The following is a 113,325-nucleotide window of genomic DNA, read 5'->3' on the forward strand; positions in this document are numbered from 1 at the left end:
AGGGAGGCTGTGATGTCCGAGGTACAGGAAATGCGTGGCGAAAAGATCTACCATTGTGATCTCAATATTACAGGAGTGGCTGATCACGGTGTCGCTCTGGACGCGGTCCTTGGCGGCCGGGAAAAGGTGCCCCTGCAAGGGACACGATTTGATGTGGCGTTCGAGGGAGACATCAAAGGCCGCATCACAGGCAAACTCCGTGGCGTCGAGTACCTTCTGATGCGGGCCGACGGTCGCGCCGATCTCGACGGCCGAGGCACAATTGAGGCCGAAGACGGCCATCGGATTGCCGTGCATATTGAGGGCGTTGGAACGCCGCGAGCGAACGAACCGATCATCGATCTCGTCATGAACGTGCGTCTCACCACCGCATCCTCCAAGTATGACTGGCTCAATTCGAGGCAAATCTGGAGTCTCGGGACGGCAGACCTGGCGATGGGCAAGATACGCGTCGACGCGTTCAGGCAGTGACGGACGAAAGTCGCCGCGCCAACACGCGGCGGCAACCTAACAACGACCGGCTTCGTGACGATGAGATCGGGCCGGTCGAACTGCGCCGGCCTCCATGGCTGCGCCCGGCCACATTGTCGCGTCGGCGTGAGCAGCATGCTGCCGCTTGTCGCGTTCGCGGATGGCAGGCGCGCCGTCCATTTCGCACGCGCGAGCCAATGGCATCGGCCAGCCGACGCGCGTCGTGCGCCGCCCAGGACGGGCCGGGAAATATTGCACCGAGATCAATATCCAGATTGCACCGAGATATGTATCGGCGCATAGCTCTCTTGTTGGCGAAATTGCACTGGGCGAGCCCGCGCAATCCAACAACGGAGGCGAACATGCACGTGAACTATCTCGAGACGTTCCTGGCCTTCCTGGGGCTGACCATCGGCGGGATTTCGGTGCTGCCCGGCCTGTTTTTTTCAAAGCCCGTCGGGACGAACCGCGGCACGGGGCCGGGATGCGCTCTACCGCATGGCACGCGGCGCGCCTGTGAACAGCGTCGACCGATATCGAGATGATCCGATGGAGCTGACGGTCACGACAATCCTGATCGCCTTTGTGGGCGTCTTCCTGATCTGTTTCATGAAGGGCGCATTTGGCGGCGGCTTCTCCATCGTAGGCATCCCGCTCCTGTCATTCGTCATGGATCCGGTGACCGCAGGCGGCCTGCTCGCGCCCCTGTTCATTGCGATGGACCTGTTCGCGCTGCGCTACTGGAAGCCCTCGACCTGGTCGAAGCCCGACCTCGTCCTGCTCCTGCCGGGGCTCGTGGCCGGCATCGGCTGCGGCTATCTGCTGTTTCGCGTGCTGGACCATCGCGCCGTTGCGATCGTGATGGCGCTGACCACCCTGATCTTCGTCGCGCTGTGGCTCGCTGCGGGTTCGGAGGTGGCCATCCGTCCGCGCTCGTCGCCGAAGGCGGTTGCCGCAGGTCTCGCCTCCGGGGTCACGACCATGGTCGCCCATTCCGGCGGACCGCCGCTCGCGATGTATTTGCTGCCGCTTGGTCTTCGCAAGGAGATTTATGCCGGAACAACGAGCCTGTTCTTCACGGTCGGCAACGCGACAAAGGCGCTGCCATGGCTGCTGCTGGCGAAGCCCGCGGGCAATGTCTGGATCGTGATGGCGGTTTGCCTTCTGGCCATTCCCGCCGGCGTCTGGCTCGGCTGGCGTCTTCACGGCAGGCTGGACCAGCGCCAGATCTATCGCGCCTGCTACGGATTGCTGGTCGTGACCTCGTTGAAGCTGCTGTGGGACGGCATTTCCGGCTACATCGCCTAGGCTTGCCGACCGCCGTCGCGATCGCGGTCCTGGCCGCCCTGCCTCCAGCCCGGGTCGCCGCTCTCATGCCGGGCAGTTGCTCGCCGCGGCGACCACCTTGTTGCGGCCGGCGCCCTTGGCGCCGTAGAGGGCGGCATCGGCGCGATCGAGCAGCGTCGTGACGTCTTCCGCAAGCGAACTCCCCGACGCCACGCCGATGCTGATGGTCGCGGCAACCGCATTGGTATCGACCAGCTGCGCGTCTTCTTCGAACGTCCTGCGCAAGCGTTCGCCGATGGCGAAGGCTTCCTGTTCGGTGACGTCCTCGAGCAGGCAGGCGAACTCCTCGCCGCCGATGCGGAAGACCTGGTCGGGGCGGCGGAGAACCTTTCTGGCGGCTTCGGCGGCCCGGACGATGACCTGATCGCCGAAGGCGTGGCCGAAGCGATCGTTGATCGACTTGAAGTGATCGATGTCGAAGACGATCAGCGCCAGCCCCTGCGGCTGCCTGCGATCGGCATATTCCAGAATCTTCACCTGGAACGCGCGGCGGTTGCCGATCCCCGTCATGACGTCCTGGAACGCCAGCCGATGATTTTCAGCCGCCACGCTCTCGCGCATCAGCGCGATGATGAACGCGCTCGCCAGCAGCGCCTGTGTCACGACCGACAGATTGAAGACCACCACCGCCCATATCGCTGGAGATGCGACGCCGAGCGGCGCCGGCAGCCATACGACGCCGAGCGCGCGCGCCAGATGAAAGACCGCGAACGCCGCGAAGACGCGGTACAGCAGCCTCGCCGACGGCAACGGCTCACGCCGCAACTCCCAGGCGGCGAGACCATTGAACGCCGCAATCAGGCCCGTGCGAACGACCGCGGAGGCCACCGCGAGCGCGCCATGGAGATCGTGCACGAACGCCGACGACAATCCCAGCCACACCACGCAGGGCAACACGAAGGCCAGGACCCGCGGCTTGCGGCCGTTCACCACCCGCACGACCTGCCAGGCCCCGCCATAGCCCAGCAGAGAGCAGACCACCGCGAGGCGCCCACTCCACAACCCCGGCAGCAGCGCCGGATACACCATCAACAGCGCGGTCGCAGCGCCGCATGCGAACGGCAGCGCGAACCAGACCCGATCGGCCCTGCCGCGCGAGGACAACAGAAAGAACACGAAGATCAGCGCGAACAGGCCGGCGCTATACGCGATCATGGTCGCCGCGTCGGGCGTCATCGCTGATTTACCTCCGGCAACAATGTCTCGTCCAAGTCGCCCCCCGGGATCGTTCAGGCCGCCGGACCACACGCGGTGAATCCCGGCAATGCCACGCCCTATGTGCGGTGTCGACGCGGAAACCCCAAGCTGTTTGCGATCTCGCCCCCAACAGGCGACTGACCCGATCGATAAAAAGCCATTCAATGAATGCGAAAACGAGTCCGCCCCGGTCGCGTGCGCCATGGAAACGGTATCGGATGGCGATAGGTTCGGGGTCCTGCGCGGCGGCGGATCTGGTCTGCGGGCGGCGCAGTGCGCGCGATCATCGGCGGCGCAAGGCGGCCGCGACGCACGGCGCTCGGGGCATCGAGATACCGTCGCCGAACGCGGTATCCTGTTCGGCATCGCCGCGCCGCGGCGCCATGCGACGCTCTCTGCCATGTCCGCAGGCGACGGGAGATCGGCCTGCGCCTCCTGCCCATCGCCGCCGTGTCCATGCGCGGCTCTTCTCCGGTCAAAAAGATGGTGGAGAAACGGATTCAGTCCGGGAAGCGGTCGCCGAACATCGGCAATCCGCTGACGGATTCGGCCCTGGTTGCTTCGTCCTGAAGCACATCCCAGTGCTCGGCGAGCTTGCCGTCTTCCATTCGGACGACGTCAGCCGCGATCCGGGCGGCGGGTCGGGCGTTGCCCGAGAACCGGCCGTGCGCGATCACGTAGTCGCCCTCGGCGACAATAAGCTGGTTCTCGTAACGCAGCGTCGCCGGCAGCGCGCGGATCAGGTCGAACAGCCCCTCGCGTCCGGGCGCGATATGGGCGCTATGCTGAATGTAGCGATCCGACCAGTAGCGTTCGGCAGCTGCATAGTCGCGCTTGTTGAAGAGCGTGTCGAAGGCTTCGAGCACAAGTCTCTTGTTGTCTTCCGGCGTGGTTCTGGACATGGTCAAGTCCTTCCGTGTTCGGTTTGAGCGACGGTTGAGAGGCTCGTAGGCTGCAGAGCCGGGTGGTCGGATAATCTTTGGAGCCAGACGCATGGACCGTGCGATCCCGGCGAAGCCTTCGGGGCCAATCGCGATTGCCCCGGTGGCGCAATTTCAGGCCCATGAAGCGGCGCGGCGATCGCGACAGAAAGGCGAAAAATCGCCTCAAGGCGTCGTCGACCACGCGTATCTCGACATCAGAACGGCGCACAGCGTGCACACGGCTGCCGCGGCGCCGATCCAGACCACCGAGGTCAGCGCGATCACGACCGACCCCAACGCCGCTCCCAAGGCGAAGCCGAGATACATGAACGAAGCGTTCAACGACAGCACCACCGACGTATGCTGGGCTCCCGCGAGCGCGACAAGCCGCGCTTGCTGCGGCGGATAGAAACTCCAGCCGCAGACACCCCAGGCCACGACGAGCGGCACGAACAGGAGAAGCGTGTGGGGAGCGAGCCACAACGCAGCCAGTGTGAGACCCGCGAACACCAGACCTGACGCCGGAAGCACCCAGGCGTGGACTCGTCTCGCGCCATAACGATCGTTGGCATGACCACCCAACGTCACGCCGGCGATCGCCGCGCAGCCGAGCAGACCAAGCATCCAGGCGGTGTGATTGGCGTCGAGTCCAGCTCCGGCCGCCATGAATGGCGCGATATAGGTATAGACCGTGTAGGCGGCCATCGCCCAAAACATGGTCGTCAGAAGCGTGGGACGTATCTTCGCACCACGCACGACGGCGATGCGTTCCTTCAGTCCGGGCGCGCTCGCTTGCGGCAACGACGCGACCTTCGGCAAGCATAAAGCCAGCACGGCGAGAGCCACGACCGACAGGCCGGCAACACCGACGAACGTCATGCGCCATCCGAGATGCGCGCCGACGAGGCCGCCGAGAGGGACGCCGACCGCGACCGCGACGGTGATCCCGCTGTTGACGATGGCCAGGGCACGCCCGCGGTAGTCCTGGGGCGCGAGTGTCCCCGCGAGAGCGTTGGCGTTCGGCACGTAGAGACCAGCGGTCAACGCCAACAGGATGCGTGCCCCGACAAGAAACCAGTATCCGGGCGCCAGCGCCGCCACCAGGTTGGCCACGACGAACCCCGTCAGTGAAATCAGCAGCAGGCTTCGTCGCGATATCGAACCCGTCAGCACTGTCAGCACGGGCGAGCTCAGCGCGTAGACGACGGAAAAGACCGTCACGAGAAGACCCGTCGCCTCGATGCTGACCGCGAGATCGCGGGCGATCGTCGGCAACACCGCAGCGATCATGAAACCCTCGGTCCCGACGGCGAAGGTCCCGAGGGCGAGCGCGTAGAACACCTCGCGATCGGGCCTCGCCGCAGAACGGACTTCGGCATCCATCGGGTCCATGGCATGGGTCATCTTCAAGTCTCCAGCGTTCTCGTCTCGGACCATCCGCGGGTGACAAGCCCGGACGGGATGGCTGGCGCAGCCCGCGCCGTCGCCACCACAGGTTCAGGCGGCGGTACTGGCGCGTTCATGGAGTGCGCGATACCAGCGCATCGTCGACGGCCCGTCAGGCGCGGCAAAGCTGAGAGCGCTGGATGCGAAATCGATCGTGACGAGGCCGGTGATGTCCGCGACCGTGTAGTGTTCGCCGGCCACGAACGGGGAAGCCGCCAGGCGCGCTTCGAGATCGTCATAGAAATCCCGGATCCGCTTCATTCCGCGATCGACGATCGCGGGAATCTGCTCGTAGTCGTGCGGGCCCGCGATGGCGCGCCCCTTGAGATGCGGCGCCCTGTTGCGCACCGTCTCCATGACGGCGGCGAAGCCTTCCAACTCCATACGCCGTTCCCACATCGAGGCGAGCGCCTTCTCCTTCGGGGTCGCGCCCATCAACGGGCGCTCCGGATAGGCCTCCTCGAAGTAGCGCCAGATCGCCGGCACCTCGCCAATTGTGGTGCCGTCGCCGAGAAGCAGCGCCGGCACCACGCGCCGCGGATTGATCGCCGCAAACGCGCTGGAGAACTGTTCCCTGGCGCCGAGATCCACCGGCACCTGCGCGACACAGATGCCCCGCTCCGCCAGATAGATCCGCACGCGGCGGGAGTTCGGCGATGCGTTGGATTGATAAAGCTTCAGGTTCTCGGTCTTCATGGCGACGTTCCCTTCAGCAGAGGTCTAGAGCTTCGATCCGCCGTCGACGGCGATCGTGGTGCCGGTGATCCAGCGGGCATCGTCGGAAGCCAGGAACGCGGCGACCGGAGCGACGTCCTCGGGCTGACCGATCCGCTTGAGCGCCTGCATGCCGAGGATGAACGCCCGCCCCTGTTCGGTCTTCGCGAAGCTCGACATATCGGTCTCGATGACGCCGGGCGCGACCGCGTTGACACGGATGCCTTTCGGACCGAGTGCGGCGGCGAAGTGCTTCACGAGCGTATCGACGGCGCCCTTGGATGCGGCATAGGCGGACAGTTCGCCGACCGCCGCCTGCACCGCGAGAGACGAAAGAAGCACGATGCTGCTGCCTTCGCCGAACAACGGCAGAAGCCCTTGCACGAGGAAGTACGGCGCGCGGACATTCACCGCGTACAGCCGATCGAAATCCGCCGGCTTCTGGTCCGCGATGGCGGCCGCGCCGCTGATGCCGGCGTTGGCCACGAGCACGTCAAGCCTGCCGCCGACGATCGCCTTCGTCTTCTGCACGAGGTCGGCGACCGCATCGAGCGAACCGAGGTCGGCCTGGACCGCATCGGCCCGGCCGCCGCCGGCGCGGATGTCCTTGAGCAGGCTCTCGGCCTCCGCCCGGGCGTTGCCGTAGTGCACGATCACATGTGCGCCGGCGTTGGCGAGCACGCGGGCCGTCGCGCGCCCCATTCCGCGCGATGCGCCGGTCACGAGGGCCGTCTTGTTGGCGAGACTGGTCATTGTCATATCCTTCGATTTGATCTGATGGTGCATTCGTTCGGTCGGTCTCAGCCGGCCGTCTTGCCGCCGTCGACGGTCAGGACATGTCCGGTGACGAACGAGGCGTCGTCCGAACCGACGAAGACGATGGCCCGCGCCAGCTCCTCGACGGTGCCGATACGCCCGAGCGGCACGCCCGCGGCCAGAGCCGCCTTGTTCTGTTCGTTGCCGGTGAAGCGATCGAGCATGCCGGTCTGCGTCGGGCCGGGCGCGACCGCGTTCACGCGGATGCCGGCGCCGGCGACCTCGAGAGCGACGGACTTCGTCAGGCCCTCGACGGCATGCTTGCTTGCGGCGTAGATCGAGGCATTGGCGGCGCCCTCGTGGCCGTAGGTCGACGAAACGTTCACGATGCTGCCGGCGCCCTGCGCCTTCATGACGCGCAGCTCGTGCTTCACGCTGAGGATCGTGCCGAGGACGTTGGTATCGAAGGTCGCCGCGTAACTCTCGGCCGTCTGGCTGGTGGCTGGACCCGGCCGGCCCTCGGTGCCGGCGGCGTTGACCGCGATGTCGAGGCGACCGAAGCGTGCGATGGTCCGATCGACCAGCGCGCTCACGTCATCCTCGTGACGAACATCGGCGCGGACGAACTCGGCCTCGGTTCCGACGGCGCGCAGTTCGTTCGCAAGCGCCGCGCCGGCGTCGTCGTGACGACCCGAGACGACGATCTTCGCGCCCCGCCGGGCGAACGCGAAGGCCGTTGCCCGGGCGATGCCGGTCAGTGCGCCGGTGATCAGGACGACGGGAGCGGTGGCTTGGATGGACATGGTCTTCTCCTTCGGCAGGACCCTCTCGGAGGCATACCTGCACAGTCTGGTTTCGCGGACCCGAGGCGCCTGGCCGCTGATGCCGCGCCATTGGCTTCGGTGCTTGCAGAGATAGGCCTTGCCATCGCGACGGAAAAAGACTTTGTTTCTCTCGGCCCATACCTCAAAGGCATGCCATGGACCTCCGCCATCTTCGCTATTTCGTCGCCGTCGCCGAGGAAGGCAGCATGACGGTCGCTGCCGAAAAGCGGCTCCATACCGCCCAGCCCTCGCTCAGTCGGCAGATGCGCGACCTGGAGACCGAACTGGGATGCGAATTGATGATCCGCGGCGCCAAGGGCGTCGAACTGACGACGGCCGGCCGGGTGTTGCTGGACCATGCCAGGGCGGTCTTGCTTCAGGTCGAGGCCGCGACGGAGGCGACGCGCCGCGCTTCGGCGTCCGCAAAGCGATCCTTCGTGATCGGCTTTCTGACCGGCTATGAATTCGACTGGCTGGCGGCCGTCATGCGGATTCTGCGCGACGAATTGCCGAACACCGAGGTCGTCATCCTCAGTTCCTCGTCCCCGGACCTCGCGGATGGACTGACGCGCGGAAAGATTGACCTGGCCTTTCTTCGCCACGAGCGAAACGCGCCCGGCGTCGTGTTCACAAGACTGATCGACGAACCTCTGATTGTTCTGATGCCCCGGGAGCATCGCCTCGCGAAGCGGGCCGCAATCACGGCGCACGATATCGCGACGGAGCAACTCGTGGGCGTCCCTCACGACAAGTCGCCCGCGCTCCGCAACGTCACCGACGCATATGGCAAGAAGATCGGCATCGATCTCACACCGGATCATCTGGTCGACAACCTGTCGATGGCGGTTTCATTGGTGGCGTCCACGGGTGGCATCGCCCTGATGCCGCTCTATGCGCGAAACCTGCTGCCGGCGACGATGGTCTATCGCCCGCTCGCCGGCCATGCGCCGACGATCGATCTGTCACTGGGCTACAACGAGGCCAACACGTCGCCTCTTCTGAAGACGATCGTATCGAGGATCGGCGATCTCAAATTTGCCAGCAGCTGACGGGCCTGCGTCACGGGCCGTGGCTCCGGCGACGCCGCACTAATCCGCAGACAGCGCGAAGATCGCAAACTCCGGGTTGTCGCTGATCCAGCGCCTTTCGACGGACCAGCCAGCCTGCGCAGCCATGCGCGCGAAGGCGACTGGAGAGTACTTGTAGGAATTCTCCGTGTGGATGGTTTCGCCGGCCGCGAAGTCGAGCCAGCGGTGCAGCAACGTCACTCTCTGGCGGACGAGGCTGACGAGATGCATTTCGATGCGGCTCTCTGCCGCGTTCCAGGACGCGACATGATCGAACGATCCGAGATCGAAGTTCGCTCCGAATTCGCGGTTCAGCCTTGTCAGCAGGTTCTTGTTGAACGCCGCCGTTACCCCTTCCGCATCGTTGTACGCCGGAACCAGCACGCGCGGCGTCTTGGCGAGATCCGCGCCGACGACAAGTTTCGAGCCTTGTCCAAACAACCGGCGGACACGCGCCAGGAAATCGACCGCGGCGGACGGCGAGAAATTGCCGATCGTGGACCCGGGAAAGAATCCGGCGATCGACCGGCCGTCGATCGTGGTCGGCAACGTGAGATGGCGGGTGAAATCGCCGAGGACCGGCATCACGTTCAGCCGGGGATAGTCGCCACGGATCGCCAGCGCGGCAGCCGATAGCGCGCTCTGGCTGATATCGATCGGCACGTATGCGGACAACAGCGGCAGCGCATCCAGGAGAAGACGTGTCTTGACGCTCGCGCCGCTTCCGAACTCAACCAGCACGGACCGGTCCCTGAGAGCGTGAGCCACCTCCGCGGCGATGGATGCCAGCAGCGAGATCTCCGTTCGCGCGACGTAGTATTCCGGTTGATCGCAGATCAACTCGAAGAGCCGTGATCCCTCCTCGTCGTAGAGGTACTTGCTGGGCAAGGTCTTCGGCACCGACAGAAGTCCCGCGAGCAGTTCCGCGTGCGCCGGATGCTGTTCCGGCGTTCGCACCAGCGCCATTGCACTGCCAGCCATCATCCCTTCCTTCCGATTCCCTGATCGACGCGCGCCGCAACTCCGCGGGCAAGACTACGACGGCACCGCATCCTGCACCGGCGTCTCGACAATCGCGTCCACGCGATCGGGATAGAACGCGAGATGGTCCCTGATGACGGCGACGGCCTCGAAAGGAGCCTCGTACGTCCAGGCGGCATTCCTGGAACGCTCGCCGCCCGCAGGAACGCTGAAGTAGTTGCAGTCCCCCTTGTAGGGACAGTAGGTGGTGTCCGCGCTGCGTTCGAACGCGGTCATATCGACATCGGCCCTCGGAATGTAGAGCACCGGCGGGTACGTCGCCTCGCGCAGAATGAGCGTCCGCGTCGAATTCGCGACGACCTTTCCTGACACCGACACGACGACCCTGTTGGGATTGCTGTCGATCGTGATCGGATGCCCGACGCCGGGCAACTTGACGCTCTTCATTATATTGGCCTCCGTGAGTATCGATTTTCCGGCTCGCGCGCGGCCGCGCGACTACAGAAGACGCTTCGCCGATTCAGGTCGCGGGCCTCTCGCGGGACGACGAGACTGCGCTTGATGGGCCAGTCGGACTTCGTCCCTCCGTCTGCCTCAGCCTGCGGATTTGCCGCCGTCGACATTCAGGATATGGCCGGTCACGAAGCTCGCATCGTCGGAAGCCAGATACAGAACGGCGCGGGCGATCTCGTCAGGCTGGCCGATCCGCTTCTGGGCGTTGAGCGTGGCCAGATAGGCCTTGACATCTTCGCCTCCGGTGAAGCGATCGAGCATCGCGGTCTGGATGGGTCCGGGCGCCACCGCGTTGACGCGAATGCCGGAGGCGCCGAACTCCAGCACAACCGACTTCGTCAGGCCTTCGACCGCATGTTTGCTCGCAGCATAGATCGATGCACCGGCCCCACCCTCGTGACCAAATGTCGAGGAGACATTGATGATGCTGCCGCGACCTTGCGCCTGCATGGCCCGCAACTCGTGTTTCATGCTGAGGACCGTGCCGAGCACATTCACGCGTCGAGGAACAGAGAAGCGTGAGCCAGGAAGAGTTCCGGATACTGGTAGAACGGAGCGTGGCTGGAATCTGGATAGATGATGAGCTGCGCGTTCGGCAGATGCTGTTGCAGGGTGAATCCGTTGATCGTGGGAATGATCAGGTCGTTGTGGCCATGCACAACCAGCGCCGGATGATGAATTCCGCTCAGATAATCGAGAACGCCATCGACCTTTTCGTTCGACTTGATGATCGCCTGATACTGGGCCGCGGCAGATGTCTCGCTGACCTCCGGGCTGCGGTCCCGGCGGCGGTGCTTGCGTTCGAGATACGCCAGACCAGCCGCCCGGCCGGCAGCAGACGGCGAGAAATGCGCGGCGATCCAGAGATGTTCGGGCGGATCATAGGTCGCGGAAAATATCTCCGCCGATTTGCTCGCCGCGGTGTCGGCGCCGCGCGGGCCGGTGCCCACCAGCACCAGCTTGCGCACCAGGTCCGGCGCCTGCACCGCGATCTCCTGGGCGATCTTGCCGCCGATCGAGTATCCGAGCACGTCGGCCTTGCCGATCCCGAGCGCCTTGATGAAGGCGATCGCATCCGCCGCCATATCGGGGAAAGTCGCGGGCACCTCGCCCGAGCTCGCGCCGACACCCGCGTTGTCGAACAGGATCACCTCGCGGCGCTCGGCCAACCCGTCGGTTATCAGCGGATCCCAATGGTCCATGGTGCCGCGGAAATGGATGTTCATCACGATCGGCACGCCGCCCGTCCTGCCAAAACGTCGATACGCGAAGCGGATGCCGTTCGCTTCGACGAATTGGGTTGGCGCGGTGTGGTGGTTATGAGTGGTCATCTTGAAGCTCCCGGTTCCGATGAGGCTTTAACTGGCCGTCCTGCCGCCATTGACGCTGACGATATGGCCCGTGATGAACGAGGCCTTGTCCGAGGCCAGGAACACAATCGCGTCCGCCAGCTCTTCGGGCCTGCCCGCCCGGCGAAGCGGAATTGAAGCGAGCAGTCCGGACTTGCGGTCAGGCGAGCCGGTGAAGCGGTCGAGCATGGCGGTCTCGACGGGACCCGGGGCGACGGCGTTGACGCGGACGCCAAAAGCAGCGGCCTCCAGCGCGCCGGCCTTGGTAAGGCCCTCGACCGCATGTTTGCTGGCGACATAAAGCGACGCGTTCGCAGCACCGCGGCTGCCCATGGTCGACGAGATGTTGACGATGCTGCCAAAGCCCTGCGACTGCATCACGCGCAATTCATGCTTCATGCACAGAAGCACGCCGAGGACGTTGGTGTCGAAGGTCGCGGCGTACGTTTCCGGCGTCTGCTCGGTCAGTGGCCCCGAGGCCCCCTCTGTGCCCGCGTTGTTGACCGCGACGTCGAGACGGCCGAAGCGCGCAACGATGCCGTCGATCAGCGCGCGGAGATCGTCTTCCTTGCGGACATCGGCACTGATGAAGTCGGCTTCCGGACTGAAAGCACGAAGCGCCTTGACGAGTTCTGCTCCGGCTTCTCTTCGCCGTCCGGCGACGACCACGATCGCCCCCGCGCTCGCAAACGCCATGGCCGCAGCGCGCCCGATTCCCGTCAGCCCGCCGGTGATCAGAACAACCCAACCAACCATCCCTCACTCCTCGGATCTGCGATCTGTGCTCGCTTCACTTGAAGGGCCTGTGCGGGCCTACATGGCCGCAATCACGTACGCGGATTGATAGGCAGCTGGGGACTGCCCGTCCTGAAACCGCGCTGAATCAGTCCGAAATTGTTCTGAAATCCGGGCGATGCCGGCCGACGCTATCGCCTTGCAAGCGCAATCCGCCGGGTGCAATCTTCAAGCGACGCCAGATGGTTCGTCCGATACCGGAGTAAAAGGTGAATATTCGTTCTCAAGACGTCGGATCGGGCGGCCTGAGCTCACCGGATCTCGTCCGGATCGGCGACCTGACCCTCGATCTGCGGCAGCAGGAGTTGCGCGACGGGGCCGGCGCCCATGTCGATCTGCGAAACCGGTCGTTCGGTGTCCTCCGTCATCTGGTGAAGAATGCAGGGCGGGTCGTTTCCAAAGATGAGCTGCTGGCCGCTAACTGGCCGGGCTTAAGCGTCACGGAAGATTCGCTTACCCAGTGCATCTCCGACATCCGCCGCCTGCTCGGCGAGTCCGGACGCGATATTGTGCGCACCATTGCGCGCCGCGGCTATATGATCGTCCTGCCTGAGCCACCTATCAGGACCAAACCAACCTCCTCGACAGGACCAACGGTCGCCGTCTGGCCCTTTGAGACGGATTCCGGCGCTCTCCAGCGGTTCGCTGATGGCCTGACCCGGCAGATCGTGTTGGCGCTCGGCCGCTTCGGTGAATTACGCGTTCTGGCGACAAGCGTCGTGCAATCCTACAAGGACCGCTTTGAAGGCACCGCCGACTTCGGCCGCGCCCTCGGCGTCGATTACTTCGTCGAGGGTGAGTTGCGGTTGGACGGCGACTTGACGCGCGTGGACGTGCACCTGACCGATGCCCGAACGGGTACCCAGCTCTGGACCAAGACCTTCAGGGTCGAGGTAACCCCCGAAAATCTGCCAACCGTCCAGGATCGGATATCCGGGCAGGCAAGCGCCATGATCGGCAGCTATTGGGGCGCCATCGGTGCCGCCGAGTACAAGCACATCCAGAACAAGCCGAGCGCGGAGCTGACGCCATATGAGTGCATCGTCCAGGGCGTGATCGGAATCCCGACGGACGCAACCGTTCTTGAACCTGTCGCCAAGGCGCGCGAGTGCCTGGAACGCCTGACACGCGAAGAGCCCCGCAATGCGGCCGCATGGGCGGCGCTTGTTCTCGTCTTCAACAATCAAAGGACCTGGGGTTTTCCCTCCCCGACGGGAGAGATCGGCAGCATCGAAGATCGTCTTTATCTCGCCGACCTGGCGGTGGATGCCGCAAATCGCGCCGTCGAGATTGCCCCGAACGACGCGTTCGTCCGCGGCCTGGTTGCGCGGGCGGCGTGGATGGCCTGCCAACCTGATCTGCTTCGGATCGAAACGATGCGTGCCATCGAGCTCAATCCCAATGATCCTCAGAATCTCGGGCCGCTCGGCAACCTCATGGCCTATGCGGGCTTCTGGGATGAAGGTGTCGCTCTTGCCGAAAAGGGCATCGCGCTGACCGCTCCCAGCACGCCCCGCTGGTGGTGGTGGGCCTCCGCCAAGCGCGCGTTTGCATATGGCAACTATGCCGAGGCCTTCACGGCCTTTCGCCAGTCCTACGTCGAGCAGCTCTGGATCAGCCATCTTCACATGGCCTATACGCTGCCGTTCCTCGACCGGACAAGCGAAGCGCAAGCCCACGTGGCAACCCTGCTTCGCATGAGGCCCGGCTTTACGGTCCGCGAAGCGGACGCCTACTACAAGATGTGGTGCTTCGCGCCGTCGTATCGCGGAAAGATGTGCGATGCATTGCGGCACGCAGGGCTCCCCGGCGACAGGCTCGCTCCCTGAGCCTCGCGAATGTCCGCACTGGCGGCCATCTGTGCCATCGGTACATGAAAGCCTCTCTCCGGCGACGTACGCGCCTCTCGCCTGCGTCGCCCTGCGGCTGGTCTGCCTCCGCTGCCGGGCGCAGCGGGGCATCAATCGTTCGCGAGCCTGCGAAAAACCACGGCTCCTCCCAGCACGGCGATACTGGCGAGCGCCATCGCGAACAGCGTCGCGCCGAGGGAGAGCCCGGCCCTGTCGATGATCATCCCGGTGACGACAGGCATCAGCCCGGCGGGGATATAACCGCCGATATTGAGGACCGCATTGGCCTCCGCGCGATGGTTGCCCGGCACATGAAGACCGATCAGGGTCAAGCCGCCAAGCTGCCCGAGACCCTGGCCGCTGCCGGCGAGCAGCGCCGCCACGATCAGCACGGCGGCACTGGATGACATCACCGCGAGCGCGATGCCCATCATGGACAGAAGCGTCGCCGCGGCCCCGCACAGGAAGATGATGCGCACGGAGAACCGGCGCGCAGCGAACTGAACGCCGGTCGCGGTCAGGAACATGGCGCAGGCCATGCCGCCGGCGATCAGCGGGCTGGTCACGCCGAGAAGGTGGGACAGCAGCGACGGGCCGAGCGCCAGCACGAAGGACGTCGCCGTGATGCCCGGACCGAACACCGCGATGCCGAACAGAAGATGCCGATGGTTGGCGCGCGGCACACGCGGCAGATGCAGCCGCCAGTCGTGATCGGCATGCGTGCCGCGATGCTTCAGCGGCAGGATCAGCACCACGGCGAGTGCGGTCAGCAGGACGACGAGCTCCACGGCGAAGATCGGAAGCACCGGGTCCGCGAGCGACAGGGCGATCCCTCCGGCCAGCAGCGGTCCGAGGCCGGCGCCGAGCACCATCGAGACGGACGCGATCAGGGAGGCCTGCCGCTTTCGTTCCGGGCCACCGAGATCGACCACGGCCGCCATGCCCGCCGACACCACGACCCCCACCGCGACGCCCGACAGGAAACGCGCCGTGATCAGCATCGCCACCGAATGAGCACCAGCGAAAAGCAGGCACGCAACGATCGCTGCCGCGACACCCGGCAGCAGCACAGGCCGCCGCCCGAACCGATCCGACAATTGCCCGGCGATCAGCAACGTGAGCAGCAGGCCAAGGATGTAGGCGGCGAAGATGACCGTCAGCGTCGCCGACGAGAAGCCGATCGCGGCCTGCCAGCGCACATAGAGCGGCGTGGCCGAGTTCGAGAGAATAAAGACGGCGGTGACAATCCAGGCCGCTGCCCACATCCGCCGTGGTGGATAAGCCACTTCCTTGAGCGGCGCGCGAACGGCGCGGGAGGAATCGAGGGTCGACATCGGCAGGCTCTCCATCGGAATGTCTGAATTTGTTCTGCAAGGGCTGGCTGGGCTGATGCGGCAGCAGCCATACGCCCTCGCCCCGGCGCAGCCGCGCGCACACCGAGAAGCCCGGTGGCGGCTTTACCGGCCTGCGCGATCCGGTGAGAAGATGGCGCCGCTGAAGCGCGGACACCTCAAGCGGTCAACAGCGCCGTTCACCCGTCATAGACAAGGCCATGGCCAGCGCCTTTCCGGGTGATGCGCGCGAAACCGGCTTCCGCGAGATGCATACCGGCGACCAGCAGCCGCTCGGTGGCCACGACATCCAGCAGCCGCGATCGTGTCGCGGCCGCAAGCTGCGCATCCTGATCGAACGCGATCGACACCTGCGGACGGGCAACCTGAAGCTGCGGAAAGTGGACGATGTCGCCCCAGACCAGCAGGCTGTCGGCGCCTGCATCGAGACGATAGCCGGTATGTCCGGCGGTGTGCCCCGGCAGCGGCATCGCCGTGATCGCGGGCAGCACCTCGCCGGCATCGACGACGCGGAGCCGGTCGCGATAGCCGTCGAACACCTGACGCGCGACCTGGAAATTGCCGCGCGCCCGCTCGCTGGCGCGGCTGAGATGGCCATCGTCCTGCCAGAATGCGATCTCGTCATGGTGGACGACCAGCTCGGCATTCGGGAAGGCGGCTTCTCCCGACGGCGCGATCAGCCCACCGACATGATCGGGATGCGCGTGGGTCAGAAGGATGGCGTCGACCCCGGAGGGGTCAACTCCCGCCTTGCGCAGATTGGCCCCGAGATGGCCGCCCCACTGCCTGATGCCGCCCGCGCCGGCGTCGATGAGCACAGTGCGCCCGCAGGTGCGCACGAGATAGCCGTTGATGTGAACGGCGGCAGGATCCGTGATCCCCGCCTCGTCCTGCATCCGGCGCACATCGGCCGGATCGATGTTCGAGAGCGCATCGAGGCCGACGGCAAGATAGCCATCGCTGATGGCGGTAATTGTGACATCACCGACCCGCCGGGTGGGGAACAGGGAGGCAGACATCATCACTCTCCGAATGGAAGGTCAGTTGCGCGCGTGCAGGCACGACGCCGCGTAGCCGAAACAGCGGATGCGTGCTGTGAGGCCGGTTGCATGCCGGATGGCGTCATCGAGCTCCTGCATGAACCGCTCCATGACCTGTGGCGTGCGCGACGCGGCGAGCCGATAGCGAATGTCCGCGAACACCGGATGGCCGCGACCATGGCGGACAGGAACGTAGACGACGTGCACGTTTTCCAGTGCAGCCTGGAGCACGCCGGTGCAAAGGTCGCTGCACCGCCCGGTCAGCTCCGACAGCGCCGCAGCCTCCGGCAGGCCATCGGCCGGAATGAAGATCGTGACATTGGGCATTGCGATTCTACCGTGCCGGTGTGCGGGCGCTGTCGCCGCCGTCAGTCAATTGCGCGGTGATCGGCTCGTAGATGTGAATGTCGTCCGGCAGAACCTCGTCCGCCGGCAGCCGGACACGATCCAGCGTGGCCAGCCAGCGCTGCGCCGGAGACTTATCGAGCGCGATGGCCTGCAGGGCGGACGGCGCAAGACCCAGCCCGACCAGCGATCGTGGGCCAGCGGCACTCAACGCCAGGATCTCATCGCGCCCCACGGCCGGCACCCTGGCGAGGCCGTCATAGAGATTGCGGTGCCAGTCGGTGATGTGCTGCTGCCAGCGCGCGAAATTGCCACCACCCTTCAAGCGGTACTCCTCGCCGGCCAGCACGTCGTGGCCGTCGATGGTGTGCAGGGCGAGATAGGCGGGACAGCCGCCGCGCAAGGCCTTGAAGCGCTGCGAGGTGTGAAAGCCGCGCACCGAAATGAGCGCCGGCAGCTTGCTGAGGCTGTAGAAGTCGTTCCATTCCGCTTCGCTGCCGGGATCGGCAAAGCTGCATTCCACCGCGTAGATCATCGGACCATTCCCGGCCGGAACCGCCGCACCGGCCTTGTCTTTTGTTGATGTTTGATCACGATAACCGTGTGATAATCGGCCATAAATCGATATTGGATCATCCTTCAGTGATCAAATGTCATGCCGGGAGAGGCCGCGGGCGGGCCGATCCCCACCATGGAGACGCCCATGCGCCGCAGGATTCCCAGCCATTCCGCGCTCCTGGCATTCGAGGCGGCGGCCCGTCATGGTAGCTTCGCGCGCGCGGCCGATGAACTGGCCCTGACCGAGGGGGCGATCAGCCGGCAGATCGGGCGGCTGGAGGCGTTTCTCGGCGTCACGCTGTTCGAGCGGATCGGCAATCGCGTGCGCCTGCGGCCGGGCGGGGAGCGTTATGCGGCGCAGGTTCGCGAGACGCTCGACCGGCTGGAGCGCGACAGCCAGTATCTGATGGGCCAGCCGAGCGATGGCGCCAGCCTCGACATCGCCATCCTGCCGACGTTCGCCACGCGCTGGCTCATCCCGCGCCTGACGCGATTCCGCGACAGGCATCCGAACATCACCGTGCATCTTGCGGAGCGGATGGAGCCGTTCGTTCTCGCCGGAAGCGGCTTCGACGCGGCCATTCATTTCGAGCACCCGGCCTGGACGGGAATGCGAAGCCATCGCCTGCTGCACGAGGTGCTGGTTCCGGTCTGCCATCCTGCGCTGATCGAGGGACGCGACGCCGCGACCGCCCTCGATGCGCTGCCGCGCCTCCACCGCCGCCAGAACCCGGATGCCTGGCTTTGCTACGCCGACGAGGCCGGCATCCACCTGAGCAATCCGGCAATCGGCGCGCGCTACGATATCCATGCCATGCTGATCGAGGCCGCACTGTCCGGCCTCGGCGTTGCGCTGGTGCCGCGCGTCTATGTCGAGGCCGATCTCGCCGCTGGCCGGCTGGTCGCGCCATGGCCGGAGGGCCGCTCGATCGCCAAGACCTTCTGCCTGGTGCTGCCCGAGCCGGTGAGATTGAGCGACGCTCCGGTGCAGGCCTTCACCGCATGGATCCTGGAGGAAGCGCGCGCAGCCTGAACCGTTATCGCGAGCGGCCGGCTAGCCGACCGGCGTCAGCACCGGCCTGCCGGCGAAATACGCCGCGAGATTGTCGGCGACATGCTGGACGGTGGCGCGGACGGCGTCAGGCGAGCGGCCGGCGATGTGCGGAGTGAGCACGAGATTCGGGCAGCGCTTGAGATCGTCCGGCACATTCGGTTCGTTCTCGAACACATCGAGCGCCGCGCCGGCGATGGCGCCGGCCTGCAATGCATCGACCAGCGCGGCGGTGTCGACGACGCTGCCGCGGGCGATGTTGACCAGAAAGCCGCTTGGACCCAGGGCTTTCAACACGTCCGCATTGACGAGATGGCGCGTGCCGGCGCCGCCCGGCGTCGCCACCACCAGAAAATCCGATGCTCGCGCCAGCGCGACGGCATCGGGACAATAGACATAAGGCGACGACGGGCGCGGCGTGCGCGCGTGATAGTGGACGGTCATCGCAAAACCGCCGGCGGCGCGCGCGGCGATGGCGAGGCCGACAGCGCCAAGGCCGAGAATGCCGAGCCGCTTGCCGCTGATGCCCGGCCGCAGGGCGCGCTGCCATTCGCCGCGCCGCACCGACGCGTCGGCAGCGGGAATGCCGCGCACCACCGCGAGCAGCAGCGCCAGGGCATGATCGGCAACCGCGCCGGCGTTGACGCCGGGACTGTTGGTCACCGCGATGCCCCGCGCGCGCGCGGCGTTGAGATCGATGCCCTCATAACCGGCGCCGAGCGCACAGATGATCCCGAGATTGGGCAGCGCCGCGATGTCCTGTGCATCGAAGCCGGTGGTGCCGCGCGTCAGCACCGCCCGAATATCGGCGCCGTGCGCATGGATGGCGCGCGCCTTGTCGGCCGCATTGCCGGCGACGACGACACGCAGCCCGACCGCCTCGAGCAATGGCAGGAATTCATCGATCGTATCGATCAGCACCAGAATTGTCGCCTGCACGCTGGATCCCATTCGCTTCACACGCCGGCACGATAGCGATCGCATCGAGGCAGCGCTGTCACAGGGCCGTGAAAGCATCTGGAAACGATGATACTCATCGCTCCAGTCGAGCCCGGTTACAGCCCACATGTCCGACGATTCACGGGAGGCCGCCATGCCACTGAAGTCCATCCCCGCCGTGTTCATGCGCGGCGGCACCAGCAAGGGACTGATGTTCCGGGCAGGTGACCTGCCGGACCGCGACCAGTGGGACCGGATCTTCACCGCGGCGATGGGATCGCCCGACCCGAACGGGCGGCAGCTGGACGGCCTCGGCGGCGGGTTGTCGTCGCTGTCGAAGGTGTGCGTGCTCGGGCCGCCGACGCGCGACGACGCCGACATCGACTACACCTTTGCCCAGGTGCTGATCCGCGAGGACCGCGTCGACTATGCCGGCAACTGCGGCAACATGAGCTCGGCCGTGGGACCGTTCGCCATCGACGAGGGACTGGTGCGCGCGACCGGCGACGCGGCGACGGTGCGCATTCACAACACCAACACCGGCAAGATCATCCATGCCAGCTTTCCGCTGAGCGATGGCGCGAGCCGCAGCGATGGCGATCTGGCGATCCCCGGCGTTGCCGGCACCGGCGCGCCGATCCGCCTCGACTTCCTCGATCCCGGCGGCGCCACCACGGGCCGGCTGCTGCCGAGCGGCCACGCCGTCGATCGGCTCATCGTGCCATCGATCGGGCCGATCGACGTCTCGCTGGTGGACGCCGCCAACGCCGCGGTGTTCGTGCGCGCCGCCGACATCGGCCTCACCGGCCGCGAGCTGCCCGACATCATCGAGCGCGACCACCGCGCCATGACATTGCTCGGCGACATCCGCGCGCACGCCTCGGTGGCGATGGGCATTGCCGGCGACGTCGCGGCGGCGCGGCAGATCAGTTCTGTGCCGTTCATCGGCTTTGTCGCGCCAGCGTCCGATTTCGTCACGCTGGCCGGCGACACCGTTGGTGCCGATGACATCGACCTGCATGTTCGCATGATCTCGAGCGGTCAGCCGCACCGCGCGCTGCCGCTCACAGCGGCGCTGTGCGCCGCCGTCGCCGCGCGCGTCTCCGGCACGCTCGTCGCCGACGCACTGTCGCCGCGAACCACACCTGGCGCGCTCCGCCTCGGCATGCCGTCCGGCGTTCTTACGGTGGACGCCGACGTGACGCCAACCGCCGGCGGCTGGCATGCGCGCTCCGGCGCGTTCTACCGCACCGCGCGGCGGCTGTTTGATGGCCGGGTCTGGGTTCCGGTGGAGGCGGTGAGCCCCGCCAGCGACGCCGGCGCGCCGCACCGCGGCTGAACCTCCGCAGGGCCGCGCACGCGGCGCCGGGCAGGTTGATTCACACAATCAATCTTGACCGTCGCGCGGCCCCGGCGCGATCACATCGCGTCCGCTCTCGATGCGCAGGCCATTCGGGCCTGCATCATCGGATCGGGGACGACCGTGCATCGCATCGCTTCGAGGCCCTCATGCCAGACACCTCGCCGCCTACCCCGCCGACAAGCCTAGTCACGCATCTGCTGCGCGAGATCTGGCAGGCCGTCGGCGGCGATGCGGCCGATCTGCGCCATGTCGCGGTCACCGGCGCGGGATCGCTGCCGTCCGCCTTCCACGTCTCGGACCTCGCGACCGCGGCGATCGGCGCCGCGAGTCTTGCTGTCGCCGAACTGGTGGCAACACAGGCGGGGGCCCTTCCCGCGGTGCAGGTCGACCGCCGCCTCGCCGCGATCTGGTTCGGCACCTCGCTGCGGCCGCAGGGCTGGGACATGCCGCCGCCCTGGGATCCGGTGGCCGGCGACTACCGCACGGCGGACGGCTGGATCCGGCTGCACACCAACGCGCCGCATCATCGTGACGCTGCCATGGCGGTGCTGAAGACGCCGGTCGGCCGCGATGCCGTGACGCGCGCGGTAGCGACCTGGAGCGCGACGGAGCTGGAGAGCGCGATCGTCGCCCATGACGGCTGCGCCGCGGCGATGCGCCCGGTCGAAGCCTGGGCCGCGCATCCGCAGGGCCGCGCCGTTCATGCCGAACCGCTGCTGCACCGAACGTCGATCGCCAGCGGCGCGCGCGCACCATGGATGCCCAAGCCCGGCCGGCCGCTGCAGGGCCTGCGCGTGCTCGACTTGACACGGATTCTCGCCGGTCCGGTGGCGACGCGCTTTCTCGCCGGCTTCGGCGCGCAGGTGCTGCGCATCGATCCGCCGGGATGGGAGGAGCCGTTCACGGTGCCCGAAGTGGTGCTCGGCAAGCGCTGCGCGCGGCTCGATCTCAAGACGGCCAGCGCTCGCCGCACCCTGGAGACCCTGCTGACCCAGGCCGACGTGCTGGTGCACGGCTATCGTCCCGATGCGCTCATGCGCCTCGGCTTCGATCCGGCGCGTCGACGCGCGCTCAATCCGAACCTGATCGACGTTTCGCTCGACGCCTATGGCTGGAGCGGGCCGTGGCAGGGGCGGCGCGGCTTCGACAGCCTGATCCAGATGAGCACGGGCATCGCCGAGGCCGGCATGCGCGCCGCCGGGCGCGACCGGCCGACACCGCTACCCAACCAGGCGATCGACCATGCCACCGGCTATCTGCTCGCCGCGGCCGCGGTCCGCGGCCTGACGCAGCGGCTGCGGACAGGAGAGGGCCTCGAAGCCCGCGCGTCTCTGGCGCGCACCGCACACCTGCTAATCTCGGCGGGCCATCAGGGATTCGATGCCGCACCGATCGCGCCGGAGACCCCGGCCGACTGGTCCGACGCCGTCGAAGCCACCGGCTGGGGCCCGGCGCGCCGTGTGCGCCCGCCGTCGACCATCGCCGGTGTTGCCATGCGCTGGGATCTGCCGGCGCCGCTGCTGGGGTCGTCTCCCGCCGCGTGGGTGACAGACGCCGCCTGAGCGCGGCGACCGTCGTCGTCGCGGCGGCCGTGTCAGGTGCCGGACCGGCGCACCACCGCGAGGACCGTGAACGCGGCACACGCCGCCGCCGCGAAATAAGGCAGGCCGTGCAGCGTGACGTCCATGGCAACGCCGGCGGCGCTCGGGCCGATGAACGCGCCGGCGCCCCATGCCACCGACATCACCGCATAGATCGAAACGAGGTCGCCACCCGCAAAGCGGCTGCCGATCAGCGCCATCATCACCGTGTAGATGCCGACGAACGCGCCGCCCCAGACGAACAGCAGCACATAGGCGGCGACCGCCGAGCCGATCGCATAGGGCCACAGCAGCGCGCCGATGGCGGACGCGATGCCGAGCCCGATGACCAGCTTGCGGCGATCGATGCGGTCGCCGAGCCAGCCGATCGGCAGCTGCATGACAATGGCGCCGATCAGCAGCACCGACAGCAGCAGCGTCGCCGACTGCTCGTCCCAGCCGACGCGCATGGCATAGAGCGGCAGGAACGACATGCCGGCGGTTTCCAGCGCGGCATTGACCATGGTGGCGACGAGCGCCACCGGCGCGAGCGCGAGATAGCGCAAGGGATTGCGATGGCGTGGCCGTTCGAACGCCGGCGCCCGGACCCACGGCATCGCCACCGACGCCAGCGCGACCAGCGCCATGCCGCCGGCGATGAGGAACGGCAGCGATCCCTCGGTGCCGACCGCGGTGAGGATCAGCGGCCCGAGCGCGAAGCCGAGCGACAGCGCAGCGGTGTAGATCGCCATGGTGCGGGTGCGACTGCGTTCGTCGCTGAGCTGGTTGATCCAGGTCTCGGACATGACGAACATGGTTTCCGACGCCGCCCCGAGCAGCAGCCGCAGCGGAAACCACAACCACACCGCCGGCATCGCCGGAAACAGCGCCAGCAGGCCAGCGGCGGCGAGCAGCGCCGCGGTGATCGGCACTTTCGGCCCCAGCCGCCACGCGAGCCGCGGCAGCAGCGGCGCGGTGAGGAGCACACCGACCGCATGCATGGCGGCATTGGCGCCGATGAACCCTTCGCCGAAGCCCATCTGCGTCAGGGTCAGCGCCAGCAACGGTGCGCTGAGGCCGTAGGTGAGACCTAAGATCATCGCCGTCCCCACCAGCGAGGCGATCGCCGGCAGGTTGGAGCGGGTCGGCTGTCCCTCGGCGGCGAGGCCACGGCGCTGGCGCTCGTAGCGCGCACGGGTCGCACGCCACCGCGACAGCCATTTCTCGCGCCGCCCCTCGAGGACATGCTGCAGCGTCTGCGCGTAGTCGAGGATCAGCCCCGGCGTCCAGGTCATCGCCTCGGCGCGGGCGCGCCACAGCGCGAGCAGCCACATCGCCGGATCCGTCAGCAGCATGAACACCTGCCGCCACGGCCGCTCATGCCCGAGAGCGCCCTCGACGGCGGCATCGAGCGACAGTGCGACGGTCGAGGAGCAGTTGCGGCTGGTCAGATTGTAGACCGGCTGCGCCTGATAGGCGGCAAGGAAGGCGCGCACCGCCGCGCTGTTGTAGTGGTTGAAGACGATCTCGCGATCGGGGCGGCGCCAGCCGGCGCACTCCTCCTCGAACGACGGCCGGAAGCGGCCGGGCACGTCGTTCTCCGGTCCGGCGCGCAGCAGCCGACCGAACTCCTCCGAGGAATGGTCGATCTCGTCCGCCGGCACGAGGCTGACATAGACGTCCGGCGACAGCGACATCGCGGCGTGGCCGGTGGAGATGACGCCGCCCTGGTCGATCGCGGCGATGTAACGGTCGATCAGGAAGCGGCGGCGCGGGTTCACGGCGGAACCGATCGGCGTCCAGACATGGACAACCAGCCGCCCGTCGCTGCTCCAGGACGTGGCCTGCTCCTGGGATGGATGGACGAGGCCCCGCGCGTGCCAGTTCGGCCCGGCGAACAGCGGCAACTCGGTGATCGAGGCGCCGGGCTTGAGCCGGCGCAGCTGCAGGCTGAGCCGGGCGAGGCTGCCGGCCACGGCGAACAGCGCAACGCCGATACAGAACGGCACGGTCTGCCGGTTCGGGATCGGCCACGGCGACCAGACGAGACCGCCGACGATCAGCTCGAAAATACCGACCATCGCCGCATGGCGCCAGCGCACCGAGCGGATGACCACCGCCGCGGCGACGCGAAACAGGCCGTCGATGAGCAGCGCACCGCCGAGGACAATGGTGGCGACGATGTTGTCGTCCCACGGCACGTCGATCGCCATGAGGCCGAGAGCGAAGAAGCCGAGCGCCTTGAGCACCGGCACCGTGGCGTTGGGAAAGCCGATCGCCGCCAGCGCCAGCAGCCGCACGACCCCCTCGACGATCAGAAGGGCGCCGATCAGGTCGACAGTGATGATGATCGCGGTGTTGAAGTGATTGGTGACGAAGATCGCACCGACGACGACGCAGGCGACCGAAAGCAGCGCAAACGCCCACCAGTACGTCCGCAGCGGACGGGCGCCCAGCAGCAGCAGGACGAGGCGGATCATGCCGCCGGCCCCCGGCCAGGGACGGGACGGCGCCGGCCGACGCCGGCAACACGCGGCGAACCCGCGACGACGCCGGCCTGGGCCCGTTGCGGGCAATGAACTGCGCTCTCCAAGGGTCTCTCCATCGGCTGAGCCGATAGAAGCGACGCACCGTTAATGCAGCGTTTCCGTGTAGACGAATTTCGGCATGCGCCAGCCGAAACGCAGCGCCAGCAGGCGCAGGCCGAGCCCGACCAGCATCGCCACCACGATGACCACGTCATGGGGCATGCCGGTGTCATGGCCGGCGACATAGATGGCGCCGGTGACCACCGAGACGGTGGCATAGAGCTCGGCGCGGAACAGCAGCGGAATGTCGGTGCACAGCACGTCGCGCAGCACGCCGCCGACGCAGCCGGTGATCATGCCCGAAGCGATGATGATGATGGTGGGCATGCCGAGACCGATCGCGACATTGCAGCCGATCACGGTGAACACGACAAGGCCGACGGCGTCGAGAAACAGGAACAGCCGCCGCAGGTGATGCATGTAGCGGGCGATGGCGATGGTGGCGAGCGCCGCCGCGCCGGTGATCAGGAGATAGGATGGATGCTCGACCCACGACAGCGGATGACGGCCAAGCAGCACATCGCGCACCGAGCCGCCGCCGAGCGCCGTGACGCAGCCGAGCAGGCTGACGCCCACCCAGTCCATCTCGCGGCGGCCGGCCGCGAGCGCCGCCGTCATCGCCTCGGCGATGATGGCGATGAAGTAGAGGGTCTGAAACAGCGGGGTGGATTCCATGGCCGCTCCGGTCACCGCGCCGGCCGGGCGGGCGCGACGCCACGGCCAGCGGCAATACGCCGCGCGGCGGCTGCGGGTATCACCGGCCGAAAGGCGTTTCTCATCGCTCTGCGACGTCGCACGGTGCGGCCCGATCCCTGACAGCTGCCAAACAGGTCGGCAACCTATCGCCGCACGCCCGCGAGGGAAAGGCCGGAGCCGGCCGGTCACCGGCATCACGCCCATACACCGGGCGTCACGGCGAAAGCCGCATCGATGATCGGCAGCTTGACCGCCAGCGCCGTCGTCAGCTCCTGTAGAAAGCCGCGTGAGACCGACATATGGGATTGAGCACGCCGGGCCAGCGCGGCGCGCGCGAGCAGCCTGCGCTGCCGTTGGCGGCACCGCCGCTAGGCGGGCGTTGACCTCATCGACGCCGGGGCGCGCACGCGACCACTGACGCAGGGGAATCGGGCAGCACCGGGCTCGCGACGATCAGCCCGACGGAAGGACTGATGCTCCCCCCAGCACGATCATCCGCGCCCCGACGCGGCTGCGATGGTTCGTGCCGGTCGATCTTCGACAACATTGGCAGTCCCGGTACGCGCAGGGCGCGCGGATCACGCAACAGCAATGAAGCCGCGGGATTTCGCATCACCGGCCGATGATGGAGAATCGGCGTTGCCCGCTGCGGTAAAATGAGAGATGCTGCCATTGCGAGCAGGGGGGTGGAGCATGCGTGCATTGGTTGCATTCGCTGGCGTGTTGTTGTTGGGCCTGTCGACTGCTGGCCATGCCAAGACCATCAAGACGTTCGAGGTCGGCGGCTGGAGTGCCGGCGCCTACACGGATGAAGGCAAATTCTCCCATTGTGCAGGCACTGCCGGCTACAACAGCGGTATCCACGTTACGGTCCTGATCGGTCGCAAATACAATTGGGGCGTCGGCTTCTCCAATCCCGCCTGGCGCCTAACCCCTGGAGCGGAAATTCCGCTGGCTTACGTGATCGATGGCGGCGACGTTCAGCAGGTGACAGCCAAGGCCATTTCACCGACCGGGGTCATTGTCGGCTTTGGTGGAAACAGCGATCGCTTTCAGAATTTCAGCCGCGGACGCGTGCTGCGGATCGCGGCCTCCGATCAGGTCTTTACCTTCAACCTCACGGACACGTCGCGCCTTCTGCCCATGCTGCTGAACTGCGTCAACGAACAGGTCAGCCCGGCGCCGGTCCGCGCGGCTGTCACGCGTCCCGAGTTGCGCGCCGACGCCATGGTGTTCGCGGCCAATCTGCTGTCGGAGGCCGGCGTGACGGGCTTTCGCATCGCGACGTCGAACGAACTTCCCGATATCAAGGCCGACGTGGTCTGGGTGGCGGGCGACGTCGTCGGAACCGTCAACGTCTTGCCGGTGATTCTGCCCCGGCAGATCGACGAGCTCAAAGCTCTCATGGTCGGGACCCGCGCCAAGGAGTGCAAAGGCACGTTCTTTTCGGGCTCCATGCCCGACGACAGCGGCGACAGCCGGCTGGTGCGCGTGTTCACGACCTGTCAGACAGACAAGACCACCACCACGGACTACTATCTCGTCGTGCCGCGTAAGGCTGGCGGATATTACATGATGCGGACGATGACCGAGGGCAAGTCCGAGACGCCCGCCAAGGAAGTGGATGCGAACATCCGCAAGGCTGTGTTCAAGGTGCTGCCAAAATAGATTTGTGCGGACGTCCCGATACGACCGCATGCAAGCTGACGGAATAGCCCGGAATAGCATTGGCGCGCCGCAGAGATTGCGCGCCTGCGTCACTCGACGACGGCCAATCCCTGGCGCTCGCACCAGACGCGCAGCGCATCACGGAGTGCCTCCATCTCGAAGGCATGCCACCGGTCGGTGAGGCTCCTTCGCTCCAGCAGCGCGCGGAACTTGCGAAATCCGCCCTTCTTGCCGAACATGTCCCGGATATCGTCGACGTCGCCGGGGATATATTTTTTAGCGAACTCCAGTGCGAGCGGCCTGCCTAAGCCCAAAGCTCGCCTGGAAGGGATCGCAACATATTTCGCCGTGTCGCTGAGATCGACCGGCAATTCCTCAAGCTGTGCCTCTCCGTCGATCCTCCAGTAGACCTTTCCGGTGCCCCGGCAGACAAATGCTCCGTGGGCCACAAAGATGCCGTCGGCGCTGGCGAACTCAACCGCTTCGAGCAGGTCCTGAAGGTGGCATGGCACAATCGCGACTCCGACGGGCAGGACAGGCTGCAATTCGGCGACCGAATGCACTCCGCCGCGTTCCGCACGGCTAGTACAGCTGACACATCCCCGCGGCGCAGCACAAGACGCGGCCGCTTTGTTGGCGATGGCAAGACGACCCCACTGCACGTGCCGCGCCTTCTCTTCAGCACGGCAACACATCTGCGAACGACAGGCCCTCTGCCACAACTGCGATGCGACATGTCGAGGTGTTACTCTAGTTCCTCAGTCGGGTGGCGCACGTTGAGTAGTAGCCACCGCCCCTCTCGATCCACTTCAGGCCACCATTGCTGTTGGTCGCCTTGTTGGCGATGTATTGATCGAGGCAGGTGTGCATCAGCGCCTCCGGCCTGTTTTCCGATGCATATTTGGGCGAGATGGAGGTCGGAAATATCAGCGACGTTGGCGGTGCGGCTGAGCCTTGCTGTTGCTGAGGGCTCTTTTGCTCTTGCTGGGAGGCCTTGCGCCCCGCATCAATGGAAATCCTTTGCACCGCACACATCCCGCCTGCAGTCTTGAGTTGCGTACAGAAGTCAGAAGCCGCAGTCGCGGTGTCGAACGGCCCGATGACAGCCCGATAGTAGATGCCATGCTCGCCAGTATCGGCACGGATCATCAGCGGCGAACGCGCCGCAAGAAGTGACGGATATGTGCTTTGCAGAATTCTATAGGCAGCCCGCGCATCTGCTTCACTTCGTTGCGAGGTGACCTGAACGCCGTAACGCTCAGGCGGCGGCTCGGGCATAGATTGTCGACCACGCGCCCGCTGAGGCGGCGGCTGTTGCAGGGGATCCGACTGTACAGAGCGCGTCGGTGACGGATTGCCTTCCGGGCTAAACAGGGAGACCTCTATTCCAAGCTTCTCCGCATCAGCGTTGCTCAACCATGTCACCGATTCCGGAGGCGGCGATGTGATGTAGAGAACCGCTTTGTAAGGCAGCCCGATCTTGTTCAAATAAGCTCCAACCAGCGCGTTGCCACCGCTTGTCACCTTGCCCGTCTGACCGTCATAGGCAGCGTGAAATCCGACCTGCGCGCGGGGCCCCATGAGCCGTCGCGTCCCTCCGAGCCACGCCAGGGCGCACGACGAAGCACAACGCGCCTGGTCGGGCACCAGTGTCGCGAAGTTCTTCATTCGAATGGTCTCGCCGATCTGAAGGCCCGCGATCAGATTGCCACCATCACTGTCAAACGCCACGATGGCGTTCGTGACCGGGACGATCTTTCTCAGGAACGTATCTCTGTCAGCCGTTTCGATCGTTCCACTGATCGTGATCAGGGAAGGCCTGTCGGCGCCCAGCGAGTTCACCTCAATGGTCGCAGCGTGCGCAGGCGACGCTATTGCGACAAGCGCGGCGACGGCCAAACGCCGGCCAACAAGCGACCACATTCCAATGCCCCCGCCCACGACCTTATTCAGGCCGAACATCTCTCAGAACACAGCGGGAGACAACTCCGGATTGAGAATCCACCAGCACTTCACCAGTACTCACGCGCGCATCGCACTCGCCACATACACATCCACCAGCTGTGCCACCTGCTGGCGCAGCAATGGCGCGGGGACGGCGACGAGACGGTCTTCGAGGCCGAGCGAGACGATGCCGTGCACGGCGGAGAACATGGTGCGGGCGAGCAGCGCGACCGCGTCGGCCGGCGCATCGGGCAGGAGCGCGGCGAGCGGCGGATAGAGCAGCGCGAAGGTGTCCTGCACGCGGTCGAGCAGATCCTGCGGGAACGGACGGTCGTCTACCATGCGGTGTTCGAACAGCGCACGCAGCAGATTGGGATGGTCGGTCGCGAAATCGAGATAGGCGGCACCGAGCGCATGGAGCTGCCGTACCGGATCGGGATCGGCGATCGCCGCCATCCTCTCGCGCAACCTGCGCACGGTCTGGCGGCTGACTGCGAGCACCAGGCCATCGAGATCGGCGAATTCCAGATACACCGAACCGACCGCGCAGCCCGCAGCTGCGGCGACGTCGCGCACCTTGAGCGCCCGGAGGCCCTTTGCCGCGATCAGATCGCGGGCGATGTCGCGCAGCTGTTGCCCCCGCGCGCTCAGTTCATCCACGTCAGCAGTTTCCGCGTTCACCAGCAGCCCTCATTTCGGTGCGATTTCCGGCGCGATCACGAATCCGTGATTTATGAGCATTGCTCTTGAGCAACGCTCATGCTCTTGCTACACACGATCCGTGAACAATGTTCACGACTTTCATGCCCTGGGAGACAGCCATGACGCAAGCTCTTCTGATCTACGTTCCTGCCTCGACCCCGTCCCGCCGCACTGGCCAGCGCAGCCCGTGGCGCCGCATGGTCCGCGCGATGCGGGACCTGGTGATGGGCCCGATCGACCGCCTCGCCCGGGCTGCCGACGTCGGCCAAGTCCTGGAGGCGCGCGCGGCCGGCCGGCCGGGCCGCGCCACCTTCACGCTGCGCAGCCTGTCGCCGTGTGCCGCCTTCAAGCACCTCAAGCATCTGACCTGAGGGACAAATCGCGGCGATCGACGCAACGCTCCGTTGACGATCCGCATCCGCCGCGGCGGCCAAAAGCCGCCCTTCTCATCGAAAGTTAAGAACTTCCGGCGGCATGATCGCGACTTATTGCCGAACCTCTTCCGGTTTTTCACCGGGCGCCCGACCCGCCTCCGCCCGTTTCAAGTCTGCAAGGACCTTTCCATGATCAAGGATCTGATGACCACCCGGCGCTTCGCCCCGCTGTTCTGGGCGCAGTTCTTCTCGGCGCTGAACGACAATTTTCTCAAGAACGCCCTTGTCATCCTGATCCTGTTCGGCGCGGCCACCGGCCACGGCGACTCGCTGGTGACGATCGCCGGCGCGGTGTTCATCTTTCCGTTCTTCGTGCTGTCGGCGCTCGGCGGCGAGATCGCCGACAAGTATCCCAAGGCGCTGATCGCGCGGCGGCTGAAGTTCGCCGAGATTTTTGCCGCGGCCTTCGCCGCCGCCGGCTTCTTCCTGCACTCGGTGCCGCTGCTGTTTGTCGCGCTCGGCCTGTTCGGCATCGTCGCGGCGCTGTTCGGCCCGGTGAAGTACGGCATCCTGCCCGACCAGCTCTCCACCGGCGAACTCGCGACCGGCAACGCCCTGGTCGAGGGCGCGACCTTCCTCGCCATCCTCGGCGGCACGATCGGCGGCGGCCTGTTCGTGTCGGAATCGAGCCACCCCGGCTATGTCTCCGGCGCGGTGGTGCTGCTGGCGATCGCCTGCTGGCTGTCGGCGCGGCAGATCCCCGCGACGACGCCGGCGGCACCCGATCTCACGATCACCCGCAATCCGCTGACCTCGACCCTGCGTCTGCTTGCCTCCCTGAAGGCGGAGGCGCGGCTGTGGGACGGCATGATCATCGTGTCATGGTTCTGGCTGGTCGGCGCGGTGGTGCTGTCGCTGCTGCCCGCCGTGATCAAGGCCAACATCGGCGGCACCGAGGGCGTGGTCACGCTGTGCCTCACCGTGTTCGCGGTTGGCATCGCCACCGGTTCGCTGGTCGCCGCCCAGCTCAGCCATGTCCGGCCGAACCTCGCGCTGGTGCCGCTCGGCGGCATCGTCATGGGGCTTGTCGGCCTCGACCTCGCCTGGACCATCGGCCATGCGGCGGCGGGCAGCGACATTCATCCGCTGGCGTTCGCGACCAGCGGCACGGGCCTGCGCATCCTCGTCGACTTCTTCATCTTCGCCATCGGCGGCGGCCTGTTCGTGGTGCCGTCGTTCGCCGCGGTGCAGGCGTGGTCGGCGGCGGCGGAGCGCGCCCGCGTCATCGCCGCGGGCAATGTGATGTCGGCGGCGTTCATGGTGGTGGCCTCGCTCGGCGTCGCGCTGCTGCAGTCGGCCGGCCTTGCCGTCGCCTGGATCTTCTTCGGCCTCGCCATCGCGAGCTTCGCGATGACGGTGTTCGTGATGCGCAAGTGGGGCGAAGCGGGCGTGCGCGACCTCGGCGCGCTGATCTTCAAGGCGCTGTTCCGGGTCGAGGTGCGGGGCCTCGAAAACCTGCCACCGGCCGGCACGCGCATGCTGATCACGCCGAACCACGGCAGCCTGCTCGACGGTCCGCTGCTGCATGCGGTGCTGCCGATCGACGCCGCCTTCGCGGTCGATACCGGTATCGCCAATGCGTGGTGGGCCAGGCCTTTCCTCAAGATGATCCGCCACTACACCATGGACCCGTCGCGGCCGCTGGCGACGCGCGACCTCGTACACCTCGTCAGCCGCGGCGAGCCGGTGGTGATTTTCCCCGAGGGCCGCGTCACGGTCACCGGCAGCCTGATGAAGGTCTATGACGGCGCCGCGATGATCGCCGACAAGGCCGATGCGGTGGTGGTGCCGGTGCGCATCGACGGCGCCCAGCGCTCGTATCTCGGCTATCTCTCGAACGGCCAGGCCAAGCGCGTGTGGTTTCCCAAGATCACCATCTCGTTCCTGCCGCCGGTGAAGCTGCCGGTCGATCCGGCGCTGCGCGGCAAGGTGCGGCGTATCCAGGCCGGCGCCGCGCTGCAGGACGTGATGATCGATGCCATGGTCAAGACCGCGATGCTCGACCAGACCCTGTTCGAGGGGGTCGTGCACGCCCGCAAGCTGCACGACACCGGCAAGCCGATCATCACCGACGCGCTCGGCACGGCGCTGACCTACAGCAAGCTGATCCTCGGCGCCCAGGTGCTGAGCCGCAAGCTCGAGGCCGGCACCGCGGTCGGCGAGAATGTCGGCGTGCTGCTGCCGAACTCAGCCGGCGTCACCGTGGTGCTGATGGCGCTGCAGACCATCGGCCGCGTGCCGGCGATGCTGAACTTCTCGGCCGGGCCGGGCAGCGTGGTCAGCGCCATGACCGCGGCGAAGGTGCGCACCGTGCTGACCTCGCGCGCCTTCATCGACAAGGGCAAGCTCGACAAGCTGATCACCGCGATCGCGGCGAATGCCCGCGTCGTCTATCTCGAGGACATCCGCGCGACCATCGGCCTCACCGACAAGATCAGGGGTCTGCTCGACGGCAGCACGCCGCGCGTGCGCCGCAAGGCCAACGATCCGGCGGTGATCCTGTTCACCTCAGGCTCCGAGGGCACGCCCAAGGGCGTGGTGCTGTCCCACCGCAACATCCTCGCCAACGCGGCGCAGGCACTGGCGCGGGTCGACGCCAACGCCAACGACAAGGTGTTCAACGTGCTGCCGGTGTTCCACTCGTTCGGCCTCACCGGCGGGCTGATGATGCCGCTGCTCGCGGGCATTCCGATCTTCATGTACCCCTCGCCGCTGCACTACCGCATCGTGCCCGAGCTGATCTACCAGACCGGCGCGACCATCCTGTTCGGCACCGACACCTTCCTCACCGGCTATGCCCGCTCGGCGCATCCGTATGATTTCCGCACTCTGCGCCTCGTGCTCGCCGGTGCGGAGGCGGTGAAGGAACGCACCCGCGCCATCTACATGGAGCGGTTCGGCATCCGCATCCTGGAGGGCTATGGCGTCACCGAGACCGCGCCAGTGCTGGCCATGAACACGCCGATGGCGAACCGCCCCGGCACGGTCGGCCGGCTGTCGCCGCTTATGGAGTACCGTCTCGATGCGGTCCCCGGCATCGAGGAGGGCGGCCGCCTGTCGGTGCGCGGCCCCAACGTCATGCTTGGCTACCTCCGCGCCGAAAATCCCGGCGTGCTCGAACCGCTGCCCGATGGCTGGCATGACACCGGCGACATCGTCAGCATCGATGCCGGCGGCTTCATCACCATCAAGGGCCGCGCCAAGCGCTTCGCCAAGATCGCTGGCGAGATGGTGTCGCTGTCGGCCGTGGAAGCGATGGCCTCCGCGCTGTGGCCGCAGGCGCTGTCGGCCGCGGTGACAGTGCCCGATGCCCGCAAGGGCGAGCGCATCGTGCTCCTGACGACGCAGCGCGACGCCAGCCGCGAGGCGCTGCAGGGCCGCGCCAAGGCGACCGGCGCATCGGAGCTGTCGGTGCCGGCGGAGGTGCGGGTGCTCGACAAGATCCCGCTGCTCGGCTCCGGCAAGACCGACTATGTCGGCGCCACCGCGCTCGCCCGCGAGCTCGCAGCGCCACCGCAACAGGTGGCGTGAGAAACTGACACGCTGTGCCCCGCGCGACGCGCGGGCGCGTTCCCCACCGCGGCGACGTCAGAAAGACGTGGATGGCCGGGACAAGCCCGGCCATGACGCAGATTTGGTCGAAGCAACTCGGCACTCTCTACCGTCATGCCCGGCCTTGTGCCGGGCATCCACGTCTTACTGCCTCACCGATCGCACCGGACTCATAATGACAGCCATGAGCCAACCGACAGTCCCTCAGCTTTCGTAGCTAAACCGCCCGTGTCTCAGAAACGCGATGGTCTGACAGATTGCCGCAGGGTGGCTCACCAATTGCGGATGCGAGGTCGCGATCACCACATGGTCATGCATGCCCTCGAGCCGGGTGTTGCGTACCGAGACACGGCCATCGTTTGGCTTCGGCAGCACCAGTGACGCCAGTGGATAGAGCGAGCGATTGCCGGCGACGATGCCGACGGGATAGTCCGGCGGCGGAAGCAGCGCCTCGGTCACCGGGTCGCGCCGGGTGACCAGTTGCTGGCCGGCAGGACCGAAAGCCGCACGGTAGAGCGCGACATCGCGCAGCAAATCGGCGATCTCGCTGCCGCCGTTGGGCGTGCCGAGCATCACCACGCGCCCGAGCCGCGGCGGACGGTGGCGTGCCAGATAGGCCCGGACGACAAGCCCACCCATCGAGTGAGCGACAAAGTGCAACGGCCCGCGCACCTCGGCAGCAAATGCCGCGATCGACGGATGCAGTTCGTCGGCGAGCGTCGCCAGCGTAGCGCGGCGGCTCGGGTAATCGAGATTGAGCGTCGCGAACCCGGCATCGGCCATCGCCCGTTCCATGCCGCGCAGCGAACGCGCGGTGCGGGCAATGCCATGCAGAAGAACCACTCCGCCCCCGCCGGACGACGGCGTCACGGATCGCTCGCAGGTCTCAGGCATCGCCGGCTCCACGTCCACCGGCTTCATGTATGTGGCGCCGACGAGGCGCGCAATTCCACGTCAGTTCGTCAGGTGCGCCTGCGCCACGGCCTTCTGGAACAGCGCGTTCATCGCTTCGCTGATGCCCTGTGTCGGACTGACCTCGAAATAGAAACCGTCCGACGCGCACGCCTGCATGCTCTTGGCGATCTCGCTGTTGGGAGACGGCCCGTACGGCCCCTTGTTGAAGGGATCGATCCAGTTCATGTACCAGCTGTTGGTCGGCAGCTGCAGGTAGGTGGTGTAGAGCACCGCGATCTTGACGCCACGATCCTTCATGGCCTTGCAGCCGGCGACGTTGAGCGGCTCCTGGCAGCGCCCGCCCGTGGTCTTCTTGAGACATGACCCGGGATAGTAGGCGTCGGCGACGCCGTCGGAGACGAAAAACACGAACTTCTGCGGATCGGTCGAGGCGCCGGTGCCCGGCGTCGGCACGACGCCGTTCATGGCGGCAAGCACGCCATCGAAATCGGTGCACTGGTCGTTGTTGTAGCCCTGGTAGGGCACGGTCATCAGATCGATGCTGCTGGCCGACGTCTTGGCGTTGCCGAGATTCGACGTCAGCGGCGCGATCGTGGTCAGGCCGGCGACCGAGCACGACGACCCCAGGGTGTAGATCGCCATGCGAAACTGGCTTGGATAGATCGCGGTCGCGGTTGCCGTATCCATCAGGTTCTGAGTCGCCTGCCGCACCACGTCGATCCGCATGGTGACGCCGGCTTTCTGGGCGATATCATAGTAGGTGTTCTTGTCCAGCCTGGTCATGCTGGAGTCGGTATAGATGTTGTGGCAGGCGAAGGCGCATTTGTCCGACGTCTTGCCGACCATGACCGCGACATCGTCCGGCGTCGCCGCCACGCCCATGGACGGCGAATTGTCGAGCAGCAGATAGAAGTCGATGTAGGGCGGCAGGCCGACCTGCGCCGTCGACGAGCCGTTCACCGTCAGGCTGTTGAAGCCCATGATCTGCATGATGGTGGTCGGCACCACGCTCGACGCGGTCCCTGTCACGGTGCGACCGCTGGCGCTGTCGTTGATATCGAAATTGACCGCACTCGCGGCGACGCCATAGGTCGCGAGCTGCGCGTTGAACATGTTGAGCGCATGGGCCTTGACCGTATCCGCGGGCAGGTTGGCCTCGGTGCGGCTGGTGGCCATCAGCACGGCGGCATCGAGCGCGGTGGTGATCTTGGCGCGGCGCTGGTTGGCGAGCGAATAGTCGACCGCAGCACCAACGCACCCGAGCACCGGGATCACCGCGATGCCGAACATAATGGCGACATTGCCACGCCGGTCGGCGAGAAATCTGCGAAAACCCCCGAAAAACGTCATGCGCTGGCCCCGGAACGCAACTAACAGCGCGCGGAGCGTACGTTTAGACATATTAAGAAACGGTAGGATGATATCCCGGCTTTCCGGGATTTCCCGTGGTTTCAGCGCCACTTGGCGGCGCCGAATACCGGCGCCGGTTGGCCGGCTAGCCGCTCTCGATCGGCAGGGCGGGATCGTTCGCCCACTCTCCCATCGACGCATCGTAAAGCGTCAGATCGTCGAACCCGAGACGGTGCAGCATGAACAGGTCAAGCGTGGCCGAAATGCCGCCGCCGCAATAGGCGATCACCCGCCTGTCGCCATTCACGCCCTTTGCCGCGAACGCCGCTTGCGCCACCTCCAGAGGCACCAGGGTCTTGAGCTCGGGATCGACCAGCGTGGCTGCGGGCACGTTGACGCTGCCGGGAATGCGCCCGGGCCGCCCGTAGCGACTCGCTTCGCGGCCGGCGAAATGCGAGGCCCCGAGCGCGTTGACGAGACACGTGTCGTCGCGCCCCAGCGCGGCCCGCACCGCATGACGATCGACAAAGAGGCCGGCGCGCGGCGACGCGACGAAGGCGGCCGGCGGATAGCCGCGCGGCGGTCCGCTTTCGGTGGGACGGCCTTCGGCCGTCCAGCGCTCGAACCCGCCGTCGAGCACCATGACGCTGTCGAAGCCGAGCGCACGCAGCATCCACCAGAACCGCGTCGCCCACATCATGCTGCCGATGCTGTAGAGCACCACACGGGTGTCGGGACCGACGCCATGCCGGCCGAACGCAGCTTCGAGCTGCGCGACCGCCGGCATCATGAAATGCAGCGGCGTGTCGCGGTCCGAGAACTCGCCCTGCAGGTCGAGGACATCCGCGCCGGGAATATGCGCGGCCTCGAAGCTGGCGCGTCCGGAGGCGACGACATAGGGGCCGGGATGCTCCGGCGGCGCCGGTTGCAGATAGGTTGTGCAGTCGAACACCCGCAGGTCCGGCTCATCCAGCGTTGCCGCCAGGTCCGCCGTCGTGATCACTCCGCCCCGGTCGGCCATGTCTGGCACTCCTCCTGCCGGTGACATCTGGTCTCGTGCCGGTGAGATCAGCCGAGCACCAGCTGCGTCTGCGTCACCAGCGCGACCAGCTTGCCCTCGGCGGTCGCAATGCGCGTCTGCCACACCATGGTGCGCCCGCCGCGATGCACCGGCGTGCTCTCACCCACGAGGCGCGTGCCGACCGGCGCGCCGCCGATGAAATTGGTCTTGCTCTCGATCGTGGTGGTGCCCGCCCCCTCCTTGAGATTGGCGACGGTGCCAATCGCACCGAGGGTATCGGCAAACGCCATCAGCGCCCCGCCATGGACCACGTCCGGGCGCGTGCAGAGATCGGGGCGCACGGTCATGTGCCCGACGATCCTGTCCGGCTCGGCGCTGACCAGCTCGATTCCGAGCAGCGCGGCCAACGGCAGCGGCTGATCCTTCAGACGCTCCAGCAGACTCATGTCGACCTCCCCATGCCATGCGCATCGCGCTGTCGATGCGACCGCGCGTCAAGGCCACGGACCGGCCGGCACACTAACGCACCGCTCCAGACGAGGGAAGGTAAGCGTTTTGCATCCGGCGCGCGCAGTACGCCGCGACGTCAGTTGGTGAGATGCGCCGACTTCTGCAGCGCCAGCGCGAACATGCGCTGCATCGCCGTGTTGATATCGCTGGCGCTGTCGGCCTGGAAGAAGAAATTCGGCGAGGCGCAGGACTGCAACGCAGGCAGGATATTGCTGGCAAAGGGCTGCACCATGCTGGTGTAGCGCACGTCGCTCAGCGGGTTGTAGTTGGTATAGAGCACGGCCACGGTGACACCCTTGTTCTTCAGGCCGGTGCATGCCGCGGGGTTGAGCGAGCCGCTGTAGGGCGTGCCGTACCAGGCGCCATAGGGATTGCTCAGGGTATCGTAATTGCCCGACGTGAAATTGAACGCCTGGTCCTCGACGCCATCGGTCACCAGAAACACGAATTCAAACGGCGAGGACTGGCTGCCGTTGCCGGAGTTCGCCGTCACCACCCTGCGGCTGAGCCAGTCGACGGCATCGCCGATCTGGGTGCCGAGATCGGTGGTCGGCAACTGGATCGCCGTGTTCGCCGCCTGCACCGCGGCGAGATTGTTCGTTAGCGGACTGACCGTGGTCACGGTGTTGGCGAAAGTATAAAGGCCGATGCCGAACTGGTTCGGTACCGTCTGCTGCGCGATCGCGGTGGAGATCAGTTGCGCTGTCGCGTTGCGCAGCGCATCGATCCGCAGCTGGGTGCCGGGCACGTTCGGCAACGTATAGCCGGGATAGGTGCCGTTATAGGCATTGGGCGAATGACAGGCAAACGCGCAGCCATTGTTGGCGTTCTGCATCGCCGTGATGTCGGCGGGCGTCGCACCGATGCCCATCGACGGCGAATCGTCGAGCAGCAGATAGAAGTTGATGTAGCTCGGCAGGGAGGCGCTGGCCGTGGACGCGCCGCCGACCGTCGTGAACGTCGAGCCGATCAGCCCGGGCACGATGCTCGGGATCGTCGCGGTGTACGAGACGCTCGACGTCAGCGTGGACGGCGCGGTCGTTGTCGCGGCGGCATAGGTGACGGCGACGTTCAACGAGTTGATGGTCACGCCGCTGACCTGGGCAGCCTGCGTGTTGAACATGGTCTTGGCCTGCGCCTGTCCCGTGGTGCCGGAATTGACATAGGCGGTCATCGCGACGCTGGACACCGCCTGCAGCGCCGCCGCATCGGCGATGGCATTCAGCTTGGTGCGCGTGGCAATGATCATCGCGAACTGCACGACACCAAGCGTGGCGAGAGCCATCGGAATCATCGACACGGCAAAGCCGAGCGCGACGCCGCCGCGCCGATCGTCACGCCAGCGCCGGAGACGCAGAAACCACGGTCTGAAAAAATTCACGCACGACAACATGCGGGCCGCCTCTGGACCAACACGAACGACTGAAATGATACCTGTTATCAACGCGGCGGTATTATTGGGTTGGCCCGCTAATGGAAGATTACCGTAGGTCGCGAGACTCGGCGGTATCGGCGAATATTCTTCGCGCGGTCGCACAGCCGGTGTCGGGATTTTGCCGAACGTGTCGGAATATGGCGCACGTGCGCCTGCTCAGGGCGAGATGCGTGTGATCGATGCGCTCTTGCGCGGAGAGACAAAGAGGCTGTCGGAGAGCGTGATCGGCGCGCGCGTGAAGAACACAGTGGCGGCGTTGTAGGTGAAGCTCACCTGGCTGTAGATCAGCCAAGAGTTCGGGATGGCGAGCGCGGCAGGCAGAGTGAACGACGATCCCGGAGTCAATGTGTTGCTCCAGCTCACCGTCGCGTTTCCCCTGCTGTCGATCGCGATCTGCGACACGTTGACCACGGCGGTCGCGCTCGAATACGGCGACATCACCGCGGCCGTTGCGCCAAGGATCTGCTGCATGTCGGAGTCGTGGATGATGGTGTACTGATTGGTGATCTGGGCAAGGGTCGCGGTGGCGTAACGCGTCTTGTTGTAGATCGCGAGCGCCGTGCCGGCATCGTAGAAGCCAAGCAGCGCCAGCAGGATCAGCGGCAGGATCATCGCGAATTCGACGCCGGCCACGCCGCGCCGCGAGCGCCAGAAATCGCGCGGTCCACGCATCCGGCGCATTCAGTAGGGCTCCACCACGAAGGCGGACACCCCCATCATCAGCGCGGTGCCGTTCGACAGGTTCGGCAGGATCAATTGGAACGGACCGCCGATCAGCGGCCACTGGTAGATCAGCCGCAGAACCACGACCTGGCCTTGCGACCCCGGGCTGAACGCCCAGGTGTTGGTGACCTGGCCCTGCGCGTTGTAGGTCAGCGTCGGGCTGCCAGTGTTGGCCGAGCTGAACGAAGTATAGCTCTGGACGTCGACCATCAGCTGACTGCAGTTGAACAGCGCCTGAATCGACGGACAAACCTGATTGACGAACTGCGTCTGGGTCATGCTGCTGCTCTGCACCTGTCCCGTCATGAACAGGCGGCCGGACTGCATCGTCGCGGCCTGCAGCGTTTCCTGGGCGAAGAAGAAGATGCCAGTCTGCAGTACCGACAGCAGCAACCCGATGAAGATCGGCGACAGCAGCGCGAATTCGACCGCGGTCGCGCCGCCCTCGGTTCTGACGAAGCGGACGAACGACCACGACCTGCGTGCCGCAGGCCGCGCAGACGCCTGACGCTGCGGTCCGCTAGAGTGCGCCATCCTTGCCCGTGATCTTGTTGCGGTTGTCTTTCGCGACCGCCGACGCACCGGCGGCGCCGTTGCTGCGGCTGAGAATCTGACTGCCAATGTCTTTCGACGGTGCGCCGTCGCCGAGCTGAAGCAGCGGCTGGCACTGATCCGTACAGCTGTAGGTCATGCGCTCGCTGCCGCGCTGCACGACTGGCCCCGCGCCGACCTGTGCATCGACGCGCACGCGCTGCTCCTGCAGAACGACGCCGGCGCCGTCGAGCACCACCATGTTGGTCTCGCCGAATGCCGTCCCTGTCAGTACCGCATGCCGGCCGTCGGACAGGCGCTGCGCGCGCACGACGAGGGGCGCACCGAGAATGATGCGGCGCGTGCCGCTCGGCAGATCGACCAGCTTCGCCTCGTTCACGGCGACGCGCACGACCGGCGGCGCGTCGATCGCACACGCGCGGTCGATGGCCGGCGAAAGCATCGCGGCCGCGATCAGGCTTGCTGAAGTCCACTGCGGAACGAAGCGAGGCACGGCATCCACCTGGCGATATGCAGCCTTTCGCCCGACAATGGTACCGCTGGTTCGTAAGAGGATCGTAAATCGGACCGCGCAAATCGACGTCGGGAATACGCCAGCCGTCGGCCACCGCTGGCCGCTTTCGGACAACACCGCTACACAGGCGGCATCATCGTGCCGCCAGCGGCCGATCGCGGCAACAACATGAAACAAAGCCGCGTCGACCCATGGCCGCCTAGCGCAACGTGATAAGCTCCATCAGCGCGGCGTTGGCTTCGACGAACCCTTGCGGGCAGCCATCCGCCGCGATCTGCAACAGGCGCTGCGCTTCCGTGCGATCCTTGCGGAGCAGCGCGAGTTCGCCGCCGTAGAAGTTCGCCTCGCAGCCCTGCGCCAGCTTCGTCCGGGCATCGCCGCCATCGGCCGCAGCCAGCGTCTGCGCGAAGCTCGCCTCGCCGAGATAGTGCCGGACGAGTGGCGCCGGCCACACCGTCATGTCGAGCGGCTTCGCCGTCTCCCTGAAATGGCCTGCGCTGTTGTTGCGGCGCTCGGCGATCTCCAGCCAAAGCGCAGCATACGGATCCTGCGGATTGATCCGGTTCGCCTTGCGGAAATCGGCCTCGGCATCCGGCAGGTGGCCGCCCAGCACGTAATAGGCGACACCGCGGCTGAAATAGACCAGCGCATTGCCGGGATCGAGCCGCAGCGCGCGGCCGAAGTCATCGATCGCCACAGTGTTGTCGCCGCGCGCATAGGCGACGCAGCCACGGTTGAAATACGCCAGCGCATTGTTGGGATCGAGCTTGAGCGACTGGTTGAAGTCGTCGAGCGCGCGGTCGAACTCGCCGCGCCCCTTGTACAGCAGTCCGCGGTTGTAATACGCCGCGGCATAGCCGGCGTCGACGCGGATCGCATCGTTGAAGTCAGCAAGCGCGCGATCGAGATTGCCGCGGACGCGGCTGAGGTTGCCGCGCTCGGTCAGCGCCCATGCGCTCTTTGGATCGCGGCGCACCGCCTCGTCGAAATCCCTCGCCGCGCGCTCGACATCGCCCTTGCCGAGATAGGTGTTGCCGCGGTTGAGATAGGCGGCGGTCTGCGCCGGATCGAGCCGGATCGCCTCGCTGCAATCGGCGAGGGCGCCATCGGCGTCGCGCTTGAGCCAGCGCCAGCCGCAGCGGTTGCTGAGCGCCTGGGCGCGGGCCGTGCCGGTCACGGTGGCATCGCCGAGCACGCGATCGCAGGCGGCGATGCTCTGGTCGGCCTTGTTGACGTCGCCGGCGAGCCTGCACTGGTTGACGTCGCCGTCGCTCGCGGCCCGCGCCGGCCCTGCAAACCCGGCAGCCAGCGCCACCACAAGCCCTGTCGCCATCCATCCACCGCGCATGCAGCCCCTCCGCTTCGCGACGCGATCCGTCGCGGGCGGCATTGTGCGTCAGGGCCCCGGTGCCGGCCATCGACCGGAGGGACGATTCCATGACCGAGCGCGCCCTTTGATCGCTCCGGGAGTGCCCTCGACTTGACCCGCGACAAGCGCAGCGCCCATGCATGCTTGCTGCAACGCAGCGAAAGCCGGAGCGGGGCTGCGCTGGCGCGACAAGGCGGTTGATGCTTCAACTGACACCGCAGGCGTTCAACCGCCCGCTCCCGCCGACGAGCAGCGAGCCGCAAGCCATGATGACACTCCGCCAGGTCGAAGTCGTCCGCGCCGTGATGGTGACGGGCACGATCGGCGGCGCGGCCAAGCTGCTCAACGTCTCGGCGCCCGGCATCAGCCGCCTGATCAAGTACACCGAGAAATCCCTGGGAATCCGGTTCTTCCAGCGCCAGAACGGCCGCTATTTCCCGACGCCCGAGGCGCGCAGCATCTTCGAGCAGATCAACAGCGTCTACAAGAAGGTCGACGACCTCTCCAGCACGATCTCGGCGATCGGCCGCGGCGGCCTGTCGGAGCTGCGCATCGGCTCGGTGCCCAGCATCTCGCAGGTGATGGTGCCACGCGCCATCGAGCGGGTGCGGCGGCGCTATCCCGACCTGCACATGGACATCAACATCCTCAAGCTCGAGGAGGCGATCGACTACCTGCTGCTGGACAAGGGCGAGTGCGTGGCGATGAGCTATCGCCTGCCGCATCCCGGCCTCGAATTCCTGCCACTGGCATCGGGCGAACTCTACTGCATCGTGCCGGAGAACCATGCCCTCGCCGGACGCGAGGAGATCAGCGCCGCGGAAATGACGCGCCATCCGCTGATCGGCATCGATCCCAACGATCCGTACGGGCGAATCATGGCGGAGATGTTCGCGCGCAACAAACTCACCTATGACATCACCATCCGCGCACGTTTCGGCACCACGGTATGCGCCCTGGTCAAGGCCGGCCTTGGCATCGCCGTGATCGACCAGTTCACCGTCGCCCATGGCGGCGTGCCGGGCATCGCGCTGGTGCGGATCGCGGAGCCGACGAAGTTCGACACCTACGTCGCGGTGAAACGCGGTGTGCCGCTGTCGCTGCATGCCGAGAGCTTCATCGAGTATCTGCGCGCCGAAATGCGCGCGGTGGAGCCGGCGCGCGGGGCGCGGAGCCGGGGCCGGACAGCAGCCTCGCGGAAATAACATCATGTTATGTTTGCTCGATAAATGGGTAATTGTGTTAGTTCTTGTTTGGACTATCGTTTGCTTAAATCCCGCGGCACGGCGCCCTGGAGGCGCTCCCGCGAGACGTCCCTCTGACCGCCTGGACCGAGCTTGTGCCTGACGACGTGCCCCTGAACGAGCCGCGCTTTCTGACCGGACTGATCGGCGCCCCGATCGCCCACTCCGCGTCGCCGGCGATGCACGAGCAGGCCGCGCGTGCGCTCGGCGCCCACTGCCACTATCAGTTGATCGAAGTCGCCGGCGCGGGCCCGGCCGAACTGCGCGCGCTGCTCGATGGCGTCCGCCGCCTCGGCTTTTCCGGCGTCAACATCACCTTTCCCTACAAGGAAGCCGTGGTCGGCCTGCTCGACGCGCTCGATCCGACCGCCGCGGCGATGCAGGCGGTCAACACCGTGGTGGCGCGCGGCGGCCATCTCACCGGCCACAACACCGACACGTCGGGCTTCGCCCGCGCGGCGCGTGACCTCGTCGAGGGCTCCCGGCGCGGACCGGTGGCGGTGATCGGCGCCGGCGGCGTCGGCAAGGCCATTGCCTTCGCCCTTGCCACCCTCGGTGTCGCCGATGTGCGGCTCTACGACAGCGACGTGGCGAAGAGTCGCGCCCTCGCCGCGGCGGTGCCGTCGCGCGCGGCTTCCGCCGCCGCGAGCGTCGAGGCCGCTCTGCATGGCGCCGTCGGGCTCGTCAACGCGACGCCGATCGGCATGTTGCCGGACCGCGGCACGCCCGTGCCCGACGCTCTCCTGCACAACGGCCTGTGGGTCGCCGACGCGGTGTACTCGCCGCTGTGGACGCCGCTGCTGACCGCGGCAAAGACCTGCGGCGCGCGGGTGATGACCGGACGCGAGCTCGCGATCTACCAGGCCGCCGACGCCTTCGCACTGTTCACGGGACTGACGCCGTCGGCCGCGGAGATGGGAAAAGCTTTTGATGCCGTGATGGCAAGAAGATATGCAGCGTCGAACGCCGCATGACGGACGGGCCAACCAAGGTCCGCCGGCTGGGACGGAAACCTTAGAGAGAGGAGAGACCACCGTGAAACCGATGATCCTGGCGAGCGCCCTGCTCGCCGCGCTGTGCACGACCGCCTCGGCGCAGACCATCAAGCTCGCCGATGTCGCCGAGCTGTCCGGCGGCGGCGCGACCGTCGGCACCAACTGGAAGAACGGCATCGACCTCGCGATCGAGGAAATCAACGCCAAGGGCGGCATCCTCGGACGCAAGGTCGAGGTCACCCACGCCGACTCACAGTCCAACCCGGGCATCGCCCGCGCCCAGGTGCAGAAGGCGCTCGACGGCGAGCCCTATGTCCTGCTCGGCCCCGGTTACTCCGGCTCGGTCAAGGTGACGGCGCCGCTCGCCGCGGAAGCCGGCATCGCCCAGATCATGGGTGGCGAAGCCGCCGAGCTGACCCAGGCGGGCAACAAGTATCTGTTCCGCACCTCGTTCGGCCAGCAGTCGTCGATGCCGAAGGTCGCCAAGTACATCGCCGAAGACCTCAAGGCGAAGTCCGTCGCCGTGGTGTGGGTGAACAACGACTTCGGCAAGGGTGGCCGCGACGTCATCCTCAAGGAGTTCGCCAAGCGCAACGTCAAGGTCGCCGCGGACCTGTCGACCGAAGCCGGCCAGGCCGACTTCGCCGCCGACGTCTCCAAGCTCAAGGCGGCCGCCCCCGATGCGGTGTTCGTCTATGTCAACGAGGAAGAGAGCGCCCGCATTCTCAAGGAGCTCAAGCGCCAGGGGGTCACCGTGCCGCTGATCGGCGAAACCACGCTGATCGGCCAGAAGGTGGTGGAACTGGCCGGCGACGCCGCCAATGGCGCCCGCGGCCATGTCGGCCTGACCACCGACGCCCCGGTCGACCTCGTCAAGGCCTTCCGTGACAAGTTCGTCAAGAAGTACAACTATGTGCCCGATCATAACGGCATCAAGGGCTACCTCGCGGTCTACATGATCAAGGCGACCACCGACAAGATGGGCAAGGTCGACTCCAAGGCGTTCGCCGACACCCTGCATGGCCTGACCATCAAGGCCGCCGACGAACCCGGCATCCTGATGGACGTGACCTTCGACCAGAACGGCGACATCGACCGCCAGGGCTTCCTGGTCGAGATTGTCGACGGCAAGCAGGTCATCAAGCAGGTGCTGCCGAAGCTGAACTGAGGCAGACTGAACGCCTTACCGTTTCCTCATCCCGAGGAGCGGCCTTCAGGCCGCGTCTCGAAGGATGAGGAAGCACCCGGGCCTCATGGTTCGAGACGGCGCTGCGCGCCTCCTCACCATGAGGAACAGGATAGGTCGCGGAGCAGGTAGCGCCCCGGATGAGCGCAAGCGGCACCCGGGGGGCCACACCACGCAAGACCCCGAATATCGCTCCGCTCATCCGGGCGACGCGGAGCAGCCATCTCCTCATCCCGAGGAGCCGCGCAAGCGGCGTCTCGAAGGATGAGGCCGAGACACCACCAGTCCCATGGTTCGAGACACGCGGCGCGCGCCTCACCACCGGGGATGAAGCGCGACGACGCACCATCAAGGGCCGTGAAGAAGGCTTGTTGCGAAACCGTGCTGCCAAAACACATTGCGGAAGGGAATGATGTCCAATCTGCCTGACCTTCTGATCGCAGGCCTCGCCACCGGCGCGATCTACGCGCTGATCGCGGTCGGCTTCACGCTGCTGTGGCAGACCTCGCAGACCATCAACTTCGCCCAGGGCGAGTTCGTGATGCTGCCGGCCTTCCTGATGCTGGCTGCGATGCACGCCGGCGCGCCGTTCTGGCTCGCCGTCGTGCTCGGCATCGTGTTGTCGCTGGTCCTGCTCGGCCTCGGCTTCAAGCTGCTGCTGGTCGATCCGATGCTGCGCCACGGCGTGCTGCCGCTGGCGATCGCCACCATGGCACTGGCGATCGGCATGAAGGAGGCCGTCAAGCAGTTCTTCAGCGCCGAGGCCTCACCCTTTCCCTCGATCATCCCCGCCGGCGACATCAACGTCCTCGGCCATGTCATGTCGCTGCAGAGCGTCGGCGTGCTGGTGCTGGCGATCGTCGTGGTGTTCGGGCTGACCGCCCTGCTCAACCGCACCTCGATCGGCCATCAGATGCAGGCCACGGCGCAGAACCCGACGGTGGCGCGCATCATCGGCGTGCCGGTCGAACGGATGATCCTGCTGACCTTCCTGATCAACGCCTTCCTGGTGGCGATCGCCTCGCTGCTGATCACGCCGATCTACCTCGCGAAGTTCTCGAGCGGCGAGGTGCTGGGCCAGGCGGCGTTCATCGCCGCCATTGTCGGCGGCTTCAACCAGGTGCGCGGCGCCATCGCCGGCGGCCTCCTGATCGGCGTCGTCGACAACCTCGCGGCGGCCTACATCTCGACGCAGTACCGCGCCGCGGTGCCGATGATCCTGCTGATCGTCATCATCCTGTTCCGCCCGCAGGGCCTTCTGGGCCGCGCCGAGGAGCGCACCGTATGACGCGGACGAACAAACTGCTGTCGCTGGCGCTCGGCGCTGTCGTCGTCGCAGCGCTGATCGTGGTGCCGATGAACTTCAACCGCTATGGCCTGTTCATTCTCAGCCAGTGGGCGGTGATGACCATCGCCGCCATGGGCCTCAACCTGACGCTTGGCTACGCCGGCCAGGTGTCGCTGGCGCAAGGCGCATTCGTCGGCATCGGCGCCTACGCTTCCGCAATCCTCACCACCCAGGGCGTGCCGCTGGTCGGCGCGCTCGCTGTCGCCATCGTGCTGTGCTTCGTGATCGGCTGGCTGCTCGGCTATCCGGCGCTGCGGGTGCAGCACCACTACCTCGCGTTCGTCACGCTGGCGTTTTCGACCCTGGCCTTCCTCTTCTTCCGCAACGAGGACTGGCTGACCAAGGGCATCTACGGCATCAGCAACATTCCGCGGCCCCACATCTTCGGCCTCGCCACCAACAAGCCACTGCCGTTCTACTATGTCTGCCTTGGCATGCTGGCGATCGTGACCTTCTGCGTGTGGTGGCTGATCCGCTCGCCCTGGGGCCGCGCCTTCATCGCGCTGCGCGAGAACCCGGTGCGGGCGCTGTCGCTGGGCATCGATACCCGCCGCTATACGCTGATGGCGTTCGCGATCGGCTCGGCGCTCGGCGGCGTTGCCGGCGCGCTGTACGCACCGCTGACGCAGTATGTCGATCCCGTGCCATTCCACCTGTCGCTGTCGCTCGACCTTCTGATGATGGTGATCGTCGGCGGCTCCGGCTTCTTCTTCGGTCCGTTCCTCGGCGCCATGATCGCGGTGCTGCTGCCGGAATGGCTGCGCTTCACCGAAGGCTACTACCTGATGCTGTACGCCGCCGCGGTGATCCTGCTGCTGATCTACTCGCCGACCGGCATTCTCGGCATCCTCGACCGCGCTCTCACCGAACGCCGCACCAGGGCCGCCTCCGCACAGCGGGCGGCCAGCAAGGCCAAGCTGGAGACAGTGCCATGACCACCCCGGTGCTGCAGATCAACAACATCAAAAAGCATTTTGGCGGCATCGCCGCCGTCAACGGCGTCTCCTTCGAAGTCAACGAGGGCGAGATCCTCGGCCTGATCGGCCCGAACGGCTGCGGCAAGTCCACCCTGTTCAACTGCATCCTCGGCCAGCTGCTGCCGAGCGACGGTGAAGTGAAAATTGACGGGCGCGTCACCACCGGCATGCGCCCGTCCGATCTCAACCGGCTCGGCGTCAGCCGCACCTTTCAGCTGCTGCAGGTGTTCCCCAAGCTGTCGGTCCGCGAGAACCTCATCCTGGCCGGCCAGGAGCACCAGGGCAGCATGGTGTCGCGGCTGTTCGGCCCTTCCGACGCCGGCCTCGGCGCCGCCGCCGACCAGATGATCTCGTTCTTCAAGCTCGATCACCTCGCCACCGAGCCGGCGGGCGGGCTGTCCTACGGCCAGCAGAAGCTGCTCGACGCCGCCATGGCGTTCATGGGCGGGCCGCGCCTCGTGCTGCTCGACGAGCCCGCCGGCGGCGTCAACCTGTCGATGCTCGCCGATCTCAAGGACCGCCTTAGCGCCATCAACCGCGAGAAGCGCGCCACGTTCGTCGTCATCGAGCACAACATGGAGTTCGTGATGTCGCTGTGCTCGCGCGTCGTGGTGATGGCGGAGGGCAAGGTGCTGGCGCAGGGCAAACCCGACGAAGTCCGCTCCAATCCTGCCGTGATCGAGGCCTATCTGGGGCACTGAGATGGGCGCGTGGCACACCATTCGTGACGTCATCCCACAACGCGAGTTCGCGCCGGGACGACAGACCATCGTCCGTTCACATGAGCGTGCTGTGATCCGGCATGTCAGGAGCATTCCATGAGCGACGCCATCCTCGAGGTCCAGGGCCTGGTCGGCGGCTACGGCAAGATGACGATCCTCAATGGCACGACGTTCAGCGTGCCGGCGGGCGCCATCACCACGGTGATCGGCCCCAACGGCGCCGGCAAGTCCACCGTGTTCAAGGCGATCTTCGGCCTGCTCAAGCTGCGTGAGGGCAAGATCGTCTTCAGGGGACGTGACGTCACGGGCTGCAGTCAGCGCCAGCTGCTCGCCGCCGGCATTTGCTATGTACCGCAGGGCCGCAACATCTTTCCGGAACTGACGGTGCGTCACAATATCGAGCTCGGTGCGGTCGCCGCCGGCCGTGGCATCACCGATCTGCCGCGCCGTATCGAGGCGGCGCTCGACCGCTTTCCGGCGCTGCGCAAGAAAGCGACCCAGCAGGCCTCGACGCTGTCGGGTGGCGAGCAGAAGCAGCTGGAGATCGTCCGGGGGCTGCTGCTCGATCCGCAACTGGTGCTGATCGACGAGCCGTCGATCGGCCTGTCGCCCCTGATGGTGCAGGAGACCTTCAGCATCCTCAAAGAATTGCGCGACCGCGGCGTCTCGATCCTGATGATCGAGCAGAACGCGCGGTCGGCGCTGGAAATCTCCGATCTCGGCATCGTGCTCGAGCTCGGCCAGACCCGCCTCGTCGACAAGGCGGACAAGGTGTTGAATGACCCGCGGATCGGACAGTTGTTCCTCGGCGGGGCGATGAGTGGAGCTGCGGCATGACTGGAGTGAAGCGTCTTGGTCTCATCGGCGCTGGCCTGATCGGCCGCAAGCATGCCGAACTGATGCAGGCCAACCCGGACTGCCAGATCGCGGGCATAGCCGATCCGGCGCCGCAAGCGCGCGACCTCGCGACAACCCTCAACGTGCCCTGGTACGACGATTATCGCGTGCTGCTGGAGCGCGAACGCCCCGACGGCATGATCGTCGCATCCCCCAACACGCTGCATGTGCCGATGGCGCTGGACTGCCTGGAGCGCGGCGTGCCGGCCCTGGTCGAGAAGCCGATCGCCGAAACGGTCGCCGCCGCGCGCAAGATCGCCGAGGCGGTCGAGCGCACCGGGGTCCCGGTGCTGGTCGGCCATCACCGCCGCCACAACCCGATGATCAAGGCGGTGCGCGCCGCCGTCGCCGATGGCCGACTTGGCCGGCTCACCGCGGTGATCGGCCTGTGGCTGCTGAAAAAGCCGGACGACTATTTCAACGTTACCTGGCGCAAGGAGGACGGCGGCGGTCCGATCCTGATCAATCTCATCCACGACATCGACAACCTGCGTTTTATCTGCGGCGACATCGTCGAGGTGCAGGCGCAGACGTCGAGCGCTGTGCGCGGCTTCGCCGTCGAGGACACGGCGGCGCTGCTGTTCCGCTTCGCCAGCGGCGCGCTGGGCACCGTGACGCTGTCGGATGCGACGCCATCGCCGTGGAGCTGGGAGCTGGCGTCCCGCGAAAACCCAGCCTATCCGCCGAACCCCGACCAACCCTGCTACATTTTCGCGGGCACCCAGGCCTCGCTCACGGTCCCGACGCTCGACACCTGGGACTACCCAGGCAAGGTCGGCTGGTACGAGCCGCTGCAGCGCACGACGCTGCCGGCGCCCGTCGCCGATCCGCTCGTCGAGCAGTTGCGCCACTTCCTTGCGGTGATCGACCGCAGCGAGACGCCGCTGGTCTCGGCCGCCGACGCGCTGGCGACCCTCGCGGTGATCGAGGCCGTCAAGGACGCCGCCCGCACCGGCGCGCGCATCGCGCCGCAGAGTTAGGCGTCATCGGCGCAGGGCCATGCCCCGTCATCCTGAGGTGCGAGCGAAGCTCGCCTCGAAGGATGAACGGCCCAGAAGCTTCCGCGCGGGCCGTCGCCCTTCGAGGGTCCCGCGGCGCGGGACCACCTCAGGGTGACGGATCCTACTCACTAGAATTGAAATCTTGAGTCAGACGTCAGAAGGAGCCGACCATGAGCCAGCGTTCGATCGCAACCGTGTCGCTGAGCGGCGCGCTGGACGAGAAGCTGCGGGCGATCGCCGCCGCCGGCTTCGACGCCGTGGAGATCTTCGAGAACGATTTCCTGTCGTTCAACGGCGGGCCTAGTGATGTGGGCGCGATGTGTCGCGACCTCGGCCTGTCGATCTCTGCCTTCCAGCCGCTGCGTGACTTCGAGGGCATGCCCGAGCCGCAGCGCACGCGCAACTTCACGCGCATCGAGCGCAAGTTCGACCTGATGCAGGAACTCGGCACCGATCTCTTGCTGATCTGCAGTAACGTCTCGCCGGCCTCGCTCGGCGGTATCGACCGCGCGGCTGCGGATTTCCGCGAGCTCGGCGAGCGCGCCGCGAAACGGGGCTTGCGCGTCGCCTTCGAGGCGCTGGCCTGGGGTCGCCACATCAACGACTACCGCGACGCCTGGGAAGTGGTGCGCCGCGCCGACCACCGCGCCATCGGCCTCGTGCTCGACAGCTTCCACGCGCTGGCGCCCGCCCTCCCGGTCAACCCGATCGCCTCGATTCCCGGCGACCGTATCTTCCTGGTTCAGCTCGCGGACGCGCCGCAGCTCGATCTCGACGTGCTGTCGTGGAGCCGGCATTTCCGCTGTTTCCCCGGCCAGGGCAACCTGCCGGTGGCTGATTTCATGAATGCGGTCGCGGCGACCGGCTACACCGGCCCGCTGTCGCTGGAGATCTTCAACGACCAGTTCCGTGCCGGCTCGGCGGCGCGCGTCGCGGTCGACGGCCTGCGCTCGCTGATCCTGCTCGACGAGCAGGTGGCGCGATCAGCGACGCCTCCGTCACCGGCCGCAATGCCGCCCCGCGAGGCGAGCCGCGGCGTCGGCTTCATCGAGTTCGCGGTCAACGAGGACAAGGCGGAAGACCTCGCCACCCTGCTCGGCCAGATCGGCTTCCGCCAGACCGGCCAGCACCGCAGCAAGGCGGTGCAGCGCTGGACGCAGGGATCGATCGACCTCGTGGTCAATTGCGAGGCCCATGGCTTCGCCCATTCGCACTACGTCACCCATGGCGCCGGCGTCTGCGCCATCGCGCTCGAGGTCGACCATGTCGATGCCACCATGGCGCGCGCCGAAGCGCTGCATGCCAAGACCTTCTACCAGCCGGTCGGACCGGGCGAGCTTGAAATCCCGGCCATCCACGGCGTCGGCGGCAGCCTGATGTATTTCCTCGCGCCGAGCGCACAGAACTGGGACCGCGACTTCTCGCCGACCGGGCCGGAAACATCGGCCACCGACCGCCTCGCCGCCGTCGACCACATCTCGCAGTCGATGCCCTATGAGGACATGCTGTCGTGGCTGCTGTTCTACACCGGCATGCTCGATCTCACGCGCGGACCGCAGGTCGACGTCGCCGACCCCGCCGGCCTGGTGCAGAGCCAGACCATCAGCAATGCCGATGGCAGCCTCCGGCTGATCATCAACGGCACCGCCGCCAACCGCACGCTGTCGGCGCGCTTCCTGTCGGAGTTCTTCGGCTCGGGCGTGCAGCACATTGCGTTTGCCTGCGACGACATCTTCGCCACCGTCGCCGAAATGCGCGCGCGGGGCGCCGGTTTCCTGAAAATCCCTGATAATTACTACGACGACATCGAGAGCAAGTACGATCTCGACGCCGCCACCATGGCCAGGCTGCGCGAGAACCAGATCCTGTACGACCGCGAGGGCGACGGCGAGTTCTTCCAGATCTACACCCATGCCTTCGACGACCGCTTCTTCTTCGAGATCGTGCAGCGGCGCAACTACCAGGGTTTTGGCGCGGCCAACGCCGCCATCCGCCTCGCCGCCCAGGCCCGCGAGGCCCCGCCGATCGGCATGCCGAGGATCTGAGAGGAGCTCTCATCCTGAGAGGCTGACTCAAAAAGGCAGCCAGTGAAGCAGACCGTTTGTTGTCAAACTCGTCATGGCCGGGCTTGACCCGGCCATCCACGTCTTCCTTGTTGAAGCGCTGCAAAGACGTGGATGCCCGGGACAAGCCCGGGCATGACGGAGAAAGTCGATATTCCCGACGCTTCAACAAGGCATTGAAAATGTGAGCCGCATTTTCGATCAGGCTCTGGGGAGCGGCTGCGCGGGGACAGCGATACAGCAGCATAACGCCAGCTGCGGCCGCGTCTCCAAGGATGAGGCCACGGCGTTGCGGCCTCATGGTTCGATACGGCGCTGGCGCGCAATTAGAGCGCGTTAGCGATTCAATCAAAATACACGCGCTCTAAGTGCGCGTCGGCAACAGCCGCTTCGCCGGTTGCAGCCACGCCGTAAGCCACCGTCGCCCTGGCATCTCGACGAACGTGTAGCTCAGCCACGCCAGCAGCCAGATCACCGCGAGCGCCACCGCGACACAGGCCGCGTAAACGAGCGGCGTCGGGCCGAGCGCCCGCGCGGCCTCGACCGCGAAGCTCAGCAGCAATTGATGCAGCAGGTAGATCGAATAGGAAATCAGCCCGAGATGGTAGACAAGGCGATTGCCATAGAGCGCCTGCGCCAGCCGGCCGTCACGCGACAGCAGCGCCACGAAGGGAATAAACAGCAGATAGATCGGCAGATCATGGTGAAACGCAATGCCAATCACCACGATCGCCAGCGTCAGCCCCGCGACCAGCGCGTCCTGCACCGCCATCGACAGCCGATCGAGGCGATGGGCGACGCGAAAGATGCCGAGGCCGATGGCGAAGCCGGCCACCGCGCGCAGCAGCGGCAGCATCGAATCGCCATTGGTGACGTCGAGCGGCCCGGCGGAGCCGAGCCCGCTCCTGGCGATGACGACGACGGCGCCGAGCGCGGCGACGCAGCCCAGCGCGGCCAGCAGCGGTCCGCGGCGAACGAACACGACGAGCAGTGGCGGCAGCAGCAGGTAGGAGCCGAGTTCGGCGCTCGCCGCCCACGACACGCCGACGATCGGCTGCACATGCAAACCCCAGCCGGTGAGCATCAGGAGGTTGCCGGCCCAGTCCCACGGACGGAAGTACGCCAGGGTGTCGCGCGAGAGCCCGAGCAGAATCTTGATGAGGTAGAGCGTGGCGATGACGACATAGGCCGGATAAAGCCGCGCCACGCGCTTGACCAGAAAATCGAGGTAGTGACGCCAGGGCGAGGCCACGAAGGCATCGCGATACACATACGCCATCACGTAGCCGCTCAGCATGAAGAACAGGTCCACCGCGAGATAGCCGTGCGGCACGCGGTAGTAGGGCGCGGTGCCCGGGCCGAGCAGCGGCACATTGCCGAAGTGATAAAGCACGATCAGCACCGCGGCGACACCGCGCACCCCGGTCAACGATCGAATATCGGCAGGCATTCCTTCTCCATCTTCACCGGGCGATCTCGCCATTGCCGCGCGCTGCTGCGACCCCCAGACTGGAAGACGCGGCCGCCCGGCACAAGCCCCGGCATGGCGTAACAGCTGATGCTGACAGGGATTTGAAAAAAGCGCCCGCCAGACGAGGGGTGTTCCCTCGGGCCGCTTCACGCACCGCCGCCGGTGTCGTCCTCAGCCGCGGGTCTTGACGCGGAAGATCACCGGCAGGGTGAAGTAGAGGGAATCGTCGGCGACCAGCGGCGGCGGCGCCGGCACCGGATCGGAACGCTTGAGCATGGCGAGCGCCGCCTGGTCGAACGCCGGATCGCCCGAACTCTTGACGATGCTGCTGGAGAGGATGTGGCCGGTCCGATCGAGTTCGAATGCCACCATGATCTCCGCGCTCTTGCTCTCGCGGCCGGAGGGATACTTCTTGTGCCGGTCGAGATGGGCGACGAGCTGCTTCTGCCAGGTGGTGCGCACGCGCTGCCTGGACTCGCCGATGCCCTGCTCCAACGTGGTCGAGCGCTCCGATTCCTTGGCGGTCTCGGAGGTCGGCATGGCCGTCGCTTCCGAAGCCACCGACTCGGTGGACGGCGAGGCCTGCGCCGTCGGCGTGTCCGGATTTTCCTCGGTGGGCTTCTTCGTCGCGTCGGGGGAGACGATCCGGTCGGGATTGTCCGACTCGGCGGGCATCTCTTTCGGCAGTTCGCTCTGCTTCTCGACCGCCTTCTGCTCCACCTGCGAGGGCGAGGCCGCCGATGCCTCGGCATTCGGCCCCGGCGGCAGATCGGTGACCTCCGCGCGCGGCGCGGCGAGCTCGAGCCCGATTTCCAGGCCCGGCGCGCCGAGATCGTCCTCGGCGTCCGCTGCCGGCCGGCTGGCGATCGCGAGCGCGACGCCGCCGAGATGCAGGCCGAGCGCGACCACGGCAGCCGTCACCCACAGACGGCGGGAGGGCCTGCTGGAGAGTTCGGCGTCGGGGGTCACGGACATGGCAGCGATACGCGCGGCGTCAGGGTTTAGGCGCAGGAGCGGCGGCGGGCGCAGCTTGTGGCACGCCTTCTGAGACGCCTTCGACGGCGACCAGCGCCACCTTGAGATAGCCGCCGCTGCGCAGCACCTCCAGCACGTCCATCATGTCGCCGTACGGCACGGCGCGGTCGGCACGCAGGAAGATACGGCGATCCTTCTCGCCGGCGCCGTCCAGCATTTTGACGAGGTCGACGCGCCGCACCGGCGTCTCGCCGACGACGACAGCGAGATCGGACTTGATGCTGACATAGGTCGGCTTGTCCGGCTTCTTCTGCGGCTGCGCCGTCGACGACGGCAGATCGACCGGCACGTCGACGGTGGACAGCGGCGCCGCGACCATGAAGATGATCAGCAGGACCAGGATGACATCGATGAACGGCGTGACGTTGATTTCGTGGGTCTCGCCGAAATCGTCGCCATCATCGACATCGGTAAAGGTCACGCCCATGTCGCGTCTCCGTTATTCCGCGGCGGCGGCGCGGGACGGCGCACCGCCGTGGGCGCGGTCGAGATCGCGCGACAACAGACGGCCGGCGGCACCGGCCGCACGGCTGACCAGCTCCATGTAGCCCTTCGTGACGCGGGCGAAGTGATTGTAGATGATGACCGCCGGGATCGCCGCGACAAGACCGATTGCGGTGGCGAGCAGCGCCTCGGCGATGCCGGGCGCAACGACCGCGAGGTTGGTGGTCTGCGCCTTCGAGATGCCGATGAACGAGTTCATGATGCCCCACACCGTGCCGAACAGGCCGACGAACGGCGAGGTCGCGCCGATGGTGGCGAGCAGGCCCATGCCGAGCCGCATCCGCCGCGCCTCGGCGCGGGTGATCTCGGCAAAGCTCGACGCGGCACGCTCCTTGATGCCGGCGTCGCTGGAGATGCCAGCCGACAGCCGCGCTTCCTTCAGCGCGGTGGCGAGGAAGGTGGAGAGAATGTCGCGCGACGATCCCAGCGCGACACGGGCCTCGGCGATCGAGCGCGCCTCGGCGATAGCGGCAAGCGCGCCGTTGAGGCGACGCTGCGCCAGGATGGTTTCAACGAACTTGCCGATGAAGATCGTCCAGGTGACGAGCGAAGCAAAGGCAAGACCGACCATCACCGCCTTGACCACGATGTCCGCCGACATGAACATCGACCACGGCGACAGCTCATGCGGCACCTGCAACGCCGGACGCGCGCCGCGGCCGCTGTTGTCGGTGACGCCGAGCGCAACCGGCGCCGCTGGTGCCGGAACCGCGGCAGCCGGCGCCGGCGCAGCGGGAGCGGTCGGCGCGGCCGTCGTCGGAGCAGCCGCCGGCGGCGACGTTGCCGCGGCGGGTTGCTGGGCCGCGGCCGGAACGGCCAGCGAGAGCCCAACGGCGACAACGGCGGCGAGAACGGCGCGGAACGACGGCTTGTTCATACTTCGGCCCAGTAGCGGATCAGGTTGTGATAGATGCCGGTCAATTTGACCGTTTCGGGGTCATCGCGCCCCAATCGCTCGACCAGCGCCTGGATCGCGGTGTCGAGATCGAAGATCAGGCTGCGGGCATGGGCATCGCGTACCATGCTCTGCAGCCAGAAGAAAGACGCCACCCGGACGCCGCGGGTCACCGGGGTCACCATATGTAGGCTGGAGGCCGGGTAGAGTACCAGATGTCCGGCAGGCAGCTTGATTTCATGCGAACCGTAGAGGTCTTCTATGATCAGCTCGCCGCCGTCATAGTCATCCGGTTCCGACAGAAACAATGTGACCGAGAGATCGGTCCGGATCCGCAGACCGGTGAGCCGGTCGCCGCGCACGGCATTGTCGACATGGATGCCGAAATGGTGGCCATCGGACGCGGCGTAGCGATTGAACAGCGGCGGAAAGATGTGCAGCGGAATCGCCGCCGAAATGAACAACGGACTGGCGGTCAGCGCGGAGAGCACGCGCTGGCCGAGCGCGCGCGCGACATCGCTGTCGGGCGGCAACTGCTCGTTCTTCTTCACCATCGCCGACTGGGCACCCGCGGTCGATCGGCCATCCTCCCACGACGCCGCATCCATGATGCGGCGGAAGTCGGCGACCTCGGCCTTGCTCAGCACATCGGGAACACAGATCAGCATTGCCACCTCATCGCGGACGCCGCGACCCGGCTCCGGAACGCTCCGGGCCGGGTTGCTGGCGTCGTCGCCTTGTGCGGATCGCGGCAGAGCGCGCCGCGACCGCTCGCGCTCAGAACTTTGCGTTTAGTACGAGGCCGGCGACACGTCCCGGCGCAACGAACACGAACGGCGTCGCGCTCTGGTAGAAGCCGTCGTAGTAGAGCTTGTTGAAGATGTTGTTCACGAAGATCTTCGCGGTGAGGTTCGCCGTGACCTTCTTCTCGACGAAGGCATCGAACCGCCAGTAGCTCGGCAGCTCGGTGCCCTGGTTGGCGGCGAGCAGGGTGCCGCCATAGATCTTGGAGCGGAAGGTCGCCTGGCCGCCGAGCTCCCAGCCGTCGTCGAACTTGTACTTGGTCAGGATGTTGAACGACTGGTGCGCGATGTTGGCGAGCGGCAGGCCGACATTGGTGGTGTAGCCGGCCGTGGCCGGCGGCGCGACATTCGACGCCGTGACCCGTGACGTCATCAGGACATAACCGCCGAACACGCTCCAGCGATCGGTGATCTTGCCGGCCGCCTCGAGGTCGATGCCCTGGATGCGATAGGCGGCGCCGGCCACGATGGTGTTGGCGACGCCGTTGACCGTGCCCGATTCACGGGCATTGGTCTTCTCGGTCTGGAACAATGCGCCGGTCAGCAGCAGGCGCCTGTCGAACAGCTCCCACTTGGTGCCGACCTCGATGGCCTTGTTCTTCTCGGGACCGTAGATCTGCTGGGCGATCTGCGCCGGATTGAGGCTGATACCGCCATAGTTGGTGGACGTGCCGTCGAGCTCCGCGCCGACTGGATTGGCCGAGGTCGCATACGCCGCATACACGCTGGCGATCGGCAGCGGCTTCACGACGATGCCTGCGTTGTAGTTGACGATGCCGTTGTCGAGAGGCACCGCGCGGACGGTATTGTTGTGGGCGGTGATGGCGTAATCGTCGTAGCGAACGCCGCCGTTCAGAATGACGAAGTCGCGGTAGTTGGCGGTGTCGATGGCATAGACGCTGCGGGTATCGACCGTCACGACTGCCGGATTCCCGGAAACCGACGCCGCGCCGCTGAACGGCAGGTAGGTGTAGCCGGGATTGAAGATCGATGCGCCCGACAGGCTACCCGAGCCGTTGAACACGCTCCCGTCGGTCGGAACCGTTTCCGACGACAGGCCCGTGTAGGTGTCGATCGAGACGCGCTCGCGCGACAGCTCCACGCCGGTAACCGTGGTGTGCTTCCACGGGCCGGTGTCGAACTTGAACGTCGCATCGCTCTGGTTGGCGACTGTCGTCGTTTCCTGATAGCGACTCTGCGGGTTGGCCGTGAAGGTCCACAGCAGCGGATTCGGGTTGGCGGTCTTCGGGCTCTCGGGGATGGTGCCGATATAGTTGAGCACGGAGCGCTCGGCGCGGAAGGCACTGTGGAGCGTCAGGCTGTCGTTGACCTTGACCTCGCCGGCAACGGTGCCGATGTCCTGAATGGCCTTCTGGAAGTCGCGGTTGACGAAGCCATAGTAGGTATTGCGCGGCACGCCGAACTCGGTGACCGGACCGTTGCCGCCGGCGTCATGGCGGTACGGCACGCCGAAGTCGGGCAGCGAGCTGAGATCGGTGTGCACGTAGCTGCCGGTGATCTTCACATTGTCGGTCGGCGTCCACTTGGTGGCGACGAACGCACCCCAGCGATCGTCGGTCGTGAACGAGCGCCCGGCAACGCCCGCGTCCTGGAACAGGCCGCCGGCACGCACCGACAGCGTCGGGTTGATGACTTGGTTGACGTCGAGGGTCAGGCGCTTGCCGGAGTCGGTCGTGAACGAGCTCTCCGCATTGTAGAAGTTGCGGTCAGCCGCCTGCTTGGTGACGATGTTGATGGCGCCGCCGGCCGTGCCGCGGCCGGCATAGGAGGACGCCGGACCGCGCAGGATCTCGACCTGCTCGGTGAAGAAGTTCTCGCGGATGCTGACCGCGGGATCGCGAATGCCGTCGACGAAGATGTCGTTGCGAGCGTCGAAACCACGGATGAAGAAGCGATCGCCGAACGCATTGCCGCCCTCACCGGTGCCGAGCGTGACGCCGGCGGTGGAGCGCGCGATTTCCTTGAGGCTGGTGGCGTTCTTGTCTTCCAGCAGTTCCTTGGTGAGAACGGTGATCGTCTTCGGCGTGTTGACGATCGGCTCACTGAACTTGCCGGAGGCGACGCGGGTGGCGAGATAGGGCGCAGCCGCGTTGGCGTACGGATTGGCATCCGGCGGGGTCAGGCCGCCGGCGTTGGGATACGGCACGGGCGCCGCAGCCACCTGCTGCTGGCGCTCCCGCGCCGCGCGCCGCAGGGCATTGCGCGCGCGGGTCTGCTCGGCGTTGGGCTTGCTGGCCGGGCGCGGACGCGCCACCGGCGCATCCACGGTGACCGGCGGCAGCGGCGCCTGCTGCGCTTCGGCGCCACCGATCGAGGCGACTGCGATGAGGCCGGCAACGGCGCTGATCTTGCCGACAGGCGGCTCCTCGGCCAATCCGCCGATCACGATGTTCGCGCGCAACGAGCGCGGCGCCTTCACACTGCCCATAACCGAGTCGCCCCCAAGACGTTTTGACGCGGTCGCACGTCCTGCGACCAATCAACTCAGGTGTCTGTAGCAGCGCGAACCCGTGGGGCAACTCGAATTGGCCGAATCCGGGGCTGCGGGATGTTTGAATCGCTCCAGATCAAAATCATTCTAAACTGCAGTTTGAAACGTTCTAATCTGGAGCGCTTCTAAACTGCGTCACCCGGCGTCACGCCTCGCCCGCCTCCGGCGCGCTCGGCGGCTTCATCAGCGAAAACAGCTCGTCGACCATCTGCTTCGCGCTCTGGCGAACGCGATCGGTATCGTCCATCCCGGCGATGTTGATCCCGCGCACCACGGCATGCATCTCGTCGCGGAAATCGGTGAGGAAACGCAACGGATCAGCCGAGTCGTTGGCGACACGGGCGATCAGGCCCGCGATCAGCAACTGGCAGGCGATCATGCGGCCGTTGAGTTCGTCCATGGAGCGCTCCTGTCTCGAGGGCAACGCCGGAGCGGCGCGGGCGCTCGATAGAGCATTTTGGCGGAAAGGCAAATCCCGCGCGTGGCTCAGGCCGGAGCAGCGCCATCGTCCTGGACCAGCAGCCCGGCATTGCCGCCGGCCGCCGCGGTGTTGATGGTGACCGTCTGTTCGGCGGCGAGGCGCGCGAGATAATGCGGCCCGCCGGCCTTGGGCCCAGTGCCGGACAGGCCATGGCCGCCGAACGGCTGCACGCCGACCACCGCGCCGATCATGTTACGGTTGACGTAGATATTGCCGACCGGCAGGCGCGCGACGATCGCCGCGACAGTCTCGTCGATGCGCGAGTGGATACCGAGCGTCAGCCCGTAGCCGGTCTTCTCGATGGCGGCGAGGACGTCGTCCAGCATCTCCGCGCGGTAGCGCACGACATGCAGGATCGGCCCGAACACCTCGGCATCGAGATCCGCCGGCGACGCCAGCTCGATGACATGCGGCGCGACGAACAGCCCCTGCTCCGGTGCCTCGCCCGCGAAATGCACGCGCGCCTGCGCCCGCATGCGCTGCAGATGCGCCGCGAGCCGCGCCTTGGCCTCGGCATCGATTACCGGGCCGACCTGGGTCGCCGGATCGCGGGGATCGCCGACGCGCAGTTCGCGGGCGGCGCCGACAATCATCTCGATCATGCGGTCGGCGACGTCATCCTGCACGAACAGCAGGCGCAGCGCCGAACAGCGCTGGCCGGCGGAGCGGAACGCCGATGTCATCACGTCGTCGGCGACCTGCTCGGGCAGCGCGGTGGCGTCGACGATCATCGCATTGATGCCGCCCGTCTCGGCGATCAGCGGCACGATCGGACCGTCCTTGGCGGCGAGCGCGCGGTTGATGGCGCGCGCCACCTCGGTCGAGCCGGTGAACACGACGCCGGCGACATCGGGATGAGCCACCAGCGCGGCGCCGACAGCGCCATCGCCGGTCACCAGTTGCAGCGCCGTGACCGGCACGCCAGCCTCATGCAGCAGCCGCACGGCCTCGTGAGCGATGAGCGGCGTCTGCTCGGCGGGCTTGGCGACCACCGCATTGCCGGCCATCAGCGCCGCGGCAACCTGGCCGAGGAAGATCGCGAGCGGGAAATTCCATGGCGAGATGGCGACGACGACACCGCGGCCGCCCCAGCGCAGCACATTGCTTTCGCCGGTCGGCCCCGGCAGCGCAGTGCCGGCGCCAAACAGTTGCGCGCCTTCGGCGGCATAGTAGCGGCAGAAGTCCACGGCCTCGCGCACCTCGGCGACGGCATCGTCGAGCGTCTTGCCGCCTTCGCTCTGCAGCAGCGCGATGAAGCGGCCGCGCCGCGCCTCCAGCAGATCGGCCGCGACCTTCAGCGCCGCCGCGCGCTGCCGCGCCGGGGCCGCCGACCAGGAGGGAAAACCGCGGCCGGCCGCGGCGATGGCGCGAGCCGCCGTCTCCGGCGTCGCGTCGGCCACGGTGCCGACCTCGCTGACGCGATCGATCGGACTGACCACTGCCCGGCCGGCGCCGGCAACCGCATGGCCATCGATGCGCGATGCCGCCGCAACCGGCGCATTCGCCTGCGCCACCTCGCGAACAAGCGCGTCCAGGGCGGCCTGCGCGCCAAAATCGAGCCCGCGCGAATTCACCCGCTGCGGCTGGAACATGTCTCGCGGCAGCGGCAGCCGCGGATGACGCGCATGGTCCGGTGCGGCGACGATATCAGCCGGCCGCCGCAGCAGCGTCGTCACCGGTACCGACGGATCGGCGGCAACCGCGACGAACGAGGAATTGGCGCCATTCTCCAGCAATCGCCGCACAAGATAGGCGAGGAGATCACGATGGCTGCCGACCGGCGCATAGGTACGGCAGGCGAGCGCCGGATGATCGGCGCGCAACCGGGCATAGAGCGCATCACCCATGCCGTGCAGGCGCTGGAATTCATAATCGCCGGCACCGCTGGCAAGCTCCAGCACGGACGCCACCGTGAGCGCGTTGTGGGTGGCGAACTGCGGAAACAGCCGCGGCCGCAGCGCCAGCAACTGGCGCGCGCAGGCGACGTAGTTGAGATCGGTCATCGCCTTGCGGCTGAACACCGGATAGTCGTCGAGGCCGCGCTCCTGGGCGCGCTTGATCTCGGTGTCCCAGTAGGCGCCCTTGACCAGACGCACCATCAGGCGACGGTCATGCGCCTGCGCCAGGGCATGGACATGATCGATCACCGCCGCGGCGCGCTTCTGGTAGGCCTGGATCGCAAGGCCAAAGCCCTCCCAGCCGGCGAGCGAGGGCTCGGCGAGCACCGCAGCGAATACCGCCAGCGACAATTCGAGGCGATCCGCCTCCTCGGCGTCGACGGTGAGATTGAGATCGAACGCCTTCGCCTGCTGCGCCAGTTGCAACAGCAGCGGCGACAGCTCGCGCAGCACCTGCGCACGGTTCACCGCCTCGTAGCGCGGATACAGCGCCGACAACTTGACCGAGATGCCGGGCCGATCGGGCAACGCGGCGTCGCCGGCCGCCCGGCCGATCGCAGCAATGGCGCCGGCATAAGCCGCGAAGTAGCGCGCGGCATCATCCGCGGTGCGCGCCCCCTCGCCGAGCATGTCGAAGGAATAGCGCGACGCCGCACCATGCTGGGGCCGGGCGTGGGCGAGCGCCGTATCGATGGTTTCGCCGAGCACGAAGTGGCTGCCGAGCAGGCGCATCGCCTGCCGCGTCGCGATGCGCACCGCCGGCAGCCCGATCCGCTTCGCCACCCGCCCGACGATGCCGAACGGCGTGTCGGCCGCGCCGATCAGCCGCGACGACAACCCCAGCGCCCAGGCCGAGGCATTGACGAGAAGGGCCTGCGACTTGACGTCGTGATGGGCGAAATCGCCCTGGCCGAGCTTATCCTCGATGAAGCGATCGGCGGTCGCCGCGTCCGGCACCCGCAGCAACGCCTCCGCCAGCACCATCAGCGCGAGGCCTTCGCGGGTCGACAGCGCGAACTCGCGCAGCATCTCCTCGACCCCGCCGAGACCCGCCGGCTCCGCCCGGATGGCGCCGATCAGGCGTTTCGCGGTGGCGTCGATCCGCGCCTCCTGTTCCGGGGCGAGCCGCGCATCGGCCAGCAGGCGCGCCGCGATCACACGATCGTCCGGCATCGGATCGAAGACTGGCTGCGACATCGGCATCTCCCTGAGCCCATTCGGGAGGAACGCTAGGCGGCCATAAGCCTTATTTCGATAGACGATTTTATCACAATGCCTTATTTTCTTAAATCAAATAACGCATTGACCGTACGATCGATGGACCTCGATCCGACCGACCGCAAAATCCTCGCCCTGCTGCAGATCGACGGCCGCATCGCCAATGTCGAGCTGGCGGAGCGGGTCGGCCTGTCGCCGCCCTCGGTCGGCGAACGGCTGAAGCGACTGCAGCGCGAGGGCTACATCGAGGGCTTCGCCGCGCGGCTCAACCCGGAGCTGCTCGGCCTTGGCCTGCTGGTGTTCGTCGAGGTGCACCTCGACAAGACCACGCCCGACGTGTTCGACCGCTTCGCCAGGGCAGCGCGCAGCGCCCGCGAAGTGCTGGAGTGCCACATGGTGGCGGGCGGCTTCGACTACCTGGTGAAGGCAAGGGTCGCCGACATGGGCGCGTACCGCCGGTTCCTCGGCGACACCCTGCTGACGCTGCCCGGCGTACGCGAGACACGAACCTACGCGGTGATGGAAGAGGTCAAGCGCGACGCGCCGCTGCCGGTTTGATCTGCATGGATTCCACGCCCGCCATGCGGCCGCGGCGCGTGCCTTCGCCGCAACGTTCGCGTATTGCTGCCGCACGCGATACCACAGCCCCGACGAGACCCGATGCTGGACAAGCCGAAGCCGCAGGACCCCGCCGCCCCTACGGCCGCCGCGCCGATGTCGCGCCAGTCGACCCGGATCGCGCTCCTCGTCGCCAGCGCCTTCTTCATGGAGATGCTCGACGGCACGGTGATCGTCACTGCGCTGCCGGAGATGGCGCACGCGTTCGGCGTCCATCCCGTCGACCTCACCCTCGGCATGACCGCCTACATGCTGACGCTGGCGGTGTTCATCCCGCTCAGCGGCTGGTTCGCCGACCGCTTCGGCAGCCGCCGCACTTTTGTCGCCGCGCTGCTGATCTTCACCGCCGCGTCCGTGCTGTGCGGCATCGCCCAGGGCGAATGGAGTTTTACCGCCGCGCGAATCGCCCAGGGTTTCGGCGGCTCGATGATGGTGCCGGTGGGCCGGCTGGCGGTGCTGCGCACCACGCCCAAGCAGCACCTGATTCGCGCCATCGCCTTCATCACCTGGCCCGGGCTGATCGCGCCGATCATCGGGCCGGCGGTCGGCGGCTTTCTCACCACATATGTCAACTGGCGCTGGATCTTCTTTCTCAACATCCCCCTCGGCCTGCTCGCCGCCGCGCTGGCGTGGCGACTGATCCCGGACAGCGGCGAACGCCAGCACCGCGCGCTCGACGGCACCGGCTTCGTCATCGGCGCGATTGCCTGCCTGTCGTTCGCCTATGGCGTCAACCTGTTTGGCAATGTCGACGTGCCGGTCGCGCTGGCGAGCGCCCTCGTCGCCATCGGCATCGTGTTCGGCGTCGTCACCTACCGCCACTCGCGCCGGCATCCGACGCCGCTGCTCGACCTCTCGGCGCTCAACATCCAGACCTATGCGATGAGCGTGACCGGCGGCTCGGTGATGCGGGCGCTGATCGGCACCGCGCCATTCCTGCTGCCGCTGATGTTCCAGATCGGCTTCGGGCTCGGCGCGTTCGAGTCCGGCCTGATGGTGCTGGCGGTGTTCGTCGGCAATCTCGGCATCAAGCCGCTGACGACGCCGATCCTGCGCACCTTCGGCTTCCGTCCGGTGCTGCTCGGCAACGGCCTGCTGATGGCGCTGACCCTGGTCGGCTGCGCCTTCCTGACGCCTGAGACGCCGCGCGCGCTGCTGCTGGCGCTGCTGGTGATCAGCGGCGCCTGCCGGTCGATGCAGTTCACGGCGATCGCGACCATCGCCTTCGCCGACGTGCCGCAGGACAGGATGAGCGGCGCCAACACCTTCTTCAGCCTGATGTTCCAGCTCAGCCTCGGCATGAGCGTGGCGATCGGCGCGGTCTGTCTCAAGCTGGCGTCGGTGCTGCTCGGCCACCCGCCGGGCTCGCTGACCCTCGACGACTTCAAGGTCGCGTTCCTGCTCACCGCGGTGCTGGTGATCATCAGTCTCTACGACAGCGTGCGGCTGCCGAAGGACGCCGGCGCCGCAGTGAGCCGCAAGAGCTAGACCTTGCGCCGGGCCGCATTGGCGGCGAGCACGAGATCGCGAATGGCATCGCGCACGGCGCAGACGGCGACATCGCGCGCGCTGCGCTCATGCCAGACGATGCCGCCATCGAAATCCGGCAGCTCGAACGGCAGGCTGAACGGCACCACGGCCGGGTTGGCGGCAACGAGGTCGGCCGGGACAATGCCGAGCAGGTCGCTCTGCGCCACCAGCCCCGGCACCAGCATATGGCTGGGCACCACGAGGCCGGCTTCGCGGACGATGCCCTGCGGTCGCAGTATAAGATCGATCGGCGACGGCAATTGGCCATCGGTCGCCACGATGACATGGCGAAAGGCGGTGAAACGTTCGCGCGACGGCCGCCGGCCGATTCCGTGACCAGGGCGCGCAACGCCGACGAACCCGGAGCGACGCAGCTTAAGCGCGTGCAGCCGCGCCGGTAGCGGCTCGAGCGGCGCGACCAGCAGATCGCAATCGCCATCGACAATGCTCTGCAGCGCAGCCGCTGCTCCGGGCCAGGGCTTGGCGTGCAGTGCGAGCCGCGGCGCATGCTGCCCCAGCCACTGCCACAACGCCGGCAGCAGACCCGCAAGCGCGTAATCGCCCGAGATCAGTGTCACCGTCTGGGATATCTCCGCGAGCGGCTGCGGCGCGAGACCCACCACCGTCTCGACGTCGGCCAGGAGCCGGTTCAGCGGGTCGATCAGCCGCTCCGCCCGTGGCGACAGCACAAAGCGATTGCCGCGGCGAACCAGCAGGGGATCGCCGAGCAGGCGGCGCAGCCGGTCGAGCCCGTTGCTGAGCGCAGGTTGTGACAAGCCGACGCGCTGCGCCGCCTTGGTGACGTTGCGCTCCGCCAGCAGCGCCTGCAGCACCACCAGCAGGTTGAGATCGATCGATCGCAAATTCATTCGGTCAATATCCAGCTATACAAAGTATCGATTAGATCAATACTGCGACCTCCGCTAGAGCAGGGCGGCGAATCCCCCTGCCGCGGATCCGGCGCGATGCGCCGCCCGCCAAGAGCCCAGCCATGCCCTCGATCCAGTCCATCCCGTACGGCGCGGTCATCGCGATCGCCGCGGCTTGCCTAGCCGGCTGCGCCCACAAGGCCACCAACGAACGCGTGACGGGCGAATGCTCGGTCGCGCTTGTCGGCAAGTGCAGCTCCAAGCAGGTCACGACCGACCTCACCGACGCGGAGAAGGCGCAGCTCGCGCCGCTGCAGACACGCCGCCTCGGCATGTCCGTCATGCGCGCGCTGTCCGCAGCCCAGGCCGCCCTGAAGGCCGATGGCTACGAGCAGGTGTCGGTGAACACAACCGCCGGCCTGGTGCAGGCCGAGAAGAGCCATTCGCTGTCGTCGCAGGGCAGCAAGCTGGTGCGCGCCGTGCTCAACGCCAAGATGCCGATGCTGCGCGCCAAGCCGGACCACGAGACCACCCGCGCCCTCGTCACCGTGCAGCCCTCCGGCGACGCGGCGATGGTGCATGTCGAGTTCGTGACCACGGTGTGGGACAGCAAGGGCGACGCCAAGACGCACATGGCGACCGAGCCGGACACCTACAACGGCTTCTTCGCCCGGATGCATGGCGCCCGGCCGTAAGACCACCGCACCATGCCGCGCATGCTCGGGCAAGGCGTCGCCTGCGCCGCCATCATCGCCTGCCTTGGTTTCGTGATCTGTATCGCGCTGGGCCGCTGGGCGGCGCGGCAGTGGGCCCGGCGCCATCCGCCGCCCTCGAACACGACGCCCCCATCCGTGAACGCCGATCGTCGATGGCCGGTCATGAACTCCGGCATGCCCAGCCCGCGGCGGCGGCTGTCGTCGGCCGCGATCAAAGCGGCCACGCGCGGGCGACACAGCCCGCGCCCGACAAAACAGCCGGGGCGGCCTCGCGGCCGCCCCGGCACTGGTTATCGTCCGGCAGCGCCTACGCCTTCATCGCGGCCTTCACCGCGTCCGCGGTGATCGGCAGCGAGCGGACGCGCGCGCCGACCGCATTGAACACCGCATTGCCGATCGCCGGCGCGATCACCGTGACCGCCGGTTCGCCGACGCCGGTGGCAGGCTCGCCATTGGCGATGATGTTGACCTCGACCTCCGGCACCTGGCTCATGCGCAGCGGGGTGTAGCTGTCGAAGTTGGTCTGCTCGATGCCGCCGTCCTTGAGTGTCGCCTTCTCGTAGAGCGCGAGCGACAGCCCCCACAGCGCCGCGCCCGACACCTGGGCGCGGATGCCGTCGGGATTGACGGCCGTGCCGACGTCGGTCGCCACCGTGAGCTTCTTCACCTTGACCTCGCCGTCAGAGCCGACGGCGACATGGGCGACACATGCCGTCCAGCTCGCGGTCTTGCGCTCCTGCGACGACACGCAGGCGACGCCCATGGCCTCGCCCTTCGGCAACGGCTTGGTGCCGTAGCCTGCAAGGCCCATGGCGGCGAGCAGGGTGTTGCGCAGGCGTTGCGCACCACCGTTGTTGTCACCCTTGCCGTCGAGCATGGCGATGCGGAACATGGCCGGATCCTTGCCGGCGGCATGCGCCAGCTCGTCGACCATGCTTTCGACCGCCCAGAACGTCCAGCCGGGCGCCACCGAGCGCAACTGGCCCGACGGCGTGGCGTTCTGCGCCAGCTCGTTGATGATGGCGCGGACGTTGTGGTTGGGCACGGTGTAGAAGTGGTCGGCGCCATTGACGGTGAATCCGTCGAGCCCGCCCTTCTTGTCGACCGATGGCGTGAGGAAGTCGGGAATGCCCCAGCGCTTGGTCGGCCACGCGCTGACCACGTCATGGTTCATCGCAACCAGCTTGCCGTCGCCATCGAGACCGGCCTTGATCTTCTGGTAGGTGAGCGGACGCGAAAAATCCATGGTCATGTCGTCTTCGCGCGCGTAGATCACCTTGACCGGCTTGCCGACGGCCTTCGCCGCGATGATCGCCGGCACCATCATGTCGCCATCGAGCCTGCGGCCGAAGCCGCCACCCAGCCACATCTGGTGCATCACCACGTATTTCGGATCGACCCCGACGGCGCCCGCCGCGATCGCCCCGGTGCGGGTGGCGAACTGGTTGCCCGAATAGAGATGCCAGATGTCGCCCTGCAGCTGCGCCGTGGCATTCATCGGCTCCATCGGCGCATGGATGTTGATGTTGGTGGTGTACTCCGCCTCCAGCACCTTGGCAGCGCCGTCGAGCGCGGCCTTGGTGTCGCCGTTCTTGACAAAGAACAGGCCGGAGTCGTCGAGGCCCTGCAGCCGCTTGGCTTCCGCCAGCAGCGAATCGCTGGACACACTGGCATTCGGCCCCTTGTCCCAGGTCACCTTGAGCGCCTCGGCCGCCTTGCGCGCCGCCTGATAGGTGTTGGCGACCGCCACCACCCAGCCGGTGGTCGTGCCGGTCTTGTCATCGACCGTCACCGCCTTGATGAAGCCCGGCACCTTCTTCGCCGCGCTGTCGTCGACCGCCGTGACCTTGGCGCCGTAGCGCACCGGCGGCAGCACCAGCTTGCCGTACACCATGCCCGGCACGAACGTGTCGATGCCGTACTTCGCCGAACCATTGGTCTTGGACGGAATGTCGAGCTGCGGCACCGAAACGCCGATCATGGTGTACTGATCGGGCGATTTCAGCTTGATCGCCTTGAGCTGGTCGGGCGTGAAGGTCCTGGTCGCCTTGCCGCTCTTGACCACATCGGCGAAGCTGATCGACTTCTTCGATTTGGCATGGGAGACGGCGGAGTCGCGCACCACCACTTCACCCACTGGCACGCCCATGATGCCAGCGGCGGCGTCGGCGAGCGCCATCCGCCCGGCGGCGCCGGCGCGGCTCATGGCGTCGAAGTTCATCATGGTGCTCCAGCTGCCGCCCGTGATCTGGGCGCCTAGCACCGGATCGTTGTACTTCGGATCGTTGGAGGCCAGCGCGACGCGCATATCCTTCCAGCTCGCGCCGAGTTCCTCGGCCACGATCTGCGCCATTGTCGAGGCGATGTGCTGGCCCATGTCGGCCTTGCCGCAGGTCACGGTGACGAGACCGTCGGCGCCGATGGAGTACCACACGCTCGGCTCGAAACTCGCAGGCGCGGCGAGCGCGGCATTGCCGGTCAGGCCGGGAACGCCGGCATAGCCGAGCACCAGGCCAGCGGCGCCGGCACCGACGAGGAAGGAACGGCGGCTGAAGTCGACCGGCCCTGGCGATGAGGGCACGCGAATATGCTCGTTCATGTGTTCCTCCGATCGTTGCCCGCGTTGGACGCGGTGCGCATGTCGGACGCCGCACGCATGATGGCCTTCTGGATGCGGGCATAGGTCATGCAACGGCAGAGATTGCCGTCCATGTGGTCGATGACCTCCTCGCGCGTCGGGTTGGTGTTCTTGGCGAGCAGCGACGCCGCCTGCATGATCTGGCCGGACTGGCAGTAGCCGCACTGCGGCACCTGCTCGGCGATCCAGGCCTTCTGCAGCGGATGGTCGCCCTTGGCGCTCAGCCCCTCGATGGTGACGATCTTCTTGCCGACCGCATCGCCGAGCGCGGTCTGACACGAGCGCACGGCCTCGCCGTTGAGATGAACCGTGCATGCGCCGCACAGACCTGCGCCGCAGCCGAACTTGGTGCCGGTCATTTGCAATTGTTCGCGGATGACCCAGAGCAGCGGCGTATCGTTGGCCGCTTCGACGGACATGTTCCGTCCATTGATATTGAGAGTGGGCATCGATCTTCCTCTGCCGGTGTTTGACGTCGCTTACGGCGACGGTTCAGTGACGACGGAAATCGAAGAAAAAAGGCGGGCCGGCCCGCACCGGACGAGAACCGGACGCCGGAGCATGATCCGGTTCCGCAGCGCTGGCAACGCAAATTGGAATCGATCAAAACTAATTTCAGGACGCGATGGCGTTTGCTGCGTCGCGTCAAGCGCGCGCTGTCGATCACGGTCGCTTGAGCGGTCGGTCATCATATGCACGGCACGCATGCCACGATGAACGCGCGGCGCACGCCGGTGCGCCGCCAACGCATCGGTGTTGGCGCTAGCCGCCGGATTCCGGCTCGATCGGCGCGCGCTTACCGCGAGACGGAACTGTCATCGCCGCGATCCCGACGATGACGCAGACCAGCCCGAGCCAGGCGGTGGCGGACGGCCGCTCGCCGAGCACCACGACACTGAGCACGACTCCGATCGGCACGCGGAGATAGGCCTGGGCCGAGGTGCCGACAGGACCGAGCGTCTGGATGAGATGAAAATAGATGACGAAGGCGAGCGCGGTGGACACCACGGCAAGGCCAATCAGGGCACCGACCGACATCGCCGACGGCGACAGCGTCCAGGGATGATCGAACAGCAGGCTCGCCGGCACCAGCATCGCGGCGCCGCAGATCATCGAGCCGGCGGCCGGCACCATCGGATCGAGGCCCGAGAAGTTGCGGCCGAAGATCGCCGCGCCGCCGAAGCTGACGGCGGCGCCGACCAGCGCGAGCTGCGGCAGCACCTGCTGTCCCAGCCCCGACAGGGCATTGAGGCCGACAACGAGGCAGATGCCGGCGAGGCCGGCGGCAACGCCGAACAGCTGGCGCGGCGTCGGCGGATCGTGGCGCAGGAACACCAGCGCCAGCAGGAAGGTGAAGATCGGCGCATTGGAGCTGAGAATGGTGGCGAGGCCGGCGTCGACCTCGTGCTCCGCCCAGGCGATCAGCGTGAACGGCAGCACGCTGTTGAAGCAGGCCTGGATCATGAAGCGGCCCCATACCGCGCCGTCGCGCGGCAGCGCGACGCCGCGCAGGCGCAGGATCGCCAACAGGATGCTGCCGGCGATCAGGGTGCGCGCGGCGATCAGCGTCACCGGCGGAATGGTCGCGACACCCAGCTTGATGAAGATGTAGGACCCCGCCCACACGGTGGCGAGCGCCAGCAGCAGCGCGAGGTTCGCCGTGTAGCGCGACCTGTCCGCCACCCCGACCGCCGATGTCATGCCCGTCCGCTCCGTTCGTGATGGCCGCCACGACCCTTGCAGGAATGGTCGGACCGATGCTTCGCTCGCCGTCGAACCATGACCGCGCCTCAGCCCTGCAACAGGTTGCCGAGGGCGTCCGGCACCTCGACGGGAAAGCCGAGGATCGCCGCCGACAGCGCTTTGCCGTAGTTGTCGAGACTGAGGCTGCGGGACACGCCGCCGCCCAGGGCGCCCTCGGCGACGAAATTGAGCGCCGCGAGGTTGTCGACCTCATAGCGCGTGACCGGCCCCGTGATCGCGCCACGATAGAACGCCCTGAACCGCTCCGCGGTCAGCTGTGCCTTGAGCAGCGGATAGAACTCCGCGCGATAGGCGATCACCGCGATGTTGGAGATGTTGCCCTTGTCGCCGGAGCGGACATGGGCGACGCGCTCGAGGTTCACCAGCATGCTGCCTGCTCCACTTTCTAGACTTCGAGGCTGTCGCGCCCGTTCGCGCAAACCCCGGATGCTTCGGATTCCGTTTCGCTCGCCCCTGCCTCCTCATGGTGAGGAGCGGCCGTTTGGCCGCGTCTCGAACCATGAGGCCACCTCATCGGGGCCTCATCCTTCGAGACGCAGGCTACGCCTGCTCCTCAGGACGAGGAGGAACGGTTGTCGCGGCGTGCCCAAGACTAGCTCTCATACCAGTTGATCGTCGCCGGCACACGCTCGCGCGGCACCAGCGTCGACCACACGCCGACGATTTCGCGGGCGCGGTCCTGGTGCGGGACGCGCTTGCCAGTCATGCCGACGCCGGACACTGCCATGCCGTCGACCTCGCGGCCGACCTTGAGCGCCTCGTCGCGGGTCTTGGTGCGCGCCGCCACCCGCACCGCGACCTCGTAGGGCTCCGGCGCGTCTGCCGGCGTCGCCTCGCCATGAATGGCGTTGAGGCCGAGGAAATCGATCCGCAGGTCATCGGCCTTGAGGCCGACGATGCGGAAGCGCTCCTCCAGGATGCGTTTGGCGAGCTGCGCGCGACGCAGCGCGCCGGGACCGGCATAGAAGAACATGTCCTCGCCGATGAAACCTTCCATGCAGCCCATGGACACCTTGAGGGTGGGCGTGCGCGGCTTGCCGCCGACGCCATGAACCCGCACGCGGTCCGGACCGACCTCCTCGATCGCCGCCGTGGTGAAATCGACCACCACATCCGGCGTGATGTAATTGGCCGGATCATGCACCTCGTAGAGCATCTGCTCGGCGACGGTGCGGCGGTCGATCGCGCCGCCGGTGCCCGCAACCTTGGCGATGACCGCGCTGCCGTCCGCCTCAACCTCGGCGATCGGAAATGCGAGATCCCACGGCGACGGCACGTCCTTGAAGGGCGGGTCGGCAAAATAGCCGCCGGTGACCTGGGCCCCGCACTCCAGCAGATGGCCGATGCCGCTGCCCTGCCCGAGCCGCGCCCAGTCGTCGGCGCACCACTGATATGTGTGCATCAGCGGCGCGAGGAACAGCGAGGGATCGGCGACCCGCCCGGTGACGACGATGTCGGCGCCGGCGTCGAGCGCGGCGACGATCGGCTCGGCGCCGAGATAGGCCTCGGCCGAGATAATGTCGGCCGCAATGCCGCCGACCGGCGCACCGGTTTCGAGCACCTGCGTGTCGAGACCACGCACCAGCTCCGTGATCAGGCTGCCCGACACCGCGGCAACCTTCCTGCCGCGGGCGCCATGTTCGCGCAGCAGCGCGACGATGCGCTCGGCCGCACCATCGGGATTGATCCAGCCCTGGTTGGTGACGATGCGGGTGCCGCGGCGCAGGCAGCCCGGCAGCACCGCGCGCATGCGGTCGTCGAGATAGGTGTCGTAGCCGGGGAACGACGGATCGCGGCGCTTGCGCACCTGGGCTGCCGACACGGTGGCCTCGGCCATGGTCTCGAAGCACAGGAAATCGAGATCACCCTGCTCGGCATTGAGCTTCGCAGGTTCGATGCGGTCGCCCCACCAGGCGGAGCCGGCTCCCACTCTCACGCCAGGCACGTCATTCCTCACCTGCTTTCGACTTGTGTTGCGCCGCGATCCGAAGAACAATCGGCGCCATGAAGCTAGTTCCGTTCGCCGCCGTTGTCGCCCTCGCCCTGACGCATGCCGCCCAGTCGCCGGCGCGCGCCGGCGACTGGGGCCCCGCTCCCTTCACCCGCACGCTGTCGAACAACACGCCGCTGGCCTTCGGCATGAGCCCGGATGACGTCGCGACCGCGCTGGGCACGCCGCTCTCCCGTGTCGGCGGACGGACCGGCGACGAGATCTACCTCGCCGCGCGCCACATCGGCGGCAGCGGCTTCTTTCCGCGTGACGACAAGCTGTTTCTCCAGTTCCGCAAAGGCCGCCTGACCGGCTGGAAAGGCGACTGGGGCCGCAACTGGATGTGGCAGTAACCTGCGCCGCAGGCTGCCCCGCGCCAAACTTCCCTTATCTTCTCTTTCTCCAACGCCTGGACACTTGCCATGGGACAGACCATCACGCTGAAGGCTTCCGACGGATTCGAGCTAAGCGCCTATCGCGCCGATCCGGCCACCCCCGCGAAAGCGGCCGTGGTGGTGATCCAGGAGATCTTCGGCGTCAACGATCACATCCGCACGGTGTGCGACCGCTTCACGGTGCAGGGCTATACCGCGATCGCGCCGGCGATCTTCGACCGTGTCGAGCCGGGCTTTCAATCCGGTTACTCGCCAGAAGAAGTCGCGGTGGCGCGCAAGTTCGTCGCCAATCCGGATTTCGACGCGTTCCTGCGCGATACCCAGGCGGCGATCGACGCGGTGAAGTCGATCGGCCCGGTCGGCGTCATCGGCTTCTGTCTCGGCGGCAGCATCGCGTTCGCGGCGGCGACGCGTCTCCACGGCCTCAAGGCGGCGATCGGCTACTATGGCGGCGCCATCACGCGCTTCGCCGACGAGACGCCGAAGGTGCCGACCATGCTGCACTATGGCGAGAAGGACCACGGCATTCCGCTGTCCGATGTCGAGGCCGTACGCGCCAAGCGCCCGGACGTCGAGATCTTCGTCTATCCCGACGCCCAGCACGGCTTCAACTGCGACCAGCGCGCGAGCTACGACAAGGCCAGCGCCGATGTCGCCCGCCAGCGCAGCCTGGCATTTTTCGCCAAGCATCTGCTGGGGTAAGCGAACGCTACGGCGGCCGATCCACCGGCGTCATTCCGCGGGGGGTGACCGCGCGCCTCACCATGAGGATGAGAGCTGATGTCTTGGCGAGGGGATAAACCTTCTGTCGTCCGTGGCCTTCACTGTCCATTGAGCGAAGGGCTGAACGAGCCGACCGCCTAGAACCAGCGCTCGCTGATGACCACGGTGTCGCCCGGCCGCATGATGGTGCCGAGCGGCACGGTGGCGCGCACGGCGCCGTTGCGGTCGGTGCGGGTGAGCTCGACCGTGCCCTTGAAGGCGCGCGGCGAGAAGCCGCCGGCGATCGCCACCGCGCTCTCGACCGTCATGTTCGGCACATACGGATATTGGCCGGGCGCCGTGACCTCGCCGAGGATGAAGAACGGGCGATAGGCCTCGACCTCGACCGCGACATAGGGCTCGCGGATGTAGCCGGCGCGCAGCTTGGCGGTGATGGCGCGGGCGAGTTCGGCCGGCGTCAGGCCGCGGGCATGGACCGTGCCGACCAGCGGCATGGTGATGGCGCCGCCGGCGTCGACCGCATAGGAATTGGTGAGTCCGTCCTGGCCGTAGACGACGATGCGCAGGCGATCGCCGGCGTCGAGGCGATATTCGGAGCTCGGCGCGAACGCGACCGGCGTCACCGCGACATTCGGCGCGCCATAGGCGAGCTGATCAAGACCCGGCCCGCCAACTGCCGGACCACCGATGGCCGCCACCGGCGGCGGCACGGTCATGCACCCCGACAGCGCGAGCGCGACGAGCGCACCAACCAACAGACTCTGAAACGCGCGCCAACACCGCACCGGACCGATCCCTTATCCAGGACACATGTCAGGTGTGCACCGATTATGGTTAACAAAGGGTATCGATGCCGACGTTGGCGGGCTGGTTCCGCCGATTGAACCGCGGCAGCGATCAAAGAGAGCGACAAAAGAGAAGAGAGGGCCGCGCGCAGCGCGCGGCCCTCTCTCATCTCTCAAGTCCGACGTCGGCGCCGGAACCGGACGTCGGATGTCAGGCGTGAACGCCGACACCGATCGGGCAGGACACGCCGGTGCCGCCGAGACCGCAGTAGCCGCCGGGATTCTTGGCGAGATACTGCTGATGATAATCCTCGGCGAAGTAGAACGCCGGCGCAGGCGCGATCTCGGTGGTGATCGCACCATACCCCTGGGCAGCGAGCGCCTTGCCAAAGGCAGCCTTCGACTCTGCCGCCGCTTTCGCCTGCGCCTCGCCATAGGTGTAGATCGCCGAGCGATACTGCGTGCCGATGTCGTTGCCCTGGCGCATGCCCTGCGTCGGGTCGTGGCTTTCCCAGAACGTCTTCAGCAGCGCCTCGTAGGAGATCTTCCCGGGATCGAACACCACCAGCACCACCTCGGTGTGTCCGGTGCGCCCCGAGCAGGTCTCTTCGTAGGTGGGGTTCGGCGTGATGCCGCCGGCATAGCCCACCGCCGTGACATAGACGCCGTCGCCGAGCTGCCAGAACTTGCGTTCCGCACCCCAGAAGCAGCCAAGCGCGAACACCGCGCGCTCGAGGCCGTCGGGATACGGGCCCTGCAGCTTGTGGCCGTTGACGAAATGGGTGGTCGCGGTGGGAATTGGATCCGCACGGCCCGGCAATGCGGTGGCGGCGGACGGCAGTTCCAGAGACTTGCGCATGAACAGCATGGATCGGCTCCTGCTTCGGATCCCAGACAGATCCGACATATATGTCTCTACGCAGCAAACGTCAGGACGTTACCCTGCCGATGATCCGGCGGATACCGGCGCCGCGACGCCGCTCAGTCGCGGGCGTAGCCGATCAGCCGGCGCTTCGGGCGGCTCAGCAGCATGAGCACGAGCCCGATCACGCCGAGCACGGCCCAGGTCGGCTGGTTGAGAATGACCTTCACCACACTGTTCCAGAGCCAGGGCGAATGGCTGTCGACCATCACCTGCGCCGCCCGCTGGCTGGCCTGGTGGATGTCGTTCCAGAAGTCGCCGAGCCGGGTCAGCCGCACTGTCTGGTCGGCGATCGAGCGGGCGCCGTCATAGACCAGGAAAATGAACCCGCCGGCGAGCAGCAGGAGGCCCACCAGACGGAAGAAGCCGCGGATCATGTCGTCGTCCTGTTCCCGAACACCCCGCCCGGCAATACCGGCAGGCCGGCCCGAATTCAACCTCGGCCGTCGGCCGGGGCCATGAGACGGGCCCCTGGGCCGGGCCAGCCAGGGCGCCCGAAGGACCCCCCCAAATGGCTGGAACCGCTCCCTTTTCTCGGGCGAGGGGAAAGGCCGGCGGACGGTCGCCCCCGGCGCCAGACTGCCGTTCCCCGGCCACAGCCGCGTTGACGATCATTTCCCGCGCCATTATAAGACGCCCAACTGGCGGCAGGTTCACCCTTGCCGCCGCTGTTCTTTGAGCAGCCCCGCAGCCCGTATTCCGGGTTCGGCTATTTCAAGAACGAACCCATTCATTCAAACGTCGGTCGCGGCGAAGCGGACGACGCCAACAAGCCCGGCTCGGCATCGAGTCGTCGCAGCAGGACCTTGAGAGCATGGCCAACACCACTTCTGCCAAGAAGGCGACGCGGAAGATCGCTCGCCGCACCATCGTCAACAAGTCGCGCCGCACCCAGATGCGCAACTCGGTTCGCACCGTCGAGGCGGCGATCGAGAAGGGCGATCGCGACGCCGCGCTCGTTGCCTTCAAGAAGGCGGAGCCTGAGCTGATGCGCGCAGCGCAGCGCAACATCGTTCACCGCAACAATGCGAGCCGCAAGGTGTCGCGTCTCGCGGCGCAGATCGCCAAGCTCGCGAAGTAAGCTTCTCGCTCGACAGAGCGACTGTCACAAAAGCCCGGCTCGCGCCGGGCTTTTTTGTTTTCCAGGATCGCTGTTGCGAGAACGTCTTCGCTTGTCGCGCACATCGTGTCGCACACTCGCTCTTTTGCATCGCGCGCAGTCACGTTGCGCATTCCGAGACAAGCGTGGCGCGCACTGAGCGAGCGAGAATCGCCTAGCACCCTTTTTTAGATTTGCAAGCGATCGCCCCATCATCAGGCTGTTGATGACATGACGGCTACCCTGCAAAAATGATCAAGAAAAAACGCGCTTCACTAATCACTTATCGGCAAAGCGCGATCAGGTACTTTCAAAAGCCCGGAGCGATCAGACCATTGGTGAAGAATTTGTGAAGTTTTTTTTCGCTCGCCCGCGGAATGTGACAAGGCCGCGCCCAATCGATTCCACGCGCAGATTCAAAATGTTGTCCACAAGCACCGGCGACGCGCGCGCGCCGTCAACCATGATGCCGAATTCGGCGCACGCATCTTCGAGAATCATTTCGTTGCGGCCCGCGAGCCATCGTGTATTTCTTAAATCGTTCGCGGCACCCGCGGCTCGTCAGATCAGCGCGATCTGAGACCCTCGGGAAACGCAACGGTCAGCGATGATCGGAGCGTTAGCGAAGTTTCCCAAGCGACAGTCGGTTGACTCATAGCGATATGAGAGTGGTTTCGTGCGCCCAAGTTTCTCCGACGCCTCCGGATCTGGCCGGGTGCGTCGACAAGAAGAAATGATGCGCGCGGAAGCGAATGGTCGACGGCATGGGAGACGGGACTGAATGTGTGAGGGCTTTCAGTACGCGGCATTCCGGATCGAGGGGATTTCCCCGCGCAACCGGGATTTTAGAAGACTCGGCAACGCAACCATCGACGCAACACCTTGCCGCGCATCGGCGCGGCGAGCGGGGGGTTTTTCATGACACAGCGAGCAATCTCGGCCATCCATCGCGCACCACGCTCCACCAGCTTTTCGCTGCGCAGCCGCGCCTGTAGCGCGGTCCGGATCTGCCCGATTGCGTGCTTCCCCTCTGCTCCTGGAGATCGCTCCAGTACCTGCTGATCCTGCGGACCAGCCTCCTTTTCCGAATGCCAAAGCTGCGCCTGCCTGACGGCATCATCGATGCCGAACGACATGGTGCGCGCGCACGGGATCGCGAGAGCTGAACGCAAGGATCGCTCGCCGCGGCGACAGCGCGGCCCCTCTTCATCGGCGACAGCCGTTTCACGCAACTCCGTCAGAAAAGTTTTGAGTCACATGACAGACATGGATCAGGATCGTTGGGCCCGCGTACAGGTGCGCCTTCGCTCGACCGTCGGCGAGGACGTCTACAGCAGCTGGTTCGCCCGCATGGATCTGGAAGGCGTGCAGGGCGAGAGCGTGCACATGTCGGTGCCGACCCGCTTCCTCAAAAGCTGGATCCAGGCGCACTACGCCGACCGTGTGCTGTCGTGCTGGCAGGCCGAAATGCCGGAGGTGCACCGCATCGACCTCACCGTGCGTTCGGCAATGCGTGCCGCCGCGCCGGTTCAGGTGGTCAAGCCCGCGGTCGAGGAACGCCGCGCCGAGCGCGCCAGCGCGCCGGCGTCGGCGGAACTGCGCGGCCCGATGATGTCGCCGGCCGCGGCCGGTCATGACGCGCTCGGCGGCTCGCCGCTCGACCCGCGCCTGACCTTCGACAGCTTCGTGATGGGCCGTTCGAACACGCTGGCCCATGCCGCCGCGCGTCAGGTCGCCGAGGGCCGCCGCGGCGACCCCGTGATGTTCAACCCGCTCTACATCCATGCCGGCGTTGGCCTCGGCAAGACGCATCTGCTGCAGGCGGTGACCTGGGCCGGCAACGCCAGCGGCGAGCGCAAGGTGCTCTATCTCACCGTCGAGAAGTTCATGTACGGCTTCGTCGCCGCGCTGAAGACGCAGACGGCGCTGGCGTTCAAGGAAGCGTTGCGCGGCATCGACGTGCTGGTCATCGACGATCTCCAGTTCCTGCAGGGCAAGTCGACCCAGGCCGAGTTCTGTCACACGCTGAACGCGCTGATCGACGCCGGCCGCCAGGTGGTGATCGCCGCCGACCGTCCGCCGTCCGAGCTCGAAGCTCTCGACGACCGCGTGCGTTCGCGCCTCGCCGGCGGCCTCGTCGTCGAGATGGGCACGCTCGGCGAAGAGCTGCGCCTCGAAATCCTCAAGACGCGCGTCGCCGCGGCGCGGGCCCATCACGCCGGCTTCGACGTGCCGCAGCCGGTGCTGGAGTATCTGTCGCGCGCCATCACCCATAACGGCCGCGACCTCGAAGGCGCGGTCAACCGCCTGCTCGCCCACAGCAAGCTCAACGCCCAGCCGGTGACGCTGGAGATGGCCGAGCGCGAGGTGCGCGACCTGGTGCGGCCGCAGGAACCCAAGCGCGTCAAGATCGAGGACATCCAGCGCGTGGTGGCGCGGCAGTACAATGTCAGCCGCTCGGACCTTCTGTCCTCCCGCCGCACCGCCAACGTGGTGCGCCCGCGCCAGGTCGCCATGTACCTGGCCAAGACGCTGACCCTGCGGTCGCTGCCGGAGATCGGCCGGCGGTTCGGCGGCCGCGACCACACCACCGTGCTGCATGCCGTCCGCAAGATCGAGGCGCTGGTGACCAAGGATGTGGCGCTGGCAGACGAGGTCGAGCTGCTGAAGCGCCAGCTGCAGGACTGAAGTCAGGACCGGCCGCCCGCTCCGCCGGGCGGATCGCTCTGAAATTGCGCGGATAACGCTCAGGAAATCCTGGCCTGCGGGGGCTGCCCACTTGCGCTCCCTCGCGGTCCACGGCACCTTGCGGTCCCCCGCGGGCTTGCTCCCAGCGGGCGTCACTCGCCGGGGCGGCATGCCCGCGCCGGCATTCCCACAGTGTCGTAGAGTATCGGACGGATAGTGCGATGAAGGTCACGGTCGAGCGTGCGCAACTCCTGAAGTCCCTGGGCCATGTCCACCGGGTGGTCGAACGCCGCAACACCATTCCGATCCTGGGCAACGTGCTGGTGCGGGCGGAGAACGCCAAGCTCAGCCTGAAGGCCACCGACCTCGATCTCGAAGTCACCGAGACGCTGGCCGCCGAGGTCGGCGGCGCCGGCTCGACCACGGTTCCGGCGCACATGTTCTACGACATCGTGCGCAAGCTTCCGGACGGCTCGCAGGTGGTGCTGGAGGCCGATGGCGACCGCTCGGTGCTGGCGATCCGCGCCGGACGCTCGCGCTTCACGCTGCAGACCCTGCCGGAGAGCGATTTCCCGGATCTCGCCGCCGGCGACATGACCAACGGCTTCAAGGTGCCGGCCAGCGACGTCAAGCGCCTGATCGACCGCACCCAGTTCGCGATCTCGACCGAAGAGACGCGCTACTATCTCAACGGCATCTATCTGCACAACGCCGGCAGCGGCGCGAGCGCGACCCTGCGCGGGGTCGCCACCGACGGCCATCGCCTCGCCCAGGTCGACCTGCCGCTGCCCGCCGGCGCTGAGGGCATGCCGGGCGTCATCGTGCCGCGCAAGACCGTCGGCGAGGTGCAGCGCCTGATCGAGGATACCGAAGCGGAGATCCTGATCGAGCTCTCCACCGGCAAGATCCGTCTCACCCTCGGCAACGTCGTGCTGACCTCCAAGCTGATCGACGGCACGTTCCCTGACTATGGCCGCGTCATTCCGCAGCACAACGACAAGGAACTGATCGTCGACAAGAAGGACTTCGAGGCCGCGGTCGACCGTGTCTCGACCATTTCCAGCGAACGCGGCCGCGCCGTGAAGCTGTCGCTGTCGGCCGGACGCCTCGTGCTGTCGGTCACCAACCCGGACTCCGGCAGCGCGACCGAAGAGCTCGAGGTCGAATACGCCGCCGACCCGCTCGATATCGGCTTCAACTCGCGCTACCTCCTCGACATCGCCGCCCAGATCGAGGGCGAGGTCGCCGTGCTCCGCCTCGCCGATCCGGGGTCGCCGACCCTGATGCAGGACAAGGATTCCAAGGGCGCGCTGTACGTGCTGATGCCGATGCGGGTGTGAGGCGACCGCACGCACTTCACGTGCACGGTTGCACGATGTTTGGAGCGGCCGCAGCTGCTCCGCTGCCATGAGGCGCGAGGCGCATCTCCAATAGCAGCGTCATCACCGGGCTTGACCCGGTGATCCTGCTTTCGAAGCTCTCGTGGGCGCTGCGCGCAAGCTGGGTTGCCGGGTCAAGCCCGGCAACGACGCTGAACATGGAGCGGGGCCTTCCGCCTGATCCACCATCCCGACGGCAATGGAACAGCCCGGTGCAACTGCCTGCGCCAGCACCATCCATCGGACATGGCTGTCCATCGCGCGCGGGCGTGATAAAGCACCAGCCATGACCGCCTGCCACATCCGCCGCCTCAGCCTGACGCATTTCCGCAGCTACCGCGCGGCGAGCGTGACGACGCGCGGGCAGCTGGTGGTGCTGGCCGGGCCGAACGGCGCCGGCAAGACCAACTGCCTGGAGGCGATCTCCCTGCTGTCGCCCGGCCGCGGGCTGCGGCGCGCGACCCTTGAGGATGTCGCCGACATCCAGGGCGACGGCTCATGGGCGGTGTCCGCCGAGGTCGAGGGCGCGCTCGGCCTCGCAACGCTCGGCACCGGTATCGACGCGACATCGGGCGATGGCGCGACCACGCGCCGCTGCCGGATCGACCGCGAGCCGGTCGGCTCCGCCGCAGCGTTCGGCGATCACCTGCGCATGGTGTGGCTGACGCCGGCGATGGACGGCCTGTTCATGGGCGCCGCGTCCGAACGGCGGCGTTTCTTCGACCGCCTGGTGCTGGCGGTCGACAGCGGCCACACCGGCCGCGTTTCGGCGCTGGAGCGCTCGCTGCGTTCGCGCAACCGCCTGCTGGAGGAACGACCGGGCGATGGCCACTGGCTCGACGCGGTGGAACGCGAGACCGCCGAACTCGCGGTCGCGGTGGCGGCGCTGCGCATCGAAACGCTGACGCGGCTGGCCGCCAAGCTGCGCGGGCGCGCCGCCGTCTCTGCGTTCCCCTCCGCTCAGATCGCATTCGACGGCTGGGTCGAAAACGCACTGCTCGAAGAACCGGCGACCGCGGTGGAAGACCGCTACCGCAAGGTGCTGCGCGACGCCCGGCCGCGCGACGCCGCCGCCGGACGCACCCTCGACGGCCCGCATCTCACCGACCTGCAAGTGGTCTACGCGCCCAAGCAGATGCCGGCCAAGGATGCCTCGACCGGCGAGCAGAAAGCGCTGCTGATCGGCCTCGTGCTTGCCCATGCCACGCTGGTGTCGGAAATGACGGGCATCACGCCGCTGCTGCTGCTCGACGAGGTCGTCGCCCATCTCGATCCCGGCCGCCGCGCCGCGCTGTTCGCGGAACTGACCGATCTCGGCGCGCAGGTCTGGATGACCGGGGCGGACCCCGCGGCGTTCGCCGAAGTCGGCGCCAATGCCGAGCTGTTCGAGGTCGACGGCGGCCGGATCAGCCGCCGCGGCGGCGCCTGAAAGCAGCCAAACCGGGCCGCCGAATCCACCCGGGACAGGCCTTGCGGAACAGGCTTTTCCGGTGCCTCGAAGGGGCCGTTTTGCGGCCTTGCAAAAGCGGCAAAAATCACCATTTATTCAACAGCTTGAAGGGCATCCTTTTGCCCTGTACGCCCCCTCGAATTCGTGGCACAAAAAGCGTCTCAGCACGCACGGTCGTGAACTGATTCGCCGGCCCTCGCGAAGGCATCCTTTATGAACGAACCTGCCCGGCAGCAGCCTGCCGAACCCGTCGCCGCTCCGGCTGCCGAATACGGCGCCGAGTCCATCAAGGTCCTGAAAGGCCTCGACGCTGTCCGTAAGCGTCCCGGCATGTATATCGGCGACACCGATGACGGCTCGGGCCTGCATCACATGGTCTACGAGGTCGTCGACAACGCCATCGACGAGGCGCTGGCCGGCCACGCCAGCGCGGTGAACGTGTCGCTCAATCCCGATGGCTCGGTGACGGTGCGCGACGACGGTCGCGGCATTCCGACCGACATCCACAAGGGCGAAGGCATTTCCGCGGCCGAGGTCATCATGACCCAGTTGCACGCCGGCGGTAAGTTCGACCAGAACTCCTACAAGGTTTCCGGCGGTCTGCACGGCGTCGGCGTGTCCGTCGTCAACGCGCTGTCGACCAAGCTGCAGTTGCGGATCTGGCGCGACGGCAAGGAACACTTCATGGAATTCCACCACGGCGACGCCGTGGCCCCGCTCGCCGTGGTCGGCGACGCGCAGGGCCAGCGCGGCACCGAGGTGACGTTCTATCCGAGCCCTGAAACCTTCACGATGGTGGAGTTCGACTTCGCCACGCTGGAGCACCGCCTGCGCGAGCTCGCCTTCCTCAACTCCGGCGTCACCATCGTGCTGTCCGACATGCGCCATGCGGTCGAGAAGCGCGAGGAGATGCGTTACGAGGGCGGCATCGAGGCGTTCGTGAAGTACCTCGACCGCAACAAGACCGCGATCATGCCCGCGCCGATCGTGATCCGCTCCGAACACAACGGCATCGCCGTCGACGTCGCGCTGTGGTGGAACGACAGCTACCACGAGAACGTGCTGTGCTTCACCAACAACATCCCGCAGCGTGACGGCGGCACCCATCTCGCCGGCTTCCGCGGCGCGCTGACGCGCCAGATCACCGGCTATGCCGACACCAGCGGCATCTCCAAGAAGGAGAAGGCCGGGCTGACCGGTGACGACTGCCGCGAAGGCCTCACCGCCGTGCTGTCGGTGAAGGTGCCCGACCCAAAATTCTCGTCGCAGACCAAGGACAAGCTGGTTTCCTCCGAGGTCAAGCCGGTGGTCGAGAGCGTCGTCAACGAGGCGCTCGCTGCCTGGCTCGAGGAACATCCGGGCGAAGCCAAGAGCATCGTCGGCAAGGTGATCCAGGCCGCGGCCGCGCGCGAGGCCGCGCGCAAGGCGCGCGAGCTCACCCGCAAGAGCCCGCTCGGCATCTCGTCCCTGCCCGGCAAGCTTGCCGACTGCCAGGAGCGCGATCCTGCCAAATCCGAGCTGTTCATCGTCGAGGGCGACTCGGCAGGCGGCTCCGCCAAGCAGGGCCGCAACCGCGAATTCCAGGCGGTGCTGCCGCTGCGCGGCAAGATCCTCAACGTCGAGCGCGCGCGCTTCGACAAGATGCTGTCGTCGGAGCAGGTTGGCACGCTGATCACCGCGCTCGGCACCGGCATTGGCCGCGAGGACTTCGACCTCAGCAAGCTGCGCTACCACAAGATCATCATCATGACGGACGCCGACGTCGACGGCGCCCATATCCGCACGCTGCTGCTGACGTTCTTCTTCCGGCAGATGCCGCAGCTGATCGAAGCCGGCAACCTCTATATCGCCCAGCCGCCGCTCTACAAGGTGACGCGCGGCAGGTCCGAGCAGTACCTCAAGGACGAGCGCGCGCTGGAAGACTACCTGATCGGCACCGGCCTCGACGACTGCGTGCTGCGGCTGTCGACCGGCGAGGAGCGCGCGGGCAAGGACCTGCTGGCCATGGTGGAGGACGCCCGCGTCATCCGCGGCACGCTGCATGGCCTGCACAGCCGCTACAACCGCGTCGTGGTGGAGCAGGCGGCGATCGCCGGCGTGCTCAACCCGAGCATGACGGCCGACCCGCAGACCGCGGAAGCCGCCGCCGACTACATCGCCAAGCGTCTGGATACGCTGGCCGACGAGGTCGAGCGCGGCTGGATCGGCCACTATGTCGAGGGCGAGGGCTTTCACTTCGAGCGCACGGTGCGCGGCGTCAAGGAAGTCGCCGTGCTCGATGCCGCGCTGCTCGGCTCCGCCGACGCCCGCAAGCTCGACGAGTATGCCGGCCGCCTGCAGGAGGCCTATCCGCGCCCCGGCACGCTGCGCCGCAAGGACAGCGAAACGCCGGTCTACGGCCCGGTCAGCCTGTTCGACGCGGTGACGGATGCCGGCCGCAAGGGCGTGGCGCTGCAGCGCTACAAAGGTCTCGGCGAGATGAACCCGGGCCAGCTCTGGGAGACGACGCTCGACACCAACGTGCGCTCGCTGCTGCAGGTGAAGATCAAGGAGGTCGACGAGGCCGACGACATCTTCACCAAGCTGATGGGCGACGTCGTCGAACCGCGCCGCGACTTCATCCAGGACAACGCGCTGGTGGCCAGCGTCGACGTGTGAGGCCGCGGCACCGTGTCGAGGCATCCATAAGCTGGACCGTGGATCCCGGTAGTTGGCGCCGATAGACACCGAAGCTGGACCTGTCGGTCAGAACGCGCTTTTCACCACGCCGCCGTCGACCCGCAGCGCCGCTCCATTGGTTGCCGAGGACAAGGGGCTCGCCACATAGGCGACCATGGCGGCGATTTCCTCGGGCTGCGTGAAGCGTTTGATCAGCGACGTCGGCCGGACTTTCTCGAAGAACTCGGCCTCGAACTGCGCGAAGGATTTCCCTCCCGAACCAGGCAGCGCCTCGACAAAATCGACGATGCCGCGCGACTTGGTCGGGCCCGGCAACACGCTGTTGACCGTGATCGCGGTGCCAGCGACGGACTCGGCGATGCCGCGCGCCGCCGCGATCTGCGCAGCCTTGGTCACGCCGTAGTGCACCATCTCCTGCGGGATATGCAGCCCGCTTTCGCTCGAAATGAAGATGATGCGGCCCCAGTTGCGCTGTCGCATCGGCGGGAGGTACAGGCGAGCAAGACGAACGCCAGACAGGACGTTGACGTCGAAGAAGTGCCGCCAGTCGGCGTCCGGGATCTCTTCGAACGGCTTGGGTTCGAAGATGCCGAGGTTGTTAACCAGGATCTCGATGTTCGGGAAGCGTTTTGCAACCGCTTCGGCGGCGTCCGCTGTTCCCAGATCACCGGCAAATCCTTCGACGCTGCCGCTCCCGATCACGGCAAGTTCGGCGACCGCACGATCGACCGCATCCTGTGTCCGGCCATTGACGATGACGCGGGCACCCTCGCGAACGAGAGTCGCTGCGATTGCGCGGCCGATGCCGGCGGTGCTGCCGGTGACGAGGGCCAGTTTGTCCTTGAGTTCGAGGTTCATGATGTCTCTCCTGATGCGTGCGAGTTGGTCGCATTCAAATCTCGCTCATGCCGCCGTCGACGACGATTTCCGTGCCGACGATGAAAGCTGACTCGTGCGAGGCGAGATGCAGCACGGTGGCGGCGATTTCAGCGGGCTTGCCGAAACGGCCGATCGGAATCTGCGCTTGCATGGGCGCAGCGTTGCCCGGCTGCGAGATGGTCGGGCATTCGCCTGAGACTCGTGAATTGAAGTGCCACTAAAGAAAGCGTTTCACGAACCTCAGCGCGGTCTCAGCCACTTCCCGCCAGCCGCTGTCGATCGTCAGCGAGTGGCCACGCCCCGGAAGTTGAACGAACTCGGTGATCGCCTGCCGGTTGCGTTTCTGCTGGTCGTAGGCGGCACGAGCCACCGATGGCGGCACGGTGTGGTCGCGCTCACCAGAGATCATCAGCAGCGGTCCACGTTGCGCGGCCTCGGTGTCGACGCGAACCTCCGTCCATGGATTAAGGTTCGCGACCGCGGCCTGGAAGATCGGCCGGCCAGGCGCCGGCGCCTGATAGGCTTGGTAGAGCGCCTCGCTCTCAGGTTCAGGCACTGCATTGCCGAAGGCGTAACGGAACTGCTCAGAGGTGAGGCCAACTTCCCGGGCAGCGTTGGCCGGGTTATGCAGGACCGGCCAGGCGGACCGAAGGGCCGACATCGGCAGCGGCAGGACACCCCGGAATGGCGCAGGATCGATCGCCACGGTCGCGGCGGAGAGTCCGCGCCCGGCCAGGATCTGCGCGATGAGCCCGCCGAATGAATGGCCGATGAGGGCCGGGCGGCGGCCGAGCGCCTCGGCGATGCCGGCGAAATGCGCCGTGACCTCGCCTACGGTTTCGGGCGCCATGGCGCCGCCCACCTCCGCCGGCCAGCAGGGCGCGAGCGCAGCATAGCCGGCGGCCTCGAACATCTCGGCCCATCGGTCCCAGGAGCTGGGCTTCAGCCACAGGCCGTGGATGAAAATGACCGGTTGTTTCGTGGACACATTGTTCTGGTCGATCGCGTCGGCGATAGTCTGGGTCGTCATGATCAATGCCCCTCAACGGTGAACAGGATGTCGGAAAAGCCGGGGACGGTGTCGGCGCGATTCCAATCCCGCTGCAGTTCGCAGATCAGCTGCACCCAGCTGGTGGGTTGAGCGCCGGCCTGGATCAGGCGCGACAGCCCAGCCTCGTGAGCCACACGGGACGTGCCGCCCACGGCATCGACCACCGGATAAACCTCGAAGCCTTCCCGCAGGGCGTCGAGCGCGGGGTGGACCAGGCACACTTCGGTCCAGAGTGCGGTCATGATCAGCTTCTTGCGACCCGTGGCGTGAACCGCGGCCACGAAGTCCTTGTCCTCCCAGGCGTTAATAGAAGTCCGATCGATAGGGGTGATGTCCGGGAAGACCTCGGCGATCTGGCGGATGGTGGGCTGATTGCGCCCGGTGGCGACGTTCACCGTGGCGATGACCGTCGGCAGGTCGAACAGTTTGGCGGTCCTGGCGACGGCGGTGATGTTGGCAACGAGGCTCCGCTTTTCCATTGACTGGATGGAGCCGACCTGGACCGGCTGGTAGTCGATGATCACCAGGGCCGCGTTCTGCGGCGTCAGCAGATGGTCGGTTTGCGGGTCGCGAATGATGGGGAAGGATGTCATGAGAGTCTCCTGTTTTGTCGGGGTAGGATGATCAGTGGGACGAGGTGGCGGCGACGTAGACCGTGTCGCTCGGGCCGATGCCGGTCAGCCTGACGACGGCAGGATCAGCTCGCGTGAAGGCGAAGTGCGGGGTGCCCCCCGGCTCGGTGTAGAGGCCGCCGACCGTCAGCGGCTTGACCGCCGCGTCATTCGCCTTGGCGCCATAGCCGAAGTACCAGCTCCCGGAGATCACGTTGGCGAAGCGATCGTCACGGTGGGTGTGGGGCGCGATCCTTGTGTTCGGTGGCACGTGGATCTCGAGCATGTACGGTCCGGGCTTGGCTGGGTCGCCGTAGAGCAGCACAGTGCGGATCCCGCTCAACCCCGAAGTGCCGGCACCCGCGCCGGATAACTGCATCGCCTGTGTCTGTTCCAGCGACAGCGCCGCCTGCCCAAGGCGCCCGTCCTTGACTGGCGCCGGCCGGCCGTCGAGAAACTGTTCGATCGCCATCACGGTGGCCGCGGGCTGCTCCTCCATGAGCCAATGTCCGGCGTTCGGGATAACCCGCTCCTCGACATCGACCGCGCCGGCCTCGGCAACGATCGCCATTGTCGGGCCGAAGGACTTCTCGCCTCCGATCGCCAGGACCGGCATGGCGAGCTTTCCATGCGCCGCGAGCCAGGCGCGGTTGTCGATGGCGTCCTGATCAAAGGCGGCGAACTGCGCGAAGCCCGCATGCATGCGCCCCGGCGCCGCATAGAGTTCAGCGTAGTGAACACGCGTGGCCTCCGGGAAATTCGCGGGATCGGCCGAGAACTCGTTCCAGAACCGGTCGAGATAGATGCGCTCGCGCCCCGCGACCAGGCGCTCCATATCCGCTCCGCCGAACCGGAAATGCCAGAGCAGCGGATTCTTCAGAATCTCGTCCCAAGGTCCGACGCCCGGGACGGGCGCATCCATCAACACCAGCTTGGTCACCCGATCCGGGTGGCGCGCGGCGAGTGCAAAAGCGACCATGTTGCCGATGTCGTGCGCCACCACGTCGGCGCTCGGCGCATGCAGCGCATCCATGATGCCAACGATGTCTTCCGCCTCGTTGGCTTTCTCAAAGCCGGTCTCGGCGCGGACGGACAGGCCCATGCCCCGCAGATCAGGCACGATCACCGTGTGGTTGCGCGCCAGGTCGGCCGCCAGCGGCGCCCACATGTCGCCGGTGTCGCCGTAACCGTGCAGCAGCACAACCGCTGGCCCGGCTCCGCCGACCCGGACGTGGAGGATCGTGCCGTTGGTCATGACCTCTTCGGTGTGGAAGGTCTTGGGGAAATCCAGCCGGAGATCGGCTGCCGGGCAGATGGCTGGGCTGGCCAAGACGGTGAGCGCGGCACCTGCGAGGGCGAGCCGGCGAAGTAAGGTCGGAACAATCATTGGCGATCTCCTTTGTTGATGCCTCTCGTATGACGCAAAGCTAGACGTAGACGCCCAGCTGTATTAGCTAGTGGAGAGGCCAAGGATTTTTGATTTGAACGCAAAGATGGCGAGCGCCAGTGTAGATCGCGCCCGCGAACTCGAAGTATTCTGCGCGGTGGCCGCCGGCGGCAGCTTCTCAGCCGCGGGCCGCAGCCTCGCGCTGACCCCGTCGGCCATCAGCCGCACCCTGGACCGGATCGAGGCACGGCTCGGCGCGCGCCTGCTGTTGCGGACTACGCGCGCGCTCACGCTGACCGCCGAGGGCAAGGCCTATCTCAGCGCGGCTCGCCGCATCTTAACGGACCTCGACGAAGCCGAGCAGGCCATCGCCGACCAGAGTTCGCCCCGCGGCCGCATCCGGGTCAGTGCCGCCGTGTCGCACGGGCGATTCTGCGTTGTCCCGCTGCTGGGGGAGTTCGTCCGCCGCTATCCGAACATCCTGGTCGACATCAACCTCAGCGACGGGATCGTCGATGTGGCCGCGGGGCAGGCAGACGTCGCGATACGCGGCGGCCCGCTGGCCGACAGCGCACTCACGGCGCGTCGCCTCAGCGAGAACGGTCGCACCATCGTCGCCTCGCCGGCCTACCTCGCTCGCTGGGGTGTGCCGGAAACGCCGGAGGACCTGCACAATCACAATTGTCTGAACTTCAGCTTTCGCCGCACCGAGCCGGTCTGGCCGTTCCGCCGAGACGGGGTCGACTACGCCCTCAAGGTGCGGGGCGCCATCGAAGCCAATAGCGGTGAAACCCTGGGTCAGTTGGCGCTCGATGGCGTAGGCATCGCCCGCGTTGGCGATTTCAGCCTCGGCGCCGCGATCGCTGACGGACGGCTGGTTCCCCTGCTCGAAGCTTTCAACCCCGGCGATCGGGAAATCTTCCACGCGGTCTTCGTCGGCGGGGCCAACATGCCTGCGCGCATCCGAGCATTCGTGGACTATCTGGTGGAACGCATGGACGACCGTTCTGCAAGACAGTGCCGATAGCAAGCGTGGCCGTCACAATATGCCGCGTCGCTTGCTATCGGATGCTTGATCGCATCTACACTGACAACACCGCTCATCACCTGCGGCTCAAGACTGATTGCAAGGTATCGGCGATCGACGCCGCAATGGCGACTGCCGCGGCACCAACGTTTCTGAATCCGCACGTGACCGAGAACGAGATTGAATTCCTCGACGGCGACGGATGGGCAAACAACCCGATCCGCAGAGCAGGCGAAAGAGCTCGTGCCATTTCAACCGCTGAAGTCCGAGGCAATTAAATTCGACCCAAATAGGCCCACTTGAGAACTGCTCTCCCGATCGACTCAGAGCGGTGGTCTCTTGGTAAAGCCAGCCCTGCTTGACTGCAGGCGTAGGCGCCTTGGCCGACCGGAAGCGGCCAAAATGGTAGCTTCGCTCGCAGGGCCAACTTCTGTGATCGCGACAGGCCCAAGCTTGAGCTTATGCATGCTATCGGGTCCAACTTATTTGTCGCACGCCTATTGGGTGCTTCAACACGCGCGGTTGCCGTACCCGGATGTTGGTCCCCTAGCCCAATCCTTCGCGGCGCCGTCTGCGGCATGTCGATCGGACCTCGGTCGATCCGGCTTCGCCGGAAAGCGCCGCGATGTCGCGGATGCGCAAGCACCACATTCACCTGATGCTGTTGGAAGCACCCGGCGAAGCGTGCTTCCATCACCAGCGGGTTTGCGAATGGACAGCCCCGACGACATCCCTGCGCCTCGCCAGCGCAAGATCATCCACATCGACATGGATGCCTTCTACGCCTCGGTCGAGCAGCGCGACAATCCGGAGCTTCGTGGCAAGCCCGTCGCAGTCTGTGGGTCGCGCGAGCGCGGAGTTGTAGCCGCAGCAAGCTATGAAGCGCGCAGATTCGGCGTCCGGTCGGCGATGCCGTCCGTGACCGCCAAGCGGCAATGCCCGGACCTCATCTTTGTGAAGCCGCGCTTCGAGGTCCACAAGACGATTAGTCAGCAGATCCGCACAATCTTCGCCGAGCACACGCCCATGATCGAGCCGCTATCGCTGGACGAGGCCTACCTCGACGTCACCGACAATCTCCAGCTCATCCCTCTCGCCCGGGATATCGCGCTGCAGATCCGAGCCAGGATCAAGGCCGAGACCGGCCTCAATGCGTCGGCGGGTATCTCCTACAACAAGTTTCTGGCCAAGCTCGCGTCCGACCACCGCAAGCCGAACGGGCAGTACGTGATCGCTCCGGAGATGGGAGCAGCCTTCGTCGAGGACCTGCCCGTCGGCAAATTCTACGGCATCGGACCCGCGACTGCCGCCAGGTTCAACGCACTCGGCATTCGGACCGGTCGCGACATCCGCAATCAGACGCTCGACTTTCTCGAGGCGCACTTTGGCAAAGCCGGCACCTATTCATGGCTTGTTCTCCCTCAGCCGATGTGCTCGTGTCTCGAGCCACCCGTGCGAGAGAACTATCTATCCTTGAGCCGGGCGATTGGGATGCCGCGACAGAACCCGTCAACGCCAGCGCCACCATCAGTGGCCGACGTAACAGCTGCCGCTGAAGCACACCACCGGCTGGTCGAAGCGCGGATCGACGAAGAGAGCGCCGCTGCCCGGACCTGTGGGCGCCGGCGCCCCGCTCCCCGACACGCTGGGGGCCGAGAACTGCGGCGGCCAGCCAAGTCGTGTTTGCTGTGACAAGGTCACGCTGGCAAAATTGTCCGCCACCACGATCGGGCGCGTCAGACCACCATCGCTCGGCGGCTTTGGCAGCGATATCTGCGGCGCGGGATGGGCATAGACGAAGGCGTTGCCCGATGGGATGGCGCTGGCGAAACGTCCCATCGCAAAGTCGAAGGCGTCGCCATACACGCTTGTCCCCGTGAGCCCGCCGAACTGATTGACCGGCGCCACGCCCGTCGGATCGGCCGCATTCTGGGTGTAGACGGTGAAGAACGTGCCCGGTGTCAGCGCCGCCGCACCAGCCTGGTTGATGACATTGCCATTGACGGCAATCAGGATGGCACCGCCGCTGGTGATGCCGCCGTTCGCCGCGATGGTCAGCGGCGCACCTGCCGTGGTCGAGATCAGGCTGTAATCGGCCCCCGCGATCACCCGCTGATCCAGCGTGAAGCTCGCGCCAGTCAACGTGAGCGTCGTAGCAGCCGATCCCAGCGCGGTTGTCAGTGCGGCATAGGTGCTATTGCCGAAGGTCGCGCCGAGATCGGATTGCAGCGCGCTGTAGCTGGTCTGCGCCGTCGTCTGCCTGCTGAGCCCACTGCTCACCACACCGAGATCAAGGCTGTTGCCTGCGAGTGCTGAAGCGTCGGTGTAGGTCAAGCCGCTGACGCTGCTCGCACCGGAGAGCGTCAGTGTCGTCCCGAGCTTGTTGCCCGTCGGCGCGAGCGTTCCGGCCGCAACGGCGACGTAGTAGTAGCCGTTGGCCCCCACCGATGCGCTGCCGCCGCCCAGCAGCATGCCATCCATGTAGACCGCGACCTGCCCGCCGGCCGCCGCGGCTCCACCCGCGGACTGCGCCGTGCCCGAGACCGCCTGCACGCCATCCGGGAAGAAGCTCTGAATGTAGGGATAGAGACCACCGGAGCCGCCGGCCCAGATGGTCGGATCGAAGCCTGCAGGCAGCCCGGCCCGCTGGAGCTGCGCCGTGGTCAGGCCAGCCACGTTGGCGCCCTGACCGGCGAGATCAAGTCCAAACGCAGTTGTTTGACCGGATGTCCCGGTGTTGAACGCGCCGCTGGTGATGGTGCCGGAGTTGCGGCCGATGAAGCCGCCGACAAACGCCGCGCCGCGGACAAACCCCGTCGAATAGCCCGACGAAACGGTCCCGACGTTGAAACCGATCAGACCGCCGACCATCGAGCCGGCGCTCAGGACCGCACCAGTCGCGTAGACGTCCTGAACCGTGCCGCTATTGCGCCCCATCAGGCCGCCGGTACCGCGACCGCCGCTCGAGGAGTTGATCACCGCCCCCGTCGCGAACGACTGGCTCACGACATTGTCCGTAAGCGCGCTGGAACCGATCAGGCCGCCGACGCTGTCACCGGCACCAGTGACGGTCCCGGCCGCATAGCTTCGCTGGATCGTGCTGCCGGCGCCGACGAAGCCGATGTCGGAAATGGTGGTGACGATGCCGATCAACCCGCCCACGGAGCTCTGGCCGCTGACATTGCCGAGCGCATAGGAATCCGAAACCGTCGACTTCAGGCTGCTACCGATCAGGCCGCCGGCGGAGCTCCCACCGGCGGTCACCGCGCCGGTCGCGTAGGATGACGCAACCGTGCTCTGGCCGCTCTGTCCGATCAGGCCGCCGACATTGCTGCCACCGCCGCTGACCGTTCCCGTCGCGTAGCTGCCGCTTATGCTCGTTCCGGCGGCCAGGCCGACCAGGCCGCCGACATAGTTGCCGGTGCTGGTGACGTTTCCGGTGGCATAGGAATCGCTGATGGTGCTGTTCGCTGAAGTGGTGAATTTTCCAACCAGGCCACCGACAAAGTCCGAGCCGTTGAGGGACGATGCGGCAAGGCTGGTGACATTGCCGGTGGCGTAGGACGACGCGATCGATCCGCTGCCACTGCCCAACAGGCCGCCGACGAGGTTATAGCCGGTCACCGCACCGGTCGCGAAGGACGATGCGATGCTGCCCTGGTTGAAGCCGACCAGGCCGCCGACGTTCGCGCCGTAGAGCGCGGCATTGCCGCCCGAGGGCGGAATGAACATGGCGGAGACGGCACCGCTCGCGGACGAGTCGGCGATCGCGCCATCGTTGGCCCCCACCAGGCCGCCCGCGTTCTGAGTGCTCCGCACCACACCACTCGCCTGCGACATGAGGATCGTTCCCTGGCTGTATCCGACGAGGCCTCCCGCATTGGCAAATCCGAAGACATTCGTGGAGGCCTGCGATGCAACGATCAGGCCGGCGTTGATCCCGACCAGTCCGCCGACGGCCGTGCCACCCCCGTTCGTCATGTTGCCGCTGGCAGACGACGCGAAGATCGTTCCGGCATTGAGCCCGGCAAGCGGCCCGGCACTCGTCGCAGGAATGACCGTCGCATTGGTGACCGCGATGTCGCGCACCATGCCGCCAGGGCCGACAAAGCCAAACAGGCCGGCATAGGAGGCCGTCGGAGCGAGCGACAGTCCATCGATAGCGTGCCCGAGCCCCGTGAAGACTCCCGTGAACGCGATCACACCATCGGTGCCGATCACCACATTATTGACGTTGGCGCCGATCAGGGCGTTGGTATAGGTCGTGCCGGCCGCGGACAGATTACCCGCCAGCGCATAGTTTCCTGTCGGTCCGGGACCATAAACCGGAATGCTCGCGCCAGTCGCCGCGCTGTAGCCGTCGATCGCATCGAGCTGCGCCATGGTGTAGACCAGCGTATAGGATGCACCGTTGATGGTCAGCGACTGTCCCGTAATGCCTGTGCCTGACGGCCCCGCGGCATAGGTGAGACCCGCGCCGTTGCCGAACGACAGCTTCAGCAGCGAGACGCCCGGCGCGGTCGTGATGTCGTAGGCCGCCTTCAGATTTACGCCGCCAGCGCCGGCCACTGTGATCGGCGCATTGATGGCGATCGCGTTGTAGGCATCGAGCGTCAACCGGCTCGCCGACGACCACGACAGGCCGGCGTTGACAATGATGTCGCCCTGACCATTGCTGATGACTCCGGTCCCCGAGGCCGTGGTGGCCGTGGTCTGCAGGGTAACGTCGGTGCCGCCGTTCAGAACGGTCGAGATCGTCGTCGCGGCAGCCGCGTCGACGGTCAGATCTTGCGGATCGATCAGCCACAGCCCGGCCTTGCCTTGCGCCGCCGACGCATCGATGCGGATGCCGGCGAAGTCCACGGTATGGCCGGAGGTCTCGATCTGACCGCCATGGCCGCCGCCAGGACCGCCCCTGGCGCTGAGCAGCCCATGGACCGCCGTCGCGCCGTCCGACCAGACCACGACATTGCCGCCATCACCGGACGACAACGCATCGGCCGTGATCCGCGTCGCAGCATCGATCTGCACGTCATTGGCATGCGGCAGCGGCCCAGTCCCCTGGCGACCGCCACCGATATTGATCGTGCCGCCTCCGGCGGTGCCGGACGCCTCGACGGTGGCGCCCTTCAGCTTGATCGACCGTCCCGTGACGGCAATGCGCCCGCCGGCACCATCGCGTGACCTGGCATCGACGCGGCCGCTGATCTTGACCCGGCCGCCATCACCTCCGCCGATGACAATGGCGCCGTTCTGTCCACCGATCGAGCGCGCCTGCACCACGCCGGAGATGTTGATGGCGTTGCGTGCCGCTTCCCGCGCCGTCGCCGCGCTGAGGATGATGCTGCCGCCGTCGGCCGCGATCGTGCCCGCGTTCCGGACCAGCGCGCCCTTGCCGCCGGCTGCCGTCGGCATTCCGACCTGCAAAAAGCCGTCGCCGGAGAAATCCAGCGTCGCCTGCTCGCCCGAGCCGAGCGCCACCTTGCCGAGCGGCACGCTGATCATACCGCTGTTCGATACCGTGCCGCCGATCAGCGCGGCATAGCCGCCGCGGCCGACCGTGATGATGCCGGCATTGCTGACCGCAGCCGACGCGCCGCTGCCAGTGAAGGTACGCTTGCCGGCCATGAAGTCGCTGTCGGACATGCCGAGCGTGGACGCGACGAAGCCGCCCCCGGTATTCACCGTACCGGAGGCCGTGATGGCGATGCCGTTGGGATTGACGAGATAGACCTGCCCGTTGGCGTTGATCGCACCGGCGATGGTGGACGGCGTATTGCCGGTGATACGGTTGAGGATCGCGGATGAACTGTTCGGCTGGACGAAAGTGACGGTGCTGCCCGCGCCCACCGAAAAGCCCTGCCAGTTCACCACCGCACTCTGGCTGGACTGGTTGACGGTCAACTGATTGGCCGAAGGCTGGCTTATGGCGACGTTGCCGGCGGCGACAGTGCCGCCAGTCGGCAGCGTCTGCGCCGACGCTGTATCGAGCAGCATCGGGCTGACCAGCGCTGTCGTCGCCAGCAGCAGCGCCGCCCGCAGCCTGCTCCACCGACCCGCGCCCATGTGATGACCTCTTGTCATGTTGTCCATCCAGCCCGGCTAGAACCTGAACGCGGAAACCACCGTGAGGCGATCGCCTCCGGGAATCCCGTCGCTGCGCGACGCCCGCCCGTACTCGAGCGACAGCGAACCATTGGAGAGCGTGCCCGGCGCGGCACCACCGATCCGCAGACCGCCGCCATAGGACGTCGCCCGGGTCGTGGAAACCTCCAGCACCGTCGGATTTTGTAGCGACACCTCGCCGTAGGCGCCGAAGACATAGGGCGCGAGCACGACGCCGAGCGCGGCGATCGGCAGCGGCAGGCTCCAGGGCGATACCAGTTCGCCGCGCACCACGTAGCCCTGGTCGCCGACGACCGATCCGGCATCGAACGCCGACAACCCGCCGGTGTTGGCGATGCCGATCTGCTCGCTGCGCAGCAGCGGCTTGTCGAACGAGGTCTGCGCCCGCGCCGACACGCTGATCGCGAGATGCTCGATCAGGGTCTGGGAATAGTTGAGCGCAACATCGAATTTCTGGAACGAGGCGTCCGCGCCCTGCCGTGACAGCGGCAGCAGCGGCGTCGCATCCGCGGCGCTGCGCGCGCCGAGGCCATCGATGCCGAACGAAAAAGTAGCCCGGCCGGAGATCGTCGCGCCCCAGGGCGTCAGCACATCGCCGTCATTGGCGAATCGCACGATCCGCAACCGGTCGTCCGACAGCGGCACCGGCACGCCGCCGACGAACAGGCTCTGGGTTTCGTTCTGCGCGTCGAACGCAAGTTCGCTGTTGAAATTGGCGCTGCGCCCACGCAGCCAGGCATAGCGCAGCCGCAGCGACAATCGATCGAAGGTGTCGGTCGTCTGCACGCCGGCGACCGCCTGCGGCGTGGTTCGCGCATCGGTGAATTCGGCATTGAAGGTGAGGCCTTCGACCCACAACGGCACCACGACGCCGGCCGCCAGCGAGCGGTTGCGCGGATAGCGGTCGAACAAACCGTTGTCGCCGCCGTCCGGATGGCCGCCGGCGCGCAGATACGTCAGCTCGCCAAGCCCTGCGACGCTGTTGAGATCGAGGCCGACACCGAGCGTAGTGCGCCCGAGCGCCTTCGACAGCGTGTTGTCGAAGGTCAGGGTCTCGCTGACCGCCTGGTACCTGGCCTCGATGACCAGCACCGTGGACCCCTCCGCCGCGCCCGGCTGCAAGGTCGAGCGCAGGATTGCGCCGGGCGTATCGCCCGCCAGCAGCACGCGGCGCTCGATCTCCGCAAGCGTCAGCCCGCGGCGCCCCGTCAGCGGTCCGACCAGCGCATCGATGCGCCGGCGCACCGGTTCGGGCACGCCCTTGGTCTCGATACGCTCGATGAAGCCATCCACTACCACCAGCCGCAGGCGCGCGCCATTGACCAGCTGCTGCGGCGGCAGCACGACGCGGGCCAGCACGTAGCCGGCGGCGGCGTAGGCCGCCTCGAGGTCGCGCGCGGCCGCAAAGATCTCCGCACCGGACACCGGACGCGCCGTCAGCCGCGCCTCGAGGGCCGCGGTCGCCGCGGCAAGCTGCGGCAGGCCGCCGACGACCCGCACACCCGACAGGCGGACGAACAGTTTTTCGGCCCCGGCCGGTGTCGCCAACCCCGGCGCCCCTGGCAGCACGAAGCCACCCGGACGGGCGATCTCGGGGCGGAAGCTCGGCGGCGTGATCTGGGAGGCCGTCTGCGCCTCGACCGGCTGCCCGTGCAGGGTCACCAAGACAATGGCGCAACCAGCGGTCGCGAACGCTGCCGACCACGCCCGCCAATTGGCTGCCGTGCTTATCTTCGACACTGTCCGGACGCTGACTGCTGGAGAAAATGAATCTGTCAAAACAGCCCTAGACGCTGCGACAATTATCCATCGCCGACACATCAACAACACTTGCCCCGTCTTGCCGCCGATCCCCGCGGCACCGCATGCCCCTCACGCGATCACTTCCTGCTTGAACAACACTGATCCGTCGTGCAACGAAACAAATCTGTACGATTTTCCAGCTCCCCGGGACGCTCTCCATCGCCGTGGATACAACGACGCAATGGCGCCGCCAGCCGGCCGTCCGTTAAGGTTTCAGCTTCATGTCACTGTCGTCTGAGGACGCGGAGCGGCACGCGATTCCGCCCTGGGAGCGCGTCAGCTTCCTGTCGTCCGACATGCTCCGCAAACATCCCCGCTTTCAGGAGGCGCACGACGGCCTGGTCGACGGGTTGCTCGCCCTGTACGGAGACGACCGTCGGCTGATCCGCGGCCTGGTCGAGTATGTCCGCGCGGTGTCGTTCATGGTCATCATCTGCCTCGATGCCATGCATGAGCCTGACGACCCCTCCACCCATGTCACGCTGGCACGGCTGCGGACGGCGCTTGTGCCCATGGGGATCACCGACGGGCGCCGCATCGTCGACCTGGTCAATGGCCTCGAGCTCGACGGCTTCCTGACACGCGAGGTGTCACCGGCCGACCGGCGCGCCCACATCCTGCGGCCGACCGAAAAGATGCTGGCCGCGGACCGCGAATGGCTCGCGACCTTTCATGCTCCGCTGGCCGCGCTGTACCCCGATGAACCGGCGTACCGGGCCGCCATGGCGCACGACCCGGCCTATCAGACCGCCTACCGGCGGATGTCAATGTCCACCATCGGGTTCGCCGCGAAGATCATGAGCAGCAATCCCGCTATCGGCTTTTTTCTGAGCCACGATGTCGGCATTCGCGTGCTCATGGTGCTGATGGCGATGGTCCGTGGCAAAACGCCGCCGCGCACCGCATCCGGCTTCTATACGGCCGCCGCGGAACGCGCGGGCGTGTCGCGCACCCATGTCCACAATCTGATGCACGCCGCCGCCGACCAGGGACTGGTCACGCTGCCCGGCCCCGAGGGGCGCTTTGTCGAGGTGCTGCCGCCGCTGCAGGAATCGGTCGCGCGCTGGATCGCGGACAGCCTGTCCGGGATCGACCTGGTCTGCACCCTGGCGAGGCCGGAGTGGCGCGTCACCTCAAGCCATCCCGGCGCATCGTCGGGGTTTGCCTGAAGCAGAACCGATGCGGTGGTTGGCGCGGCGCCCGCGCCGGCAGCGTTCAGCCTCTCAACGGAACAGGACCGCACCCGGCAGCAACAGCGTGCCAGCCCATAGAAAGGCCGATAGCCAGTTCGCAACCTGGAAGCTCATGCACGGCATATGGAAGATGCCGGCGACAAGGGGCACGGTTGCCCGCAGCGGCCCGAAGAAGCGACATCCGACAATGCTGAGCGCCCCCCAACGGCGAAAGAACGCCTCGGCGCGCGGGATCAGGTCCGGATGCCGTGACAGCGGCCACATTGACGTGGCGGCGCGATCGAACCTGTGACCGATCTCGTAGGACACCCAGTCGCCCAGCGCCGCGCCGATGCTGATGGCGAGCCAGATCGGCACCACCGCGAGCTTGCTGGCCCCGACCATCGCGCCGATCGCCAGCAGGATCGCCGTCCCCGGCACGATCAGCGACACGAACGCGAGCGCCTTGATGAACGCGAAGACGAACGCGAGCGGAACGATCCAGCTCTCGTGGGCCTTGATGAAGGCGATAAGGTCTGCCGTTCCGATTTCCAAAATCAATCACATCCGATCGGTTTCACGCCGGCCTGCATTCAGCGCGTGCACGCACGCCAACACAAGAATAGCACCAGCGGCGCTGATCCCAGATCGACAAAGGGTGCGATTGACATCGTTGCCGAGCGCATATCGGCCATCTCGCGGCACGGCGGCTCCATTGTCGGCACCCGCCGCGACCTCGACGAGGCGATCGCCTTCGCCGCCGACGATAAGGTCAGGACCGAGGTGACGAGAGCGCCGCTCGAGGACATCAACGCGATCTTCGCCAACGTCAAGGCGGGCAAGGTGTCAGGGCGCATGGTGCTCGACATGGCCATGGCGTGAGAAATTGGCGCTGGCACGACGCTGACCGGCGCCCTGCCCGCGCACCGTTATTGCGCGACCCTGGCGATGCCCATCTTCGACAGCAGCGTCAGGTTGTCCTCGATGTGCCAGTTGTCGGTGATGCGAGCGTCCGTGACCTTGATCAGGTCCGTGGCGATGAAATCGATGGGCTGCCCCTGTCCGGCCACGGCGCCGAAGCGGCCGGTGAAATGACCGGTGAACTGCATGTGCACGGTGACGTAGTCGCCGGCGACAATCATCTTGCGTACTGTGACATGCAGATCGGGCACCGCAGCGCGGAAATGCTCCGATGCGAATGCCGGCCCGGCCGGCCCCTGGGGACGCCCCTCGGGCAAGGTATGGTCGACGAAGGTCGGCGCGATCGCGGCTTCGAGCGCGGCTCGATCGCCACTGTCCCAGAACCGGTAGAACGCGCGGGCGGCGGCGATTACCGCATCGCGGCGCGCGTCGGACGCCGCCGCCGTCACCACCAGATCGTCGATCTTGGGATCGGCCGCGGCTGCCGGCGCCGGGAGCCACGGAGCGAGGACGGCGACGGCGACGGCGATGACGAGCTTACGCATGGGACTGAACTCCTTCAGCACGAGATGAAACGGTACGTTCGCGGAACACCAGCTCGAGCAGGATGCCGGTCGGCGTGCGGATGAACAGGCGGCGTTCGCCGAGTTCGGGCAGCTCCATCCGCGTGTAGGGGATGCCCAGGGCATCGAGCCGCTGGCGGTAGTGGTCATGGCCGGTGAGACGAAAGCCGACATGGTCGATGGTCTCGCCGCGGCGATCAACGGGACCGCCGTCACCGGGAATGAGATGCACCAGCGGCCCGTCGGCATCGTAGAGCCAGTAGCCGGGAAAGGCGAAGTCCGGCCGGTAGCCGACCTTCAGATCGAGCACGGTCTCGAGGAAGCGCCTCGTGCCGTCGAGATCGTGCGTCCGCAGCGTGACGTGGTCGAGCATGGCAGCCTCCTGTGCAATGGCGTTGGTGCAAACACTGCGACGTGGCCGGATCAGGCCGTCGGCCCCGGCAGGCCGGTGGCCGCGGGCGAGCCGCGACGGATCACCGGCGTCGCATCGCGGTTGGCCAGCGCATGACGGGCGATCTCGTCCTTGCGGGCGAACCACACGCCCTCCTTGCTGCGGGCATAGGCCAGGAAGCGGTCGAGCACGCGCACCCGCCCGGCATGGCCGGAGATGCGATCGTGCAGGCTGATCACCATCATGCGCCGGCGCGTGCCGCCCTCTTCATAGAGCTGGTCGAACTCATCGCGCAGCGCCTGCTCGTAGGCCGCCGGATTCCAGCCCTGGAACGGGAAGGAGACGATGTCGTTCATGTGCATGGTGTAGGGCACGGTGACGAAATCCCTGCCGCGCAGCGGAACGATGAAAGGCTCGTCACGGCTCGGCTCGTCGATGTGATAGAGGAAGCCGAGATCCTGCAGCGTTTCCAGGATGTGGACCGAGTTGCGCATCCAGTACGCGTTCCAGCCGACCGGCGTCTGGCCGGTGATGCGCTGGATGGTGTCGACGCTGTCGGCGATGAAGCGCTTCTCCTCGTCCTTCGGCAGCTGATACGAGTTGCTCCAGACGCGGCCGTGGGCAGCGGCCTCATGACCGCGGCGCACGATTTCGCGCGCGAGGTCCGGCGATGTCTCCACGGCCTTGCCGATCATGAACGACGACAGCTTGACCGCGTGCTTGTCCATGAGGTCGAGCAGGCGCGGAATGCCTTCATAATGGCCGTAGGCGAAGAAGGCATTGGTCGGCAGGTCCGGCACGCCCTTTGCGATCGGATCGGGAATGACGCCGCCGGCGCCGGAGATCGGCTGGCCGCCGGCCTCAAACATCAGCGACAGGCTGACAGCGAGCCTTGCCCCGTTGGGCCAGAACGCGCGGCCGCCGGCCGCGTCCGGGGCGGTGGCGGCGCTGGCCGGCCGCACGGCGGCGGCGACGCCCGCCGCGCCGAGCGCGCCGGCGATCTGCAGGGTTTGACGACGGCTCAGGGCCGGCTGCGGCGCTAGAGGAAGGGTCATGGGTCGCTCCTTGATGACGAAATGACCCTAGTCTCTTTCTATTTTGGATATTATCCTCCTTTTACGGCAGACACTCTCCATCAAACGGAAATAAAGCGATGCTGGACGACATCACCGAGCTGCGCACCTTCGTGCGTATCGTCTCGACCGGCAGCCTGTCCGCCGCGGGGCGCGATCTCGGTGTTGCGCTGAGCGTAGTGAGCAAGCGGCTGGCGACGCTCGAACGCAGGACGGCGACGACACTGATCACCCGCAGCACGCGCCGCCTCGCCGTCACCGAGGAAGGCCAGCAGCTGTTCGAGCGCGCGCAGCGCATCCTTGCCGAGATTGACGAGGCGGAAGCCGTCCTCAGCCATGGCCGCCTCGAGCCGCAGGGCGTGCTGCGCATCAGCGCACCGCACTCCCTCGGGCGCAGCTATGTCGCGGCGGCCTGCCGTGACCTCGTCCGCAGCTATCCCAAGATATCGGTCGATCTCGTGCTGACCGATCGCCTGGTCGAACTGATCGACGAGCGCATGGACGTGGCGGTGCGGATCGGCCTGCCGCCGGACTCGGACCTCGTCATGCGCAAGCTCAGCGACAACCACCGCGTCGTCGTCGCGGCGCCGGACTATCTGGCGCGACGCGGCACACCGGCGACGCCGAACGATCTCGTGCATCACGATTGCCTGCTCTACAGCAGCGGACCGCGGGCGCGCTGGCGCCTCATCCATCGCGACGGCCGCGCGGTCGAGGTCGACGTGACGTCGCGCCTGCGCTGCGACAGCGGCGAGGTGGCACACGACTGGGCGCGCGAGGGCTGCGGCCTCGTGATGAAGTCGTGGGTCGACGTGGCCGCCGATCTCGCGGCCGGACGTCTTGCGCGGGTGCTGCCCGACTGGCAGAGCGATCCCGCGCCGGTATGCGCGCTGTTCCCCCGCAACCGCCAGATGCCGACGCGGGTGCGGCTGTTCCTCGACGCGATCACCGCGCAGCTGGAGCGCATCGGCACGCGAGGAGCGAAGACCCGGGTGAACACGCTTGTTTAGGCGCTCATCTGCCGGACCGTGCGGCCGATATCCGGATCCCGCGGGACGCCTTCACCATCTCAACCGGCCGTCGACATCTGTAACGAATGGTCGCCTGTTGCCATAGAAGATCAGTCGCAAGCGCCTGACGCTCGCAAGGACTGACCCTGAAGTCAGCGTCTGATCACTATCGCTCATTCCTCGGCTCAAAGACGCTGAAGCTGTCGATCAAATCCCAGTCGCCGGAGATGTATTGATAGACTTTCCTCGAAAAGCTCGGCGACAGCGAGAATGGGCCTGCATGCGCCAGACCTCTGGCGATCTTTTTCCCATCAACCATTCCAATCGTCGCACGAATGAAGGCATCGATGCTGGTTTCACCGTATTTGCGCACTGAAAATCCAGCACTGCATGAAACAAACAATCCATCTTTCATCGCCTGCCACGAATTGCGCTTGATATCCTCACACAAGCTCTCGGAAATGTGTCTCATTGCATCGTATTGAGCCTGGCCGAAGACGATCATGACGGTGTCGTCACCGCACCTGCTGACAACGGACTCGCTAAATCGATGTTCGCAGAACTTGATGATCTCCTTCAGAACCTGATTTCCGACCTCGATACCGTGATGCTTGTTGACCAGCGTCATTTCATCCACGTCGATGACGAGAAAGGCCACGCCACCGGTCAGCCGGATCAGTTCATCACCGATGCTGTTGATCGCCTCGGATATGCCGGCATAGTCCGTTCGCAGCGATCCGACCTTGTACCTTTCGATCAAATGCAGAAACTCCGGGTCTTTCCTCAGTTCGACACCGCGATAAAAGTAACCTCGCTCGTTCAGCAGGACCGTTTGCTTCGTGCCTGATCCGTCATCCTCCCGGTCGGGTGTCACGAGCCTTTTGTGACCAATCGTTTTATTGAACAGGATCGACCAGTCGTCCCAGAATTCCGAGCCCTTCACCTTCAGTGTCAATTTGGCCCGCTCGAGCGCGTCGCGGCAATTGTTCCCATAGGCAATGGAGAGGTACAGAAAGGACGAGAAGTCTACGGCAGCGTCATCGGAGACAGATGTCGTGGTGTATATGACGTAGCGAACATGCTCGGATACCGCGGCGGCTTGATCGACCGATTTGCAGTAGTTCAGGACGACCAATTCAATGTCGCCCCTGAACATTCTGGCCAGTTGCCCGAAACTGGCCGCATCGATGAAGCTTCCATCATCGAGGGCAAATCCAGTGTCTCCCTCGCCATGTCCTGCGAAATGCAGGATGGTCGGAGCATGGTGATCGATCGCAAACACCAAATCGTCCGCGCGGGTGGCCCATGCGGTATTGAAGGTCAACTGATCCTTGTACAGGAAGCCTTGCAGTTTATTTTCAATCCCGCGCGCCTCAGCGTCTATTCGCAATCTGTCAGTATGAAATGGATTGGATGCCAGGAACAGGATCTTGGCCGTCGCCCTTCTGTCAGGAAATTGGCTCATGTCCCCTCGTGAAGTTCGTTTCCTTCTGTTTCGGGCCTAATCTGAGATCTCCGAATGATCAGCCGATCGCATGACAATGATCAGCCGATCGCATGACACGGAGATCAGGCTTGCGCAGAGCTTACTCCGACGCCAGCCAGCTCGAAAGACTTCGCGATCCTTTCCCGTGACAGGCGATGCCGGCAGCAACACCGGGTCTTGCGCTGATCATCGCTCCCCTCTGCTGAAGGCAATCAGCTGGAAACAGGTGTTCGCGATCAGACCAGCTGCCGAGATCTGGCACTCCGCCGGCGCACGTGATACGCGACGGGCTGGAAACGCGGCCGAGCTCGCCGGACGCGCCACGGATGACGGAAGAACCAATGCGGCAGATCGTCCAGCCCGGAACGGGGCCTCGCGAGCGCATCCAGTGGGTCGAGGCGCGCGGAGAGGTTTTTGCGTTCGATCTGACACCCGGTGTCTCCCTGCTCGAAGCCGTGCGCCGCGGCTTTTCCGCGCGTGGCTACGACAGCGGTGTGCTGACCATGACGGCGGGCACGCTCGGGCCCTTCGCCTATGTCATGCCGGCGCTCTCGGCGACGCCCGATCATGCGGCGTTCTACAGCCAGACCTGTCGGCCTTCGGGCGAAACGCGGCTTACGAGGGGCGCGATGACCCTGGGCCTGCGCGACGACAAGCCGTTCTTCCATTGCCACGCGCTGTGGACCGAGGCTGACGGCCGCCGCGGCGGCGGCCACATCCTGCCGGACGAGACCATTGTCGCGGAGCCGTTCCGCGTGGAGGCGCTCGGCCTGAGCGGCGCGGCGTTCATCGCCGGGCACGATCCCGAAACCAACTTCAAGCTGTTCGGGCCGGTCGCGCGCCCGGCCATCGGCACGCAGGCCGATCGCCGCGTCTTCGCCATGCGGCTGCGGCCCAACAGCGACATCGCACACCTGCTGGAAAATTTCTGCGCGGCGCAGGGCGTGACCCACGCCCGGATTCATGGCGGCGTCGGCAGCACCATCGGCGCGCATTTCGACGACGGCCGGACCGTGACGCCGTTCGCCACCGAGGTGCTGGTGCGCGCCGGCCAGATCGCGCCGGCAGACGACGGCGGGCCACGTGTCGACCTCGATGTCGCGCTGGTGGACTACACCGGCGGCCTTGCCGAAGGGCGGCTCGAACGTGGCGACAATCCCGTGCTGATGACCATGGAGCTGGTGCTCGAGGCGTTGTGACCGAATGGCGCAACGTTTCCGTCCGACCGCTCCGGGATCGGCATCACGACGCCGTCATCCGAGCGTCTACGGCCTGCCCAGAAAATCCAGCAGAACCCCTGCCAGCTCGCCGGGCGCTTCGAGCGGGATCATATGCCCTGCGTCGAGGACGACGAGCTGCGATCCCGAAATGCCGGCGTGCAGTTCGCCTGCCTCGTCCAGACTGCGCAGCCTGTCCTGCCGCCCGGCGACGATCAGGGTCGGGCATGCGATGTCGGCGAGGCGGTCCGTATCGCCGTCACGGTGGAAAGCAGCCTGCCTGTGAAATGTCTCGCCGCCCAGCCGCACGCTCATGGCATGAATGCGTTCGATCAGCGCCTCGTCATGCTCGCGGGCAGGCGCGAGTGATTGACGGATCGACCGGCGGCTGACACCGCCATAGGTTTCGGGCGCCGTATCGACAGCCTGTGACTTCCGCCGGGCCTGCAGCTCACTGTCGCCGCGCGACGAGGTCGCGATCAGCACCAGACGGGACACGCGCTCCGGCGCAAGGCGCACGATCTGCCGTGCGACATAGCCCCCCATCGAGAAGCCGATCAGGACGAAGTTGCGCGGCGCGACCTCCAGGGTGAGCCGCGCCATGTCCTCGATCGACTGTCCGGCACCGGGATCGGCATGAACCAGCGGCCCGAAGGCTTCGAGCGCCGGCGCAATGTCCGACCAGAGATCGCGGTCGAGCATGAAGCCGGGAATGAGGACGATGGCCATGTCGCATCACCGCGTGGATCAGAGAACGCGCCGGCGGCGTTCCGGCCGGATGCCGCGGGATACCGATCATCCAGTGGCCCGCAAACGTAGGCGATCTGTTTATTCTTTTGAGCGATATCCGTCCATCACGGATCGCGCCTCCCAAGCCAGCGGCGGACGCACCCAAAAATCAGGCATCGGTTCGATTGCGTCCTCAAGTGCAATCGCGGAGGACGGACCTTGAACATCTCCAGACGCAAATTCATGTGGGGCGCCGGCGCAAGCGCCGTCGTGGCGGGCAGTGGCGCTGTCCTGACGCCCATGCTGCAGCGTGAGGGTGTTCTGACGGAAACACCGTCGCGGGCGCTTCCCGTGGCCACGAGCGAGGGGCCGCTGCCGGCTGCGGCCGACGTCGTCATCATCGGCGGCGGCATTCAGGGCATCTGCAGCGCCTTGTTCCTGGCCGAGCGCGGCCTCGCCGTCGTGATCTGCGAAAAGGGCGAAGTGGCCGGCGAGCAATCCGGACGGGCCTACAGCCAGATCATGACATGGGAGCTGGACGTCGCGACATTGCCGCTGGTCGTGCACAGCAAGGACCTGTGGCGCGGCATGAACGAGCGGATCGGCGCCGACACCAGCTGGCGCATCCGGCCGCGCGTCCAGACCTATGTCGACGAGGCGGGTCTCGCTGCAGCGAAGGAGTGGGCCGCGCAGGCGAAGGCCGCCGTCGCCAATCCCGCTCTGCTCGCGCTGCGCTTCATCGATGGCGCGGAGCTGCAGGGCCACATCCCAGGAGCCCGCACGCCGTGGAAGGTCGGCGGCCTTGAGGAGAATGCCGCCAGCGTCGATCCCGAAATCGGCACACCGATGATCGCGCGCTACCTCCAGACGAAGGGCGTGAAGATCTTCACCCGCTGTGCCGTGCGCGGCCTGGAGACGCAGGGCGGCCGCATCTGCGGCGTGGTCACCGAAAATGGCGCGATCCGCGCGCCGACAGTGGTCCTCGCGGCCGGAAGCTGGTCGCGCCTGTTCCTCGGCAACCATGGATTGGAGCTGCGCACCCTGCCGCTCTACCTGTCGCAACAGCGGCTGACGGCGGCCGAGGGAACGCCGCGGGGCAACGGCGCCATCGGCAACGGCGTCTACTACCGGCTGCAGGCGGACGGCACCTATGCCAACGCCCCGCGCATCTTCACCGCGCCGCTGGTCCGCGAAAGCATGACCATCGGATGGGATTTCCTGCCCGCCTTCCTGCACGGCATGCACGGCCTGCCACTGCATTTTTCACTGAACAGCGATCTCCTCCACTCGTTCGAGACACCTCACCACTGGAAGCTGGACGAGATCACTCCGTTCGAGCGGCTGCGGGTGGCGACGCCGACGCCCAGCCACGCGTTCTGCGACCTGGCGCTGGAACGGCTTCGCCGGGAGTTTCCCGCGTTCGAGAAATCGAAGGTGATCGAACGATGGGGCGGATGCGTCGACCTCGCGGCCGATGTGACCCCGGTGATTTCGCCGGTGGACCGGTATCCGGGCCTTCTGGTCAACACCGCGCACTCGTTCGGGATGACCCAGGGGCCCGCGGCGGGAGAACTGATCGCGGACATGATCACCGGCGCCAGGCCGAAGGTCGATCCCGCGCCCTACCGCTTCTCGCGTCTTGCAGCCTAGCGAGCGGCCCCCGGGGCGCTTCCATTGGCGGCGCACCGTTTTCGGAAAGGCTCTTCCGGAAGATCGTTCGAGCCGATCTGCGGAACGTCGATACGCCCGCCTCACCGCCCGCGCCAGTCGCGCGGTCGACAGCCGAAACGCTGCTTGAAGCGCCGCGTGAAATGGGAGAGATCGGAGAAGCCCCAGTCGAAGGCGATGGCGCCGATCGCGGTGGCGGCCAGCGCCGGATTGCGCAGGTCGGCCGCGGTGCCGTCGAGGCGCTGCGCGATCACATAGTCGGTGAAGGTGTTGCCCGATCGCGCCAGCAGCTTGTGGACATAGCGCGCGCTGATCCCGACAGTGTCGGCGATATCGGCGACCGACAGCCCGGGTTCGCGCAGCCGGTCGTGGATCGCCTGCCTCAGCGCCAGCAGCGTCGCGTCCGCAAGGCCTTCGGCCTCCCGGTCGCCGGCGCGGCTGCGCTGCGACAGGCTGATGGCGACGAGATCGATCAGCACGCGGAACAGCCGCACACCTTCCGCTTCCGCCATCCGCGACAGGCCATCGTTCAGCGCCCGCGCCGTGCCAGCGATCAGATGCCCGACGAACGGATCGTCGGAGACGCGTGCCGCCGGAACATCGAAGCCCGCCGGCAGGCGCTCCTGCAGCGCTTCGGCCGGCACCATGAACGAGGCGACCTGCAGCTGCGGACCACGATCATGCAGCAGCGTGAACAGCCGGCCGCTGTCGAAAATGCCGACCTGCCCCGGCGACAGGCTGATCTCGCCGCCGTTCTGGCGGATGCGGCAGCGTCCCGCGAGCTTCAGGTTGAGATAGAAGCAGCGCCGGTCGGACGACGCGATGTCGGCGGCGGAACGGCCGACGATATGTTCGGGGAAAGTGACGCGGTTCAGCGCGCCGTCCCCGAACCGGACATGTTCGACACGCGCCGAAAAACGCGATGCGGCGGGCGGCTCCGGCGTCAGCTTCATGAACGCCTGACAGATCGCCTCGCGATAGTAGGCGAACTGTTCGTCCGGCCGGGTGTCGCTGGTGTTCCAGGCGATCTGGCGAGGGACTGCGGCGCGCTCGGCCTGCTGCATCGGTTCACTCCAGGCCTAATCCGGTTCAGTTCCAGCCAAGCGGATTTCGCCGGCGCGGTTCACACTGGTTCGCAACAACAACAGCGAGGCCGCTCTCGGCCACATGGTGGCCCACGAGCGAGCGATTGCGCGCCGATGTAACCATTCCTGCGGAGGAGCTACAATATGTCGACCTATGTCCTCGTTCACGGCGCCTGGCACACCGGCGCCGAATTCGAACCCGTCGCCGCCCCGATCCGCGCGGCCGGCCATCAGGTTCATACCCCCACGATCAGGGGCAACCGGCCCGGCGACGCCAGGACGACGGCGCTGAAAGATGCCATTCAATCCATCGCCGACTATCTCGCCGACAACAACCTCAAGGATATCGTCCTGGTCGGCCATTCCTATGGCGGCATGGTCATCACCGGTGTGGCCGATCTCATGCCGGACTGGATCCGGCGGGTGGTGTACTGGAACGCGTTCGTGCCGAACAACGGCGAATCGCTCAACGACATGGTGCCGCCGCACTATGTCGGCCTGTTCGATGCCATCGCCGCCGAGCGCGGCGACGGCTCGGTAGTGTTGCCGTTCCCGATCTGGCGCGAAGCCTTCATCAACGACGCCGACCTCGCGCTGGCGCAGAAGACCTACGATATCCTCAACCCGCACCCGCTAAGGACCTTCACCGACAAGATCGCGCTCAAGACCAATCCGGCCGAGATGGCGGTGGCGAAGTCCTACATCAACTGCACCGAGGACACCGCCCTGCCGCACAGCCATCCCTGGCACCCGCGGCTGTCGGAGAAGCTCGGCCTGTTCCGCCTGGTGCAGGTCGCGGGCAGCCACGAGCTGTGCTTTACGGATCCACCACGGCTCGCCCGCGCCATCATGGATGCCGGACGCGACTGACGCCGCCTTCTGGAGCGTTTCCGAGCGAAGTGGGCACCGGTTTGCGTGACAAAAACGCGTCAAAACAAAAAACGAGAGCGCGTTTGCGATTCCCTCAACGGCAAACGCTCTCTAGGGGGCCCAGGCGGCGAAGGCCTCCGCGAACGCGCGCATGCCCGATTCTCCCTTGGCGACGGCGAGGATCGCGCGACGACGATTGCGATACACGATCGGGATGTCGAACCAGCTCCGCTCCTTCAATAGCGGGATGTTGCGGTCCCGATCGGCCGCGGCATTCGACAGGCCAGCCAGAAAGACGCCGTCGGACACCTTGACCACAAGGCCCGCGAGCGGAATGCCCTTGCTCTGCTCGCTCGCCTTCATAAGAATGCCGGGCATGCTGTCGACACCATAGTTGGAGGTCACCGGCAGCGCGCTGAACGCCATCGTCACCGTATGGCTCGCCGGCAGGGACGCGTCGGTGTTGCGCCGCATGGTCAGCGCCATCTTCATCGCGCGCGCGGGCACCGCGATGTCGGCCGCGAGGACGACTTCCGGCGGCCCACCGTCACTCGCTGGCTTGCGTTCGACGCGCCACACCACCGTTCCATCATAGCGGCGGCCTTGCGGTTCACCAGGATCTTCCTCGTAGAGCACCACCGCTTGCGCCCCCGCAGGGCGTGTCACCTCTAATCCCGCGATGCCCGGCGCCGGCCGCGGGGCGGGGACGCTCGGCGGGTTGGCGGGGACCACCGCCGCTTGCGGTGGACCGGTGAACGACGGCGAGACCGATGGAAAGACATCGCGCCGGCCGACCTGCGGGCCGTCGACCGTGTTCACGCCCGCATCCGGCGACGCCACGACACGCGTGACGATGCCCTCGCGGATGAGTTCGGACGTCGAGGGAAACCAGATCCCATCCGGATGCGGCGAAGCCACCTTCGCCGCGAACTCCGGACTGAGGCCGAAGCGCTGCAACCATGCGACGTCGGCCGCAGCCATCGCCGCTGCGCCAAAGCCGATCCGGCCGCCGGACACCAGCAGCCTGTCCTTGCCGCCAAGGAACATGATGGCGCAGGCCGACAGACAGTCGCCAGCGGCGATGGTCACGAGATTGCGGCGCCGGATGAGATCCGCCACGTTCTGCGCCTCGATCAACTGGCCGCCAGTGGAAGTCAGGCGGACGATCCGGACATCGTCCATCGCATCGAGGAAACGCCCGAACTCCGCCGCGACGCCTGACGTGATGCCGCCGGAGAAGGCCAGCACCCGACCACCGTCCATGATGTGAAAATCATGCGGCGCAGCCTGCGCGTTGCCCGCGCTGGCGGCCTCCGCGTGGGCCACTTGCGGCAGGCCCGCGAGCACCAGGCCGACAAGCAGACCGAAGCCGCCGAGCACCGCCGCGATCGTGGCCGCCATCCCCCGCCACCCCACCGCCGCGAACAAGACATTGCGGGCCGCCCGACCGGGCGATGACTGAAACGCGGGAGATCGCGACACGGCGGCACCAGGGCAAGGGCAAGGGCAGATCGATGTCGCGATGATGGCATCACAACCAGACGTTGTCATGCGCCATTTCGCGCGCAAAATGCGATTTTGCAACGGCAGGCGCGCCTTTCGCTGCGAGGCGAGCCGGCGCGCGGGCGCCGGCGGCCGCAGCCGCCGTGAGACGGATCTATGACAGCAGGACGACCTCGGTCCTGATCTCCACGCCCGACAGATCGATCAGGCGATAGCCGTATGTCGACGAATCGAGCGTGATGCGATCCGCGCGCTTGATGATCTGGTAGGACACCGCCGGCGACATCAACTGCCGGATGTTCGCTTCCCGGGCGTCGTCGACCATATGGTAGTGGCCACAGAACACGACGACCTCGCATCCCGTCTGCACGAGCAGCGATGTGAGCTGTTGCCGATCGCGGAGCGCCGCGCCGGCATGCTCGACCGGCGTGTCGACCGCCAGAAGCGGATGATGCATGAAGAGCGCGATCCTTTCCGCGCCATCGACCTGATCCGCGATCCAGGCGAGCTGAGCCTCGCCGATGGCATTGTCGGACGTGTCGAGGACGATCGATCGCCAGGGGCCTCCAGGCCGCGAATAGCACAGCCTGCGGTCGACAGCGCTGACGGCGGGCCGCCAATGGCGCACGACATCGTCATGGGTGTCGTGATTGCCGAGCACGATCGACATCGCCAGCGGCAACGCCTTCAGGCGGTCGAAGAAGCCCGCAACCGATTCGCCGAGACCGATATCGCCACCGAAGACAGCTGCCGACACGCCGCGGCGGACCATGTCGTCGAGAACGTTGTCGAGACGGCGGCCATGTTCATCCGGTACGCGATCA

The 113,325-nt window shown here is 66.4% G+C and carries 103 protein-coding genes and 3 pseudogenes (2 of these 106 cut by a window edge); 40 read left to right on the top strand and 66 right to left on the bottom strand.

Annotation, left to right across the window (positions count from 1 at the left end; translation table 11 throughout):
- From JQ639_RS24625 to JQ639_RS24640, 4 genes are all read left to right on the top strand, one after another.
- Nucleotides 1–13: the final stretch of a hypothetical protein gene (locus tag JQ639_RS24625; RefSeq protein ID WP_211968933.1), read on the top strand. 134 nt of this gene lie to the left of the window's left edge; the window shows 13 of its 147 coding nt (coding positions 135–147); the start codon falls outside the window, past its left edge; it ends in the stop codon at nt 11–13.
- Nucleotides 13–471, top strand: a complete 459-nt coding sequence (locus tag JQ639_RS24630) for a DUF3237 family protein (protein ID WP_249123448.1) — start codon at nt 13–15, stop codon at nt 469–471. The genes JQ639_RS24625 and JQ639_RS24630 overlap by 1 nt, the downstream gene beginning before the upstream one ends.
- A 362-nt stretch (nt 472–833) precedes the next feature.
- Complete coding sequence (locus JQ639_RS24635) at nt 834–1,016, top strand: hypothetical protein (RefSeq protein ID WP_211968932.1); 183 nt, start codon at nt 834–836, stop codon at nt 1,014–1,016.
- 4 nt (nt 1,017–1,020) lie between these two features.
- The gene (locus JQ639_RS24640) at nt 1,021–1,779 is read left to right on the top strand and encodes a sulfite exporter TauE/SafE family protein (RefSeq protein WP_211968931.1); all 759 of its coding nucleotides are present in this window, start codon (nt 1,021–1,023) and stop codon (nt 1,777–1,779) included.
- A 63-nt stretch (nt 1,780–1,842) separates the two neighbouring features.
- Here JQ639_RS24640 and JQ639_RS24645 read toward each other — a convergent pair whose 3' ends face one another.
- The 6 genes from JQ639_RS24645 to JQ639_RS24670 form a co-directional block, all read right to left on the bottom strand.
- A complete protein-coding gene (locus JQ639_RS24645) occupies nt 1,843–2,994 on the bottom strand; it encodes a GGDEF domain-containing protein (RefSeq protein WP_211968930.1) in 1,152 nt (383 codons plus the stop codon).
- A 521-nt stretch (nt 2,995–3,515) separates the two neighbouring features.
- On the bottom strand, nt 3,516–3,917 hold the full coding sequence (locus tag JQ639_RS24650) for a nuclear transport factor 2 family protein (protein ID WP_211968929.1): 402 nt from the start codon (nt 3,915–3,917) through the stop codon (nt 3,516–3,518).
- 204 nt (nt 3,918–4,121) lie between these two features.
- Nucleotides 4,122–5,342: an MFS transporter gene (locus JQ639_RS24655; RefSeq protein ID WP_211968928.1), complete on the bottom strand. Its 1,221-nt coding sequence runs from the start codon at nt 5,340–5,342 to the stop codon at nt 4,122–4,124.
- 93 nt (nt 5,343–5,435) lie between these two features.
- Nucleotides 5,436–6,080 carry a glutathione S-transferase family protein gene (locus tag JQ639_RS24660; protein WP_211968927.1) on the bottom strand — a complete coding sequence of 215 codons (645 nt, stop codon included), beginning with the start codon at nt 6,078–6,080 and terminating at the stop codon, nt 5,436–5,438.
- Nucleotides 6,081–6,104: 24 nt separating this feature from the next.
- Complete coding sequence (locus tag JQ639_RS24665) at nt 6,105–6,851, bottom strand: SDR family NAD(P)-dependent oxidoreductase (protein WP_211968926.1); 747 nt, start codon at nt 6,849–6,851, stop codon at nt 6,105–6,107.
- A 47-nt stretch (nt 6,852–6,898) separates the two neighbouring features.
- Nucleotides 6,899–7,657, bottom strand: coding sequence for an SDR family NAD(P)-dependent oxidoreductase (locus tag JQ639_RS24670; protein WP_211968925.1), 759 nt, complete (start codon nt 7,655–7,657; stop codon nt 6,899–6,901).
- A gap of 176 nt (nt 7,658–7,833) precedes the next feature.
- Between JQ639_RS24670 and JQ639_RS24675 the strand changes: the two genes are divergently transcribed.
- Nucleotides 7,834–8,727 (top strand): LysR family transcriptional regulator, encoded by an 894-nt coding sequence (locus tag JQ639_RS24675; protein ID WP_211968924.1) that lies wholly within the window; start codon nt 7,834–7,836, stop codon nt 8,725–8,727.
- 39 nt (nt 8,728–8,766) lie between these two features.
- Here the strand turns inward: JQ639_RS24675 and egtD are convergent, their stop codons facing one another.
- From egtD to JQ639_RS24700, 5 genes are all read right to left on the bottom strand, one after another.
- Nucleotides 8,767–9,726, bottom strand: coding sequence for an L-histidine N(alpha)-methyltransferase (egtD, locus tag JQ639_RS24680; protein ID WP_211968923.1), 960 nt, complete (start codon nt 9,724–9,726; stop codon nt 8,767–8,769).
- A gap of 54 nt (nt 9,727–9,780) precedes the next feature.
- The gene (locus JQ639_RS24685; RefSeq protein ID WP_211968922.1) at nt 9,781–10,173 is read right to left on the bottom strand and encodes a DUF427 domain-containing protein; all 393 of its coding nucleotides are present in this window, start codon (nt 10,171–10,173) and stop codon (nt 9,781–9,783) included.
- Between the two features lie 147 nt (nt 10,174–10,320).
- Nucleotides 10,321–10,731, bottom strand: coding sequence for an SDR family NAD(P)-dependent oxidoreductase (locus tag JQ639_RS24690; RefSeq protein WP_349644581.1), 411 nt, complete (start codon nt 10,729–10,731; stop codon nt 10,321–10,323).
- Nucleotides 10,732–10,733: 2 nt separating this feature from the next.
- Nucleotides 10,734–11,570, bottom strand: a complete 837-nt coding sequence (locus tag JQ639_RS24695; RefSeq protein WP_211968921.1) for an alpha/beta fold hydrolase — start codon at nt 11,568–11,570, stop codon at nt 10,734–10,736.
- A gap of 27 nt (nt 11,571–11,597) precedes the next feature.
- Nucleotides 11,598–12,344, bottom strand: a complete 747-nt coding sequence (locus JQ639_RS24700) for an SDR family NAD(P)-dependent oxidoreductase (protein WP_211968920.1) — start codon at nt 12,342–12,344, stop codon at nt 11,598–11,600.
- Between the two features lie 248 nt (nt 12,345–12,592).
- Between JQ639_RS24700 and JQ639_RS24705 the strand changes: the two genes are divergently transcribed.
- On the top strand, nt 12,593–14,212 hold the full coding sequence (locus JQ639_RS24705; RefSeq protein WP_211968919.1) for a winged helix-turn-helix domain-containing tetratricopeptide repeat protein: 1,620 nt from the start codon (nt 12,593–12,595) through the stop codon (nt 14,210–14,212).
- 131 nt (nt 14,213–14,343) lie between these two features.
- Here the strand turns inward: JQ639_RS24705 and JQ639_RS24710 are convergent, their stop codons facing one another.
- The 4 genes from JQ639_RS24710 to JQ639_RS24725 form a co-directional block, all read right to left on the bottom strand.
- Nucleotides 14,344–15,567 (bottom strand): MFS transporter, encoded by a 1,224-nt coding sequence (locus tag JQ639_RS24710; protein WP_249123447.1) that lies wholly within the window; start codon nt 15,565–15,567, stop codon nt 14,344–14,346.
- Nucleotides 15,568–15,764: 197 nt separating this feature from the next.
- Nucleotides 15,765–16,604 (bottom strand): MBL fold metallo-hydrolase, encoded by an 840-nt coding sequence (locus tag JQ639_RS24715; RefSeq protein WP_211968918.1) that lies wholly within the window; start codon nt 16,602–16,604, stop codon nt 15,765–15,767.
- A gap of 21 nt (nt 16,605–16,625) precedes the next feature.
- Nucleotides 16,626–16,952 carry a hypothetical protein gene (locus JQ639_RS24720; protein ID WP_211968917.1) on the bottom strand — a complete coding sequence of 109 codons (327 nt, stop codon included), beginning with the start codon at nt 16,950–16,952 and terminating at the stop codon, nt 16,626–16,628.
- A 7-nt stretch (nt 16,953–16,959) separates the two neighbouring features.
- Complete coding sequence (locus JQ639_RS24725; protein ID WP_211968916.1) at nt 16,960–17,505, bottom strand: sugar ABC transporter; 546 nt, start codon at nt 17,503–17,505, stop codon at nt 16,960–16,962.
- 168 nt (nt 17,506–17,673) lie between these two features.
- Here JQ639_RS24725 and JQ639_RS24730 point away from each other — a divergent pair, with 168 nt between their 5' ends.
- The gene (locus JQ639_RS24730) at nt 17,674–18,561 is read left to right on the top strand and encodes a LysR substrate-binding domain-containing protein (RefSeq protein ID WP_211968915.1); all 888 of its coding nucleotides are present in this window, start codon (nt 17,674–17,676) and stop codon (nt 18,559–18,561) included.
- 21 nt (nt 18,562–18,582) lie between these two features.
- Here the strand turns inward: JQ639_RS24730 and JQ639_RS24735 are convergent, their stop codons facing one another.
- Nucleotides 18,583–19,530 carry a 2-hydroxyacid dehydrogenase gene (locus JQ639_RS24735; RefSeq protein WP_211968914.1) on the bottom strand — a complete coding sequence of 316 codons (948 nt, stop codon included), beginning with the start codon at nt 19,528–19,530 and terminating at the stop codon, nt 18,583–18,585.
- Between the two features lie 142 nt (nt 19,531–19,672).
- On the opposite strand from JQ639_RS24735, the gene JQ639_RS24740 reads away from it, so the two are divergent.
- Together JQ639_RS24740 and JQ639_RS24745 are read left to right on the top strand one after the other, a co-directional pair.
- Nucleotides 19,673–20,857 carry a 2-methylaconitate cis-trans isomerase PrpF family protein gene (locus JQ639_RS24740; RefSeq protein ID WP_211968913.1) on the top strand — a complete coding sequence of 395 codons (1,185 nt, stop codon included), beginning with the start codon at nt 19,673–19,675 and terminating at the stop codon, nt 20,855–20,857.
- A gap of 170 nt (nt 20,858–21,027) precedes the next feature.
- Entirely contained in the window at nt 21,028–22,443 is a 1,416-nt protein-coding gene (locus tag JQ639_RS24745; protein WP_211968912.1) for a CoA transferase, read from the top strand.
- 32 nt (nt 22,444–22,475) lie between these two features.
- Here the strand turns inward: JQ639_RS24745 and JQ639_RS35410 are convergent, their stop codons facing one another.
- Together JQ639_RS35410 and JQ639_RS24755 are read right to left on the bottom strand one after the other, a co-directional pair.
- Nucleotides 22,476–24,941 carry an MFS transporter gene (locus tag JQ639_RS35410; RefSeq protein WP_249123446.1) on the bottom strand — a complete coding sequence of 822 codons (2,466 nt, stop codon included), beginning with the start codon at nt 24,939–24,941 and terminating at the stop codon, nt 22,476–22,478.
- A gap of 153 nt (nt 24,942–25,094) precedes the next feature.
- Nucleotides 25,095–25,724, bottom strand: a complete 630-nt coding sequence (locus JQ639_RS24755; RefSeq protein WP_211968911.1) for a trimeric intracellular cation channel family protein — start codon at nt 25,722–25,724, stop codon at nt 25,095–25,097.
- A 714-nt stretch (nt 25,725–26,438) separates the two neighbouring features.
- Between JQ639_RS24755 and JQ639_RS24760 the strand changes: the two genes are divergently transcribed.
- Nucleotides 26,439–27,413, top strand: a complete 975-nt coding sequence (locus tag JQ639_RS24760) for a hypothetical protein (protein WP_211968910.1) — start codon at nt 26,439–26,441, stop codon at nt 27,411–27,413.
- An 89-nt stretch (nt 27,414–27,502) separates the two neighbouring features.
- Here the strand turns inward: JQ639_RS24760 and JQ639_RS24765 are convergent, their stop codons facing one another.
- The 3 genes from JQ639_RS24765 to JQ639_RS24775 form a co-directional block, all read right to left on the bottom strand.
- Nucleotides 27,503–27,976, bottom strand: coding sequence for a hypothetical protein (locus JQ639_RS24765; protein ID WP_211968909.1), 474 nt, complete (start codon nt 27,974–27,976; stop codon nt 27,503–27,505).
- Nucleotides 27,977–28,163: 187 nt separating this feature from the next.
- Complete coding sequence (locus JQ639_RS24770; RefSeq protein ID WP_211975017.1) at nt 28,164–29,336, bottom strand: SPOR domain-containing protein; 1,173 nt, start codon at nt 29,334–29,336, stop codon at nt 28,164–28,166.
- A 99-nt stretch (nt 29,337–29,435) separates the two neighbouring features.
- Complete coding sequence (locus JQ639_RS24775; protein WP_349644580.1) at nt 29,436–30,017, bottom strand: TetR/AcrR family transcriptional regulator; 582 nt, start codon at nt 30,015–30,017, stop codon at nt 29,436–29,438.
- Between the two features lie 161 nt (nt 30,018–30,178).
- Between JQ639_RS24775 and JQ639_RS24780 the strand changes: the two genes are divergently transcribed.
- Both JQ639_RS24780 and JQ639_RS24785 read left to right on the top strand, forming a co-directional pair.
- Nucleotides 30,179–30,430 carry a hypothetical protein gene (locus JQ639_RS24780; RefSeq protein WP_211968907.1) on the top strand — a complete coding sequence of 84 codons (252 nt, stop codon included), beginning with the start codon at nt 30,179–30,181 and terminating at the stop codon, nt 30,428–30,430.
- 192 nt (nt 30,431–30,622) lie between these two features.
- The gene (locus tag JQ639_RS24785; protein ID WP_211968906.1) at nt 30,623–34,024 is read left to right on the top strand and encodes an acyl-[ACP]--phospholipid O-acyltransferase; all 3,402 of its coding nucleotides are present in this window, start codon (nt 30,623–30,625) and stop codon (nt 34,022–34,024) included.
- Nucleotides 34,025–34,249: 225 nt separating this feature from the next.
- Here the strand turns inward: JQ639_RS24785 and JQ639_RS24790 are convergent, their stop codons facing one another.
- The 9 genes from JQ639_RS24790 to JQ639_RS24830 all read right to left on the bottom strand — a co-directional run bounded on the left by JQ639_RS24790 (nt 34,250) and on the right by JQ639_RS24830 (nt 42,413).
- Nucleotides 34,250–34,939, bottom strand: coding sequence for an alpha/beta fold hydrolase (locus tag JQ639_RS24790; protein ID WP_211968905.1), 690 nt, complete (start codon nt 34,937–34,939; stop codon nt 34,250–34,252).
- Nucleotides 34,940–34,999: 60 nt separating this feature from the next.
- Complete coding sequence (locus tag JQ639_RS24795) at nt 35,000–36,310, bottom strand: TadE/TadG family type IV pilus assembly protein (protein ID WP_211968904.1); 1,311 nt, start codon at nt 36,308–36,310, stop codon at nt 35,000–35,002.
- Between the two features lie 145 nt (nt 36,311–36,455).
- Nucleotides 36,456–37,331, bottom strand: coding sequence for a sulfurtransferase (locus JQ639_RS24800; RefSeq protein WP_211968903.1), 876 nt, complete (start codon nt 37,329–37,331; stop codon nt 36,456–36,458).
- Nucleotides 37,332–37,378: 47 nt separating this feature from the next.
- Nucleotides 37,379–37,777: a PaaI family thioesterase gene (locus JQ639_RS24805; RefSeq protein ID WP_211968902.1), complete on the bottom strand. Its 399-nt coding sequence runs from the start codon at nt 37,775–37,777 to the stop codon at nt 37,379–37,381.
- A gap of 140 nt (nt 37,778–37,917) precedes the next feature.
- Nucleotides 37,918–39,126 carry a vWA domain-containing protein gene (locus JQ639_RS24810; protein ID WP_211968901.1) on the bottom strand — a complete coding sequence of 403 codons (1,209 nt, stop codon included), beginning with the start codon at nt 39,124–39,126 and terminating at the stop codon, nt 37,918–37,920.
- Between the two features lie 306 nt (nt 39,127–39,432).
- Nucleotides 39,433–39,957 carry a TadE/TadG family type IV pilus assembly protein gene (locus JQ639_RS24815; RefSeq protein WP_211968900.1) on the bottom strand — a complete coding sequence of 175 codons (525 nt, stop codon included), beginning with the start codon at nt 39,955–39,957 and terminating at the stop codon, nt 39,433–39,435.
- A complete protein-coding gene (locus tag JQ639_RS24820) occupies nt 39,958–40,533 on the bottom strand; it encodes a TadE/TadG family type IV pilus assembly protein (protein ID WP_211968899.1) in 576 nt (191 codons plus the stop codon).
- A complete protein-coding gene (locus JQ639_RS24825) occupies nt 40,520–41,044 on the bottom strand; it encodes a pilus assembly protein N-terminal domain-containing protein (protein WP_211975010.1) in 525 nt (174 codons plus the stop codon). The genes JQ639_RS24820 and JQ639_RS24825 overlap by 14 nt, the downstream gene beginning before the upstream one ends.
- 220 nt (nt 41,045–41,264) lie before the next feature.
- Complete coding sequence (locus JQ639_RS24830) at nt 41,265–42,413, bottom strand: tetratricopeptide repeat protein (RefSeq protein WP_211968897.1); 1,149 nt, start codon at nt 42,411–42,413, stop codon at nt 41,265–41,267.
- A 287-nt stretch (nt 42,414–42,700) separates the two neighbouring features.
- Between JQ639_RS24830 and JQ639_RS24835 the strand changes: the two genes are divergently transcribed.
- The 9 genes from JQ639_RS24835 to JQ639_RS24875 all read left to right on the top strand — a co-directional run bounded on the left by JQ639_RS24835 (nt 42,701) and on the right by JQ639_RS24875 (nt 52,849).
- The gene (locus tag JQ639_RS24835) at nt 42,701–43,639 is read left to right on the top strand and encodes a LysR family transcriptional regulator (RefSeq protein WP_211968896.1); all 939 of its coding nucleotides are present in this window, start codon (nt 42,701–42,703) and stop codon (nt 43,637–43,639) included.
- Nucleotides 43,640–43,773: 134 nt separating this feature from the next.
- The gene (locus tag JQ639_RS24840) at nt 43,774–44,652 is read left to right on the top strand and encodes a shikimate dehydrogenase (RefSeq protein WP_211968895.1); all 879 of its coding nucleotides are present in this window, start codon (nt 43,774–43,776) and stop codon (nt 44,650–44,652) included.
- Between the two features lie 70 nt (nt 44,653–44,722).
- The gene (locus tag JQ639_RS24845) at nt 44,723–45,841 is read left to right on the top strand and encodes an ABC transporter substrate-binding protein (protein WP_249123486.1); all 1,119 of its coding nucleotides are present in this window, start codon (nt 44,723–44,725) and stop codon (nt 45,839–45,841) included.
- Nucleotides 45,842–46,271: 430 nt separating this feature from the next.
- A complete protein-coding gene (locus JQ639_RS24850; RefSeq protein WP_211968893.1) occupies nt 46,272–47,147 on the top strand; it encodes a branched-chain amino acid ABC transporter permease in 876 nt (291 codons plus the stop codon).
- Complete coding sequence (locus tag JQ639_RS24855; protein WP_211968892.1) at nt 47,144–48,142, top strand: branched-chain amino acid ABC transporter permease; 999 nt, start codon at nt 47,144–47,146, stop codon at nt 48,140–48,142. Before JQ639_RS24850 ends, JQ639_RS24855 begins: the two co-directional genes overlap by 4 nt.
- On the top strand, nt 48,139–48,885 hold the full coding sequence (locus JQ639_RS24860; RefSeq protein WP_211968891.1) for an ABC transporter ATP-binding protein: 747 nt from the start codon (nt 48,139–48,141) through the stop codon (nt 48,883–48,885). Before JQ639_RS24855 ends, JQ639_RS24860 begins: the two co-directional genes overlap by 4 nt.
- 117 nt (nt 48,886–49,002) lie before the next feature.
- A complete protein-coding gene (locus tag JQ639_RS24865) occupies nt 49,003–49,743 on the top strand; it encodes an ABC transporter ATP-binding protein (protein WP_211968890.1) in 741 nt (246 codons plus the stop codon).
- Nucleotides 49,740–50,783: a Gfo/Idh/MocA family protein gene (locus JQ639_RS24870; protein WP_211968889.1), complete on the top strand. Its 1,044-nt coding sequence runs from the start codon at nt 49,740–49,742 to the stop codon at nt 50,781–50,783. The genes JQ639_RS24865 and JQ639_RS24870 overlap by 4 nt, the downstream gene beginning before the upstream one ends.
- Before the next feature lie 191 nt (nt 50,784–50,974).
- Nucleotides 50,975–52,849 carry a bifunctional sugar phosphate isomerase/epimerase/4-hydroxyphenylpyruvate dioxygenase family protein gene (locus JQ639_RS24875; RefSeq protein WP_211968888.1) on the top strand — a complete coding sequence of 625 codons (1,875 nt, stop codon included), beginning with the start codon at nt 50,975–50,977 and terminating at the stop codon, nt 52,847–52,849.
- Nucleotides 52,850–53,231: 382 nt separating this feature from the next.
- Here JQ639_RS24875 and JQ639_RS24880 read toward each other — a convergent pair whose 3' ends face one another.
- The 8 genes from JQ639_RS24880 to putA all read right to left on the bottom strand — a co-directional run bounded on the left by JQ639_RS24880 (nt 53,232) and on the right by putA (nt 63,669).
- Complete coding sequence (locus tag JQ639_RS24880) at nt 53,232–54,317, bottom strand: acyltransferase family protein (protein ID WP_211968887.1); 1,086 nt, start codon at nt 54,315–54,317, stop codon at nt 53,232–53,234.
- A 192-nt stretch (nt 54,318–54,509) separates the two neighbouring features.
- Nucleotides 54,510–55,313: an energy transducer TonB family protein gene (locus tag JQ639_RS24885; RefSeq protein WP_211968886.1), complete on the bottom strand. Its 804-nt coding sequence runs from the start codon at nt 55,311–55,313 to the stop codon at nt 54,510–54,512.
- Nucleotides 55,314–55,332: 19 nt separating this feature from the next.
- On the bottom strand, nt 55,333–55,800 hold the full coding sequence (gene exbD / locus JQ639_RS24890) for a TonB system transport protein ExbD (protein ID WP_211968885.1): 468 nt from the start codon (nt 55,798–55,800) through the stop codon (nt 55,333–55,335).
- A gap of 12 nt (nt 55,801–55,812) precedes the next feature.
- Nucleotides 55,813–56,754: a tonB-system energizer ExbB gene (gene exbB, locus JQ639_RS24895; protein WP_211968884.1), complete on the bottom strand. Its 942-nt coding sequence runs from the start codon at nt 56,752–56,754 to the stop codon at nt 55,813–55,815.
- Nucleotides 56,751–57,440 carry a Fe2+-dependent dioxygenase gene (locus tag JQ639_RS24900; RefSeq protein ID WP_211968883.1) on the bottom strand — a complete coding sequence of 230 codons (690 nt, stop codon included), beginning with the start codon at nt 57,438–57,440 and terminating at the stop codon, nt 56,751–56,753. The genes exbB and JQ639_RS24900 overlap by 4 nt, the downstream gene beginning before the upstream one ends.
- 109 nt (nt 57,441–57,549) lie before the next feature.
- The gene (locus JQ639_RS24905; protein WP_211968882.1) at nt 57,550–60,024 is read right to left on the bottom strand and encodes a TonB-dependent receptor; all 2,475 of its coding nucleotides are present in this window, start codon (nt 60,022–60,024) and stop codon (nt 57,550–57,552) included.
- A gap of 208 nt (nt 60,025–60,232) precedes the next feature.
- A complete protein-coding gene (locus tag JQ639_RS24910) occupies nt 60,233–60,487 on the bottom strand; it encodes a hypothetical protein (protein ID WP_211968881.1) in 255 nt (84 codons plus the stop codon).
- An 86-nt stretch (nt 60,488–60,573) separates the two neighbouring features.
- Nucleotides 60,574–63,669: a bifunctional proline dehydrogenase/L-glutamate gamma-semialdehyde dehydrogenase PutA gene (putA, locus tag JQ639_RS24915; RefSeq protein ID WP_211968880.1), complete on the bottom strand. Its 3,096-nt coding sequence runs from the start codon at nt 63,667–63,669 to the stop codon at nt 60,574–60,576.
- A 114-nt stretch (nt 63,670–63,783) separates the two neighbouring features.
- Between putA and JQ639_RS24920 the strand changes: the two genes are divergently transcribed.
- Nucleotides 63,784–64,242 carry an Lrp/AsnC ligand binding domain-containing protein gene (locus tag JQ639_RS24920; RefSeq protein WP_211969076.1) on the top strand — a complete coding sequence of 153 codons (459 nt, stop codon included), beginning with the start codon at nt 63,784–63,786 and terminating at the stop codon, nt 64,240–64,242.
- Nucleotides 64,243–64,344: 102 nt separating this feature from the next.
- The gene (locus JQ639_RS24925) at nt 64,345–65,790 is read left to right on the top strand and encodes an MFS transporter (protein WP_211968879.1); all 1,446 of its coding nucleotides are present in this window, start codon (nt 64,345–64,347) and stop codon (nt 65,788–65,790) included.
- Here the strand turns inward: JQ639_RS24925 and JQ639_RS24930 are convergent.
- Entirely contained in the window at nt 65,787–66,701 is a 915-nt protein-coding gene (locus tag JQ639_RS24930) for a LysR family transcriptional regulator (protein ID WP_211968878.1), read from the bottom strand. The two genes, JQ639_RS24925 and JQ639_RS24930, sit on opposite strands and share 4 nt — an antisense overlap.
- A 122-nt stretch (nt 66,702–66,823) precedes the next feature.
- On the opposite strand from JQ639_RS24930, the gene JQ639_RS24935 reads away from it, so the two are divergent.
- Nucleotides 66,824–67,396: a hypothetical protein gene (locus JQ639_RS24935; RefSeq protein WP_211968877.1), complete on the top strand. Its 573-nt coding sequence runs from the start codon at nt 66,824–66,826 to the stop codon at nt 67,394–67,396.
- Nucleotides 67,397–67,724: 328 nt separating this feature from the next.
- Here JQ639_RS24935 and JQ639_RS24940 read toward each other — a convergent pair whose 3' ends face one another.
- From JQ639_RS24940 to JQ639_RS24960, 5 genes are all read right to left on the bottom strand, one after another.
- Nucleotides 67,725–70,016 carry a xanthine dehydrogenase family protein molybdopterin-binding subunit gene (locus tag JQ639_RS24940; protein ID WP_211968876.1) on the bottom strand — a complete coding sequence of 764 codons (2,292 nt, stop codon included), beginning with the start codon at nt 70,014–70,016 and terminating at the stop codon, nt 67,725–67,727.
- Entirely contained in the window at nt 70,013–70,504 is a 492-nt protein-coding gene (locus JQ639_RS24945) for a (2Fe-2S)-binding protein (protein ID WP_211968875.1), read from the bottom strand. The genes JQ639_RS24940 and JQ639_RS24945 overlap by 4 nt, the downstream gene beginning before the upstream one ends.
- A 313-nt stretch (nt 70,505–70,817) precedes the next feature.
- On the bottom strand, nt 70,818–71,756 hold the full coding sequence (locus JQ639_RS24950; RefSeq protein WP_211968874.1) for a DMT family transporter: 939 nt from the start codon (nt 71,754–71,756) through the stop codon (nt 70,818–70,820).
- Nucleotides 71,757–71,845: 89 nt separating this feature from the next.
- A complete protein-coding gene (locus JQ639_RS24955) occupies nt 71,846–72,187 on the bottom strand; it encodes an AtuA-related protein (protein WP_211968873.1) in 342 nt (113 codons plus the stop codon).
- Between the two features lie 224 nt (nt 72,188–72,411).
- The gene (locus tag JQ639_RS24960) at nt 72,412–73,764 is read right to left on the bottom strand and encodes an acyclic terpene utilization AtuA family protein (protein WP_211968872.1); all 1,353 of its coding nucleotides are present in this window, start codon (nt 73,762–73,764) and stop codon (nt 72,412–72,414) included.
- Nucleotides 73,765–73,823: 59 nt separating this feature from the next.
- Here JQ639_RS24960 and JQ639_RS24965 point away from each other — a divergent pair, with 59 nt between their 5' ends.
- Nucleotides 73,824–74,162 (top strand): hypothetical protein, encoded by a 339-nt coding sequence (locus JQ639_RS24965; RefSeq protein WP_211968871.1) that lies wholly within the window; start codon nt 73,824–73,826, stop codon nt 74,160–74,162.
- A 69-nt stretch (nt 74,163–74,231) separates the two neighbouring features.
- Nucleotides 74,232–74,906 (top strand): dienelactone hydrolase family protein, encoded by a 675-nt coding sequence (locus tag JQ639_RS24970; RefSeq protein ID WP_211968870.1) that lies wholly within the window; start codon nt 74,232–74,234, stop codon nt 74,904–74,906.
- Nucleotides 74,907–75,064: 158 nt separating this feature from the next.
- Here the strand turns inward: JQ639_RS24970 and JQ639_RS24975 are convergent, their stop codons facing one another.
- The 3 genes from JQ639_RS24975 to JQ639_RS24985 all read right to left on the bottom strand — a co-directional run bounded on the left by JQ639_RS24975 (nt 75,065) and on the right by JQ639_RS24985 (nt 77,011).
- Nucleotides 75,065–75,643, bottom strand: a complete 579-nt coding sequence (locus JQ639_RS24975) for a polysaccharide biosynthesis/export family protein (protein ID WP_211969075.1) — start codon at nt 75,641–75,643, stop codon at nt 75,065–75,067.
- A 280-nt stretch (nt 75,644–75,923) separates the two neighbouring features.
- Nucleotides 75,924–76,580, bottom strand: a complete 657-nt coding sequence (gene msrA / locus JQ639_RS24980) for a peptide-methionine (S)-S-oxide reductase MsrA (protein ID WP_211968869.1) — start codon at nt 76,578–76,580, stop codon at nt 75,924–75,926.
- A gap of 113 nt (nt 76,581–76,693) precedes the next feature.
- On the bottom strand, nt 76,694–77,011 hold the full coding sequence (locus tag JQ639_RS24985) for a hypothetical protein (protein WP_211968868.1): 318 nt from the start codon (nt 77,009–77,011) through the stop codon (nt 76,694–76,696).
- Between the two features lie 437 nt (nt 77,012–77,448).
- On the opposite strand from JQ639_RS24985, the gene rpsT reads away from it, so the two are divergent.
- A complete protein-coding gene (gene rpsT, locus JQ639_RS24990) occupies nt 77,449–77,715 on the top strand; it encodes a 30S ribosomal protein S20 (RefSeq protein WP_211968867.1) in 267 nt (88 codons plus the stop codon).
- A 345-nt stretch (nt 77,716–78,060) separates the two neighbouring features.
- Here the strand turns inward: rpsT and JQ639_RS24995 are convergent, their stop codons facing one another.
- Nucleotides 78,061–78,234, bottom strand: coding sequence for a hypothetical protein (locus tag JQ639_RS24995; protein ID WP_211968866.1), 174 nt, complete (start codon nt 78,232–78,234; stop codon nt 78,061–78,063).
- Between the two features lie 344 nt (nt 78,235–78,578).
- Nucleotides 78,579–78,905: a hypothetical protein gene (locus tag JQ639_RS25000; RefSeq protein WP_211968865.1), complete on the bottom strand. Its 327-nt coding sequence runs from the start codon at nt 78,903–78,905 to the stop codon at nt 78,579–78,581.
- An 85-nt stretch (nt 78,906–78,990) separates the two neighbouring features.
- On the opposite strand from JQ639_RS25000, the gene dnaA reads away from it, so the two are divergent.
- Complete coding sequence (gene dnaA / locus JQ639_RS25005; protein ID WP_211968864.1) at nt 78,991–80,421, top strand: chromosomal replication initiator protein DnaA; 1,431 nt, start codon at nt 78,991–78,993, stop codon at nt 80,419–80,421.
- A 221-nt stretch (nt 80,422–80,642) separates the two neighbouring features.
- A complete protein-coding gene (dnaN, locus tag JQ639_RS25010) occupies nt 80,643–81,761 on the top strand; it encodes a DNA polymerase III subunit beta (protein ID WP_211968863.1) in 1,119 nt (372 codons plus the stop codon).
- A 16-nt stretch (nt 81,762–81,777) separates the two neighbouring features.
- Here dnaN and JQ639_RS25015 read toward each other — a convergent pair whose 3' ends face one another.
- Nucleotides 81,778–81,960: a hypothetical protein gene (locus JQ639_RS25015; RefSeq protein WP_211990931.1), complete on the bottom strand. Its 183-nt coding sequence runs from the start codon at nt 81,958–81,960 to the stop codon at nt 81,778–81,780.
- Between the two features lie 126 nt (nt 81,961–82,086).
- On the opposite strand from JQ639_RS25015, the gene recF reads away from it, so the two are divergent.
- Nucleotides 82,087–83,229 (top strand): DNA replication/repair protein RecF, encoded by a 1,143-nt coding sequence (recF, locus tag JQ639_RS25020; RefSeq protein ID WP_211968862.1) that lies wholly within the window; start codon nt 82,087–82,089, stop codon nt 83,227–83,229.
- Between the two features lie 234 nt (nt 83,230–83,463).
- The gene (gene gyrB / locus JQ639_RS25025; RefSeq protein ID WP_211968861.1) at nt 83,464–85,908 is read left to right on the top strand and encodes a DNA topoisomerase (ATP-hydrolyzing) subunit B; all 2,445 of its coding nucleotides are present in this window, start codon (nt 83,464–83,466) and stop codon (nt 85,906–85,908) included.
- An 87-nt stretch (nt 85,909–85,995) separates the two neighbouring features.
- On the opposite strand, the gene JQ639_RS25030 is transcribed toward gyrB, so the two are convergent.
- The 5 genes and pseudogenes from JQ639_RS25030 to JQ639_RS25050 form a co-directional block, all read right to left on the bottom strand.
- Nucleotides 85,996–86,787, bottom strand: a complete 792-nt coding sequence (locus JQ639_RS25030; protein WP_211968860.1) for an SDR family NAD(P)-dependent oxidoreductase — start codon at nt 86,785–86,787, stop codon at nt 85,996–85,998.
- 34 nt (nt 86,788–86,821) lie between these two features.
- Complete coding sequence (locus JQ639_RS25035) at nt 86,822–86,959, bottom strand: SDR family oxidoreductase (RefSeq protein WP_211968859.1); 138 nt, start codon at nt 86,957–86,959, stop codon at nt 86,822–86,824.
- Nucleotides 86,960–87,025: 66 nt separating this feature from the next.
- Entirely contained in the window at nt 87,026–87,838 is an 813-nt protein-coding gene (locus JQ639_RS25040; RefSeq protein ID WP_211968858.1) for an alpha/beta hydrolase, read from the bottom strand.
- A 2-nt stretch (nt 87,839–87,840) separates the two neighbouring features.
- Nucleotides 87,841–88,452, bottom strand: coding sequence for a hydrolase (locus JQ639_RS25045; protein WP_211968857.1), 612 nt, complete (start codon nt 88,450–88,452; stop codon nt 87,841–87,843).
- 454 nt (nt 88,453–88,906) lie between these two features.
- Nucleotides 88,907–89,857: pseudogene (locus JQ639_RS25050) on the bottom strand (alpha/beta fold hydrolase); the annotation flags it as partial.
- A 106-nt stretch (nt 89,858–89,963) separates the two neighbouring features.
- Between JQ639_RS25050 and JQ639_RS25055 the strand changes: the two are divergent.
- The 3 genes and pseudogenes from JQ639_RS25055 to dinB all read left to right on the top strand — a co-directional run.
- The gene (locus JQ639_RS25055; RefSeq protein WP_211969074.1) at nt 89,964–90,884 is read left to right on the top strand and encodes a LysR substrate-binding domain-containing protein; all 921 of its coding nucleotides are present in this window, start codon (nt 89,964–89,966) and stop codon (nt 90,882–90,884) included.
- Between the two features lie 41 nt (nt 90,885–90,925).
- On the top strand, nt 90,926–91,162 hold the full coding sequence (locus JQ639_RS25060) for a hypothetical protein (RefSeq protein WP_211968855.1): 237 nt from the start codon (nt 90,926–90,928) through the stop codon (nt 91,160–91,162).
- A gap of 433 nt (nt 91,163–91,595) precedes the next feature.
- Nucleotides 91,596–92,300, top strand: a pseudogene (dinB, locus tag JQ639_RS25065) (DNA polymerase IV); the annotation flags it as partial.
- Between the two features lie 111 nt (nt 92,301–92,411).
- Here the strand turns inward: dinB and JQ639_RS35725 are convergent.
- Together JQ639_RS35725 and JQ639_RS25075 are read right to left on the bottom strand one after the other, a co-directional pair.
- Nucleotides 92,412–96,950: a beta strand repeat-containing protein gene (locus JQ639_RS35725; RefSeq protein ID WP_211968854.1), complete on the bottom strand. Its 4,539-nt coding sequence runs from the start codon at nt 96,948–96,950 to the stop codon at nt 92,412–92,414.
- Between the two features lie 36 nt (nt 96,951–96,986).
- Nucleotides 96,987–98,672: a ShlB/FhaC/HecB family hemolysin secretion/activation protein gene (locus tag JQ639_RS25075; RefSeq protein ID WP_349644633.1), complete on the bottom strand. Its 1,686-nt coding sequence runs from the start codon at nt 98,670–98,672 to the stop codon at nt 96,987–96,989.
- A 437-nt stretch (nt 98,673–99,109) separates the two neighbouring features.
- Between JQ639_RS25075 and JQ639_RS25080 the strand changes: the two genes are divergently transcribed.
- The gene (locus JQ639_RS25080) at nt 99,110–99,982 is read left to right on the top strand and encodes a winged helix DNA-binding protein (protein WP_211968853.1); all 873 of its coding nucleotides are present in this window, start codon (nt 99,110–99,112) and stop codon (nt 99,980–99,982) included.
- 54 nt (nt 99,983–100,036) lie between these two features.
- Here JQ639_RS25080 and JQ639_RS25085 read toward each other — a convergent pair whose 3' ends face one another.
- Complete coding sequence (locus tag JQ639_RS25085) at nt 100,037–100,540, bottom strand: DedA family protein (RefSeq protein ID WP_211968852.1); 504 nt, start codon at nt 100,538–100,540, stop codon at nt 100,037–100,039.
- A gap of 111 nt (nt 100,541–100,651) precedes the next feature.
- Here JQ639_RS25085 and JQ639_RS35420 point away from each other — a divergent pair.
- Nucleotides 100,652–100,867: pseudogene (locus JQ639_RS35420) on the top strand (zinc-dependent alcohol dehydrogenase); the annotation flags it as partial.
- 47 nt (nt 100,868–100,914) lie between these two features.
- Here JQ639_RS35420 and JQ639_RS25095 read toward each other — a convergent pair.
- The 3 genes from JQ639_RS25095 to JQ639_RS25105 are packed head-to-tail and all read right to left on the bottom strand — an operon-like array spanning nt 100,915 to nt 102,915.
- Nucleotides 100,915–101,451 (bottom strand): ester cyclase, encoded by a 537-nt coding sequence (locus JQ639_RS25095; RefSeq protein WP_211968850.1) that lies wholly within the window; start codon nt 101,449–101,451, stop codon nt 100,915–100,917.
- Nucleotides 101,444–101,842, bottom strand: coding sequence for a VOC family protein (locus JQ639_RS25100; protein ID WP_211968849.1), 399 nt, complete (start codon nt 101,840–101,842; stop codon nt 101,444–101,446). Before JQ639_RS25100 ends, JQ639_RS25095 begins: the two co-directional genes overlap by 8 nt.
- 50 nt (nt 101,843–101,892) lie before the next feature.
- Nucleotides 101,893–102,915 carry a polysaccharide deacetylase family protein gene (locus tag JQ639_RS25105; protein WP_211968848.1) on the bottom strand — a complete coding sequence of 341 codons (1,023 nt, stop codon included), beginning with the start codon at nt 102,913–102,915 and terminating at the stop codon, nt 101,893–101,895.
- A gap of 98 nt (nt 102,916–103,013) precedes the next feature.
- On the opposite strand from JQ639_RS25105, the gene JQ639_RS25110 reads away from it, so the two are divergent.
- Nucleotides 103,014–103,943, top strand: a complete 930-nt coding sequence (locus tag JQ639_RS25110; RefSeq protein WP_211968847.1) for a LysR family transcriptional regulator — start codon at nt 103,014–103,016, stop codon at nt 103,941–103,943.
- A gap of 166 nt (nt 103,944–104,109) precedes the next feature.
- On the opposite strand, the gene JQ639_RS25115 is transcribed toward JQ639_RS25110, so the two are convergent.
- Nucleotides 104,110–105,408: a diguanylate cyclase domain-containing protein gene (locus JQ639_RS25115; RefSeq protein WP_211968846.1), complete on the bottom strand. Its 1,299-nt coding sequence runs from the start codon at nt 105,406–105,408 to the stop codon at nt 104,110–104,112.
- Between the two features lie 362 nt (nt 105,409–105,770).
- On the opposite strand from JQ639_RS25115, the gene JQ639_RS25120 reads away from it, so the two are divergent.
- Nucleotides 105,771–106,628, top strand: coding sequence for a PCC domain-containing protein (locus JQ639_RS25120; protein ID WP_211968845.1), 858 nt, complete (start codon nt 105,771–105,773; stop codon nt 106,626–106,628).
- Between the two features lie 66 nt (nt 106,629–106,694).
- Here the strand turns inward: JQ639_RS25120 and JQ639_RS25125 are convergent, their stop codons facing one another.
- Nucleotides 106,695–107,375 carry an alpha/beta fold hydrolase gene (locus JQ639_RS25125; protein WP_211968844.1) on the bottom strand — a complete coding sequence of 227 codons (681 nt, stop codon included), beginning with the start codon at nt 107,373–107,375 and terminating at the stop codon, nt 106,695–106,697.
- 219 nt (nt 107,376–107,594) lie between these two features.
- On the opposite strand from JQ639_RS25125, the gene JQ639_RS25130 reads away from it, so the two are divergent.
- Nucleotides 107,595–109,025, top strand: a complete 1,431-nt coding sequence (locus JQ639_RS25130; RefSeq protein ID WP_211968843.1) for an NAD(P)/FAD-dependent oxidoreductase — start codon at nt 107,595–107,597, stop codon at nt 109,023–109,025.
- A 101-nt stretch (nt 109,026–109,126) separates the two neighbouring features.
- Here JQ639_RS25130 and JQ639_RS25135 read toward each other — a convergent pair whose 3' ends face one another.
- The gene (locus JQ639_RS25135) at nt 109,127–110,107 is read right to left on the bottom strand and encodes a helix-turn-helix domain-containing protein (RefSeq protein ID WP_211968842.1); all 981 of its coding nucleotides are present in this window, start codon (nt 110,105–110,107) and stop codon (nt 109,127–109,129) included.
- Nucleotides 110,108–110,272: 165 nt separating this feature from the next.
- Between JQ639_RS25135 and JQ639_RS25140 the strand changes: the two genes are divergently transcribed.
- Entirely contained in the window at nt 110,273–110,998 is a 726-nt protein-coding gene (locus tag JQ639_RS25140) for an alpha/beta hydrolase (RefSeq protein ID WP_211968841.1), read from the top strand.
- Nucleotides 110,999–111,109: 111 nt separating this feature from the next.
- Here JQ639_RS25140 and JQ639_RS25145 read toward each other — a convergent pair whose 3' ends face one another.
- Nucleotides 111,110–112,399 carry a hypothetical protein gene (locus JQ639_RS25145; RefSeq protein WP_211968840.1) on the bottom strand — a complete coding sequence of 430 codons (1,290 nt, stop codon included), beginning with the start codon at nt 112,397–112,399 and terminating at the stop codon, nt 111,110–111,112.
- Between the two features lie 256 nt (nt 112,400–112,655).
- A protein-coding gene (locus JQ639_RS25150; RefSeq protein ID WP_211968839.1) for a metallophosphoesterase family protein crosses the window boundary here: on the bottom strand, nt 112,656–113,325 show its 3' portion. Its footprint extends 86 nt past the window's final position; the window shows 670 of its 756 coding nt (coding positions 87–756); its start codon lies off the right edge, out of view; the stop codon is at nt 112,656–112,658.

The organism is Bradyrhizobium sp. U87765 SZCCT0048 (genome assembly GCF_018131225.1).
GTDB lineage: Bacteria > Pseudomonadota > Alphaproteobacteria > Rhizobiales > Xanthobacteraceae > Bradyrhizobium_A.

What these genes read in the sequence shown, in the direction of transcription:
- JQ639_RS25095 (WP_211968850.1), bottom strand. Translation starts at nt 101,451, where the DNA reads ATGCGTAAGCTCGTCATCGCCGTCGCCGTCGCCGTCCTCGCTCCGTGG.
- JQ639_RS35725 (WP_211968854.1), bottom strand. Translation starts at nt 96,950, where the DNA reads ATGGGCGCGGGTCGGTGGAGCAGGCTGCGGGCGGCGCTGCTGCTGGCG.
- JQ639_RS24715 (WP_211968918.1), bottom strand. Translation starts at nt 16,604, where the DNA reads ATGTCTGCCTCCCTGTTCCCCACCCGGCGGGTCGGTGATGTCACAATT.
- JQ639_RS25125 (WP_211968844.1), bottom strand. Translation starts at nt 107,375, where the DNA reads ATGGCCATCGTCCTCATTCCCGGCTTCATGCTCGACCGCGATCTCTGG.
- JQ639_RS24885 (WP_211968886.1), bottom strand. Translation starts at nt 55,313, where the DNA reads ATGTCCGTGACCCCCGACGCCGAACTCTCCAGCAGGCCCTCCCGCCGT.
- JQ639_RS24670 (WP_211968925.1), bottom strand. Translation starts at nt 7,657, where the DNA reads ATGTCCATCCAAGCCACCGCTCCCGTCGTCCTGATCACCGGCGCACTG.
- JQ639_RS24790 (WP_211968905.1), bottom strand. Translation starts at nt 34,939, where the DNA reads ATGCCTGAGACCTGCGAGCGATCCGTGACGCCGTCGTCCGGCGGGGGC.
- JQ639_RS24725 (WP_211968916.1), bottom strand. Translation starts at nt 17,505, where the DNA reads ATGATCTACGCGGTGGAATGCAGCTTTGCCGATCCCGGCAGCGAAGCG.
- JQ639_RS24795 (WP_211968904.1), bottom strand. Translation starts at nt 36,310, where the DNA reads ATGACGTTTTTCGGGGGTTTTCGCAGATTTCTCGCCGACCGGCGTGGC.
- JQ639_RS25040 (WP_211968858.1), bottom strand. Translation starts at nt 87,838, where the DNA reads ATGACGACCCAGACTATCGCCGACGCGATCGACCAGAACAATGTGTCC.
- msrA (WP_211968869.1), bottom strand. Translation starts at nt 76,580, where the DNA reads ATGCTGTTCATGCGCAAGTCTCTGGAACTGCCGTCCGCCGCCACCGCA.
- JQ639_RS25110 (WP_211968847.1), top strand. Translation starts at nt 103,014, where the DNA reads ATGCTGGACGACATCACCGAGCTGCGCACCTTCGTGCGTATCGTCTCG.
- JQ639_RS24875 (WP_211968888.1), top strand. Translation starts at nt 50,975, where the DNA reads ATGAGCCAGCGTTCGATCGCAACCGTGTCGCTGAGCGGCGCGCTGGAC.
- JQ639_RS25135 (WP_211968842.1), bottom strand. Translation starts at nt 110,107, where the DNA reads ATGCAGCAGGCCGAGCGCGCCGCAGTCCCTCGCCAGATCGCCTGGAAC.
- JQ639_RS24845 (WP_249123486.1), top strand. Translation starts at nt 44,723, where the DNA reads ATGATCCTGGCGAGCGCCCTGCTCGCCGCGCTGTGCACGACCGCCTCG.
- exbB (WP_211968884.1), bottom strand. Translation starts at nt 56,754, where the DNA reads ATGAACAAGCCGTCGTTCCGCGCCGTTCTCGCCGCCGTTGTCGCCGTT.
- JQ639_RS24740 (WP_211968913.1), top strand. Translation starts at nt 19,673, where the DNA reads ATGCCACTGAAGTCCATCCCCGCCGTGTTCATGCGCGGCGGCACCAGC.
- JQ639_RS24710 (WP_249123447.1), bottom strand. Translation starts at nt 15,567, where the DNA reads ATGTCGACCCTCGATTCCTCCCGCGCCGTTCGCGCGCCGCTCAAGGAA.
- JQ639_RS24870 (WP_211968889.1), top strand. Translation starts at nt 49,740, where the DNA reads ATGACTGGAGTGAAGCGTCTTGGTCTCATCGGCGCTGGCCTGATCGGC.
- JQ639_RS25120 (WP_211968845.1), top strand. Translation starts at nt 105,771, where the DNA reads ATGCGGCAGATCGTCCAGCCCGGAACGGGGCCTCGCGAGCGCATCCAG.
- JQ639_RS24905 (WP_211968882.1), bottom strand. Translation starts at nt 60,024, where the DNA reads ATGGGCAGTGTGAAGGCGCCGCGCTCGTTGCGCGCGAACATCGTGATC.
- JQ639_RS24640 (WP_211968931.1), top strand. Translation starts at nt 1,021, where the DNA reads ATGGAGCTGACGGTCACGACAATCCTGATCGCCTTTGTGGGCGTCTTC.
- JQ639_RS24880 (WP_211968887.1), bottom strand. Translation starts at nt 54,317, where the DNA reads ATGCCTGCCGATATTCGATCGTTGACCGGGGTGCGCGGTGTCGCCGCG.
- JQ639_RS25060 (WP_211968855.1), top strand. Translation starts at nt 90,926, where the DNA reads ATGCTTGATCGCATCTACACTGACAACACCGCTCATCACCTGCGGCTC.
- JQ639_RS24810 (WP_211968901.1), bottom strand. Translation starts at nt 39,126, where the DNA reads ATGGCTCTCGCCACGCTTGGTGTCGTGCAGTTCGCGATGATCATTGCC.
- JQ639_RS24860 (WP_211968891.1), top strand. Translation starts at nt 48,139, where the DNA reads ATGACCACCCCGGTGCTGCAGATCAACAACATCAAAAAGCATTTTGGC.
- JQ639_RS25140 (WP_211968841.1), top strand. Translation starts at nt 110,273, where the DNA reads ATGTCGACCTATGTCCTCGTTCACGGCGCCTGGCACACCGGCGCCGAA.
- JQ639_RS24645 (WP_211968930.1), bottom strand. Translation starts at nt 2,994, where the DNA reads ATGACGCCCGACGCGGCGACCATGATCGCGTATAGCGCCGGCCTGTTC.
- JQ639_RS25115 (WP_211968846.1), bottom strand. Translation starts at nt 105,408, where the DNA reads ATGAGCCAATTTCCTGACAGAAGGGCGACGGCCAAGATCCTGTTCCTG.
- JQ639_RS24935 (WP_211968877.1), top strand. Translation starts at nt 66,824, where the DNA reads ATGCCCTCGATCCAGTCCATCCCGTACGGCGCGGTCATCGCGATCGCC.
- JQ639_RS24995 (WP_211968866.1), bottom strand. Translation starts at nt 78,234, where the DNA reads ATGATTCTCGAAGATGCGTGCGCCGAATTCGGCATCATGGTTGACGGC.
- JQ639_RS24630 (WP_249123448.1), top strand. Translation starts at nt 13, where the DNA reads ATGTCCGAGGTACAGGAAATGCGTGGCGAAAAGATCTACCATTGTGAT.
- JQ639_RS24675 (WP_211968924.1), top strand. Translation starts at nt 7,834, where the DNA reads ATGGACCTCCGCCATCTTCGCTATTTCGTCGCCGTCGCCGAGGAAGGC.
- recF (WP_211968862.1), top strand. Translation starts at nt 82,087, where the DNA reads ATGACCGCCTGCCACATCCGCCGCCTCAGCCTGACGCATTTCCGCAGC.
- JQ639_RS24865 (WP_211968890.1), top strand. Translation starts at nt 49,003, where the DNA reads ATGAGCGACGCCATCCTCGAGGTCCAGGGCCTGGTCGGCGGCTACGGC.
- JQ639_RS24780 (WP_211968907.1), top strand. Translation starts at nt 30,179, where the DNA reads ATGACGCAAGCTCTTCTGATCTACGTTCCTGCCTCGACCCCGTCCCGC.
- JQ639_RS25015 (WP_211990931.1), bottom strand. Translation starts at nt 81,960, where the DNA reads ATGTTCAGCGTCGTTGCCGGGCTTGACCCGGCAACCCAGCTTGCGCGC.
- JQ639_RS24655 (WP_211968928.1), bottom strand. Translation starts at nt 5,342, where the DNA reads ATGACCCATGCCATGGACCCGATGGATGCCGAAGTCCGTTCTGCGGCG.
- JQ639_RS25030 (WP_211968860.1), bottom strand. Translation starts at nt 86,787, where the DNA reads ATGAACCTCGAACTCAAGGACAAACTGGCCCTCGTCACCGGCAGCACC.
- JQ639_RS24815 (WP_211968900.1), bottom strand. Translation starts at nt 39,957, where the DNA reads ATGCGCCGGATGCGTGGACCGCGCGATTTCTGGCGCTCGCGGCGCGGC.
- JQ639_RS24910 (WP_211968881.1), bottom strand. Translation starts at nt 60,487, where the DNA reads ATGGACGAACTCAACGGCCGCATGATCGCCTGCCAGTTGCTGATCGCG.
- JQ639_RS24635 (WP_211968932.1), top strand. Translation starts at nt 834, where the DNA reads ATGCACGTGAACTATCTCGAGACGTTCCTGGCCTTCCTGGGGCTGACC.
- JQ639_RS24685 (WP_211968922.1), bottom strand. Translation starts at nt 10,173, where the DNA reads ATGAAGAGCGTCAAGTTGCCCGGCGTCGGGCATCCGATCACGATCGAC.
- JQ639_RS24735 (WP_211968914.1), bottom strand. Translation starts at nt 19,530, where the DNA reads ATGGGATCCAGCGTGCAGGCGACAATTCTGGTGCTGATCGATACGATC.
- JQ639_RS24820 (WP_211968899.1), bottom strand. Translation starts at nt 40,533, where the DNA reads ATGGCGCACTCTAGCGGACCGCAGCGTCAGGCGTCTGCGCGGCCTGCG.
- JQ639_RS24985 (WP_211968868.1), bottom strand. Translation starts at nt 77,011, where the DNA reads ATGATCCGCGGCTTCTTCCGTCTGGTGGGCCTCCTGCTGCTCGCCGGC.
- JQ639_RS24970 (WP_211968870.1), top strand. Translation starts at nt 74,232, where the DNA reads ATGGGACAGACCATCACGCTGAAGGCTTCCGACGGATTCGAGCTAAGC.
- JQ639_RS24930 (WP_211968878.1), bottom strand. Translation starts at nt 66,701, where the DNA reads ATGAATTTGCGATCGATCGATCTCAACCTGCTGGTGGTGCTGCAGGCG.
- JQ639_RS24770 (WP_211975017.1), bottom strand. Translation starts at nt 29,336, where the DNA reads ATGTGGTCGCTTGTTGGCCGGCGTTTGGCCGTCGCCGCGCTTGTCGCA.
- JQ639_RS24955 (WP_211968873.1), bottom strand. Translation starts at nt 72,187, where the DNA reads ATGCTGGTGAACCTCGAGCGCGTCGCCCATGTCCGCTCCGGCGACAAG.
- JQ639_RS25145 (WP_211968840.1), bottom strand. Translation starts at nt 112,399, where the DNA reads ATGGCGGCCACGATCGCGGCGGTGCTCGGCGGCTTCGGTCTGCTTGTC.
- putA (WP_211968880.1), bottom strand. Translation starts at nt 63,669, where the DNA reads ATGCCGATGTCGCAGCCAGTCTTCGATCCGATGCCGGACGATCGTGTG.
- JQ639_RS24925 (WP_211968879.1), top strand. Translation starts at nt 64,345, where the DNA reads ATGCTGGACAAGCCGAAGCCGCAGGACCCCGCCGCCCCTACGGCCGCC.
- JQ639_RS25035 (WP_211968859.1), bottom strand. Translation starts at nt 86,959, where the DNA reads ATGCAAGCGCAGATTCCGATCGGCCGTTTCGGCAAGCCCGCTGAAATC.
- JQ639_RS24720 (WP_211968917.1), bottom strand. Translation starts at nt 16,952, where the DNA reads ATGCCCAATGTCACGATCTTCATTCCGGCCGATGGCCTGCCGGAGGCT.
- JQ639_RS24940 (WP_211968876.1), bottom strand. Translation starts at nt 70,016, where the DNA reads ATGAACGAGCATATTCGCGTGCCCTCATCGCCAGGGCCGGTCGACTTC.
- JQ639_RS24660 (WP_211968927.1), bottom strand. Translation starts at nt 6,080, where the DNA reads ATGAAGACCGAGAACCTGAAGCTTTATCAATCCAACGCATCGCCGAAC.
- JQ639_RS24945 (WP_211968875.1), bottom strand. Translation starts at nt 70,504, where the DNA reads ATGCCCACTCTCAATATCAATGGACGGAACATGTCCGTCGAAGCGGCC.
- JQ639_RS24755 (WP_211968911.1), bottom strand. Translation starts at nt 25,724, where the DNA reads ATGGAATCCACCCCGCTGTTTCAGACCCTCTACTTCATCGCCATCATC.
- JQ639_RS24745 (WP_211968912.1), top strand. Translation starts at nt 21,028, where the DNA reads ATGCCAGACACCTCGCCGCCTACCCCGCCGACAAGCCTAGTCACGCAT.
- JQ639_RS24900 (WP_211968883.1), bottom strand. Translation starts at nt 57,440, where the DNA reads ATGCTGATCTGTGTTCCCGATGTGCTGAGCAAGGCCGAGGTCGCCGAC.
- rpsT (WP_211968867.1), top strand. Translation starts at nt 77,449, where the DNA reads ATGGCCAACACCACTTCTGCCAAGAAGGCGACGCGGAAGATCGCTCGC.
- JQ639_RS24855 (WP_211968892.1), top strand. Translation starts at nt 47,144, where the DNA reads ATGACGCGGACGAACAAACTGCTGTCGCTGGCGCTCGGCGCTGTCGTC.
- JQ639_RS24975 (WP_211969075.1), bottom strand. Translation starts at nt 75,643, where the DNA reads ATGACCGTGCCGCCGCCGGTGGCGGCCATCGGTGGTCCGGCAGTTGGC.
- JQ639_RS24850 (WP_211968893.1), top strand. Translation starts at nt 46,272, where the DNA reads ATGTCCAATCTGCCTGACCTTCTGATCGCAGGCCTCGCCACCGGCGCG.
- egtD (WP_211968923.1), bottom strand. Translation starts at nt 9,726, where the DNA reads ATGGCTGGCAGTGCAATGGCGCTGGTGCGAACGCCGGAACAGCATCCG.
- JQ639_RS24920 (WP_211969076.1), top strand. Translation starts at nt 63,784, where the DNA reads ATGGACCTCGATCCGACCGACCGCAAAATCCTCGCCCTGCTGCAGATC.
- JQ639_RS24950 (WP_211968874.1), bottom strand. Translation starts at nt 71,756, where the DNA reads ATGACATCGGCGGTCGGGGTGGCGGACAGGTCGCGCTACACGGCGAAC.
- JQ639_RS24805 (WP_211968902.1), bottom strand. Translation starts at nt 37,777, where the DNA reads ATGAGTCTGCTGGAGCGTCTGAAGGATCAGCCGCTGCCGTTGGCCGCG.
- JQ639_RS35410 (WP_249123446.1), bottom strand. Translation starts at nt 24,941, where the DNA reads ATGATCCGCCTCGTCCTGCTGCTGCTGGGCGCCCGTCCGCTGCGGACG.
- JQ639_RS25100 (WP_211968849.1), bottom strand. Translation starts at nt 101,842, where the DNA reads ATGCTCGACCACGTCACGCTGCGGACGCACGATCTCGACGGCACGAGG.
- JQ639_RS25080 (WP_211968853.1), top strand. Translation starts at nt 99,110, where the DNA reads ATGCTCCGCAAACATCCCCGCTTTCAGGAGGCGCACGACGGCCTGGTC.
- JQ639_RS25045 (WP_211968857.1), bottom strand. Translation starts at nt 88,452, where the DNA reads ATGACATCCTTCCCCATCATTCGCGACCCGCAAACCGACCATCTGCTG.
- JQ639_RS25105 (WP_211968848.1), bottom strand. Translation starts at nt 102,915, where the DNA reads ATGACCCTTCCTCTAGCGCCGCAGCCGGCCCTGAGCCGTCGTCAAACC.
- JQ639_RS24800 (WP_211968903.1), bottom strand. Translation starts at nt 37,331, where the DNA reads ATGGCCGACCGGGGCGGAGTGATCACGACGGCGGACCTGGCGGCAACG.
- dnaA (WP_211968864.1), top strand. Translation starts at nt 78,991, where the DNA reads ATGACAGACATGGATCAGGATCGTTGGGCCCGCGTACAGGTGCGCCTT.
- JQ639_RS24650 (WP_211968929.1), bottom strand. Translation starts at nt 3,917, where the DNA reads ATGTCCAGAACCACGCCGGAAGACAACAAGAGACTTGTGCTCGAAGCC.
- JQ639_RS24830 (WP_211968897.1), bottom strand. Translation starts at nt 42,413, where the DNA reads ATGCGCGGTGGATGGATGGCGACAGGGCTTGTGGTGGCGCTGGCTGCC.
- JQ639_RS24665 (WP_211968926.1), bottom strand. Translation starts at nt 6,851, where the DNA reads ATGACCAGTCTCGCCAACAAGACGGCCCTCGTGACCGGCGCATCGCGC.
- exbD (WP_211968885.1), bottom strand. Translation starts at nt 55,800, where the DNA reads ATGGGCGTGACCTTTACCGATGTCGATGATGGCGACGATTTCGGCGAG.
- JQ639_RS24785 (WP_211968906.1), top strand. Translation starts at nt 30,623, where the DNA reads ATGATCAAGGATCTGATGACCACCCGGCGCTTCGCCCCGCTGTTCTGG.
- JQ639_RS24695 (WP_211968921.1), bottom strand. Translation starts at nt 11,570, where the DNA reads ATGACCACTCATAACCACCACACCGCGCCAACCCAATTCGTCGAAGCG.
- JQ639_RS24965 (WP_211968871.1), top strand. Translation starts at nt 73,824, where the DNA reads ATGAAGCTAGTTCCGTTCGCCGCCGTTGTCGCCCTCGCCCTGACGCAT.
- JQ639_RS24730 (WP_211968915.1), top strand. Translation starts at nt 17,674, where the DNA reads ATGCGCCGCAGGATTCCCAGCCATTCCGCGCTCCTGGCATTCGAGGCG.
- JQ639_RS25055 (WP_211969074.1), top strand. Translation starts at nt 89,964, where the DNA reads ATGGCGAGCGCCAGTGTAGATCGCGCCCGCGAACTCGAAGTATTCTGC.
- JQ639_RS24760 (WP_211968910.1), top strand. Translation starts at nt 26,439, where the DNA reads ATGCGTGCATTGGTTGCATTCGCTGGCGTGTTGTTGTTGGGCCTGTCG.
- JQ639_RS24700 (WP_211968920.1), bottom strand. Translation starts at nt 12,344, where the DNA reads ATGGTTGGTTGGGTTGTTCTGATCACCGGCGGGCTGACGGGAATCGGG.
- gyrB (WP_211968861.1), top strand. Translation starts at nt 83,464, where the DNA reads ATGAACGAACCTGCCCGGCAGCAGCCTGCCGAACCCGTCGCCGCTCCG.
- JQ639_RS24835 (WP_211968896.1), top strand. Translation starts at nt 42,701, where the DNA reads ATGATGACACTCCGCCAGGTCGAAGTCGTCCGCGCCGTGATGGTGACG.
- dnaN (WP_211968863.1), top strand. Translation starts at nt 80,643, where the DNA reads ATGAAGGTCACGGTCGAGCGTGCGCAACTCCTGAAGTCCCTGGGCCAT.